The 115,343-nt window shown below is 35.9% G+C and carries 98 protein-coding genes and 2 tRNA genes (2 of these 100 cut by a window edge); 56 read left to right on the forward strand and 44 right to left on the reverse strand.

Translation table 11 applies throughout. The features are described from left to right. Together KFE94_16875 and KFE94_16880 are read right to left on the reverse strand one after the other, a co-directional pair. Positions 1-894, reverse strand: the 5' portion of a protein-coding gene (locus tag KFE94_16875) for a hypothetical protein (protein ID UTW66302.1). Its footprint begins 807 nt before the window's first position; 894 of the gene's 1,701 nt are visible here — the first part of the coding sequence; the start codon lies at positions 892-894; its stop codon lies off the left edge, out of view. Continuing rightward, on the reverse strand, positions 895-1,458 hold the full coding sequence (locus KFE94_16880) for a hypothetical protein (protein ID UTW66303.1): 564 nt from the start codon (positions 1,456-1,458) through the stop codon (positions 895-897). It abuts the gene before it with no gap. Between the two features lie 236 nt (positions 1,459-1,694). Between KFE94_16880 and KFE94_16885 the strand changes: the two genes are divergently transcribed. From KFE94_16885 to KFE94_16895, 3 genes are all read left to right on the forward strand, one after another. Next, positions 1,695-3,056, forward strand: coding sequence for a hypothetical protein (locus KFE94_16885; protein ID UTW66304.1), 1,362 nt, complete (start codon positions 1,695-1,697; stop codon positions 3,054-3,056). 78 nt (positions 3,057-3,134) lie between these two features. Continuing rightward, positions 3,135-3,815, forward strand: a complete 681-nt coding sequence (locus tag KFE94_16890) for a hypothetical protein (protein UTW66305.1) — start codon at positions 3,135-3,137, stop codon at positions 3,813-3,815. A 39-nt stretch (positions 3,816-3,854) separates the two neighbouring features. After that, positions 3,855-4,469 carry a DUF975 family protein gene (locus KFE94_16895; protein UTW66306.1) on the forward strand — a complete coding sequence of 205 codons (615 nt, stop codon included), beginning with the start codon at positions 3,855-3,857 and terminating at the stop codon, positions 4,467-4,469. A gap of 76 nt (positions 4,470-4,545) precedes the next feature. Here KFE94_16895 and pruA read toward each other — a convergent pair whose 3' ends face one another. The 5 genes from pruA to KFE94_16920 form a co-directional block, all read right to left on the reverse strand. Further along, positions 4,546-6,171 (reverse strand): L-glutamate gamma-semialdehyde dehydrogenase, encoded by a 1,626-nt coding sequence (gene pruA, locus KFE94_16900; GenBank protein ID UTW66307.1) that lies wholly within the window; start codon positions 6,169-6,171, stop codon positions 4,546-4,548. A 119-nt stretch (positions 6,172-6,290) separates the two neighbouring features. Beyond that, on the reverse strand, positions 6,291-6,875 hold the full coding sequence (locus KFE94_16905; GenBank protein ID UTW66308.1) for a hypothetical protein: 585 nt from the start codon (positions 6,873-6,875) through the stop codon (positions 6,291-6,293). 56 nt (positions 6,876-6,931) lie between these two features. Beyond that, entirely contained in the window at positions 6,932-8,923 is a 1,992-nt protein-coding gene (locus KFE94_16910) for a DUF3857 domain-containing protein (GenBank protein UTW66309.1), read from the reverse strand. Beyond that, positions 8,895-10,826: a DUF3857 domain-containing protein gene (locus tag KFE94_16915; GenBank protein ID UTW66310.1), complete on the reverse strand. Its 1,932-nt coding sequence runs from the start codon at positions 10,824-10,826 to the stop codon at positions 8,895-8,897. The genes KFE94_16910 and KFE94_16915 overlap by 29 nt, the downstream gene beginning before the upstream one ends. Positions 10,827-10,830: 4 nt before the next feature. Then, complete coding sequence (locus KFE94_16920) at positions 10,831-14,100, reverse strand: tetratricopeptide repeat protein (GenBank protein ID UTW66311.1); 3,270 nt, start codon at positions 14,098-14,100, stop codon at positions 10,831-10,833. A 764-nt stretch (positions 14,101-14,864) separates the two neighbouring features. Between KFE94_16920 and KFE94_16925 the strand changes: the two genes are divergently transcribed. The 8 genes from KFE94_16925 (at position 14,865) to KFE94_16960 (ending at position 24,219) form a co-directional block, all read left to right on the forward strand. Continuing rightward, a complete protein-coding gene (locus KFE94_16925; protein ID UTW66312.1) occupies positions 14,865-19,253 on the forward strand; it encodes a hypothetical protein in 4,389 nt (1,462 codons plus the stop codon). Between the two features lie 66 nt (positions 19,254-19,319). Beyond that, positions 19,320-19,393 (forward strand) — tRNA-Arg (locus KFE94_16930). A 472-nt stretch (positions 19,394-19,865) separates the two neighbouring features. Beyond that, positions 19,866-20,447, forward strand: coding sequence for a YdeI/OmpD-associated family protein (locus tag KFE94_16935; GenBank protein ID UTW66313.1), 582 nt, complete (start codon positions 19,866-19,868; stop codon positions 20,445-20,447). A 91-nt stretch (positions 20,448-20,538) separates the two neighbouring features. Further along, on the forward strand, positions 20,539-21,258 hold the full coding sequence (locus KFE94_16940; protein UTW66314.1) for a hypothetical protein: 720 nt from the start codon (positions 20,539-20,541) through the stop codon (positions 21,256-21,258). Next, a complete protein-coding gene (locus KFE94_16945; protein ID UTW66315.1) occupies positions 21,245-21,904 on the forward strand; it encodes a hypothetical protein in 660 nt (219 codons plus the stop codon). The genes KFE94_16940 and KFE94_16945 overlap by 14 nt, the downstream gene beginning before the upstream one ends. A gap of 4 nt (positions 21,905-21,908) precedes the next feature. Continuing rightward, the gene (locus KFE94_16950; GenBank protein ID UTW66316.1) at positions 21,909-22,346 is read left to right on the forward strand and encodes an SRPBCC domain-containing protein; all 438 of its coding nucleotides are present in this window, start codon (positions 21,909-21,911) and stop codon (positions 22,344-22,346) included. A gap of 138 nt (positions 22,347-22,484) precedes the next feature. Then, on the forward strand, positions 22,485-23,507 hold the full coding sequence (locus KFE94_16955; protein UTW66317.1) for a histidine kinase: 1,023 nt from the start codon (positions 22,485-22,487) through the stop codon (positions 23,505-23,507). Continuing rightward, positions 23,500-24,219 carry a response regulator transcription factor gene (locus KFE94_16960; protein UTW66318.1) on the forward strand — a complete coding sequence of 240 codons (720 nt, stop codon included), beginning with the start codon at positions 23,500-23,502 and terminating at the stop codon, positions 24,217-24,219. The genes KFE94_16955 and KFE94_16960 overlap by 8 nt, the downstream gene beginning before the upstream one ends. Positions 24,220-24,223: 4 nt before the next feature. On the opposite strand, the gene KFE94_16965 is transcribed toward KFE94_16960, so the two are convergent. Further along, positions 24,224-25,150: a hypothetical protein gene (locus KFE94_16965; GenBank protein UTW66319.1), complete on the reverse strand. Its 927-nt coding sequence runs from the start codon at positions 25,148-25,150 to the stop codon at positions 24,224-24,226. Between the two features lie 4 nt (positions 25,151-25,154). Next, positions 25,155-25,769, reverse strand: a complete 615-nt coding sequence (locus KFE94_16970) for a class I SAM-dependent methyltransferase (protein UTW66320.1) — start codon at positions 25,767-25,769, stop codon at positions 25,155-25,157. 416 nt (positions 25,770-26,185) lie between these two features. Between KFE94_16970 and KFE94_16975 the strand changes: the two genes are divergently transcribed. The 9 genes from KFE94_16975 (at position 26,186) to KFE94_17015 (ending at position 31,691) form a co-directional block, all read left to right on the forward strand. Then, the gene (locus KFE94_16975) at positions 26,186-27,043 is read left to right on the forward strand and encodes a methylated-DNA--[protein]-cysteine S-methyltransferase (GenBank protein UTW66321.1); all 858 of its coding nucleotides are present in this window, start codon (positions 26,186-26,188) and stop codon (positions 27,041-27,043) included. Next, a complete protein-coding gene (locus KFE94_16980; protein ID UTW66322.1) occupies positions 27,030-27,275 on the forward strand; it encodes a metal-binding protein in 246 nt (81 codons plus the stop codon). The genes KFE94_16975 and KFE94_16980 overlap by 14 nt, the downstream gene beginning before the upstream one ends. Continuing rightward, positions 27,254-27,826: a DNA-3-methyladenine glycosylase I gene (locus KFE94_16985; GenBank protein UTW66323.1), complete on the forward strand. Its 573-nt coding sequence runs from the start codon at positions 27,254-27,256 to the stop codon at positions 27,824-27,826. Before KFE94_16980 ends, KFE94_16985 begins: the two co-directional genes overlap by 22 nt. 2 nt (positions 27,827-27,828) lie before the next feature. Then, positions 27,829-28,437 carry an alpha-ketoglutarate-dependent dioxygenase AlkB gene (locus tag KFE94_16990; GenBank protein UTW66324.1) on the forward strand — a complete coding sequence of 203 codons (609 nt, stop codon included), beginning with the start codon at positions 27,829-27,831 and terminating at the stop codon, positions 28,435-28,437. A gap of 2 nt (positions 28,438-28,439) precedes the next feature. Beyond that, complete coding sequence (locus tag KFE94_16995; protein ID UTW66325.1) at positions 28,440-28,784, forward strand: antibiotic biosynthesis monooxygenase; 345 nt, start codon at positions 28,440-28,442, stop codon at positions 28,782-28,784. Between the two features lie 54 nt (positions 28,785-28,838). Continuing rightward, positions 28,839-29,219: a hypothetical protein gene (locus tag KFE94_17000; protein ID UTW66326.1), complete on the forward strand. Its 381-nt coding sequence runs from the start codon at positions 28,839-28,841 to the stop codon at positions 29,217-29,219. Between the two features lie 294 nt (positions 29,220-29,513). Beyond that, positions 29,514-29,900 (forward strand): hypothetical protein, encoded by a 387-nt coding sequence (locus tag KFE94_17005; GenBank protein UTW66327.1) that lies wholly within the window; start codon positions 29,514-29,516, stop codon positions 29,898-29,900. A 64-nt stretch (positions 29,901-29,964) separates the two neighbouring features. Further along, positions 29,965-30,828 (forward strand): hypothetical protein, encoded by an 864-nt coding sequence (locus tag KFE94_17010; protein UTW66328.1) that lies wholly within the window; start codon positions 29,965-29,967, stop codon positions 30,826-30,828. Further along, positions 30,828-31,691, forward strand: a complete 864-nt coding sequence (locus tag KFE94_17015) for an alpha/beta fold hydrolase (GenBank protein UTW66329.1) — start codon at positions 30,828-30,830, stop codon at positions 31,689-31,691. The genes KFE94_17010 and KFE94_17015 overlap by 1 nt, the downstream gene beginning before the upstream one ends. Here the strand turns inward: KFE94_17015 and KFE94_17020 are convergent. Then, complete coding sequence (locus KFE94_17020) at positions 31,688-32,167, reverse strand: Lrp/AsnC family transcriptional regulator (GenBank protein ID UTW66330.1); 480 nt, start codon at positions 32,165-32,167, stop codon at positions 31,688-31,690. The two genes, KFE94_17015 and KFE94_17020, sit on opposite strands and share 4 nt — an antisense overlap. A gap of 190 nt (positions 32,168-32,357) precedes the next feature. Between KFE94_17020 and KFE94_17025 the strand changes: the two genes are divergently transcribed. The 11 genes from KFE94_17025 (at position 32,358) to KFE94_17075 (ending at position 41,487) form a co-directional block, all read left to right on the forward strand. Continuing rightward, complete coding sequence (locus tag KFE94_17025) at positions 32,358-35,009, forward strand: tryptophanase (protein ID UTW66331.1); 2,652 nt, start codon at positions 32,358-32,360, stop codon at positions 35,007-35,009. A gap of 101 nt (positions 35,010-35,110) precedes the next feature. Continuing rightward, positions 35,111-35,284 (forward strand): hypothetical protein, encoded by a 174-nt coding sequence (locus KFE94_17030; GenBank protein ID UTW66332.1) that lies wholly within the window; start codon positions 35,111-35,113, stop codon positions 35,282-35,284. Position 35,285: 1 nt separating this feature from the next. Then, complete coding sequence (locus KFE94_17035) at positions 35,286-35,867, forward strand: Crp/Fnr family transcriptional regulator (GenBank protein UTW66333.1); 582 nt, start codon at positions 35,286-35,288, stop codon at positions 35,865-35,867. 68 nt (positions 35,868-35,935) lie between these two features. Beyond that, positions 35,936-36,622, forward strand: coding sequence for a hypothetical protein (locus tag KFE94_17040; GenBank protein UTW66334.1), 687 nt, complete (start codon positions 35,936-35,938; stop codon positions 36,620-36,622). A 59-nt stretch (positions 36,623-36,681) separates the two neighbouring features. Next, positions 36,682-37,116 (forward strand): hypothetical protein, encoded by a 435-nt coding sequence (locus KFE94_17045; protein UTW66335.1) that lies wholly within the window; start codon positions 36,682-36,684, stop codon positions 37,114-37,116. 89 nt (positions 37,117-37,205) lie between these two features. After that, a complete protein-coding gene (locus tag KFE94_17050; GenBank protein UTW66336.1) occupies positions 37,206-37,916 on the forward strand; it encodes a signal peptidase II in 711 nt (236 codons plus the stop codon). Between the two features lie 82 nt (positions 37,917-37,998). Continuing rightward, positions 37,999-38,304: a hypothetical protein gene (locus tag KFE94_17055; GenBank protein UTW66337.1), complete on the forward strand. Its 306-nt coding sequence runs from the start codon at positions 37,999-38,001 to the stop codon at positions 38,302-38,304. 6 nt (positions 38,305-38,310) lie between these two features. Then, positions 38,311-38,859, forward strand: coding sequence for an isochorismatase family protein (locus KFE94_17060; protein UTW66338.1), 549 nt, complete (start codon positions 38,311-38,313; stop codon positions 38,857-38,859). A 3-nt stretch (positions 38,860-38,862) separates the two neighbouring features. Next, the gene (locus KFE94_17065; protein ID UTW66339.1) at positions 38,863-40,329 is read left to right on the forward strand and encodes a serine hydrolase; all 1,467 of its coding nucleotides are present in this window, start codon (positions 38,863-38,865) and stop codon (positions 40,327-40,329) included. A gap of 8 nt (positions 40,330-40,337) precedes the next feature. After that, positions 40,338-40,742 carry a hypothetical protein gene (locus KFE94_17070; protein ID UTW66340.1) on the forward strand — a complete coding sequence of 135 codons (405 nt, stop codon included), beginning with the start codon at positions 40,338-40,340 and terminating at the stop codon, positions 40,740-40,742. Positions 40,743-40,800: 58 nt separating this feature from the next. Next, positions 40,801-41,487, forward strand: coding sequence for a VOC family protein (locus KFE94_17075; GenBank protein UTW66341.1), 687 nt, complete (start codon positions 40,801-40,803; stop codon positions 41,485-41,487). Positions 41,488-41,821: 334 nt separating this feature from the next. Here the strand turns inward: KFE94_17075 and KFE94_17080 are convergent, their stop codons facing one another. Both KFE94_17080 and KFE94_17085 read right to left on the reverse strand, forming a co-directional pair. Continuing rightward, positions 41,822-42,163 carry a hypothetical protein gene (locus KFE94_17080; GenBank protein ID UTW66342.1) on the reverse strand — a complete coding sequence of 114 codons (342 nt, stop codon included), beginning with the start codon at positions 42,161-42,163 and terminating at the stop codon, positions 41,822-41,824. After that, a complete protein-coding gene (locus tag KFE94_17085) occupies positions 42,160-42,597 on the reverse strand; it encodes an SRPBCC domain-containing protein (protein ID UTW66343.1) in 438 nt (145 codons plus the stop codon). The genes KFE94_17080 and KFE94_17085 overlap by 4 nt, the downstream gene beginning before the upstream one ends. Before the next feature lie 112 nt (positions 42,598-42,709). On the opposite strand from KFE94_17085, the gene KFE94_17090 reads away from it, so the two are divergent. Continuing rightward, on the forward strand, positions 42,710-43,729 hold the full coding sequence (locus KFE94_17090) for an AraC family transcriptional regulator ligand-binding domain-containing protein (protein UTW66344.1): 1,020 nt from the start codon (positions 42,710-42,712) through the stop codon (positions 43,727-43,729). On the opposite strand, the gene KFE94_17095 is transcribed toward KFE94_17090, so the two are convergent. The 6 genes from KFE94_17095 to KFE94_17120 form a co-directional block, all read right to left on the reverse strand. Then, positions 43,702-44,949 (reverse strand): mechanosensitive ion channel family protein, encoded by a 1,248-nt coding sequence (locus KFE94_17095; GenBank protein ID UTW66345.1) that lies wholly within the window; start codon positions 44,947-44,949, stop codon positions 43,702-43,704. The two genes, KFE94_17090 and KFE94_17095, sit on opposite strands and share 28 nt — an antisense overlap. Before the next feature lies 1 nt (position 44,950). Further along, on the reverse strand, positions 44,951-45,196 hold the full coding sequence (locus tag KFE94_17100) for a hypothetical protein (GenBank protein UTW66346.1): 246 nt from the start codon (positions 45,194-45,196) through the stop codon (positions 44,951-44,953). Positions 45,197-45,280: 84 nt separating this feature from the next. Next, the gene (locus KFE94_17105) at positions 45,281-45,934 is read right to left on the reverse strand and encodes a DUF2490 domain-containing protein (protein ID UTW66347.1); all 654 of its coding nucleotides are present in this window, start codon (positions 45,932-45,934) and stop codon (positions 45,281-45,283) included. 2 nt (positions 45,935-45,936) lie between these two features. Continuing rightward, a complete protein-coding gene (locus KFE94_17110) occupies positions 45,937-47,178 on the reverse strand; it encodes a hypothetical protein (GenBank protein UTW66348.1) in 1,242 nt (413 codons plus the stop codon). Positions 47,179-47,188: 10 nt separating this feature from the next. Then, positions 47,189-48,397, reverse strand: coding sequence for a CotH kinase family protein (locus KFE94_17115; protein UTW66349.1), 1,209 nt, complete (start codon positions 48,395-48,397; stop codon positions 47,189-47,191). Further along, positions 48,394-48,993, reverse strand: a complete 600-nt coding sequence (locus KFE94_17120) for an outer membrane beta-barrel protein (GenBank protein UTW66350.1) — start codon at positions 48,991-48,993, stop codon at positions 48,394-48,396. Before KFE94_17120 ends, KFE94_17115 begins: the two co-directional genes overlap by 4 nt. A 154-nt stretch (positions 48,994-49,147) precedes the next feature. Here KFE94_17120 and KFE94_17125 point away from each other — a divergent pair, with 154 nt between their 5' ends. Further along, positions 49,148-49,765: a TetR/AcrR family transcriptional regulator gene (locus tag KFE94_17125; protein ID UTW66351.1), complete on the forward strand. Its 618-nt coding sequence runs from the start codon at positions 49,148-49,150 to the stop codon at positions 49,763-49,765. Positions 49,766-49,808: 43 nt separating this feature from the next. Here the strand turns inward: KFE94_17125 and KFE94_17130 are convergent, their stop codons facing one another. Then, a complete protein-coding gene (locus KFE94_17130) occupies positions 49,809-50,189 on the reverse strand; it encodes a VOC family protein (protein UTW66352.1) in 381 nt (126 codons plus the stop codon). 26 nt (positions 50,190-50,215) lie between these two features. Then, positions 50,216-50,527, reverse strand: a complete 312-nt coding sequence (locus KFE94_17135) for a hypothetical protein (protein UTW66353.1) — start codon at positions 50,525-50,527, stop codon at positions 50,216-50,218. A gap of 160 nt (positions 50,528-50,687) precedes the next feature. On the opposite strand from KFE94_17135, the gene KFE94_17140 reads away from it, so the two are divergent. The 6 genes from KFE94_17140 to KFE94_17165 all read left to right on the forward strand — a co-directional run bounded on the left by KFE94_17140 (position 50,688) and on the right by KFE94_17165 (position 56,393). Next, positions 50,688-51,650 carry a DUF1679 domain-containing protein gene (locus KFE94_17140; GenBank protein UTW66354.1) on the forward strand — a complete coding sequence of 321 codons (963 nt, stop codon included), beginning with the start codon at positions 50,688-50,690 and terminating at the stop codon, positions 51,648-51,650. Positions 51,651-51,851: 201 nt separating this feature from the next. Continuing rightward, a complete protein-coding gene (locus tag KFE94_17145; GenBank protein UTW66355.1) occupies positions 51,852-52,628 on the forward strand; it encodes a patatin-like phospholipase family protein in 777 nt (258 codons plus the stop codon). Continuing rightward, positions 52,625-53,020: a Sec-C motif domain protein gene (locus KFE94_17150; GenBank protein UTW66356.1), complete on the forward strand. Its 396-nt coding sequence runs from the start codon at positions 52,625-52,627 to the stop codon at positions 53,018-53,020. The genes KFE94_17145 and KFE94_17150 overlap by 4 nt, the downstream gene beginning before the upstream one ends. 200 nt (positions 53,021-53,220) lie before the next feature. Next, positions 53,221-54,504, forward strand: coding sequence for a serine hydrolase (locus KFE94_17155; protein ID UTW66357.1), 1,284 nt, complete (start codon positions 53,221-53,223; stop codon positions 54,502-54,504). A 26-nt stretch (positions 54,505-54,530) separates the two neighbouring features. Then, complete coding sequence (locus KFE94_17160; protein ID UTW66358.1) at positions 54,531-55,634, forward strand: histidine kinase; 1,104 nt, start codon at positions 54,531-54,533, stop codon at positions 55,632-55,634. Between the two features lie 3 nt (positions 55,635-55,637). Further along, on the forward strand, positions 55,638-56,393 hold the full coding sequence (locus KFE94_17165; protein UTW66359.1) for a response regulator transcription factor: 756 nt from the start codon (positions 55,638-55,640) through the stop codon (positions 56,391-56,393). Here the strand turns inward: KFE94_17165 and KFE94_17170 are convergent. The 4 genes from KFE94_17170 to KFE94_17185 form a co-directional block, all read right to left on the reverse strand. After that, positions 56,390-56,821, reverse strand: coding sequence for an RDD family protein (locus tag KFE94_17170; protein UTW66360.1), 432 nt, complete (start codon positions 56,819-56,821; stop codon positions 56,390-56,392). The genes KFE94_17165 and KFE94_17170 overlap by 4 nt on opposite strands. 46 nt (positions 56,822-56,867) lie before the next feature. Next, the gene (locus KFE94_17175; protein ID UTW66361.1) at positions 56,868-58,040 is read right to left on the reverse strand and encodes a hypothetical protein; all 1,173 of its coding nucleotides are present in this window, start codon (positions 58,038-58,040) and stop codon (positions 56,868-56,870) included. A gap of 63 nt (positions 58,041-58,103) precedes the next feature. Further along, a complete protein-coding gene (locus KFE94_17180) occupies positions 58,104-59,426 on the reverse strand; it encodes a GHKL domain-containing protein (GenBank protein UTW66362.1) in 1,323 nt (440 codons plus the stop codon). Positions 59,427-59,443: 17 nt separating this feature from the next. Beyond that, entirely contained in the window at positions 59,444-60,814 is a 1,371-nt protein-coding gene (locus KFE94_17185) for a sigma-54-dependent Fis family transcriptional regulator (GenBank protein ID UTW66363.1), read from the reverse strand. A 465-nt stretch (positions 60,815-61,279) separates the two neighbouring features. On the opposite strand from KFE94_17185, the gene KFE94_17190 reads away from it, so the two are divergent. The 5 genes from KFE94_17190 (at position 61,280) to KFE94_17210 (ending at position 68,552) form a co-directional block, all read left to right on the forward strand. Further along, positions 61,280-62,524 carry an efflux RND transporter periplasmic adaptor subunit gene (locus KFE94_17190; GenBank protein UTW66364.1) on the forward strand — a complete coding sequence of 415 codons (1,245 nt, stop codon included), beginning with the start codon at positions 61,280-61,282 and terminating at the stop codon, positions 62,522-62,524. A 64-nt stretch (positions 62,525-62,588) separates the two neighbouring features. Continuing rightward, positions 62,589-63,290 carry an ABC transporter ATP-binding protein gene (locus tag KFE94_17195; protein ID UTW66365.1) on the forward strand — a complete coding sequence of 234 codons (702 nt, stop codon included), beginning with the start codon at positions 62,589-62,591 and terminating at the stop codon, positions 63,288-63,290. Positions 63,291-63,302: 12 nt separating this feature from the next. Continuing rightward, complete coding sequence (locus tag KFE94_17200; GenBank protein UTW66366.1) at positions 63,303-65,696, forward strand: ABC transporter permease; 2,394 nt, start codon at positions 63,303-63,305, stop codon at positions 65,694-65,696. A gap of 3 nt (positions 65,697-65,699) precedes the next feature. Then, positions 65,700-68,096 carry an ABC transporter permease gene (locus KFE94_17205; GenBank protein UTW66367.1) on the forward strand — a complete coding sequence of 799 codons (2,397 nt, stop codon included), beginning with the start codon at positions 65,700-65,702 and terminating at the stop codon, positions 68,094-68,096. A 114-nt stretch (positions 68,097-68,210) separates the two neighbouring features. Continuing rightward, on the forward strand, positions 68,211-68,552 hold the full coding sequence (locus KFE94_17210) for a hypothetical protein (protein ID UTW66368.1): 342 nt from the start codon (positions 68,211-68,213) through the stop codon (positions 68,550-68,552). Positions 68,553-69,340: 788 nt separating this feature from the next. Here the strand turns inward: KFE94_17210 and KFE94_17215 are convergent. Beyond that, the gene (locus tag KFE94_17215) at positions 69,341-69,658 is read right to left on the reverse strand and encodes a hypothetical protein (GenBank protein ID UTW66369.1); all 318 of its coding nucleotides are present in this window, start codon (positions 69,656-69,658) and stop codon (positions 69,341-69,343) included. Between the two features lie 194 nt (positions 69,659-69,852). Here KFE94_17215 and KFE94_17220 point away from each other — a divergent pair, with 194 nt between their 5' ends. Continuing rightward, on the forward strand, positions 69,853-70,056 hold the full coding sequence (locus tag KFE94_17220; GenBank protein UTW66370.1) for a helix-turn-helix transcriptional regulator: 204 nt from the start codon (positions 69,853-69,855) through the stop codon (positions 70,054-70,056). Between the two features lie 12 nt (positions 70,057-70,068). Further along, positions 70,069-71,244, forward strand: a complete 1,176-nt coding sequence (locus KFE94_17225; protein UTW66371.1) for a hypothetical protein — start codon at positions 70,069-70,071, stop codon at positions 71,242-71,244. 289 nt (positions 71,245-71,533) lie between these two features. On the opposite strand, the gene KFE94_17230 is transcribed toward KFE94_17225, so the two are convergent. From KFE94_17230 to KFE94_17245, 4 genes are all read right to left on the reverse strand, one after another. Beyond that, positions 71,534-72,514, reverse strand: coding sequence for a hypothetical protein (locus KFE94_17230; protein UTW66372.1), 981 nt, complete (start codon positions 72,512-72,514; stop codon positions 71,534-71,536). 1 nt (position 72,515) lies between these two features. Next, positions 72,516-75,389 carry an ATP-dependent helicase gene (locus KFE94_17235; protein UTW66373.1) on the reverse strand — a complete coding sequence of 958 codons (2,874 nt, stop codon included), beginning with the start codon at positions 75,387-75,389 and terminating at the stop codon, positions 72,516-72,518. Positions 75,390-75,391: 2 nt separating this feature from the next. Then, positions 75,392-76,621 (reverse strand): DNA methyltransferase, encoded by a 1,230-nt coding sequence (locus KFE94_17240; GenBank protein UTW66374.1) that lies wholly within the window; start codon positions 76,619-76,621, stop codon positions 75,392-75,394. Between the two features lie 500 nt (positions 76,622-77,121). Further along, positions 77,122-77,940, reverse strand: a complete 819-nt coding sequence (locus tag KFE94_17245) for a hypothetical protein (protein ID UTW66375.1) — start codon at positions 77,938-77,940, stop codon at positions 77,122-77,124. Between the two features lie 170 nt (positions 77,941-78,110). Here KFE94_17245 and KFE94_17250 point away from each other — a divergent pair, with 170 nt between their 5' ends. Then, positions 78,111-78,872 (forward strand): PKD domain-containing protein, encoded by a 762-nt coding sequence (locus tag KFE94_17250; GenBank protein UTW66376.1) that lies wholly within the window; start codon positions 78,111-78,113, stop codon positions 78,870-78,872. 256 nt (positions 78,873-79,128) lie between these two features. Here KFE94_17250 and KFE94_17255 read toward each other — a convergent pair whose 3' ends face one another. The 3 genes from KFE94_17255 to KFE94_17265 form a co-directional block, all read right to left on the reverse strand. Continuing rightward, a complete protein-coding gene (locus KFE94_17255; protein UTW66377.1) occupies positions 79,129-80,529 on the reverse strand; it encodes an RtcB family protein in 1,401 nt (466 codons plus the stop codon). A gap of 22 nt (positions 80,530-80,551) precedes the next feature. Then, positions 80,552-81,196 carry a hypothetical protein gene (locus tag KFE94_17260; protein ID UTW66378.1) on the reverse strand — a complete coding sequence of 215 codons (645 nt, stop codon included), beginning with the start codon at positions 81,194-81,196 and terminating at the stop codon, positions 80,552-80,554. Between the two features lie 685 nt (positions 81,197-81,881). Beyond that, positions 81,882-81,954, reverse strand: a tRNA-Phe gene (locus KFE94_17265). Positions 81,955-82,111: 157 nt separating this feature from the next. Between KFE94_17265 and KFE94_17270 the strand changes: the two genes are divergently transcribed. Then, positions 82,112-83,833: a WYL domain-containing protein gene (locus KFE94_17270; protein ID UTW66379.1), complete on the forward strand. Its 1,722-nt coding sequence runs from the start codon at positions 82,112-82,114 to the stop codon at positions 83,831-83,833. Between the two features lie 28 nt (positions 83,834-83,861). Here KFE94_17270 and KFE94_17275 read toward each other — a convergent pair whose 3' ends face one another. From KFE94_17275 to KFE94_17285, 3 genes are all read right to left on the reverse strand, one after another. Beyond that, the gene (locus KFE94_17275; GenBank protein UTW66380.1) at positions 83,862-88,745 is read right to left on the reverse strand and encodes an SBBP repeat-containing protein; all 4,884 of its coding nucleotides are present in this window, start codon (positions 88,743-88,745) and stop codon (positions 83,862-83,864) included. A gap of 112 nt (positions 88,746-88,857) precedes the next feature. Continuing rightward, positions 88,858-89,883: a TonB family protein gene (locus tag KFE94_17280; protein ID UTW66381.1), complete on the reverse strand. Its 1,026-nt coding sequence runs from the start codon at positions 89,881-89,883 to the stop codon at positions 88,858-88,860. Positions 89,884-89,992: 109 nt separating this feature from the next. Next, on the reverse strand, positions 89,993-90,769 hold the full coding sequence (locus KFE94_17285) for a helix-turn-helix transcriptional regulator (protein ID UTW66382.1): 777 nt from the start codon (positions 90,767-90,769) through the stop codon (positions 89,993-89,995). An 88-nt stretch (positions 90,770-90,857) separates the two neighbouring features. On the opposite strand from KFE94_17285, the gene KFE94_17290 reads away from it, so the two are divergent. Then, positions 90,858-91,667: a class I SAM-dependent methyltransferase gene (locus KFE94_17290; GenBank protein UTW66383.1), complete on the forward strand. Its 810-nt coding sequence runs from the start codon at positions 90,858-90,860 to the stop codon at positions 91,665-91,667. 737 nt (positions 91,668-92,404) lie between these two features. On the opposite strand, the gene KFE94_17295 is transcribed toward KFE94_17290, so the two are convergent. Then, positions 92,405-93,079 (reverse strand): DUF2293 domain-containing protein, encoded by a 675-nt coding sequence (locus KFE94_17295; GenBank protein UTW66384.1) that lies wholly within the window; start codon positions 93,077-93,079, stop codon positions 92,405-92,407. 138 nt (positions 93,080-93,217) lie between these two features. On the opposite strand from KFE94_17295, the gene KFE94_17300 reads away from it, so the two are divergent. Then, positions 93,218-93,499 carry a hypothetical protein gene (locus tag KFE94_17300; protein ID UTW66385.1) on the forward strand — a complete coding sequence of 94 codons (282 nt, stop codon included), beginning with the start codon at positions 93,218-93,220 and terminating at the stop codon, positions 93,497-93,499. A gap of 323 nt (positions 93,500-93,822) precedes the next feature. Here KFE94_17300 and KFE94_17305 read toward each other — a convergent pair whose 3' ends face one another. Then, entirely contained in the window at positions 93,823-95,163 is a 1,341-nt protein-coding gene (locus KFE94_17305; GenBank protein UTW66386.1) for a HAMP domain-containing histidine kinase, read from the reverse strand. Next, positions 95,153-96,511: a sigma-54-dependent Fis family transcriptional regulator gene (locus tag KFE94_17310; protein UTW68306.1), complete on the reverse strand. Its 1,359-nt coding sequence runs from the start codon at positions 96,509-96,511 to the stop codon at positions 95,153-95,155. The genes KFE94_17305 and KFE94_17310 overlap by 11 nt, the downstream gene beginning before the upstream one ends. Positions 96,512-96,673: 162 nt before the next feature. On the opposite strand from KFE94_17310, the gene KFE94_17315 reads away from it, so the two are divergent. From KFE94_17315 to KFE94_17325, 3 genes are read left to right on the forward strand one after another with little or no spacing between them, the layout of a single operon-like run. Then, the gene (locus KFE94_17315; GenBank protein UTW66387.1) at positions 96,674-97,924 is read left to right on the forward strand and encodes an HlyD family efflux transporter periplasmic adaptor subunit; all 1,251 of its coding nucleotides are present in this window, start codon (positions 96,674-96,676) and stop codon (positions 97,922-97,924) included. A gap of 43 nt (positions 97,925-97,967) precedes the next feature. Further along, positions 97,968-98,666 (forward strand): ABC transporter ATP-binding protein, encoded by a 699-nt coding sequence (locus KFE94_17320; protein UTW68307.1) that lies wholly within the window; start codon positions 97,968-97,970, stop codon positions 98,664-98,666. Positions 98,667-98,676: 10 nt separating this feature from the next. After that, positions 98,677-101,094: an ABC transporter permease gene (locus KFE94_17325; GenBank protein UTW66388.1), complete on the forward strand. Its 2,418-nt coding sequence runs from the start codon at positions 98,677-98,679 to the stop codon at positions 101,092-101,094. Between the two features lie 198 nt (positions 101,095-101,292). Here KFE94_17325 and KFE94_17330 read toward each other — a convergent pair whose 3' ends face one another. The 5 genes from KFE94_17330 to KFE94_17350 all read right to left on the reverse strand — a co-directional run bounded on the left by KFE94_17330 (position 101,293) and on the right by KFE94_17350 (position 108,830). After that, entirely contained in the window at positions 101,293-102,588 is a 1,296-nt protein-coding gene (locus KFE94_17330; GenBank protein ID UTW66389.1) for a hypothetical protein, read from the reverse strand. 1 nt (position 102,589) lies between these two features. Continuing rightward, positions 102,590-104,809 carry a sensor histidine kinase gene (locus tag KFE94_17335; protein ID UTW66390.1) on the reverse strand — a complete coding sequence of 740 codons (2,220 nt, stop codon included), beginning with the start codon at positions 104,807-104,809 and terminating at the stop codon, positions 102,590-102,592. Further along, positions 104,810-106,060: a DNA (cytosine-5-)-methyltransferase gene (gene dcm / locus KFE94_17340; protein UTW66391.1), complete on the reverse strand. Its 1,251-nt coding sequence runs from the start codon at positions 106,058-106,060 to the stop codon at positions 104,810-104,812. It abuts the gene before it with no gap. A 263-nt stretch (positions 106,061-106,323) separates the two neighbouring features. After that, on the reverse strand, positions 106,324-106,755 hold the full coding sequence (vsr, locus tag KFE94_17345; protein ID UTW66392.1) for a DNA mismatch endonuclease Vsr: 432 nt from the start codon (positions 106,753-106,755) through the stop codon (positions 106,324-106,326). 365 nt (positions 106,756-107,120) lie between these two features. Beyond that, positions 107,121-108,830 carry an FAD-dependent oxidoreductase gene (locus KFE94_17350; GenBank protein UTW66393.1) on the reverse strand — a complete coding sequence of 570 codons (1,710 nt, stop codon included), beginning with the start codon at positions 108,828-108,830 and terminating at the stop codon, positions 107,121-107,123. A 268-nt stretch (positions 108,831-109,098) separates the two neighbouring features. Between KFE94_17350 and KFE94_17355 the strand changes: the two genes are divergently transcribed. Further along, the gene (locus tag KFE94_17355; protein UTW66394.1) at positions 109,099-111,399 is read left to right on the forward strand and encodes a gliding motility-associated C-terminal domain-containing protein; all 2,301 of its coding nucleotides are present in this window, start codon (positions 109,099-109,101) and stop codon (positions 111,397-111,399) included. A 3-nt stretch (positions 111,400-111,402) separates the two neighbouring features. Here the strand turns inward: KFE94_17355 and KFE94_17360 are convergent, their stop codons facing one another. Then, positions 111,403-112,086 (reverse strand): Fe2+-dependent dioxygenase, encoded by a 684-nt coding sequence (locus KFE94_17360; GenBank protein ID UTW66395.1) that lies wholly within the window; start codon positions 112,084-112,086, stop codon positions 111,403-111,405. 486 nt (positions 112,087-112,572) lie between these two features. Between KFE94_17360 and KFE94_17365 the strand changes: the two genes are divergently transcribed. Together KFE94_17365 and KFE94_17370 are read left to right on the forward strand one after the other, a co-directional pair. Beyond that, positions 112,573-114,264 carry a tetratricopeptide repeat protein gene (locus KFE94_17365; protein UTW66396.1) on the forward strand — a complete coding sequence of 564 codons (1,692 nt, stop codon included), beginning with the start codon at positions 112,573-112,575 and terminating at the stop codon, positions 114,262-114,264. Between the two features lie 433 nt (positions 114,265-114,697). Continuing rightward, positions 114,698-115,343, forward strand: partial view of a tetratricopeptide repeat protein gene (locus tag KFE94_17370; protein UTW66397.1) — the beginning only. It continues 1,046 nt past the right edge of the window; the window shows 646 of its 1,692 coding nt (coding positions 1-646); the start codon lies at positions 114,698-114,700; the stop codon falls past the right edge of the window.

Genomic DNA, 115,343 nt, shown 5'->3' on the forward strand with positions numbered 1-115,343 from the left:
CACTTTGGTATGATTAATAGGTTTTTCTTCTGATTGATGCGAGATAATACAATTCTTTAGATAAGGTATTAACGGGATGGCGGCATCAGAATCTCCTTCAAAATCATTTAATACATGCGCATATTTACCATGAATATCTTCTAAATTGGTTTTAAATAATTCACGGGTAGATTCTTGAGGTGTACCTTCGATTACTACAGCCAGATAGGCGAGTGGCCCATTTTCAATCCAAACATTAAAGTCGTTTAACTTAATGGTGTCTAGTGTGTCGTTGGTTTGGATATGTTCTGAAAAAGAGTCTTTTACAAAATCCTGAACCGCAGTAAGCATAGAGGAAACCATGTCTGCATCATCGAATTTAAAATCTTTGGCATAGACTTCCTGAATCAATAGACCTGTAGATTTATGGATTAGGAAAACACTATTGATTTTGTATTTCACTCCTTTTAAGAGGATGATTTCAGCATATGATTTATCTGAAAATAAAGCTTCAACTCTCCACAGGATTCTTTCAAAGGAGAATTTTTTTTCCAGAGTTTGATTCAGTGATTGAATCATTTCTCGAAAAGTGTCCGCAATGGATTTTCGAATAGCTGCTCCCATTACAGGAAACAAGGCATCTGCCAGTGTTTTCGGATTATTTTGAACACTGGTAAAAATAGCTTCTTCAATTACAGGCAATAAACGTTCTCCTAGCGGTTCATTGAACTGAATACTTTTAAGCACAGCGTTAGGTAAAATACGTCCGATTTCCTCAGTAAAAGCATCACGGTTTTTCAACCATGACTGAAGTACCCGGAGTTCATTCGGATTTAAGCCCAGAATTAACTCTCTTAGTTCATCTAACGATTTATTTTGGTTGTGCGGGACAATATTTTCACTGTCCTGTGACATCTATTTTTTGTCTTCTAAAACATTAGGTGATTCATTCTCTCCAGCAATGTTATACGCTAAATCTGTCAACATCATGGCTAAAGAAGAACGATCTACTTTGTTGTTTTGTAGCTCGTTACTGCTGTTATCTAAACGGTTGATTAATGATTTGTTAAGCTCAGTCATTTGATCACTCATTGTGTTGCTGAGACTAAGTAGTTGTTGGTTATTAGCTGAGAAATTGTCTGCAGTAGATGCTTTGAATTTCTTAAATGATTCTTCTAACGATTCAATATCAGAAAGAATACGCTTATCGGATTTTTTGCGTGCATCTTCTTCTTCAATGAGTTTCTCATTCAAAATTTTGATTTCGTTTTTGAAGTACGCTTCTAACGATGCCATTTTCTTATCTGCTTCAGCTTTGTTTTCAGCTACAGATAAAGCCAGTTTGGTTTCTAATTTTTCAAATCTCTTTTCATACTCGTTCATGTTATTCCCAAATAGAATATCACGAATTTTGGAGATGTTTTCAATTTCGTTTGGCGCTTTTTCAAGATGATCGATATCTATTTTCTTTTTTGACATGATGATGTTTTAAATAGAATGTAAAAAATAATAAATATACGGTCAAAAATACAATTAATATATTAGCTTATGATTCGAAAACCCTTTGAATCTATGGAGTTTTGTTATGAATCATCTTAAAGCTGATGTGAAAACCGAATTTGTTGATGTATCATTTTGAGAATTATTATAGAATAAATGCAACTGTTAACTATCGGAGTAGGTCTATCGAATGATAAACCGAATAAATAACATAGATGAACAAACTGAACCTATTCATACTGCTAAGTTTATTTTTTAACTCAATATCTGCACAGGAAACAAGCTATATAGCTATTTCAAAGGCTAAAGAGGATATTAATTTTATGATCAAAACCATAGAAAGCGTTCATTACGATGCTTATTTTAAAACAGATTCTAATGATTTTATAAGGTTTAAAGATTCCATTTTGAAGGATTGGACTCAGGACTCCGTTTCATATAAGAAATTTGTCCTGGCTGGAATGCAGCTTTCTGCGTTAATGAGTGGAGGGCATACAGCATTAAGTTGGAAGAATCGAGCTTTATTTACGGAGTTGAGAGCATTTGAGTATTTGCCATTTACCGGTAAGTTAGATGATTCCGGAAATTTTATGATCACCAGATCGGCTACCGATGAAGTAAATTCAGAAATGGAGATTACGCATATTAATGGAGAATCTGTTGAAGATTTATACCGTGAAGCGATGACCTGTGAAGGTGGGATTCATGCATTTAAAAATGCTTATTGTGAACCCATTTTCCCTTTGTATTTGTTTTTCACAGAGCGTGTTCAGGCCCCATATCGTTTGATTTTAAAGAATGGAAAAGAAGTTGTTTTGAGTAAAGGCTTAGATCTTAAAGAATTCCAAAAATTTGCCAATGAGAGCACAGTGGAAGAGAAGTATACCTTTGAGATATTGGCGGATAATATTGGATATCTATCTTATAATCAGTGTGCAGACCTTAAAGCTTTTAAGCGTTTTTTGAATAAAACGTTTACAATGATCCAAAAGAATGGGGTGGATAAACTAATCATAGATATTCGCGAAAATGGTGGAGGAAACTCTGAGTTGAATGATTGGTTGTTAAATTATATTACCCGAAAACCATACCAGCAAGCATATGGTAGATATTGGAAAGTAAGTAAGGAAGTACAGGATAAAATAAAAAATGAAAAACTTTGGGCAGGTTTTCTGGATCAGGAGTTTTTTGACCGATACCTTGGTAGTCCGAATCAATCGGTAATCAAAGAATTTGATGATGAAATGACGCAACCTGATTCTAACGAGCTTTATTTTAATGGAACCGTATGTATGTTAATTGGTCCCAAGACATTTTCAAGTGCGAATTACCTGGCTGATGCAGTGAAAACCTATGAAATATGTACATTAATTGGGATGCCTACAGGGGAGTATACCAACGATTTTGGTGAACAAATCACTTTTAAATTGCCCAATTCAGGTTCTTATTTATTTGTAAGTTCCACGTATGATATTGGCGCAAATAAAAATTTTGAAATCATGTCTCCCGTATACCCGGATATTCAGGTGGAAGATGATCCTAAGGCTTATGCAGTAAAATGGCTGCTAGATCATTAAAATCGAGAATAAGTGGTAAGAATTAGTCGTAATAGAATGTGAAGAATTATCTTAGTTCGCTCGTTCTAATCTATACTAATGAGAAATTATATCATTCTACTATTCTTATTTGTAACCGTATCTATTTGGGCGCAGGATACCAACATAGTTAATATAGATTCTGTTACTTTGACCGGAACGTTAAATTCCAAGACTACCAGCATTGTTTTTGAAAATGTAATGTATGATGGAAAGCCCGTTTCTGGAACAATTAAACCAAATATAGCGGTCAGTAAATATCATATTGATATTAGCGGAAAAACAAATCAGCTATCCGGGGTGGTTTACATTAGAGATTATAAAAGAGCTTTAGACCTTTCTTATGGTGGCCAATCTATTAAAGGAGAAATCAAACAAGCTGTAGCGAGTGGTGCGCGTAAATGGAATGTGGAATTTTTGAATGAAACTATTCAGGGTGCAGTAGTTTATAATGCTGCGGGAACCAAAGCTACTTTTGACTTGTCTTCCAGGTCATATAACGTAAGCGGACAGATCAAAAGAAAGGTGGGAGCGGTAATATATAATTTGACCATAAATGAAAAATCAGTCAAAGGAGTCATCAAAGAAGGAGTAGTAGGGAAGGAATATTACAATTTGGTTCTGGACCATTTAAGCGAGAATGAGTTGGTTTTGTTTTTCACAATTGAGTCCATGAGAGTTATTGAAGAAGATTTAGAGTCGATAGAAGACTTTCAAAATGGTGACGATGACCACCTATAGAGTTACAAGGTTGAATAGAAATAAATTAATACCAGGAATATGACACAAAATGCTGAATTAATGAGAATAGCCCGTAGATCATTAGACGGGAAATGGGTTTTGGCTGTGGGAACACACCTCATATTTATTATTATTTCCGCAGCTCTACAGGGGTTGACATCATACTTTGAAGCAGCGGGTTTGCTTTATTTAATCACATCCGGACCGTTGGCATTGGGCTTAAGCATTTTTGCGCTTAATATTTATAAAGATGAAGATGCGGGTGTAGAGAATTTATTTGAGGGGTTTCAAAATTTCGTGAATTCGGCAGCTGCATATCTGCTAATGACACTGTTTATTATTTTATGGTCTTTGTTGTTAATAATACCTGGGATTATAGCGAGCATCTCTTATTCTCAAACTATGTTTATTATGGCTGATGATCCGAATATTGGTCCTATGGACGCTATTGATAAGAGTAAGGAAATGATGTATGGCTACAAAATGAAATACTTCAGAATGATGTTACGTCTTTTAGGTTTGGGGTTGTTATGTATTCTGACATTAGGAATTGGTTTTTTCTTTTTAATCCCTTACGCTCAGGTATTAATGGCTGCATTTTATCAAGACCTTAAAGGTGAAACACAAGAAGAAGAGGCTACCTTGTATGAGTAGATTCGAATTATTAAAGCATAAAAAAATCCCTCTTCAGTAATTTGAAGAGGGATTTTTATTTTAACGAATATCTATTTTATCCTAAGAAAGGATATCTGTAATCTGTCGGAGTTACAAATGTTTCTTTAATCAATCGAGGAGATACCCAACGAATCAAGTTCAATTCAGAACCTGCTTTATCATTTGTACCAGAACCACGTGCTCCACCAAACGGTTGTTGTCCTACAACTGCTCCGGTTGGTTTATCATTGATATAGAAGTTACCAGCTGCATCTACTAATTTTTTAGTAGCCAATTCTGCAGCATATCTATCTTGAGAGAAGATTGCACCGGTTAACGCATATTCTGAAGTTTCGTTTACTAAATCCAAAGTAGCTTCGAAATCATTTTCATCATATACATAGATCGTGATCACAGGGCCAAAGATTTCTTCACACATTGTTCTGAACTTTGGATTGCTAGTCACTACAACAGTTGGTTCAATAAAGTATCCTTTTGATTTATCATAGTTTCCACCGACTAAGATCTCCGCATCGTCTTGCGCTTTGATGTAATCAATGTAAGATGCAATTTTATCAAATGCACGCTCATCAATCACTGCATTGATGAAGTTATTGGTATCTTCTGGTGAGCCCATTGTGAAAGAATTCACATCTGCGATGACGCTATTTTTTACATCTTCCCATAAGTTAGTTGGGATATATGCTCTTGAAGCCGCAGAACATTTTTGTCCCTGGAATTCAAATGCACCACGAGAAATTCCTGTTGCTACTTGCTGTGCATGAGCAGATTTATGTGCTACGATAAAATCTTTACCACCAGTTTCTCCAACAATTCTTGGATAAGAACGGTAAGTATTAATATTCATACCAATGGTTTTCCATAAATGTTGGAAAACGCCAGTAGAACCCGTAAAGTGTAATCCTGCAAAATCTTTATGGTTAAAGATCACATCACCAGCGTCTGGTCCATCTACAGTAATCATATTGATCACTCCATCCGGAAGTCCAGCTTCTTTGAATAACTCCATAATCACCTGCGCAGAGTACACTTGAGTGTCAGATGGTTTCCATACTACAGTATTACCCATCATAGCTGCTGATGCCGGTAAGTTCCCTGCGATAGAAGTGAAGTTAAATGGAGAGATTGCGAATACAAATCCTTCTAGCGGTCTGTACTCCACACGGTTCCACATTCCCGGAGCAGATTCAGGTTGTTTTCCGTATATATCTACCATATACTGAACGTTGAATCTTAAGAAATCAATAAATTCACATGCTGCATCAATTTCAGCTTGCATCACATTTTTGGATTGTGCCAACATAGTAGCCGCATTCATTTTATCTCTGAATGGTCCAGCCAATAATTCAGCAGCTTTTAGGAAAATAGAAGCACGATGTTCCCAACTTAATTCTGCCCATTGTTTCTTTGCTTTTAACGCAGCGTCAATAGCAGCTTCAACATGAGATTTGTCTCCATAACTAAATGATCCGATCACATGTTGGTGATCATGTGGAGGAGCAATCGTTTTCTTATTATCAGTAGTAATCTGTTGATCTCCAATATACATTGGCACATCTACATGACTGTTATATAATTTTTTATATTCTTTCAATAAAGAATCGCGTTCTGCACTCCCTGGAGCATAAGCTTTTACCGGCTCATTCTTTGGGATCGGTACATTAAAAATTCCTTTTGGCATATCTGATGTATTAACTAATTAAACACTTGTTTTTGCGGTTGCGAATGTACGACATTTCAACTATGATTAACAGTGACCTAAGTCCTATTTTTTAGGGGAATAAATGTGTTATTGAAGTTTTAATGAAACTTAGAGTTTTTCCATGCTTCCATCATCTTTTTTCCTAGTTCAGCATCTGAATACATGATGTTTACGGCTAATTCCTGATCATCAAAAAGATGACTAAACATATGTGTGGTTAATTTCATTCCATTCGGGAAATTCATCACCACATTAAATTGTTGAAATTCCAGTCCATCAATCATTAAAGTAGTAGAGTTGGAATCCAATGGAATATCTGGCATTTGCGCCATAAAAGTTTCATAGATAACCAGATTTACCTGTTTACAAGATGTCACGTAATCTCCATCAATTTCCGGGTTAAAAGGTTGAAAATTGGAATCGAAGTAATTGGTTTCATCTTTTTTGAAGACAAATATGGTTTGCGCTATGTTATCTATTTCCTGATCAAAAGTACTTTCAATCGCTTCAGTACCCTTTTCTTGCATTTTCGTCCATTCTTCTTCAGTTTCTTTTTCGAATCCATCCGGTAAATGAATGGTCCAGTTAAACTGTTCGTTATGATATACTTCATTTTCGGTTGTGGGTTTGGATTCACAACTTATGAAAAAGAGTAGTGGCAGGATATAGAAGAAATTCCGCATGATTTGTAATTATAAAAAAGGTGATTCATATTTTGAATCACCTTTCGTTTGTTGTTTTATTTAGCTTCTTCCAGGTAGATAACAATCTTATTAAAGTCGGCTGCGGCATTGATTACTTTTCTGTAATCTTCGTATTGTTCCACAGGGTAGTGGATTTTGTGATAACGTTCATCACATGTCACCGTTAGAATATTCCCATCAATCGTATATGAACTGATGAAATCTGCGTAAACCGTTCCATCTTTTTCTTTGGCTTCTACAGTCATATTTAAAGTTTCCAGATTGGTTAAAGTATAACCATCAGGTATTTCGAATTTGATTACACGGTGGTAGTTTTTTCTAAAGCCCATATCCACAGGAAGTTTTCTAGCTTCACCTTCTTGATACATTTCTGCTTGTGGACCAATAAATAACCCCAGTTTGATCAGGTATTTATCTTTTACCGAAACGATGTATTTATCGATAGTGAATTTTCCTTTCATTACTAATGGGTCTACACCATAATGCTTGTAACCCGTGTTATCGGCACTTACTTCTTGAAGTTCCATGTCTTCATCTACCCATTTGATTAAAGTTTCCTTTAATTCAACTTCTTCATCCGGGCCAATTAGTCCAAAATAGGGCTGTGTTCCCGAAACGTTATAACCAGTTGCAGATGTAGTTAGGTCAAACTCTAGCGTAGAGAAATCATCCGCTACTTTTACCATCATATCCATGTCGCTATGTGAAGCTTCAGCGTCCGGTGCATTTACAGGCTTGATCTTGGATGTTGCAGAAATGACTTCTCCAACCACTACTTTATTGAAGAACACACCGTAATTATCTTGATAATCATAGTCTACCAAACCTAATGTACTGAATTTCTCTTCCATATCCATATACTTTTTGATTCCAGGGAAGTACATTAAATATTTTTGTAAGAAATTGTAACTCTCAAACTTTTGATCAAATGCAATGTTTTTACGGTTTGAGGTCATGGCAAATTGATACTTAATATCATATTGATCACATGCCAAAGCCATAAACTTCATAAAACCAGGAGAGTTGGATACTTTGTTTTTGTATACAAAAGCCAAATCTTCTAACTCAGGAGCACTTGCCTGAAAGATGCTGAAATGGGTCTTGTAATAATATTCCAAACCACGGATTTTATCTTCTTCCGAAGATGCAGGGTCAATTGCCGCCTCTTTAAGCATCTTCTTCATGGTTTTTAAATCGTTTTTAGTTCCCACACTGTAAGCTGAAACCAGATTCTTACCCACATTGCTATAACTTACAATACTAGAATTATTGTTGGCGGTATTTTCGCCAAGTTTATAGACCACAGCCATTCTATTCGGAAAGTTATAGGCCTGATCTTCTTTAGTGAACTTTGGAATGTATTCAAAAGACTTAGTTAAGTGTTGGTGTTCTTCATCAAAAGAATCTTCATCCAAATCTCCAAAACCATTGTAACTTCTGGTATCAAAGACCAAATGTTCAGGTGATATCAAATCAAACTGGTAATCAAAAACCGGAGCTAATTCTTGTGCTACTTTTCTTCGACCGTTATACTTTGGAGATGTTTTAATCACGTAGAAGTATTCAAGAAAAGACCCTTTTTCGATTCCCTTAAGTGCAAAGTAATGGGCAACGTTATCATCTTCGTCTTTAACCTCAAGTACATCATCTTTTTCAAGAAGTGTTTCTTTTCCATCCGGATTGATTACACGTGCTTTGGTTAATACAACTTCGGTTCCTTTGCCCATTGGGACATAAACCTTATTGTTTTCATCAATACTTTCATCAGAGTTTACCCAAATGATTTCGTGTAATACTTCTAATTGAATGAAATTATCACCTTCAAACCCAAATTCAACAATTTGATGTTTCTTAAAATAGATTTGAGGTTCTTCCTTTAATGAATCAGGAATATTGAACGTAGGCATTTGTAAATCCCAATCGTATTCAGCATTGACAAAATCATCCTGAGCTTGAACGGAAAGGGCAGAGGCTAGAAATAATACGGGTAGAATATTTCTAGTTAGTTTTTTTAAGGATAACAACATTTTTCTGTGATTTATTGATGATATTAACGCTTTTATTCCAAAGTTGTACGTCTGAAACAGCGTAGTTTAATTTCTTTTTGTTTGAGGTCATGGTGTAGATCACTTGATTTCCTACCACTTTATAGCTGGAATGGAAAGCGATCAAATCATTTTCAATGTCAATAGGCTCAGGAACATAATCCAATGTATATCCATCAGGAATCGTGAATACCACAACACTATTGAACAAAGCGATGTATTTGAACTGGAATGGTGTTTCCCGATCTTTTTTAAGCTTGTCTCCACTAAAATAGTTGGTCAGATTTAAGTTGACATAAGTTTCATTCTCATTGGTCATCGCATAGTCACCAATGGTAAAATCGTAAGAAACCTCCATTGGGCGGTTATCCGGGTATGGATATTTTTCTACGAAATTCTCAGGAAGGAATTTATTATTTCCTTTCACTAAATAGCTTTTTAAGAATTTTGATTTTTCGTCTTCGGTTAAATCTTCCAGTTTGTATTCTAAATTTTGCTTGTAATAGCCTCCAAACCTACTTATTGCATTTCCGGTGAAAACACCGTCTTTAATGGTTGCAAAAACGGAATCGGTTAATAAGTTCGTTTCAGGATCAACCACCGGAACGGTATGAAGTTCGAATTTTCCTTTTTCTAAGCGAATTAAAGCCTGTTTTCCCTGAATAAAACTGCTTGGTAGCCCAAACGGCATATAACGCCCGGTTGCATCCATGAAGTAGTAATTTCCATCTTTATCAATGTAGGTGGCAATCATATGATTGTCTACCGATGGAGTAGGTACTTCGTCATATGTAAATGGAATAGCATTGGTTCCAATCCAGGTCAAATGCGCCTGAATTCCTGCATATTTCAATAAATGCGTGATGGTACTTGACATGTCCTTACAGTCTCCGAATCTATTGGTACAGACAGATTTTGCTGACCTCGGAATAAATCCGCCTAAACCTTCTTCGTATGCCACGTATTTGATGTTTTCCTGAGTCCATTCAAATACACGTTTTACACGGTCTAAATCACTTGTGCTGCCATCAATAATAGAATCTACAATAGATTGAATCATTGGGTTGTCAGTGTCAGAGTTTAAGGTGTCAATCAAAGTTTCATACCAATTGAATAAGTCACCTACATCTCTAAAAACATTTTTGGTTTCACCATTACTGTCATAAGATTTTACTCTTGGTAATACCTGAGGCGTAAAGTATGTAGGGTTTGGTGCCCATTTTTCACTTTTGATCACCGGAGCATCTTTGACAATCCACTCATAGATGATTTTTCCTTTTTCTTCACGTTTTTGATAAGAAACAAAATCTCGATCTATTTGATACTGTGTAAAACCCATTTCAACTCCAGGATCAACAATTACACGATAAATCTGATGTTCAACCGGAAAAGAACCTTGTAGAAAACCACGACCTAAAAAATGCGGATCTGTGATGTTACGTCTATAGCTAAGCTCAGATTGCGCACCCATTTGAAGCCCCTGGTAAGCAAACTTGATAATCTTTGAGTCATCATGAAATACACCGGATTCCAGGTCATCAGATTCCGTAAATTCTTTTGTCTTGATTTTTTTGTACTTCGTACCATTTGGGACAAAAGTGGAAGCTTCTAAATCCTGATAGTTACTGAAACTAGAGAAAGACAATTGTCTTTCTCTAAATAGTCCAGCATCTTTAGTGAGATATTGTCTTTTGGTATAATAGGTTTCATAGATGACCAATTCTCCTTTTTGATTTTCAATATGCAGTTCTTCAATATCCTGAAGAACGACCATTTGAACTCCAGGATATTTTGCCTGATATTTTTTTAAATCAACCTCCGGCTGCGCAAAGACAGCAATGGATACAAAGAAGATCGCTAGGGTAGAGCAAATATGTTTTCTCATATATTTATTTTGATATTAACGCACCGTCAAAGTACTCCAAAGTTTTGGTCACTTTTCCAGCGGTGTTGTAAAACTTTGTTAAACCATGAAGGTTGTCCAAAACGTACGTTTCTGTTTTCTCTAAAGTTCCGTCTTTCCTGTAGTATTTCATAGTTCCCTGAACATCATCATCAGTGTAAGGAGTTTCTGTTTTAACCTTACCATTATCCCAATACGTATATTTGGTTCCCTGAATCACATCAGCTTCATAAGGTGTCACTTCAAATTCTTTACCATTTTCATAATAAGCTTTGTATGTGCCATAGAAATTTCCATTTTTCATAGTGAACTCACGTGATACTTTACCATTTGGGAAATATGATTTACACTCACAAGTTTCATTCGTGATGGGAATCATTTCCACAGGTTTTCCGTCTTTACCATTGTAGGAATAAGATACAATCTTACCATAGAAATACTTACGGATGTGTTGTAAAACACCGTTTCCATCATAATAATATGCTAAGCCGTTTTCAACACCGTGTTCGAAGTTCTTTTCGGTATCTTTTTTACCGTTGTCATGATACCAAACTCTTTTACCATGTAAATCACCATATGCATATGTTTCTTCTAGTAATTTCTTGCCATTATCATGGTAATAAATCCAATCACCATCTTTGTCTCCGTGGATATATTTCCCTTTACTCTTTAACTGACCATTGGAATAGTATGTTTCCCAAACTCCGGTTTCATTACCATTCCAGTAGTTTCCTTTCACACTTATCTGACCATTTCCATAGTAAGACGAAGATGGACCATGAGTGATTTTTGCTTTTCTATGGAACTTACGCAATGCAACTCCTGTAAAGTATTCCGGGGCATATAACGATGAATCAGGAGTAATGGTCACTTTCTGATAAGAAGCACCAGTCGTGTCGAATAATTCAAAAGCTGTATTTACACCATCTTTGTAATAATCGATGAAGTCCAGAGAGCCATCTACGTTGAAGTATTTTTGTGGGCCATTTAACTCACCTTTAATGTAGAATAATTCAGAAGATACTGTACCGTCTGATAAATAAGAAATCCATTGACCTTCTTCTAAGTCATCAATGTAGTTTCCTTGCATCGCAACTTGTCCGTGTTTGTAGTATTGTACATATAAACCGTTTGCCAATCCGTCTACATATTTAGTTGTAGAATATTTTTTACCGTTGGAGTAGAAGGATTTCGATTTTCCGTTGATTTCTCCATTGGCATAAGATGATTCTGAACTTAGTACACCGTTTTTATCATAGAATTTCCAGATTCCATTTTTCCCGATATCACCTGGTTGGTATACGCCAACCGCTTTTTGCGTGCCGTCAGAGTAGAAGTTCTCAAATAAGAACTCGCCACCTTTTTTCTTAGCTTCTTTAAGTAGTGTGCCATCTCTATGATAGATTTTGTATGCAACCAAATCACCTTTTTTAAAGATCAATACCATATTGAGATTACCTTCATCATCATATTCTTTATACTCTCCGTTTTTCTTTCCGTCTTCATCGAAGTTTTCTTCAGAAGATAAAGAACCATTAGGGTTATATTCTTTCAGTGTGTTGATCACAATACCATCTTTATATTCACCTTCGGAAGCCAGTGTCCCATCCGGATACCATTTTTTGATGATTCCGTTTAACTCACCGTTTAAGTAGTTTAGCTCCGCACTTTTTTGTCCATTTCTGTAGTATTCGTACGCTTTGCCTGATCTTTTCCCATTTTCGAAGTTAACTTCCTGAGAAAGCGTGCCATCATCGTAGAATTCTTTGAATTCACCTTCCAATTCTTCATTTTCATAGTTTACCGCGTAACGAAGAATTCCAATTGGGTAATAATATGTGGCCGGACCGGTCATTTCACCATTAGTATAAGTCACCTTGTTTTGAAGGGTTCCTGTGTTGTTGTATGCGATGGCTTCACCTTCGGCTTTACCATCTTTATAGAAATCTAATGATTTTAAGGTTCCATTTTTATAGAATGAAGAGTCGTAACCTTCCAGATTTCCTTCCTTATACATTTCTACTCCTGATTTAGCACCATTACTATAGTAGTATAACCATGAGCCTTCACGTTCTCCTTCATCATCAAAATGTCCAACAGCATTTAACTTACCAGAAGAGTAGTAGTAATGGAATCTTCCAACAGGCTCACCATCTTTTACTTTTCCAATAGCCTCTACTGAAGAGCTACCCGCCCAGAAATAACGTACATCCTGAACTTTCCCGTCAAACATTTCTGTATGGTCAGAGTGCATTTCCTGCCACATTGGTCCAGCATAATCAGGGAATTCCTGGATTTTTTTGATGTTTTTAGTCAATACTTTTACAATAGCCGGAGCTGTAGAGCTTTGAAGAGAGTAATAGATATAGTCATTGAACTTGTCACTTGACATGATTTTTAAGAAGAAAGGCACATAGTAAGTATCCCAAAATCCATCTCCCAATTCACGACTTTGCAGTTGTTGAAACAACAAATAGTTCTGTTTTACGAAAGGTAGAGTAAGCTTGTTAGGTGTTTTATACTTTTTATCTAACGCAGCCTTAGAAAGAATAATTTCATCTATGGTGCTGTAATCATCTGTTGACAATTTAATGTTCTTTGGAGATGAATCATACGCATCATTTAAGTAATCATTGTATTCTGCTAAAAACTCCAGGTTTCCACTTGCATTAATCAATAAGAAAGAGTTGTAACATAACATCGCTTTTGTATACTCTCCTTCTTCCTTAGCAATTTCTGCCAATTTATAATGCGACTGATAATGGAATGGATTTAAACGAACTGAGTTTTGGTAGTCGTCAGCAGCTTCCTGCCACTTTTCCATTTTTTCGTACGTCAATGCACGGTTGTAATACAATCTGTAATAAGTGGAGTATGTCTCAATTGCTTCGGTATAAGTTTCAATAGCTTTTTCAGACTGATCCATCTCATCATAAGCATTTCCAAGAAGGTTATAAAATTCAAAAGCATTGTAGTTGTCTTCTTTAAGTTCTTTCAAACATAGGTCAACTGATTTTTGATAATCTTCCATAGCATAATAGGTTAATGCAATTTCATACTGTGCTCTATGATAATTCGTATCACCTTCGTGTACACGTTCATAGTACTTCAAAGCTGATTTGTAATTCTCTTTGTCGTGGGCTTTGTTACCCTTTTCAATAGCATCGCCAGAAGCCATATATACGAGTTTTGACTGAGAGTACGTGTTTAGAGCAATGATGGAAAGAAATCCAACCAAGAGTGTCTTAAAATTCATGGATGTTAAATTTAATATGGAGTTGTCGGTCAATAATAAAGAATTAAAACGAGTTTTTCTTTATAAATTTAGATTGATTCTAAAAACTAATCCACACAAATCGGACGTGGATTCAACTTATTTTAATTACTGTAAACACCTGATTTAATTGGTTAATAATCATTTTGAAAAGAGGTAAAGTAATAGAAGGTTCGAATTATGAGAAATTGTTAATAACCTCAATTTTCAAGATAGAATGTACACCCATATTTGATGTTTGAATGTGAAAAAATGCACATGAAATTATCATACAATAGGGTAGGGCAGATGTTTAATAAGTGTAGTTGTTAAAAAGTTATTTAGGTCCTTTTTTTAGGAGAAGAGATTAGTATGAGAATATAGAGAGTGGTTTGTGAAATATCGATTGTAAAATAGCCATTTTTACCACTAAATTGGTGCCAAATATAATTTTGAAAGAAGTGTTATTCATTTATTGGTAAGTAACTTAAGGTTATTTATGTAAAGTGATATTTGTTGTTGATTTTAGCCCTCAATATTTTAAGCGAATGAAATGAGAGAGAAGGAATTTTAACACAAATTCGAGCTGTTTTAAGTCGGAATGATCATATGAAATTGAACGTAAAATACGTCTCAAGTTTTTGGAGATAAGTTATTAAAAAATGGATATTCGTAATAATAAATTTTCTTATACGTCCATTGGTTCTGTTAGACTATATTAGCAATTCTTATTAAGGAATTATTAACAATTTGATTGCGTATTCAGTTTGGATTCATCATCGCAAAAAGATTTAGATCAAACATCTGATGTAGAGTCAGGTAAGCCTTCTTCAAAAAGAAAGTTTTTGAAGTGGGGTGCTATCTTACTGTTTCTGATACTTTCGGTTTTTGGCTTTGGTTGGCTGACGGAATATATCGTTGGTGATGTAATTCGTGCGCAAGTTGAAGAAAAATCAAACGGAAAGTATACGATTTCTTATGAAGATTTAGAGTTTGATTGGTCTACCATTTCGGTAAAATTGAAAGATTTTACTTACGAACCACTCCATCCTGAGAAGCAAAGTGAGGTGAATGATTTCACTTTTGGAGCGCATGAAGTAGATGTGCAACTGGAAAATTTGAGAGGGATTTATTTTGAAAAAGCGCTGCACATTGTTCAGGTAAAAATCGAAAGTCCAGAGATTGAAATCATCCAGAAAAAAAAGCCTGAAAGAAGAGTTACATTTAGTTGGCGTACAGGGAATTTATATAAGTTAGTTCAAGGATTTATTAAATCTTATCAAGTGGATTATTTTGAGGTGAATCACCTCAAAATGGATTATGTTCAGGACTATAACGGAACACCCAAAAAGTTTTCCATAAATGATTTATCACTTGGGATTAATAATATTCACATTGATTCGACCGCTTTAGCGAAAAACAACAATATATTTTTTACTGAATCCATTGAACTTAAGATTAAAGACCAGAACTTAAGTATCGGTGATCAGCTTCATCATTTACATTTTGATAGTTTAAATCTATCCACTTCGACCAATTCAATTGAGATTTATAATTCGGTATTGGACACGAATCAAAATGCTGAGAGCCAGCAGAATTATCAAACTTTTAATCAATACGACCTGCATGTTCCATATGTAGGAATTACCGGGTTGGACTTTTCAAAAGCTTATGTCGATAATATTCTGGATATTGATTCGATTTTGTTGTCAGCACCTGATTTGGATGCACGTGTGCATTTACGTGATCCTAAACCTTCTGCCAAACCGAAGGTAGATAACCGCGCATTAAAAGTATTGTTAGATATATTTGATGAAATTCACTTAAATACCTTTCATATAGATGATGCGCAGTTGAGAGCTGTATATGGTCCAAATGATACCGCAAAAATATCAGGTTTAAATCTTGATTTTGCTGATTTTGTGCTGGATTCGGGAGATCTTAATACCAAGGAGTTTTATCCAGATTTTTCCGGTTTAGAAGTATCTATTAATCAGCCTGCATTTGATTTGCCGGGAGGAAATTTATTAGAAGCAAATGTGCTATCATTTTCAACATATGATAGTATACTCGAGATTGATCAGGCGGTTTTAACGGGTAAAAAAAGAGGGGACAACGAGCGTACAAAGGTTAAGATTGCTGCTTTAAAAATGACTGGGGTTGATCCTCAGGAAATCATAAAGGATAAAAAAATAAACCTAGAGAGTGTTTGGGTATTAACTCCTGAATTGCAAATCATTAACAAGGGGAATCGAAATGAGATTTCAGCCTTTGATATTGCGGATTTTATCCACGGTGACTTTAAAGATTACCGTATCAAAAAGGTAAATATCGAGCAAGGAAAAGTTCAGATTTTAACATCGCAGAATAAGCTGAGTAATCACAAGATAGGACAGTTTGATATCCAGTTAGATCATTTTGCATTGAATGAAGAATCCATTCGTAAAGATCGTTTTTTATGGTCCAGAAATGCGCGTTTAAACTTAAGAGATGTACACCTGTATTTGGCTAAAGGACAACATGGATTAAATGCTAAAAAAGTAAAAATCAATACAGTTAATGGGCATATTTTGGCATTGAATCTGGATGTGAAGCCAATCGTAAAGGATAGCAGTAGATTAAAGACTTTAGCCGAGATCGAAGCCAATACTTTTGAAGTAAAAGGGATTAATTTTCATCGTCTGAAGAAAATCAAAAAAATTGATTTGAGTTTACTACATATGCACGATGTAAAAGCCAAAATCAATCATTTGGCGGTAGATTCTATCCAAAATGATTCTTCGCAAACATTTGTAGATTTTCTAGTGTCGTTGGAATCTATTGATTTAGATAATGTAGATATTCACGATGTAGATGTTTTATTACAGAGGAAGGGTGTTTCTGTAGCTAAGTTTTCAGATGGCTTTTTGCAAACGCATAAATTATCAGCTAGAGAGGATAAGCTAAGGAATGGTAAGCTCAGTTTCCTTTCTGATTCTATTACCTATGGTTTACACCGTGTTATGATTCCATTTACAGAGAAGAGTCATATGTTGACTATTGAAGATCTAAAGCGTAGACATGATTCAACTTTAGAGATTTCGGGAGTTACCGTTCGCCCAATCCCTGGGAAGAAGATCTCGGATTCTGCAATGAGTATGGTTTCTTTTATACCAAAGATTACGATTGAGAATTTCCATACGTTTGAAAATCGCTATTCTGATACATTGCATGTGGGCGATGTAGTTTTAGATAAGCCGATGTTCAGATTAACCATGCCAAAGGAGAAAAAGAAGCGTACGGAAAAGTTCGAGTTACCCAGAAGTCTATCTACCACATTTATGAATGGTGATGTCTTTGCGATTGAAGTGGAAAGTTTTGATGTACAAAATGGTCGAATCACCATGTTACAAAATGAAACAAAAGTGAGCGTCAACAAACTCAATTTAAGATCTTGGGATTGGATGATTTCTCAGGAGTCGGACTGGACACCAGATCGTTTTCTATGGGCGAATGACTTTTCATTGGATCTAAGTCAGTTAGAATATAAGATTCCGGGATTTGAATATTGCCACCATATTGATAGTCTTAGTTATAAGTTTAGGCCAAATAGCCTGAAAGTTCATGGTGTTTATTATAACAATTGGAAGCAGAACGGTGTTATTGAGAATTCTCAAGTAAGTATTTACTTACCATTCATTGATTTTCAAAATCCTAATATATATGGCTATTTAAAAGAATCTAAGATCGAAATAGATCAGATTGTTGCCAGTCATGGAATGGTAGAAGCAGATTGGTATCGAAAACAATACCAGTCAAAGAAGCCATTTCAATTACCCACTAAAATCCCGGATGATTTTGGTGGTGTGAATCAAATAGAAGTACACCATGTCTCGATGAACCAGATGGATGTTCAAATGAGAATTCATAACAATAACTTTGTCGCGCCTTTGGAGATGGATCACTTTAATTTGGAGGTCGATTCATTTCATGTAACTCCAGGAGAGCAGATAGATTCGAATCGTGTATTATGGACGAATGACATTCATGTAGATGTAGAAAACATATACACTACTGTAGATGAAGGACTGTATGAGTTGGGAGCGGATGGTTTTCAATTTTCAACCCAAAGTAAAGATTTAGAGCTTAAAGGACTGAGTTTTGTTCCTACTGTAGGTCGTTATGAATACGCATTACATAAAGGATACCAAAAGGATGTGTTTAATATCAGTTTAAAAAGCTTGAAAGCACGAGATTTGGATTATTTGGGGTTGATCTACAACCAAAAGGTTAAAGGTGGAGAATTAAATGTGATACAGCCTTCTGTTGCCATTTTGAAAGACAAGCGTATTCCGGAACCGCCATATCAGTATAAAGCGATTATTCCCGAGAAATTTAAGCAGTTGAAAATGCCAATTACTTTGGATAGCATCATCGTAGAACGTGCAAAAATTGCGTATGAAGAGTTTCCTGAGAAGGGAAGAAAACCGGGAAGTATATTGCTGACTGAAATGAATATCACAGCGAATAACGTGACGAATGATACTGCTATGTTGCTGAAGGACTCTACTTTAATGATTACCATGGACAGTCGTTTTCTGGATACATCTGATTTGACATTGTACTTAGAATATAATATGCTGAGTCCGATTAATAGTTTTAAAATGTCCAGTACGTTGGGGTCTTTTGACGCAACTATGATTAATCGTTATGTAGAGCCGGTATATTCTGCTACGATAAACAGTGGGATGGTGAGTCGAATGGATATGAGTGTTATTGGCAATGATAGTATTGCTGGAGGGAAGATGGGTCTATACTATGATGACTTTAAGTTTACTTTCTTGAATGAAATTACGCATGAGAATAAGGGCTTTGCTACCAAACTGAGAAGTATGATTGGCAATACAATCATCAAGTCAAAAAACAAGTACCATCCGTTTAAGAGAAGGCAGCCGTTGTATTTCCAAAGAATTACTGGAAAGGGGTGGATTAACTACTTGGTAAGAATAGAATTGGCTGGAGTTTCCAGTAGCGTAGGGCTTAAGAATTATAGAAAAGACCTTAAAAAAGCGAATAAAAAACTTTGGAAAGAGTTCGATCAAAATGATAAAGCTGAAAGAAAACAATTGGCTAAACAGTACAAAAAGAGGCAGAAAGCCAAAAACGGAAAAAATTAGCATCTTTTTTCTACTTTTTTTCATCGTTAAAACAATTAATAAACCTATCTTTGCGCCCGCTTACAGGGCCTCGTAGTTCAACTGAATAGAATTCCACATTACGGCTGTGGCGGTTGCAGGTTTGAATCCTGCCGAGGTCACTAAGAATGAAAAGCTCAACACGATGTGTTGGGCTTTTTTCATTTCAGTACCGATTGACGTTTACTTCATAGAGGGGTTGAAATGAAAAAAGAAGGCATCATGTAATGATGCAGGCTTTTCTTTCGGAATTCGGACCTTAAAGGAAAACCATAGGTAATCCGATTGAATTCTTGAAAGAGTAATATCAAAGTATTTAGTTTTCGATTGTTTTTTTAAATTCTTAATGCAACATATTCCTTGAGATACAAAGTCATAAAAAGCTATAACAATTGAAAATTTCGCGCTTTTCATTCGGAATTTGGCTCTTAAAGGAAAACCGTAGGCAAGCCAATTTGAAATATCAGCATTCATATTAAACATTAACTTTAATCCCCTGACACAATTTGTCAGATAGAAACATTTAGTTTACCATCTTAAAAAAACAACCTCAATTAGTTTCTTTGCAATAGATTGAGAGTTAACTTAGTAAAGATGTCAAAAAAAGAAATAGAAACATTTTATCCTGAAAGTCAGGCTGATTGGCGGAGATGGTTAGAAGAAAACCATCAATCAAAACAATCAATTTGGCTTATTTACTACAGACAATCAACGAACAAACCATCTTTGAGTTGGAGTGAAGCTGTGGATGAAGCGCTTTGTTTTGGATGGATTGATAGTACTAAAAAGACAATCGACAAGGAAAGGTATATGCAATATTTCACTAAGAGAAAGCCAGGTAGTACCTGGTCAAAAGTGAATAAGGATAAAGTCGCCCAACTCATCGATAAAAAATTAATGATGAAGGCAGGGTTTGACAGTATTCAAATAGCCAAAGAAAATGGAACCTGGTCATTATTAGATGATGTAGAGAACTTAATTGTACCAGAGGATTTAAGATGTGCATTAAATAAACATAAATCGGCAATGGAGTTTTTTGAGAGCCAATCAAAAACCATCAGAAAAGGGATGTTGTATTGGGTCACGGTTGCTAAAAGACCCGAAACCCGAAAGAAGAGAATTACCGAAATAGTAAAATCCGCAGCTAATGGGGAAAAACCAGATCATTTTAGGTAAACTTATCTGAATAAGACTCTTGTTCTGGTTTTAAAACACCTATAACTAAACGATAATCATCGTATCTTTGATATTCCCAGAACCTGAGTAAATGAGAATATTCCTGATCATAGCGAGTTTAGTATTTACTGTTTTAAGCGGTATAATTCTATACAAAGAAGGCTTTTCAACTGAAGGAATGATCGGGTTTATATTGTTCTTATCAGCGGCATTGGTATTTACGTTCCAAAATAAACTTGATCAATGGACTGAACAAAGGATAAAAGCCATACGAGAAGAAACATACTGTATAATTAAGCACGACCATATTTATTTTCCTAAAGGATATTATTTCAAGCAAGGTTTCTTAAAATCCCGAAAAGATTTACCATTTGATGAAATTGAAGAAATCAGATTAAATACGATTCCGATCACAGCAAAGATTAAGCACAATGAAATTATCTTTTTAAAGGGTTTGAGCAATGAAGATATTATGTCTTCGGTACTAAAAGAAAAAGAAGCTGATTTTCAAGATCACTGGGCATTAATTTGTGAGGAGTTTCTGGATACTGAATTAGAGGAAGAAGAACAGGAACGAATTCAGAACAGATTAACAGCACACGGTTTTAGTATTGAAGAAATTAAACGAATCAAGGATCGAATTCGTTTAAGAATGTTAATTCGTACCTATGCTTCATGGGAATGGGTGTATTATGGTCAGTTCGATGTTTTATCCGAACTATGGCCATTAAGCGCTAAAAAATATTGGTGGACAATGGATATTGCATTACGTACAGCAACCAAAATTTCAAAAACGAATGAAACAACTTAGTGTCTTAATTTTAGGAATTATTTTAACACTGTTTTCTTGTTCTTTAGAGGAGCAAAGTCCGGATCAGGAAATAGAAGATAAGAATCAAATAGTTGATACCATAGATTCGGATAGTGTTCTGATTCAACAACTTATGGATTTAAATCTTAAAGACCAGACTTTAAGATTTGTATTACCGGATGTAACTAAAAGGTTCGGTGCCGGGTCACAAGAAGAAAAATACTTTTGGTCACTCATTCATCAACAAGACAGTATTAATGAAAAAGAAATTGCTCAAATCATAGATCGGTATGGTTGGTTGGGAATAGATCGGGTTGGAGAAGAAGCCAATCAGTCACTTTGGTTGATCATACAGCACGCGCCATTAGAAGTTCAGGAAAAGTATTTGCCATTATTAAGAGCTTCTGTAGATGCGGGTCATTCGCAAGGATGGCATTTAGCGTTTTTAGAAGATCGGGTTTTAATGCGAAATAAAAAAAATCAAATCTATGGCACCCAATCCCTTTACGATCAGGAAACCAAAACGTTTAAAATATATCCTATAGAGGATGTTGCTCATGTGAATGAACGTAGAGAAAAATTGGGAATGGAAACCGTTGAAGAATTTGCTGAGATGAACGGTTATGTATATGATCAGGTAAAATAGAAAAATGATAGATAAGAATTTAATCGCATCTAGCGGTATTGAAATTGAAACTACACCCGAAAAGGTATGGGAAGTATTAACTCATCCGGAATATGTAAAAGTTTATTTATTTGGAACAGAAGTTACAACAGATTGGAACGTAGGAAGCAAAATATTGTTTCAGCGAGCTTATAATGGTCAGCAATATCAGGATAAAGGGAATGTGTTGGTCAATATTGAAAACCAAACTTTGAAATATAATTACTGGAGTGGTTTTTCCGGTTTAGAAGATTTACCGGAGAATTATGCGTTGGTCAATTACTTCATTGAAGATCTTGGAGGTGGTAAAGTCTGGTTTAAATGGGAACAACAAGGTTTTGCAAATACGGACGGGCAATGTCATACCGAACAGATGTTGGGCCAAATGCTGAAACAAATTAAAGAGCTTGCAGAATCCTTATAAAATGCACTGAGAAGTTTCGTTTTACCGATTCTCAGTTATTTTCAACACATCCTCATAAATTATCGGGTTTAAAAGGTAATATAAAGGATATTCGTATGTTTAAGTAATCTGAATCGTAAAGTTCGGATGGAATAGTGTATGATATCTAAAGAATTCTTTAAAACAAATGGTCTGGGTATTGGAATAATACTGTTGTTATTCCTACTGTACTTGGCTAAGGATCTACATCTGGATTTGTGGATCAGAATTAGTCGCGCATTATTTTCTACATCTGTTTTGGTTATTGCATTTCGAGTAAGTAATCGACTCTATGCACAACTTGAGAAAAATGACAAACAGAAATATTCCTTGGTCTTTTTATTCATTGGATTGAATATAGCTTCTTTTTTGGTTAACATTTCATTATTAGATCCTCATGAAATCGTAGAAAGAGAAAAGAAACATTACATAGCCGTTATATTACTGAAATTCATGCCAGTTTTCCCTGTGGCTATCTCCATGATGTTTAGCTGGGCACATTACCTGTTTAAAAAGAACAAGGAAAATGAATTGGCTATATCTAAATTGATTGCGTTAAATAAAGAATCTGAACTTACTGAGCTTAAAAAACAACTCAATCCGCATTTCCTGTTCAATGCTTTAAGCAACATATATTCAATCGCATATTTAAAAGATGATCGTACGCCTGATAAAATCATGCAATTATCTAAAATGCTGCGTTACGTGATTTATGATACGGATGTACCGTTTATTCGATTGGATAAGGAAATTGAGTACATTGAATATTATGTAGATTTCCAAAAGTTTAAAATCAAGAAAACACAGGATATCAAATTTGATTATAGTGGCGTAAAAAAAGAATTGACAGTAGCACCTTTAATATTCTTACCCTTTATCGAAAATGCATTTAAACATAGTCAGGTGACCACAGATTCAAATGCCTGGGTGAATATCAACATGAGTACGATTGGTAATGTCATTAAATTTAAGGTAGAGAATTCTATTTCAACCAAAACACAGCCGGAAATCCTGAATAATAATGGAATTGGTTTGGAAAACATTAAGAAGCGTTTAGAACTCATTTACAAAGACCGGGCTGAACTGAATATTACGAAAGATGAAGTTTTTGTTGTAAACCTAAAGATCAAAGTAGATGTGTGAGACAAAGATTAAATGTGTGGTAATTGAAGATGAAGAACACACTACTAAATTGATGGAAAACTACATCTCACAGGTAGATCAATTGGAATGGTTAGGTTCATTTGTTTCACCCGTGGAGTTTTTCAATTTTGATCGAATGAATGAAGTGCAGATGATCTATCTGGATATTCAAATGCCTAATATTACAGGAGTAGAGTTCTTAAAGCTGAAACCCATTAATGCTGAAGTCATATTTACTACGGCTTATTCGGAATATGCGATGGAAGGATATGAGCTGAACGTTACCGATTATTTATTAAAACCAGTTGAATTTTCACGTTTCTTTAAAGCGACACAAAAAGCCATTGAACAGATTAAACTAAAAACCTTAGCGCAGTCTCCTAAAAGGGCAGATCAGGTTGATTTTATCATGTTAAAAGTAGATAAGAAGCTTATTAAAGTTTTGATTGATGAGATCATATACGTGCAGTCTGATTGGAATTATATATACGTATTCACCAAACATCAAAAGCTTATGGTTTTGCGCACAATGAAAGGGATTGTAAAAGATTTATCCGCATATCGTTTTATCCGGATTCATAAATCATACCTGATAAATCTGGATCATTTTAAGTCAATTGAAGGAAATATGGTGCAACTACAGGGTAATGTGAAGTTACAAGTGAGTCGGAATCATAAATCGGAACTTATGGAGGCTTTACATCAATTGTAAAGAACTAAAGGTTAAAGGTGAGCCCCAAAGACAGAACACTAATATTGTTGATGAATCTAACGTTATAATAATCACGTCCTGTATAATACTGAATAAAGCCACCAAAGCGGATACCTTCTGCAGGATATAATGAGAGTTTAGCTTTTAAGCTATATCTATATTTCTGTTCGCTATGATATTCAGATAAGTCGCCTAAAATATAGGTGTTTTCAATCCGACCAATAAGGAGAAACTGTTTATCAGATTTTAGAATAGAGAAGGAGGGGCTGATTCCCTGGAAATCAGCCATGAGTCTATAAATCCCATAAGATTGTTTTAATTCACTCTCTAAGGAAAGTATAGAATTTGGGATGCCTCCATCTATTCTAAAACCATAAGTCTGAAAAAGTCTAAAATCTTTTATTTTATGAATCCTGGTGTATTTAACACTTAAGTAATTCGTTGAAAAATCTCCGGTAGCGAGATTAAATGAATCCGTTTCTGGACGATAAAATGTACCTGACTGGCCATTAGATAAATGCTTGATCTCAAAATCCAGATAACTGTATGTGTTTTTGTTGGGCTTAAAGAACTTGATATAGTTAAATCCTGGCTGATAATTCAATGGGTAGATGGGGGAAGAAAACTCATTATACATTCTGAGAGTCAAAAACATATTGAAATCAAAGTCAGCATATTTGTATTTTAAACTATTAGGATCTTGTGAATTGTTGATCAATTTTAAGTTGGCATATATCCCGGCTTCAAATAACGTATTTGATTCGTTATGTAACGGTGCATTTAATGGTGTTGAGATGTAATTAGAACTTCTTGAATTTAGTTTAGCCAATCTATGCATTTCAACCAGCGACTCGTTTGATTGAGATTTTGTTCCAAATGGAAGTATACCCAGGAACACGACAAATGTGTATTTGAAAATATTGACTTTCATTAAATTAATTGATTCTGAAAATCACAGAGGACTCTATAGTAGAGTCTGATTGGAGCGTTGCTTCACAATGACCTAATTCTTCAAATGGGATGTATTCAATAAATTCGGATAAAGAGGTAAAATATTCTACACCATATTTTTGTTGTCCTTTGTAAAAGATCTGGTTAACCAATAAGTACTTGCCCTTAAAATGTGTTTTTAAAACCTCTAATATTTGTTGTAAATCTGGAAGTATATACCAGATAATCTCACTTAAAAGAACACAATCATAATCTTGATATTTCACAAGGTCTTTTACTATATCAGCTACTTCAAAATCTAAATGTGGAAACAAACCCTGAGCCTTTTCAATAGCTACGGTGGACAAGTCAAGACTTTTAGGGAGAATTCCGGTGTCCCGATACATCCATTCTGCATAATACCCTAAACCACAACCACATTCCAATACGGATTGGATTCCAAAGTTTTTAATATGAATCAACCCCGCAGTTCTTGCGTATTTATTGGGCTGTGTGGATTGCGTCCAGGGATCAGGACAATCTCGGTACATATTTTCAAAATCACCAATAAACTGGCCATCTTTAATTACATAATCGTGGTAATTGTTCTCGTTTTTCATAGTACAGAGATTTGATTTGTGCTTTTAAAATTATTGTTTTCAAAATGGAATACCCTCATAATACTCATATTTTAAACCCCTATCATAAAACCGGATTGTAAATCACACCAATTATAAAACCATGAGATCGAGGATATTCCAAGCTGACATTAACACACTATATATGAGTGAATAACTACAAAAACTAATACTGGATACGCATACGTAATGTCTTAATATCAACAACTTAATTTCAGTTCAAAAGTGGAGGATGTGATTCGGGTACTCAAAAAAATATGAGCAATGCACATAAATAACTGAGAAAGTGCATGAATACATGAAAGGGCTAAAACCAGATGTAATAATTTGCTTAAATTCTTAGCAAGATTCGGGTTTTGGCTTGGATTAAAATAAAGGACATTTGTATCACAATAAATATGAATATGAAAGAGAATAGCACATATTACTATGATAAGGTCGCAAATGCTATTCAGTATTTAGATGACCATTTTAAAGAACAACCATCTCTTGAAGAGATTGCGACTCATATGAACCTGAGTCCATATCACTTTCAAAGGATTTTTACCGAATGGGTAGGTGTTTCACCTAAGAAATATATTCAGTTCTTAAGTGTTAATTATGCTAAAAACATATTGGAACAATCTGGTAAATCCTTATTTGATACAGCTTTAGATACAGGATTGTCGGGAACCGGAAGATTACATGATTTATTTGTAAATATTGAAGGGATGACTCCTGGAGAATATAAAAATGGAGGGGAAAAGCTCACTATTCATTACAGTTTTGCAGAAACACCATTTGGAGATATTTTGGTAGCTGCTACGCAAAAAGGGGTTTGCTTTATGTCTTTTATAATGTCTCAAGAAGAGGGGAAGAATGTGTTAAAAAAGGAATTTCCTAACGCAATATTTGTTCAAAAAGCGGATAAAATGCAGCAAGATGCTTTATTCATCTTTCAAAACGATTGGAGTAAACTCAACGAGATAAAACTCCATCTGAAAGGATCAGATTTCCAATTGAAGGTTTGGGAAGCGTTATTGTCAATTCCTCAGGGAAAGCTTACCACATACGGGGTGATTGCAAAGAAGATTCATCAGCCTAATGCCTCACGAGCGGTGGGTACAGCCATAGGAAATAATCCCGTAGCGTTTTTGATTCCATGCCATCGTGTGATTCAGTCTTCAGGTAAATTTGGAGGTTATCGCTGGAATCCTATTCGTAAAAAGGCAATTATTGGTTGGGAGGCTGCGCAATTGAACCATGATTTTTCATAATGATATCCATAAAATTGAAATGCTCGGGAAAATTAAATCCAGAGAAATTCAATTTGCTGGAAATCAAAAACTGAAGATTTATGGTTTGTTGAATTGCGCATCGGGAAAAAGAATGCTTAGGGTAAACCGAGTGTTTTTTAGTAGTGAAAGAGACGCTTTACAAAATGGATATAGACCATGTGGGCATTGTTTAAGAGTTAAGTATAAGGAGTGGAAAATAAACAAAATATAAAGAGATGTGAATGGTGTTCCAATGACCCGATATATCAGAACTATCATGATCAGGAATGGGGTGTACCTAAGTATGATGACCATACTTTGTTTGAAATGCTGATTTTGGAAGGTGCTCAGGCCGGACTCTCCTGGATTACGATTCTCAAAAGACGAGAAAACTACAGACAGGCTTTTGATGGTTTTGACATAGACAAAGTCGCGAATTATGGTTCAAAAGAAGAAGCCAAACTTTTAAATAATTCCGGTATTATTCGAAATAAGCTAAAAATAAAATCTGCAATTCGTAATGCGCAAGTCTTTAAACAAATACAGGCAGAATATGGTAGTTTTAGTGCGTATTTATGGCGATATGTAAATCATAAACCTATGATCAATGATTTTTCTACAGCACAGGATGTGCCAGTAACGGATGAGATTGCAAAAGTACTTTCTAAAGATTTAAAAAAGCGCGGAATGTCATTCGTTGGTCCGGTTATTATGTATTCATATATGCAGTCTATTGGAATGGTCAACGATCATACTTTGGACTGTTTCAAAAGAAAGAACTAAAGATGGATTTATTTCCTGAAACGATTGATTCTAATAAGAATTGGCTGCCATATCATGGAGAAGTGTATTACTGGGGGAATATCTTTACTATGCAGCAATCCGATGTATTTTTTAATGAACTGATGCATAGTTTAGAATGGAAAAATGATGAAGCCATTATCTATGGAAAACATATTATAACCAAACGTAAAGTCGCATGGTATGCCGATCAACCTTATGAGTACACGTATTCCAAAATTCATCGTAAAGCTTTGGTTTGGAATTCAATATTGAAAGAACTTAAAGTTCTAGTTGAAAAGAAAACCGGAGTCACCTATAATTCATGTTTGTTGAATTTATATCACAATGGAGAAGAAGGAATGTCATGGCATAGCGATGATGAAAAAGATCTATTATCGAATGGATCTATTGCATCACTTTCATTTGGTGCAACCCGAAAATTTGTGGTAAAACATAGAGAAACTAAATATCAACAAGCATTTATGTTAAACCATGGCGATTTATTGGAAATGCGTGGAGAAATGCAACAGCACTGGGTGCATCGGGTAGCGACCACTAAGAAAGTTAAAACGCCACGTATCAATCTCACATTTAGACAAATGATAAAGTAATTATGATTGCAGTAATTTTTGAAGTTCAAATCCAGGACGGTAAAAAGCAAAATTATCTTGATGTTGCAGCGGAACTTAAGCCTCTATTGTATCAAATAGACGGATTTATTTCTATTGAACGCTTTAGTAGTCTGCAAAATCCCGAAAAAGTACTATCTCTTTCATTTTGGCGTGATGAACAAGCAATTGAAGCGTGGAGAAACCTGGAACAACATCGTATTGGACAGGCAAAAGGGAGAAATCATATTTTTTTAGATTATAGAATAAGGGTAGGTCATATTTTACGTGATTATGGACTAAATAGCAGAGAGCAAGCTCCTAAGGATAGCAATCAGATACATAAATAGCTACATTTGAGTAGATTTTCAATTTTGGAAAGATTGTTGTTAAGTCATCAAATCATGAGATTTATATTCACATTTCTACTTTTACAAAGCGTGTATCTCATTCAAGCACAAGATACGACTAGAATTCAGGGAACATTTTACGGAAAGATCAATCCAGGCGGTTTTGTTGACACATTGAATTTTAATCAGGATACTTTAACGCTCACTAAAAACAGAGCTTTTGGTTATGGAATGATCCATATGTTTCGGTATAAGGTAAATTATGCAGCTGATTCATTACAGTTAATTCAAGTCGGTTATTGGTATGATGGGGAAAAACGCGAAACTGATATTTTGAGAGAAATGAACGGTTATAAAGTCAAGTATGTATTATCAGAAAATGGTTTTATTTGGTATGACCGAAGTTCTCAACGTTTGACCTTTGAAAAGTTATAATCCTAAGCGCTTGTTTTTTCTATCATTTAACAGCTTAATAAAGGAATGATTCGGGTGATTTATGAATCAACATATAGGGTGAATTGGTATGGCGTAATTCATTGGTTGATTATTACTTTGACATGACGAGTCCATAGATAGCAATGATTTCTTCAGTCAGAATTATGAATCTAATGAAACGTTTACCAATCGTAAGGTAAATGCTTACAGAACTAAATTGGCATTAAATCATTATTGGAATCAGAACTCTAAAACAACGGGTTACAGGCTATTACCGAAATAATTCAGTAAAAAATGCATATGTTTCATTATGATCAATACTCAGGTAAAGAATTATACCATGGCACCTGGGAAGATATTGGAGCTTTAATGCAAGCCAGACTTTGGATTATGGCTTTTCATCAGGGGCAATTTGGGATATGGAATTGGATTTTGGTTTTGTTTACGGCCTTCGGGTTGCTGTTTATCAGTGTTACAGCGCTTTGGTCATATTTAAAGCGAAAAAAGAAAAACAGTTGGAATATACCAGCGACCCCGGATCATTATAAAGTGGGGATGGGGATAATCACTCTAATTATTCTGTTAAGTGTTCTATTACCGTTATTTGGAGTCAGTGTACTCCTGATTTTAATCATTGAAAAAATAATAGATTCAAAAAAGATCAATAAAGAGAGGCTTTAGGGCCTCTCTTTATTATTAATACAGCCGCTCTTTCTTTATTTTTGATCACCCGAATAAATAAGAAATGGATACGGCTTTAGTACTCAAAAAACAATTTGATCAACAGCAAATTATCACATTTGATGATGCCAAAGCGTATTTAGAGCAATCGGTATTATTCCAACAACTTTTAGAAGAATTTGATCCAACACCTTTAAATCTATTACATCGATTATTAGAGCTTATTGAAATTCCATTTTCCACGCAATACAGACAAGTTCAAGAATGGAGAGATCAACTGGTCGATTTAACATTTACTGGCCATGGTTTCTCATTAACCGGTCAATCAGATTATATCCTGGCCTGTTACAACGGAATGATCACGCATGTACTTATGAAATTAGATTATTCTGATCATAAGAAAATAGAGGCAGGGATACAATGGATTTTAAAGTATCAAAATGTTTCAAGAGGAGCGGTGTGTTTATGGCAAGGAGAAGGCATACAGAAATACGGAGGTTGTATGAAATCAACGCCTTGTTATGTTGGAGTGGTAAAGTCTATGCAAGTCTTATCTGAAGCTAGAAAACAGGAATGGTTTGGAAGCCTTGATGTTCGAACCAAATTGTCTGAGGGTTTAGAGTATATTTTGCAACATCAGGTTTATCTAAGACAGTCAAATCACCAACCAATTACTTCATATATCACCAGATTGACATTCCCATATACATATAAGACCAATATCCTGGAAATACTGACACTCTTAAAAGAGAATGAAAAACATGATGATGAAAGATGTATACCTGCATTGGACTTTTTACGTAAGAAAAAGAAGAAACAAGGTTATTGGGTGGTAAATAGCATACAACACCCCAAGCATTGGATAGCGTTTGATCAAACCAGGCAAAAAGGAGATTGGATTAGTTATGAAATTGAAAAACTATTGTAATGGACTGGTCTGAAAAGGAAATAAGAATCAAGCTGACAGAAAAGTCCTGGATTCAAACCACGTTTTTTAGGCCTAAAGAAAACATCCTGGGGGCGGTCATGATTGCTCCGGCAACAGGAATTAAAAGGAAGTTTTATGACAACTTCGCAAGATATCTGGCACAAAACCAGTATGCTGTCATTACTTACGATAATCAGGGAATAGGAGAGTCTCTATCGGAAGACCTGAGGTTTTGTGATATCCATATTACTGATTGGGGATTAACAGATATGCCCAAGGTATTTGAGGAATTGAAAAGACTGGTTCCGGATGTAAAATATCACCTGGTGGGGCACAGTGCTGGAGGACAGTTGGTAGGTTTAATGCATAATTGGTCAGATTTAACATCCATTTTCAATTTTGCATGTTCATCCGGAAGTCTAAAGCAAATGAAAATTCCTTTTGCATGGAAAGCACGATTCTTTATGAATGTATTCATTCCGCTGAGCAATGCCCTTTTCGGTTTTACAAAAACACATTGGCTAGGAATGGGAGCGCCTTTGCCTAAAGGCGTTGCACAGGAATGGCGAAGATGGTGTAATGGCAGCGGATATATTCAAGTTGATCTAGACAAACGGATAAAGAAACACTTCTTTAATGAAGTAAATCTTCCATCATATTGGTTGAATACATCAGATGATTTTATTGCAAATGATCGAAATGTGGAAGAAATGATTGCAGTATACCCTAAATTAAAGCCCAAACGATTGCATCTGGTACCATCCGAATATGATTTGCCATATGTGGGCCATATGAAGTTCTTTGCACGACAAAATGAAAAGTTATGGCCAATAGCACTGGATTGGATACATACGCATGACTAAGATTTTGTTAGAATATCATCAGCATTTAAATCGTAAGAAAGATGATGTTTTAACTCGCCAATAACAAAGGCACTTTGCACATTTGCAATATTTTTGATCTGTGACAAATGATGTAAAACAAACGTTTGATATTCATCTACATTACGCACGATAACCTTTAAGAAGAAATCGTAGTTTCCACCTACATGATAACATTCCATCACCTGAGAAAAATTATGAACTGCTTTTTGAAACTCCGAAACTGGTTCAATCCCATGTTCTTTAAGAGAAACAGAACATAAGACTATTAAGTCTTTATGGATTTTTTTACGATTTAATACGGTTACATATTTCTGAATAATTCCTTTGCGCTCCATCTTTTTGATTCGGTCAAAAATGGGAGTTCTGGAAAGGTTCAGTCGTTCAGCAATTTCTTTATGGGTAATCTTGGCGTTTTCCTGTAACAAATCCAGGATTTTTAAATCTATTTGATCCATAATATGAGTTTGTTCTGATTTGCAATTAAACACAAGATGTAAAAATACATTATGTATTTAAAAACTAACTAATACAAACATAAAGTCTGAATTTTTATGATTCACCGACATGTTGCAATTAAAAAGCACTCTGATTTCTAATTTTGATATCCATAAATAACCGTGATTTTACATTTAAAAAGAATATAAAATGAAAGCAGAACCGCATAAAATTAAGACCGTTAAGAATTTGAATATTCTTTCTATTTATCAACGCGAAGTTGAATTAAGAGCAGCCGGATTTAATACCTTTAATATTGGAAGCGATAAAGTGACTTATGATATGATCAGTCAGGGTACCAGCGCAAAAAGCCAAGAGCAGGAGTCAGGTAGTTTAATTGGAGATGAAACCTATGCTGGAAGCCGAAACTTTGAGAAGCTAACTCAGGCAGTAAATGTTGCATTTGGACATAAATATGTATGTCCGGTACATAACTTACAGGGAGCATTAAAACTGGTCACAACCACTATGATAGGAAATGGAGGAGAAGTACTCTCTAATACACATTTACCTGAATTGATGGTAAAAAATGAGCATGGACAGTTTATTGCGTTAGCCGCTTCACCAAACGAGTTGTATACCGGAAATGTAGACTTACATGAATTAAAGTCGCTACTTCAGGAAGATTTAAACATTTCATATGTTTTTATTGATGTATTTGCAGAAGGGTTTAAACCAGTATCTATTTCTCATTTAAAAGAAATTAAGACTTTAACCGATAAGCATCAGGTGAAACTGATTTTTAATATTTCATATGTATCAGAATTAGCTACTTTCCTCCAGGAAAATGATTCGGACTTATATTATAAAAGTGTGGCTGAACTCGTAAAAGAAATTACCACAATAGCAGACGTGTGTGTTTTAGACGCGAGTCAGGGGCCGAGATGTAATATTGGCGGGTTGATTGCAGCGAACGATTACGACACGTTTGAAAAGTACATGAATGAGGTGGTGGTATATGAGGGATTGCATACTTACGGAGGTATGGCCGGACGTGCGATGGAAACATTCCAGGTTGGAATCAGAGAGATGATTTTAGAACCTCAGGCCCATTGGATTCAACAACAAGTGAATTATTTGAGTCATCACCTTGAAGGGATACCACATTTTAAAGGGGCGGATGGCGTGTATTTAAAAGCAGATGAAATCCTTCCTCAGATCAAAGAAAATCAGGCACAGGCCCTTGCGGCATTAATCTATCTAAAAGCTGGAATTCGAGGAGTGATCCAGGGAAAATACATAAGTTGCAACATATTACCAATTCAGATCCCAAGACTAGGTTTGACCAATGATCAATTATCCAACATTGCGAGAGCGATTAACGAAGTATATCAAGAGAAAGATGCTTTGTCCTGGTTTGAGCTAAAAAATGATCCTGAATGGCAAGACGAAGCGGTATTTGCATGGAACAATCCACATCTCAGTAAGTTCGATTTTGACTGTGAGGCACATAGAATCCAAACCATAGAATATGTAGGAATTACGACACCAGAGGAAAGAGAAAAAATTGTAGCCGAAGTAGGGTATAACACATTTTTACTTCCGTCTAAGGATATTACCATTGATTTCCTGACCGATTCGGGAACTACTGCGCAAACCATCACACAATGGTCTTTGTACAATGAAGGGGATGAAACTCCGGCTTCTAGTAAGGACTACTTTGATTTGATTGATTCGTTAAAAGAAATCACAGGGTATCAATTCATTATTCCAACACATCAGGGACGGGCTGCTGAACATATCATGTCTCAAATCCTGATTCGGGATGGTTTTGTTCCAGGAAATATGTACTTCACCACAACCAAACTCCATCAGGAAAAGGCGGGAGGTACCTTTGTTGACGTGATTTGCGATGAAGCACATGATCCTACATCTAACTTCCAATGGAAAGGAAATATTGATATCCGTAAAATCCAGAAGATTTTGGACGAACATGGTGAAGGGTCCATTCCTTATGTAAGTTTTGAGTTTAGTGTGAATCTGGCAGGAGGACAACCTGTTCATATGGATAATATTCGCGATGTATATGCATTCTGTAAATCTCATAACATTCCTGTAATGTTTGATGCTACACGTGCGGTTGAGAATGCCTATATGATTAAGAAAAAAGATGAGCGTTATATCAATGCATCGGTGAAAGAGATTTTACATGAAATGTTTAGTTATGGCGATGGATGTACGGTATCCAGTAAAAAGGACTATCTGGTAAATATCGGTGGATTCCTAGGAATTCGAGATGATGAAACATTCTATAAAAAAGCACTTTCTATGTTACGTATCTACGAAGGAACCAAAACCAACGGTGGAATGTCCGCTGGGGATATGGCCATGCATGCTGAAGGTGTGATGGAAATGACAGATTTCAATTACATCAAGTCCAGAGTAGAGCAAACACAATATCTTGGGAAGAAACTACTAGATGCCGGAATTCCAATTGTAGAACCTATTGGTACACATGCCGTATTTATAGATGCAAAACGTTTCTTGCCACATATTGATCAGGATAATTATCCGGCTCAGGCACTGGCATCTGCACTATTTGTAGAATCCGGAATCCGCGCTATGGAAAGAGGAAATGTCTCTAGCGGCAGAAATAAGAAAACCGGGGAAAACTACAGGCCATCATTAGAATTGGTGAGATTAACTATTCCTAGAAGAGCATATACCAATGCCCATATGGATGTTGTTGCCGATGGAATTATTAAACTATATGAAAAACGAGATGCCATAAAAGGATTGGATTTCGTTTATGAGCCTGAAGACCTACGTTTCTTCCAGGGGAAATTTGAAGAAGTAAACTAGCTAATTATGAAGCACCTGTAATTCAAATTGCAGGTGCTTTTTTAATATAGAGTTTATATTCATTGTTTACTTTTACATCATTAATCTTCAGTATGATCATTATGACTATCAGTAAACTTAGACTTAGAGGGATTTGGGCTGTTACGGCATCTGTAGTTATTGCAGCACTTATTAAATCAGGAATCGCACAACCATATCCAAATGAAATGTTCGCGTATTTAACATGCATAGGAGTTGGGGTATGGGGTTTGATTGATTTTATTCGTGGTGCTTAGAGTGCAAAACTCACCTTTAATACAACGGATTTTCGCGGATTCAAAGTTAACTCCAACGGAACAGGAACAGGTTCAAAATGCGTTTACGCAAACTGAATTTAAAAAGGGAGACTATCTATATAGGGCAGGGCAATCCGTAAACCAGTACTATTTTCTGGAAAAAGGTTTCGTACGATCCTATGGCATTGATTACAATGGGAATGAAATTACTACCCAGTTCTTTTTACCCGAAGATATTGTCATTGATTGGATGGCTTTTATGATGAAAATACCTACTCAGGAGAATTTTATCGCTACTCAGAATTCCATATGCTGGACAATAACTTACATCCAATTTCAAGAGCTTTTTCACAGTATACAAGGATTTAGGGAGTCAGGACGTGAACGATTAACTCAATGTTACTTTAAATTGAAGCAACACAACTTGTCCATGATTTCCCGTTCTGCCAAAGACCGCTATACCCATTTATTGAAAGAATACCCTGAAATTATCCAAAACGCTTCACTCAAACATATTGCGACTTACCTCGGGATTACGGACACATCCTTAAGTCGAATTCGGAAGGAAATCGTTACCACTTAGTTTTCTTGCCAAATGGCAAGTTTTATTTGATTAGAGCCTTGTAGATTTGGATCTCTAAAATGACGACAATGATATCAAACTTACCACATTGGATTTCCATCTTTTTTATAATTTCCTGGTTGTTTGCATTGGGGCTGTTTTATCAATCCAACCCAAAATCCACTCACACACTAATCGGATTAATAATCTGGTCTTTAATTCAATGCATCTTGTCATATAAAAACTTTTATCAAGTCACTGACACCATGCCACCAAGGTTTGCTTTGGTACTATTTCCACCAGCAATTTGGATCATATGGGAATTACTTACGCTTAAACGAAGGGAGGTTATTCGATATCGGGATTTAACAAAAAGTACATTGATCCATACTTTAAGATTTCCTGTAGAAATCGTTTTATGGCAATTATTCTTACACAGTACAATTCCTGAATTAATGACTTTTGAAGGTCGTAATTTCGATATCATTATGGGAATTACAGCCCCAATCACCGGATGGTTATTTATCAAGAATAGAATTTCACTTAAAGCTCTACGGATTTGGAATATCATAGGTTTAATACTCATTCTTTTTATTAAGGTGAATGGAATTCTATCTGCAGAATTACCGATTCAAATGTTTGCTTTTGATCAGCCCAATAAAGGCCTGGCGTATTTCCCGTTTGTCTTGCTACCTGCTATCGTAGTGCCTTTGGTGATCTACACACATATCACTGATCTCATTAAGATCAATCAACTTTTAAAAAGCAGGGAATAACTCTCCGTTTTCCAATAGAATTGTAGATTTGAATAACAATCAATCTAAATTCGAGTAAAATGGGGGCAGAAAAGGTAAAAACACCAATTTGGTATTGGATAGTCGCATCAATTTTATTGATCTGGAATTTAATGGGTATTCTCAATTATGTTCAACATATGACGGTAACCGAAGAAATGTTACAACAAATGCCGGAAAATCAGCGCATTCTTTATGCTGACTTTCCAGAATGGGTTCAAATCGCATTTGCAGTGGCTGTTTTTGGAGGCGCAATCGGAAGTATTGCATTATTGATTAAAAGAAAACTGGCAGTTCAGGCATTTATCTTGTCATTGATCGGTATTGTTGTGCAAATGGGGCATAGCATTAGCATCGCAGCTCAAATGGATAGTGGAGGAGAATGGGTTTATATTATGACCGTTTTATTGATTGGTACAGGAGCATTTGCCATTTGGCTATCCAAGTATGCAGTATCACAAAACTGGATTAAATAAAATTCAATTCTTAAATAAATCACAATAAATTCAATTGACTTTGTAACTGCATTTCGGATGCATATTTTCGGGGAACTCGAACCGATAAAATGATAAAAAAACACACTCCCTATTTCTTACTCATACTAGCCGTGGTATCACTTGATTTGATATCTAAATTATGGGCATTAAATGTATTACCTTATCAAGAAGATGTCAGTATTATTGGGCAAAAGCTGATGTTTTATCTCACTTATAACGAAGAATATTTAAGTGGTCAAACTTTGGCAGTTTTGCAAGATGCTGATCCCATTCAGGCAACACTCCAGATTTCTGTAGTTGTTTCGTTATTAGCACTCTATATCATTGGGATAGATAAATTCCAAATAAAATCAAGTTTTAAATGGCTCGGTGGTATAGCCATCTTTTTAGGTGGTGCAATGTTTCTAGATACGATTAATGCATTTAGTCAAAGTGAAGTAGACATTAGAATGGCGACTTTACTAACAAAAATCAGTGTATCGGCATTGATGATCATCGTCTTCTTTAAAGTTCAAATACCAATATTAAAATGGGCATTGGCTTTCATCATTGCAACTGGGATTGGAAATGGATTAAGTTATTTCTACGCACCATATAAAGTGGTCGATTTTATTTATGTAAAAGGTAGTTATGAATTATTACGTATCGGAATATTTAATGTGGCAGATATATCCTATGACATTGGAATGCTAATGATTCTGGGCTATGCCGCAATTAGCATAGTGCAGGGTATAAAACAAAATGTGTTGAAAATTAAACACAGAATTATCAATACTTAGTAACCAAAATATCTGATCAAAAGTTATTTTTGATAGCAACTTACTATACATTGACCAGGGAATTGGTCTATAATCTTTATATATGACTGAGGCGGAAGAGTTATTTTATACAACTGGTTCACAGATCCAGGATAGCATTAAAAGTCAAATGTTTGGAAAGCCCTGCTTTAAAATTGGGAAGAAAGCCTTTGTTTGTTTTTTCAATGATTGTATGGTCTTTAAACTCACTGATCAAATGCATGCAGAGGCTTTGAGTTTAGATGGGGCAGAGTTATTTGATCCATCTGGGAAAAACAGACCTATGAAGGAATGGGTACAGGTACCATACGATTACAAAGATGAGTGGTTAAAATTTGCGCATTCTGCAGTTGCGTATGTAGCTAAATAAAGAATGATGGAGAACTCAAGAAAAGCATTATTGATCATTGATATGCAGGAGGGTTCATTTATCCCTGAGACACCTCGATACGATACAGCTGGAGTAGTTGAGCGAATCAATCAGATTTCAACTATATTTCGCGAAAAACGATTTCCTGTGATCCATATTCAACACGATGGTACTCAATTTGGTGATTTTATCCCCAAAACCAAAGAGTGGGAAATATTAGATGAAATTGATTTTTCCCCAAATGATTTAAGAATTGATAAATATGCAAATGATGTGTTTTATGAGTCTTACCTTCATGACGTATTACAATCAAAATCTATAGATCACTTATTCATTACCGGTTGTGCCACTGATTTTTGTGTAGAAGCCAGTGTTCAATCTGCTCTGACTAAAGATTATCATGTAACAATCATAGAGGATGGACATACTACCGGTGAACGTCCGCATATGAGCGCTGAAAAGGTGATACGACATTATAATTGGGTATGGAAAAATATGATTCCTACCAAAGGACAAATCAATGTAGTTCCGACATCTGACATTCTGAAACTTTAGAATATGTTTAAAAAAATATCCTTAGCTCTCATTCTAAGTCTTTGTTTCCAAATTGTTTGGGCACAATTTAATTCTATCAAAATCGATAGCCTGGGCAAATTAACTTTGAATGAGACCAATACATTAGGTGCATATGTTTCTATCCTAAAGTCTGATTCAGTATGGTATCAATCGGCTTTTGGGGTAAATGATATTCAAACCAAAAGTGTTTTTAATGATTCTACGATATTTCCCATAAGTTCTAATACTAAAGCGTTTAATGCTGTGTTACTAGCTTATGAAGCGCAACAAGAACGCATTGATTTTGATATCCCGATCAAACAATACCTTCCGGGTTTAGAGTTGAAATCAGACTTTATGACTCAGGAACTCACATTAACCGATTTATTGACACATAGATGGGGGATTCCAAGATATGATCTTACATATTATGGCTTAAGGAAAAAAACACCTCTTAGCAATGAAACTGTGTTTAAAAAACTGAAATATTTAGATACCAGTACCAGTTTTAGAACTACTTTCCAGTATGGAAATAATCAATATATCCTGGGTGCATATCTTTTAGAACAGCTTAATCAGGAGAAGTGGGAGGTTCAGCTCCAAAATCACATCTTATCTCCGCTAGGTATGGATGATACGCATTGTGATTTAGAACAATACCTGAAATCCAACAATAGATCACAGGGATATCAGCGTAAAGAACCAATTTCCATGGATTTGGCGCAACCCTTGTATTATGTATCCGGAATGGGAAATATGTTTTCCAGTATCAGAGATCTACAGAAGTGGTGCGCTTTTCTTCAAGAGGGAAATGATAAAATTTTAAGCTCAGATTGGATTGAATACACACAAACTGGTCATTTTCTGGTAGGGTATGAAGAACCTTATCCGGGGTTTTCAAATATCAGCTATGGATTTGGATGGTATACCTATGATTATTTTGGAACCAAAGTCGTATTACATCACGGAGATAATATTGGGCATCAAACATTAATTGTTCTGTTACCAGATGATGATATTTCATTTGTAATGGTGGCCAATGAAGGAATGACAAGCAATAGCTTTTGTTTTAACATGATGTTCTATTTGATAGATATGCATAAAGAAAGGCCTCTAAATGACTGGAATATGCTTAGAAAAGTAACGCCATCCATTGACGCTGACGCGATGATGTTAGCCCAAAACAAATTTGAATTAAAAAACAAGAAAGCATATACCGGAGTATATCATCATGAGGGATTTGGTGACATTCAAATTTTTCTACAAAAAGGAGCTTTATACTTCAAAATTGGAGACATGCAGCATCCAATAAATCCCAAAAATGAAAAGCAATTCACTACTTATTATAAAGAATATGGCGAGGGATATCAATTTGAATTTGAGTTTAATGAAAAGGGAGCAATCAGTCAACTCAAAACTAACTTGATCGAGCCGAGTATTGATCCAATTATTTTCACCAAGGTTAAATAGGAATTTGAATGCGTAAGCTGTTGATTTTATTTGTTTTGATTGTTTGTGGAGCTCTGTTTTATGCGAACTCTAATAGACCAGAAGGTCCAATTACTTTTTTGGATTATTCTTATTTTACTGAAGACAAATTAGATACTATAGAAGTTCAATATATAGCCTGGGCTTGCGCATGCGCCAATTGGCTTCCAAAAGAAAATCAAGCTTCTGACATCATACAGGATACGTCTTGCATTTTTATAGAATCTGCATGTGATCAGCAGTTGCCGTCAAAATTCCACGACAATAATTATAAGATTCGATTGGTTGGAAGATACTATAAAAACAAAGGAATTTCACGTGATTATGAGAAGCCTACCTCGGAAAAGCCCGAAGCTGCTAAAATTTTTCAATACATGTATTACGAAATATTGTAGACTTAATATATAATTAATTTTTATTGATATTTAAATTTGAAAAATAAAATTTAATTCAATGAGAATTCAAGAACTTACACTATATACATCACAACTCGAAAAACAAAAGCTGTTTTATCGAGATACATTAGAGTTTAATTTAATTCAGGAGTCCGAAATCTCAGTTTCGTTTCAGGTGGGTAAATCCATATTAGCCTTTGAATATAGGGAAGATGCAACGCCATATCATTTTGCTATTAATATCCCCTCAAATCAAGAAGAGTTAGCATTAAAATGGTTAAAAGCCAGAGTAGAGATCCTCAAGGATGCGTCATTTGAAATTCAAGACTTTGAAAATTGGAATGCTAAAGCCATTTATTTCTACGATGCAGATCAAAATATTGTGGAGTTTATTGCCCGAAAGAATCTAAATAATTGGTCAGGTAAAGCATTTGATGCATCTGCTTTAATGGAAATCTCTGAAATTGGAGTTCCGTCAGATCGTATTCAAAATATCTATTCTCAAATCACCGAACATGTGATGTTAGAGATTTATGACGGTGGGTTCGAACGCTTCTGTGCACTGGGAGATGAACATGGATTATTTATTTGCATCAATAAGAATGTAAAAGATTGGTTTCCGACTAATGACAAAGCATATTCATCAGAATTTCATATCAAACTTTCACATCACGATATTGAAGTCGCATTTCAATTTGTTAATGGGTATATTATTCGTATTCCTGATCGTTATATTTTGAATTAACTCGTTGGTTTTATTCTAGATAGGTAATTATACCTATTTATATGATATGTGTAAAATTACCCTAACAGAGTAGATCGATATTCCACAAATTTGTGCGAGTAAACCGAAAATCAAACTCACCAATAATGTAAAATCACCTAATGTTTTGTGTATAATTCATTTATATGAAACCCTCTTAATTAGATAATTAAGCAACTGCAAACACAGGTTCTACATCATTTGTGAAAACAAGTATACATATCCAACAGGATATAAAGGAATAGTAATGTGTGTGTGGTTTTCATTACTAGAAGAGAACACTCTGTGCCTGGCATGGAGTGTTCTTGTTTAAAGCCTACCATAACGCCATTGTAGAAAAGCAAATACAGCGACAATCATGGCTACAAACAGAATCAAAATATTTGCGAATATGGGAACGTTTAATGGATTCCAGAATACAAGCAAAATACTGGAAAATGATCCATTGAATCCGAATCCAACTATTTTCACTTTTGAGTAACCAGATCAATTGCACTAGAAATATAATTAGGCCAATTCCTATGATTTTGATGATAAATGCGTCTACCAAATAGAGGTGCGCCAGTACATCAGAAAAAAGAATAAAAGTTGCACTGCTCATTCCGGTGAATATGGAATTGGCAATTAAAATGTGTTTAAGAGACGTGTTGATTTTCATGACATTCGTTTTAAAACCTCTTTATATAAAGCCTGGTTCATGGCTCTAAATCCATTTTGTGTATTCTTACCAATCAATTTAAACAAAAGACCTGACAGTATTCCGGTAAAGTGTTCTCCGTGAATAAATTGCGTTTGATTTCCATTAGGCTTAAGAATGAAGTAATGTTCCCCATCAAAAATGCCCTGCATCCACAATTTACCTTTCCATCTGAATTCTTGATACGCGTTGTTTTTCAGCACAATAGGAGAGAAGTTCATGGATTTATCCTCTTCAGGATGAATCGTGACTTCGAGCGTGCTCCCTGGATGAACCAATCCCGAAATGTTAGAAATAAAAGGATTCCAATTCTGATAACTGGTGTGGTCCATCAATACCGACCAAACTTGAGCGATTGATGCGGGAATCGTGATTTGCGTTTCAATAGTTTTCATGATATAAATTTTGATAATGCAAACCTATCTGGACTCAGCTGCTTATATGTTAGCAATACATGTCAACCGATTGTCATTTCGTGCCATTTGTAAATTGATGTATTTTTGAGTCATGGCATTTACAGGTAGGTTTGTTTTAGATCTGATTCAATTCGCATCTGAATCCGGAGTCAATAAAGAGAATATACTTCACCTTACAGGGTATTCAGAAAGTGAATTATGCAATGAAAACACAACTTTAGATAATGACACGTATAATGCTGTAATTGAAAACATAGTAAATCATAGTAGAGATCCATTTTTTGGTTTACATGCGGGTGAACATTTAAACTTATCTGCAGCGGGATTGATAGGGCAAATTACCCAGACCAGTGAGACGATAAAACAAGCTTTGGAATACTGTTGTGAATTCGCCAATTTAGGTTGTAGTGCCTTACCGAGTCAATTACAACAAGGAAAAACGAATTATAAAGTTACATACACCCCAAGTCGCGAATGGAAATCACCAATCGCAATTCAACATACAACGGATGGAGTTTTGGCTTTTACCATTAAAGAATTTCAATCATTAACACATCACAAACACAGCCCTTTAGAAATTAGATTACCCTGGAAAAAGCCCGACAACACCTCAGAATACCAAAGAGTTTTTCAATGCCCGGTAAAATTTGAACAATCGGAAATCGCTATTTTATTAGATGCCAGACATGTAGATGAGAAGATCATTACTTCAGATTATAATTTGTTGCGAATTCTGGTCGCACATGCCCAACAAAAATCTCAACAAATGGCGCATGAAGCACAATATTCTGCTATTGTGAAAAGAGCCGTGATTCAATTGATGCAACCCCAGTTTCCTGGAATTACAGAAGTTTCAGGACATCTAAATATGAGTAGTCGTACTTTACAGCGTAAACTAAGCAGAGAAGGCGTTACATATTCAGAATTAATGGATCAATTAAGACGCGAATTCGCCATGGATTATCTGCACAAACCGGAACTCCATATTAACGAAGTTGCAGATTTATTGGGTTATGCAGACGCCAGTGCTTTTATCCGTTCATTTAAACGTTGGGAAGGACAAACACCAAATCAATATCGAAATCAAGCATTAACGCCATTTAATTCATAAATCTCCAGCCCAAAAGAAGAAGCACTGGCCAGAATATGATCCATGATATCAGATTGAATTCCTTCATAGGCAACCCATTCGGTAGTATTCGCAAAGCAATAAATTTCTAATGGAATTCCATATTGATCCGGTTGTAATTGACGAATCATTAAAGTTAGATCTTGTTTGACTTCCTTATGATTTCTTAGGTATAGCTCAATATATTTCCTAAAAACTCCAATATTCGTCAGGTTACGTCCATTTACGGATTTAGATTTATCCGCCTGAATGTGCGCATTATGTAATTCAATTTCTTTTTGACGACTTTCAATATAGGGTGCTAATAATTGAAATTGCTTGTATTCGTTTAACAATGTATCATCTACAAACCGAACTGATTTTGGTCGGATATATACAAAACGCTTGATCCGTCTCGCCCCAGTATCTTGCATATTTCGCCAGTTCTTAAAAGAATCTGAAACCAGCGCATAAGTTGGAATAGTTGTTATGGTATGATCCCAGTTTTGAACTTTAACAGTGGCTAGAGTGATGGATATAACATTGCCATCCGCGCCATACTTTTTCATTTCCAGCCAATCATTTACACGCAGCATATCATTCGCTGAAATCTGGATACTCGCTACTAAACCTAAAATGGTATCTTTAAATACCAATAAAGCCACAGCTGTCATTGCTCCAAAAGCACTTAACAAATAGAGTGGAGATTTGCCAATGATCACCGAGATTACAAAGATTCCGGAAATGAAATAAGTGATCAATTTAGCCAACTGAATGTACGATTCAATAGGTTTATCCTTATAAGTAGATAATGTCACCATATAGTGTTCCACAGCGGTAAAAAATGCCAGTAGTACTTTGGTGATAATCCAAATCACGTAAATCTCGAGCGCATCGTATAAAACCGGAATGATCTTAGGGAAATCTACAAATACAAAATCCAGTGTCCAGTTGATAATCAGGGCAGGGAAGACCTGTGACAGTTTATCAAAAACACGCTCATTGACTAAGATATCGTCCCATTTGTTTTTACTTAAAGTAAAAGCACGATTGGCTGCACGTAGAATAAATCGTTTTGCAATAAAATCAACCAGGGCAATAACAATGCTCAAAATAACCAGTAAGGTCAACAAACGGATATATTCTACAATATCCGGATGAATACCTTCATCAATCAACCATTGCGAAAAGTCTTTAACCAAATGTAGCGGTTCGTCCAACATATTATTCTTCCAATGTAATCAATTCACCTCTATGGGGTTTCAAAGCATCTCTCACTAACAACATTTGGGCTTCTGAAACCATCATATATGCAATGGAATACATATCTGAGATTTTATGAATTCCGGTCTCCTGAAGGTCAAGTTTTTCTTTTTGAATGAATTCATCTAAATGAATTCTATGATGTTCTGCAATAGGAAACGATTCCGCACCTCGAAAATCCCAAATAAGTTTAATTTTTTTCTGCATACCAGTTAAATAATCCGTTGCAAAAGTATCAAACTCATAAAAGATAGAGATATGGAAATGGCAATATCTAAATGCGTTTCCATCTTAGATTTCCCATTGTAGAATCACGCCAAATATGTTTTCTCTGAAAGCGTGTTTTACATTGATTTCCTGATCAATTTGATAGAAAGCATTAATGTTCATTTGTTTAGAAATACGATACTTCGCGCCTAGTGTATAACGATTTCCACGGAATTCATTTTTTTGGTTGAATTTAAAAAAGCTCTCATATTCCACATAAGTCTGCCATTTTTTAGAGATTTTATATTGCATTGTAAAACGATTTCTCAAATAGGTAATGTTTTGTCCCGTATATTCTACCACAGAATTTTGAAATCGCAAACGATACTTAAATGTCAGCTTTGCCGGTTTGTACTTCCATTTTGTCGATAAATCTAAGGATAATCTCTCCGTATTTTTTGAGTTATTTCGGATGGTATACCGATATTGTCCCTTAACTGCAAAGTGTTTGGACAATTCGTATTTCATACCTAGCTCCAAAAAGTTTGCACGAATCCCTTCCAGATTATCCATGGTGCGCGTTTGCTGATCTAAACTTAAAGTCACGCGATCTGAAACTTGCTTTTTAAGGGTAAACCCCACCCAAACTTCATTATCGGCTGATCTGGTTCTTCTTTCCTGACCATAACCGGAAAGAAAAAGCATCCATGCCATTGATATGAGGAGTAACTTTTTCATAATTAAGCCATACAACTGTTAACGAAAAAGAATAAGAACGAAAGCGTTAATCCTACAATAAACGTTACCAGAGAAATACGAATCAATTTATACTTGCGATCCAAAGTTTGTCCCAGAAAGTAAATATCCTTGATCATTGAACTATACAGGTAATCGCTGTCATTCAATTTTTGAAGCATTCCCCACTCATAATCTTTAAACGTCATATCATGGAAATTTCCAAAGTAGAGCAGGTTTCCTTGTTTGTTTTTGATCTCTTCCATAGTAAAACGTCCTTGCGTTTTATTCGGTGCAATTGCGATTACTGCAAAAACCACTGAAAGAAAACTGGCCAAAGACAATAGAGCTACGGACATATTAAAGTTGGCCGCATCAGTTCCAGGAAGTTGAATCACACCACCAATAATCACTGTTAAAATAATAGAGTTTACAGTAATCATAATATTGGCCTTACGATCCACCATTTCATTCAACGTATAGTGGTTTTTAGAGGTTGTTCTGAAAAGAGTTTGGATTCCACGCGAATCACGTCCTTTAATAGATTTCAAGTTCTTACGGAGCTCTTTTAGCTCGTTATCATTGATTCCAAGCTCTTTTTTAAGAACAATTTCCTTTTTACGATAAATCTTATTTTGCGCTTTTTCTAAACTTAAGATCAAAGTAGCAATCTTCGGTTGAATATTTAATTGTGCAAACTCACTATGCGGCTTGTACTGGGATAAATATTCAATAACATAGTCATAGTACTTTTTAATACTAATCGGCACATCCTTAAGGAGAGATTCTTTATAGTGTAGTTCTAATCGTTCCTTACCATGTTTTCCAATAAAGTCCATGATCAGCGCATCCTTTAACGTAATGCTCAATCGATCATCGTCTTCAAAATCCCGGTCAAAAACCTTTGATAGAATATGCAAAACTGACTTAGATTCCGCATCTGTATATCCGGCTTTTTCCAGTAAAGATGGGCCTACTTGTTTTAAAACGTCTCTAAATTCAATTTGCAATGCATTCTTAGATGCTTTTGTCAACTTGAGTTCGTTAAACGTATAAGTGTATAATAGGAGAGAGGTCTCCAAAATCATACAGTCATGTTCGGTGAAACTTTCATGTTTACAAATCTTTTCAAGATTCTCTGTTACACGATCTACAAAATTCAGATTATGATACAAGATCAAATCTGAGTTTTCCATGTATTGATCAATTACATGTAGTTTTATTTTTTTTGGTTTATGATTTTCCATGTCTAAGTTCTTAATTCAATTTGTACTTCTTGCGATTAAAGTGGTCGGTACGTTCAAAATCTCGTTTCAACTGTTCGAGATTTAATCTCCACTGTAATGTACTTTGAGGAAATCCTCTTCTTGCTATTAAATATTCTATATCTGTATCAATTTTATCTGCGAGTTCATCTACTACTGAGTTAAATAGTTCAGGAGAAAAAGCCTGATACCACATTTCCTGACGTTCATGCAATCTGGCTTCAAATTCAGGATTATCTTCCAAAAGGATTTGAAGAATTTCCGATATATGATCCTCTTTGTATTCCATTTCTGGTAAAATCGGATTTTTCGTTCTAAAAGCGGCTAAGTCCAAATCGTATAATAAGAACCTAAATTTACTTCCGTTTACGCTATATGCACGTGCATTATTATGCGGCCAGTCAATATTACCCACATAGTCTTCAAATATGATGTAATCTAAAAAGTTATCAATATCCAGGAGTTGCTCTAAAGCATAAGCATCTTCGTTTTTGATCGCACGGATCAGAGATTCCGCCAAAGCCAGATCTCCTTCACGGTACTCCAGGTTTTTATTGGAGTCATCCATCTTAATCCTAGTGATCGAACTGGTATCTGTTTGGAGTAGATGAGATATGGCCACTCTGTCGTTTTCGGTTCTGATATTGTGCAAACCGTAGTATTTACCATTGATAAAAACATGTAGTGGTTTGCCGTATTTTAGCTCTAAATCCATTCCTGCGCGAAGTGCAAATTCAGAATAAGCCAGATCCTTCAACATTGTAATACCAAAATCTTGCCCGGAATTTCTTAACCGAACATTTTGGATCAACTCTAAATGATCAGAAGGGGCAACAGCCTGCGGAGTAATCACTTTTAAAGAACCATTATTAAATGGGGTGTCAAATGTGATTCCCAAAGGTTTCATATCCGCAGCAGCTGAACCCGCTCCTTTAATCTCAATATTTCCTGTCTTTTCAAATAGTAATTCACCCTTATAGTTATAGTATACCACATCGGTAGACACTTCAATGTCCTGATTAAATCTCCGCATCATATCATCCAATCTGGTTGGGTCAGCAATAATATGTATGCGATCAAGTGACGTTTCCATGGTTTGCGGTTGTAAAGTTTCCCAACTCGGAAGGTCTTCATCCACATCTATTTTAGTACAGCTGGCTATAACCAACATTAAACTTGATATAAGTATCCAATGTCTCATAGTATCTTATATATAATCCCAACTCTCATTTGATGTTGTGGATTGGTAAACAAATAGTGATCACGGGTCGGGTAGAAGGTATAGTCATATGTAAAAGTCGATGCCCAATGTTTAGTGAGCTGATATTGAAACTCAGCTTGAGTAGAATATCTGAATAAATCGGATGTTTGGGTTCTGAAATAATCAAAATCCAAATTGTTTTCAATACCTAACAATACACCCACAGAAATTTTAGGAGACACGTAATATCTTGAACCGATTCCTATGACCAGTTTATAGGTATCCGAGTCATACTTTAAATGTGTCATTTCTCCTGAAGTATGTAAATATTTAAAGCCTATCTTAATCAATGGTTCAAATGAACTCTCCTTAATTCGGTAACTATTAATTACTAAAAACTGATACCCATGTGAAGAATTGGCATCTACATGTGCGTGGTGAAGACTTATATCTCTCGCATTAAACCCAAATACATAATCGAGTTCAGTCGATAAATGATACTGGGCTTGAGAGGATAAACTAAACAAGGTCAACAAACTGATTATAAGCGCGGATAAGTGTGCCGTAGGTAGCCTTTTTTCACTTAAACTTTCCATTTGTTCGTTGATTTAATTCTTATAAAATGCAAAAATAATCAGTTTTTAATCATTTGATTAATACATTTGAATAATATTTTTGTTTAATACGTTTGATTAATGTTAAAAAATCATAACGAATCATTAAGTTTGTACGGATCAATAAGTAAGGATCATGGATGAATTAAAAGAAAATCAAATAATTTCAACCGAGGAGAGTATTAAGGAAGCGGCTAAAGTGGTATTCTTAAAAAAAGGGTTTGCAGGCACAAAAACACGTGATATTGCTGAGCAAGCTGGTGAAAATTTGGCTTTAATTAATTATTATTTCAGAAGTAAAAAGAATCTGTTTCGCATTATCATGAATGAAATTGCCGGGGAGTTTATGGATTCTATGATTCCTGTATTTAATGATCCTGATACTTCAATTGTCGAGAAGGTTGAAAAGATCGTAGAGAATTACATCAATTTATTCATGAAACAACCGGATATTCCACTGTTTATCATGAACGAACTGGGCGAAGGATCTGGATGTTTAGCGAGCAGTGAGTTAAAAATCGAGAGAATTTTACATTCTCAATTTCATGACCAAATTGGAAAAGAATATCCGAACATTAATCCCGAACATATCATTATGAATATTGTAGGGATGACCATTTTCCCTTTTATTGGTAAAGCCATGATGAATGGCATGCAGGGAATAGATGATGAAATGTTTGATCAACTTATGGAAGAACGTAGGAAAATGATTCCTATGTGGGTCGAACTAATGCTAAAAGAATCTCAGAAATAAATGAAAGGCGTATCTAACCAGATACGCCTTTTTTGATCACTCACTATTCTATAGAATGGACACCAACTCTGTTACCCTCAGTATCCATTATAAAAGCCATAAATCCATGATTTCCAATATCTGTTTTAGGCAATAAAATCTGGCCTCCTGCAGCTTCTACACGTGCCAACACCGGATCCATAGCGGGATTTGCATTTAAGTATACCATAGTTCCATCCATACTTGGGGTATGATTAGGACTTTGACCTACTGCACCAGTTGCTTTTCCTGATCCTGGAGTCCAGGGGAAAAATGCCATGACGGTATCATCCATCTCATGTACTTCCATTTCAATTTCGAAGATGGTTTCATAAAACTTTTGTGCTCTGTTAATGTCTGTTGCTGGTATTTCAAACCAGTTCAATGAGTTGGTTGTATTGTCCATAATACGATGTTTTAGATTTATATGAATTAATTAAAAATGTCAAATGCTGATCCAACGAGAGATAAATTTACTGCTTTAGGAGGGGATACAGGCTCACTCGCCTTGAGTTCTTTTCTAAAATGCGCAAACGAATCCAATGTATTAATTAACTGAGCCGTTTCTTTGTCCGGGTATTGCGCAAAATGCATAAAAGTCACGCCATCTTCCTCCAAATACGAAGCATATTTAGCATAGGGCTGATTTAATGCCCTTAAATCTTTCATGACCTGTTGAATATTCGCTTGATTTTGGGCTACGAATTCTGGTTTAACGGTATATGTGACTCTTATTATTTTCATTATTGGTAAACTTGATTGTTAATGACATTACAATATTACGTACCAAATCCATCTCTGTCAGGTGGTAATTCCGACATCTTAACGGGTAATTTGAGACATGATGCTTTTCTCTTTTTATTCCCATCTGGTTTCATTTCTTTGTCAGTAGATTATGACCACAATGGATAAACGATTTGAAAAATATATTCTGGAGCAAACACAAGCTAAAGCTTTAGGGTCACAAGAAATTATTCAAGAATTATGGAGTGGTTATGGGCAAATTGTTCGATTAAAATTAATTGAAGCCCCTATAAACTCTATCGTTTTAAAACATATTGATTTAAAGTCTGCCAATCAACACCCCAGAGGCTGGAATACGGACCTATCGCATTTACGCAAGGTAAAGTCATATGAAGTAGAGTTGGAGTGGTATCAGAATTGGAATCATACTGAAAACTTCAAAATCCCCAAATGTCTGGGAATCTCATCTATTGAAAATCACCACTTGATTTTATTGGAAGATTTAAACACCAGTGGTTTTCCTAAAAGAATGTCCTACTTGAGTTTGGAACACTTAAAAGTCTGTGTGAAATGGCTGGCGAATTTTCATGGATATTATTTGCAGACAGAACCCAATAGACTTTGGCCAATAGGAACTTACTGGCATTTAGACACAAGACCTGATGAATTGGTGGCCATGATGGAAGGAGATTTAAAAGATGCTGCTAAAAAACTGGATAAACAATTGAATCAAGCGCAATATCAAACCATTGTACATGGCGATGCGAAAGTGGCTAACTTTTGTTTCTCTTCTGATTTAAAGGAGGTTGCCGCTGTAGATTTTCAATATGTTGGTGGAGGATGCGGCATGAAGGATCTGGCTTATTTATTGGGAAGTTGTTTAACCGAAGAAGAATGTGAAATCTATGAATCACAGATTCTGGAATACTATTTCAAACATTTAAAAGCTACCATAGCACAATTTCACCCATCCATTAATGGAGAAGAAGTAGAAGCAGAGTGGCGGTTGTTATATCCAATAGCCTGGGCTGACTTTATGCGCTTTTTATTAGGTTGGATGCCTACACATCAAAAGATTAATGGATATAGCCTAAAAATGGTTCAGAAAGCGTTGAAAAAATAGCGGACCATGTTACATAAACCCATCATCATGGCCCGCTCTGGTTTTTAGGTTATCAGAGTGATCTTTACCGAGCTAAAGAAACCCAATATGTGTCTAATAGTATAGACAAGTACAAACCCCTAAAGGGTTGGTGAAAAGTGATTTTTTTTCAAAATACTTTTATTGAATCATAAACTCTACTTTTGAGACAAACGAAACACATTGAAACATCAAATAGGTTTAGCCTTATCTGGCGGAGGAGTTAAAGGCGTTGTACATGCCGGAATGATTCATTTTTTCGATGAAATCGGATTTAAACCTTCCATAATATCCGGCACAAGTGCCGGTGCAGTAGTAGGACTACTATATGCCACAGGACATTCCGGGGAAGAAATTCTACATTTCTTTTTAACCGAGAAGCCTTTTTCCACATCATTCTGGAAAGGAGATCGAGGACTTATTGAAACCCGAAAAATCAGACAAATCTTTTCCAAGTATATCGTCTATGATGATTTTGGACGTTTAAAATGTGATTTTAAGCCTGTAGCAACCAATATGCTGAATGGCACTTCTAAAGTATTTGAATCGGGTTCGGTCATTGATGCAGTACTGGCATCTGCTGCGTTTCCGGGAATCTTCCAACCTATGGAGATTAATGATGTATTGTATAGTGATGGTGGTATCTTAAATCATTTCCCTGCAGACATCATCCGTGATGAATGCAACTATCTGGTGGGTATGCATTTGAGTCCAAATAAGATTCTTAAAAACGAAGATTTAGATTCTACCAGAGATATTTTAGCACGTACTGTAGATATTCAAGGCTCAGAGGCCGAAGTCAAAAAATTAGAAATATGTGATGTCGCATTATTCCCGGAACAACTTAGAAATTACGCGACATTTGACACCAAAGAAGAAAAGATCATGGAGATGTTTAAACTGGGTTATGCTTATGCAGAAAAACATGAAGCCCAACTCACACAAATGTTGTCGCGATGAAAAAGGCAAAAGCGTGTCCATGTGGCAGCCATATCCATTATTCGAAATGTTGTGGCCCAATACATCAAGATATTAACCTGGCCGTTACCGCAGAACAATTAATGCGTTCCAGATACACGGCATATACACTGGCGGATGGAGATTATTTAATGAAAAGTCATTATTCTAAAACCCGACCTGTTCAGGATAAGGCAGAAATTGTGAGTTGGTCAAAATCCGTACTCTGGATACGTCTCGTAATTTTAAATTCGACCAAAGGACAGGAAAATGATACATCCGGAACTGTAGAATTTAAAGCCTATTTTATGAGTCAGGGTGAAGTGGATGTGATCCATGAAAACTCTGAATTCATTAAAGAAAATGGACACTGGGTATACGTGGATATGGTTTAGATTTTGAAAATACTTCGTTTATCGGAAAATTAAACCGGTTCATCGGATTTCCATATGTAAACATGTAATATGAATGTTGATTTGTAGATGTAAATCATCAATCACATAAACACCAAAACATGTCTATATTTTACTTTTTTCGCAATCTCTTACTACTAGTTTTATTTCCAATAGTATTCTCTAATTCCTCAAATGCCCAAATGAATGTACTATTTGCAGATACGTTGGAACAAGCCCTTCAACAATTTGCCAATCAAAACAATATGGAAGGTGTCGCAAGTGCCGTGGTTTTCCCTGATGGGACCACATGGTCGGGAGCAACCGGAAGTTATGGGGCCAAAACACTTCATACCAATTTATTATTTGATATTGGAAGTAATACCAAAACAATGATTTCCACCATAATCATGATGATGGAAGAAGAAGGTAAACTATCCATTAATGATACACTTTACAAATACATCAGCCCGATACCACATGTGCCAAATTCGATTAGTTTAAAGCTTTTACTTAATCATCGTAGTGGGATAGCCAATTATACAGAACATCCGGATTTTATTGATACGCTGTTTGCTGATCCCAACTTTTTTTGGCATCCTGATACGATCTTAAAGCACTTCACATTTACACCCAAATTTCCAGCTGGAACATCATATGATTACTCCAATACCAATTACATTTTATTGGGCAAAGTCATTGAAGCTGTAGAGGGATTACCATTGAATCAGGTTATACATAACAGAATATTCATTCCACTTCAAATGAATCAATCCTATCTCGAATCGTACGATACGTACACATTGGAAAAAACCGGAGCTTATATGAGCCCTGGTAATTACTGGGACTCAAAGTTTAATGCGTTATTTAGCTCTGCCTGGGCGGCAGGAGCGGTTGTTTCTACCCCTGATGATTTTGCATGGTGGTGTTATAAACTGTTTAGAGGAGATATTTTAACTCCATTGTCATTGAATAGAATGAAAATTGGGACACAGTTAGGTGGATATACATACGGCTTAGGAATAGAAAGCACCATCTATAAAGGGAGAGAATATTACCTACATGGTGGCACTACTATGCAAAATAGTGAAATGCATTATAGCGTGGAAAGTGATTTTAGTGTCGTGGTTATGAATTTGGATCAAGGATTTATCACACAAACCGTAAATCTTCAACACACTTTAATTGATTTATTAGAATATATTGCAGATCAACCTCTTTCCATCGAAGAAAAAAAAACGACTTACACATTAAGGGCATTTCCAAACCCTGGTAATTCAGTGGTTACAATAGAATTTCCCGATGAAATACAACAGGAGCAAATTACAATAGAAGTATATGATTTGATGGGGAAATTGATATTTCAAAAAGAGACCAGAGACCAAAAAGTAATTTTAAATAAGGTAGATTTTGGAGCCGGAGTATTCTTGATAAAAACCTTTAGCGAAAGCACATTGTTTGAAACCAAGACAGTAGTTTTTAATTAAATTTCGGCCCTTATACATTTCATTTAATGAAACCGCAATATCAAATAGACCGTACCTGGAAAGAAGAGAATAAATCCTATATCAATTGGATTTTAGGAGTCTTTATACTCTTTAGTTTATTTGATATTGTCGTTTACTTCTTAAACGATTTGAGTATTGGCGAAGCATTTGATTTAAATGCTTTTATCATGGGCTTAAATCTACTGATCATTCCTTTAGCTGCCGTAAATTTCATCTATATATTCAAAAAGAAGTTATATCCATATTGTCGCACACCCATCCAATTGATTCTGGTACAAACTATAGGTTTGATTATTGGTGTCATTGTAGGTACAGCGATCGTAGAATATACCAGTCATTTAGTTGGAGTAGTGGATGATGATTATATTGGTTTAGGTTCGTATCAAATGTCTGTTGTCATGTCCAACTTCGTTACAAATATCTTATTTGGGTTGATGTTAGGACTCCCATTATTCTTTAAACAATCGCATGAACACATGTTAAAACAAACATTGATTCAAAAGGAGAACGAACTCAACAAAGCTTATCAACTTAAAATTCAGTCTGAATTAGAAGCCATCCAGGCCAAAATCAATCCTCACTTTCTGTACAATTCATTGAATTCCATCGTGAGCTTGATCCATATCAATCCTGATAAAGCCGAAAAAATGGTTTTATCGCTCTCTGATTTATTCAGATATAGCATCAATTCGGGAGGAGGTAATTTTTCCACCATAAAAAGGGAAATTGAATTGGTACGCGCATATTTAGAGATTGAATATGTACGTTTTCAAGATCAATTGCGGTTTGAGATTATCGTAGACCCACTAATCCAACAGATTCAGATTCCTAAGTTTTTAATTCAACCATTAATTGAAAATGCCATTAAACACGGTACTTCGAAGATTGAAAATGGACAAATCAAATTAGAAATTAAGCAATTGGATCAGGATTTACATATTTCGGTATTTGACAATGGGCCTGCATTCCCAGAGTTTCCTGAATCAGGATATGGATTAAAGAGTACGGTTGATAAACTGGAACTTTTATATGCAAATGCGTATAGTTTTCAAATCTTGAATCAACCTGAAAAGAAAATTCACATTCAACTAAAAAACATATTTAACTAGCAGATGATCAAAGCGATTATTATAGAAGACGAATCACTAGCAAGACAAAGGCTATATAAGCTTCTCCAACCATATTCCAATCAAATTGAGATCATTGATGAAGCGGTGAATGGGGGTGAGGGTTTGCAAAAAGTAGAGGCTCTTCAACCTGATTTGATTTTCCTGGACATTCAAATGCCCGTCTTAAACGGATTTGAAATGCTGATGAAGCTTTCGGTCAAACCATATATTGTATTTACCACCGCATATGATGAATATGCCATTCAGGCTTTTGAAGAAAACTCCATTGATTACCTATTGAAACCCATTCGACCTGAAAGATTGGAAGTTACTATGAGTAAGATCTCCAGATTAAAACCAGAATCACAAACATTTGATCATCAAAGTATTCAAACGCTTCTTCAACATTTACACCCGCCCAAAGTGATGCGATCTATCACGGTCTCATTAGGTGATAAAATTACCATCGTGAATTTGAACGATATCGTTTTATTTCAAGCGGAAGATAAATTGACTACAGTATATACCGTGGATCAAAAGAAACATCTGATTTCTCAATCATTGAGTCAATTGGAAAAGAAACTTCCCGAGCATTTTATGAGACTGAATAGATCAAGTATCATTAACGAACACGAAATCCATGAGATCCGTAAAGGATTCAATGGCAAACTCGTTTTTGAAATGAAACACATTAACCAAATGAAAATCACCACGGGTTCCAGTTATACTGCTGCAATTAAAGAACGCTTGAAGTTTTAATCAATCTCTACCACACGTGTTTTTGACCATCTGTCGTGCCATCCGGTATCTTCTGATCCTAAAAACGAAAACGCGTCAAATGGAACAAAACGACTTAATGATCGTGTGATTAATAAATGAGGAGTAGGAGTTAATCCATCCTCAGTAACCACCTTTGTTTTTGTAATAAGTTTCCCCAGTGTCCTTTGTGTTGAAACCTCAAAAATGAAATAATACACAAATCCTATGGCGCTACCAAACAAATAGTTGGATATCTGATTATCAGGTATAACTACGTTTATATATTCGAGACCTATATAAGCTACCACACCTACAGCAAATAATATTATTCTATCGATTAGATAATTTAAAAATCGCTTTGTTTTAGTGGCATTTCTGTATTCTACTGGTCTTTCTTCTTCAATATCCAGTACATCTTCGTAAATCATTGTTTAGAGTTTTAAAAAGTTAATGTCACAAACATAAACTTTTTAATCATTTCCTATTCACACCTAATGGAGTAGTGGGTTCAGAATGCCTAACCACAATAGCAGATTGAAAATATTCGGTCGTAAACCAATCCGTTCCATAATTTAGTAATAGCCAGGGCTCTTGTTTATAAGGTGATTCTGAACGATCAAGGTCAAAAACAGTAATAGACTTTTTAGCTGTAGCTTTCTTTAAATCTTTAACGCCTTCTTTTTTACCACCTGCCCAATGGTCATCATTTTGCACATCCATGTTATAATACAGTTTAACCGGAGAGCGGTAAAACTTAATCACACCCGGGACCCAGCTAGCGGGTAGCATACATTGACTATTGAAATAAAAGATACGATAGGAATAAATCCGTTTATTTAAATCCTTGTTTAAACGCGAAGCAAACCATTTGATGCGTTCAGATTCCTTTTGAAACGTATGCACATACCCCCAGATCCCTAGCATCTTTTCATTTTCTAATCCATAATACCGTTCCAGTTGCTTGTAGTTTTCAAATTGACAGGAATCACGTACACGATCCCAATCATTCTGAGTAGCAGTATTGGCTGCTTCCCAATATCCAAGGATGTTTTGCACATGATAATTATGTTCAAAAAGATCGTTTTCAGTGTATCCTGTAGTGGGTATTGGAAGCTTTAATTGCCCAATTAGCGCGATAATACTATCGTTTACTTTTGTTTGTCCGAGTATTACATCCAAAGTATCTGTAGAAGCATGATAGGCCTTTCTGATGGCTTGAATACGTTGCAGTGATAGTTTGATTCCTCCAGAGGGCACATCTACACCAATATACTGGATTTTCACCTCAGACTCCTGATTTAAACGCATGATCTTTTTATACAATTCGTAACGTTCCTTACACCAGGCTGGGGAACCTTTAGATTTTTTCATATAGTCTATTAAAGCCATCGTATCTTGTTGTAACAAAGCCTGATTCAGCTTCTGACTTGAAGCCCAATCCATTTCGGCCAACATGTATTTAAAATTGGTTTTACTTTTAAATTCCTGGATCATTTTCCAGGCAATTCGATAGTTATCATTAAACCCATGTGTTTCACCCACAAAAAAGAGATCATGATTTTGTAAAATACTATCCGGTATCAAATCGGGTTCATTAAAATCTACCGCAACTTTGGTTAGATATTCGCTAGTGCTTTGTTGGGCCATTAGTAGGGTTGAGAGGCTAAAAAGTGCAATAAATAAGAAGGATTTACACATAGAAATTTGTGTTTATAAATGATATGAATGCATAAACACCAAAACAAAAGAAGTGTCTGATGTGTCACGTTTTAAATGAATTCCGCCACCATGCGCTTCCATGATGCTTTTCGTCAAGGTTAAACCAATGCCAGAACCGGTTTTGCGTGTTGTAAAGTACGGAATGAATATTTTATCTTGAAGATCCTTCGGAATTCCGCTGCCATTATCAGATATGGTGACCTGTGTGCGATGTTTATCTTGTTGCACCTCTATTTTAATCTGAGGTTGCGCAGTGTTTTCAAGCGCATGTAAACTATTCGAAAACAAGTTAATAAACACCTGTTCAATTTGATGCTGATCAATAAATAACATCTGAGATTCTGAATCATCAAACTGAATTTCAACACTTAATTCGTTGAATTTAGATTGAAACAAAGTCAAAGTTTGTGAAATCAGCGTGGTGAGGTCTGTACGTTCCTTTTCCGGGAGTGGTAATTCTGTGAGTTTCCGATAAGTGTCTACAAAATCAGTCAAATGGGCAGAACGTTTGTTGATAATGCTTAAACCTGTTTCCAGTTCCTGTAGCGTCTCAGCATCATTTGGTTCATCCTTTAAAAGTGTTTCCAGATTTCCTGCCAAACTACTAATAGGAGTGATGGTATTGATGATTTCATGCGACATCACATTCATTAATTTAAACCACGATTCTTTTTCTTTTTTGTTGATGAGTTGTTGAACCGTTTCCAGCGTTAAAATCATATAATCACAACCATAAGTGCTGGTGACAGATGTTTTCAGAAAAAAGGACTCCATTTCATCATTTACCGCAAGAGAAATCACATGTTTGATCGATTGCCAGTCTTTCATGTCAATTACTTCAGTTAATGCGGTGATTTTACCTTGGAGTAAATCCCATTGATAATACTTGGGTATCTTGAGGAAATCGGTAAATGCTTTATTGATTTTAAACACCTGAATCTGTTGGTTTTGATCTCTTTTTAAAATCAGAATACCAATACTTAGACTTTCAATAATATTATCAAATATCAGTTGTTCGGACGATTGCTCCAGATGCTGATCACGATACTTTTCATAGAGTAGTGCGGTCTTATCATGCAATACATTTTTCCTTTTTTCAGCAGAAAGCACATTGCTGTAATCATCATGCAATAAGCAATCTACAGACTTTTCAATGTCTGCAAACTGGCTTTTCATTTGTTCCATCAGCAAGTAAATCTGAAAAACAACCAAGAGTGCAAATCCCACAGCCGTAATCACAAATTGATTCTGAACACTATAGAAAATGATCATTCCGCTCACCATAAGGAGAAGTATCCGGATGACTAATATCATATATTGCTTTCGGCTCATTAGATGTCGTGTTTTTCTAAACGTCTGTATAATGCAGCACGTGTCAAACCTAGATCTTTAGCTGCTTTAGAAATATTTCCCTGATGTTTCTCCATAGCTTTGGAAATCAGCTTTTTCTCAGTGTCTTCCAGATTTAGACTTCCTGAGACATCCACATCAAAACGCTGTGACGAAAAATGAAGGTCATCTGGTTGAATGGTCGATTCATCACATATAATCACCGCACGTTCAATAATATGTTCCAATTCACGAATATTTCCGGGCCATTGATATTCTTTAAGTTTGGTAATGGTCGGAGCAGCCACATCAAAATTTTGTTTATGATATTTCTGGCTCATTTTAGATACAAAATGATGTGTCAATAATTCAATGTCTTCTACGCGTTCACGTAAGGGTGGAAGTTTCAATTCTATCGCATTGATTCGGTACAATAAGTCCTGTCTAAAAGTCTGTTCTTCCACCATCTGATATATTGGTGCATTGGTCGCGCAAATAATTCTTACATCTATAGGGCGTTCGGTAGCTTCTCCTAAACGGACTACTTTACGATTTTGAATTACCGTCAATAACTTGGATTGTAAGTGGAGGGGAAGGTTCCCAATTTCATCCAGGAAGATCGTCCCGCCTTCTGCCAGTTCAAAACGCCCTAGCGTATCTTTTTTCGCATCTGTAAAGGCACCTTTGGCATATCCAAACAATTCACTTTCAAACAAGTTCTCATTTAATGCGCCCAAATCCACATGAATGAATGGTGCATTATTCCGCTGTGATTGTAAATGAATCTCCTTTGCAAATACGTATTTTCCCGTACCATTTTCTCCCAGAATCAAGATGTTGGCATCTGTAGGCGCCACTTTACGTAAAAGGTTAACAGCCTCATTCATAGACCTGGAATGCCCCACAATATGCTCGGTCTTTTGATGAAACTCTTTGTTTTTATGATCCTGAATGTTCTGAAGTTGTTTGTTTTTACGTTTAGATCGTGCCAATTCCACACCCGCATTGATCACACCGTAAAGCTTTTCTGTATTCCAGGGCTTTAATATAAAGTCAGATGCACCTTGTTTTATGGCATCTACTGCCAAATGCACGCTACCATAAGCTGTCATTAATACCACGGTAGTTTCCGGATGTGTTTCTTTGATCTGATTCAGCCAATACAAACCTTCTTTGCCATCATCAAAACCAATCCGGTAGTTCATATCCAATAACACCACATCCACGGTCTCATGCGTCAAATAAGATAGAATCTCTTTGGGTTCTGTAGTGGTAATGATTTTAGAGAAAAATTTCTTTAAACTAATGCGTGCTGAAAACAGCACATCTGCATCATCATCTACCAGTAAAATTGTCGCTTCTTTTTTCCGCATGGTGTAAGAGTAGTAAGATGTTTGGAATTGAACAAATATATGTCCGATAATGAACACTATAAAAATACACCGGAATAAATTCAACCCTGTAAAACAGCGATTTACAAATCATTTCCTGTTGGCACATTTGTGGAATTTATGGAAATAAACTTTACATAATGAAATCCATTTCAGATATATACAGTAAGTCATTCACCTCATTTGGTCTATTGGTCATTGTGCTTATTCTTTTAGTAACAGGGCAAACCACGTACTTTCAAGAAAAGGTTAGATCGGTACAACAGTCCGATATTCTCCCATTTTGGGTATGGAACCTTGATCGAAGTGTTTCAAAATCGCACACCGACTGTTCGATTTCGAACAAAGAAGAAGTTTTACTAAATCATAAAGTCTTTATTTTTAATTGATTGTAAAACATTAATCCTCTGGCACATCCTTGGCAAACCTCTTTTCAGAACATTATTTATGGACAAACAAATACAACCAAAAAACAAAAAGTTAAAACGAATCGCCTTTATTTCGATTCCAGTTTTACTGGTTATTGGATTGATCTCATTGAATTTAACGCACAAGAAACAGGTGCATTTAAATCGTGAAAAATTATCCATTAAAAAAGTGGTTTCTGGTGATTTCGAAGATGTGGTATTACTTCAAAGTACTATCGTTCCTAAAACTACCGTGCTGGTTAATGTACTACAAGGTGGAGCTGTAGCAGAGATTTTTGCTGAATCCGGACAGTATGTAGAAAAGGGAGATGTCTTGTTACGAATTTTCAATCCCAATGCGGAGTTGAACTATTTAACACAAGAAACCGCCATCACCGAACAAATCAACAACCTACAGAATATTCGTGTGAATATTAAAAATCAACAATTGACTCTCCAAGAGCAATTTTTAAGCATTGAAAATGCATTTAAAAAGGCACAACGTCAATACATTACCGATACGACCTTATATAACGATGGTGTGATTGCTAAAAACGTATACGAAGCTTCCGTTCAGGAATATCAATATCAAAGCAAAAGAAATGCTGCCATTCGTAAAAGTATTTCGCAAGAAGAACGAGACAGAGCCATTCAATTGGAACGAATCAATCTTTCGATTCACAATATGGAATTGAGTTTAAAAATGCTGAGAGAAAACAAAGGAAACTTTTTGGTAAAAGCGCCTGTAAGTGGGCTGTTATCGTCTTTTAATCCACTTCTTGGGGAAAACTATCCACAAGGCAAAAACATTGCTAAAATCGATGTATTAGACGGTTTTAAACTAGAAGCGAAAGCTGATGAATATTATATCTCCAAGTTATATGAAGGATTGGACGGTATGGTCACATTAAATCAAGTAACCTATCCGGTAAAACTTTCAAAAATTCATCCTGAGGTAGTGGATGGACAATTTCAAATGGAATTGAGCTTTGACAAAGATTCTATTCCGGAAGCTAAACGCGGAATGACCTTAAAAACCAAGGTATTTATGTCAGGGAATAGTGCTGCATTGCTTTTACCAAAAGGAATGTTTTACCAAAGCACACATGGAAATTGGGTGTTTGTATTAAATACTGAACAGCAAGCCGTGAAAAGAAATATCAGAATTGGTCGCGAGAATCCTTTTTATTATGAAGTTTTAGATGGATTAAAAGCAGGAGATCAGGTGATCACTTCTGACTATAAAGGATTTGAAGATGTGGCAGAGATTCAAATTGAAACATAACTACATAATCAACTGAATTAAAACAATTAACAAAGCATCAACTAAACTAAATATTCAATATAAAATGATCAAAATTTCTAACTTAACAAAGACGTATCGCACGGAGGAAGTGGAAACCACTGCGATCAATCAATTGGGATTGGAAGTACAACAAGGAGAGTTCGTATCCATCATGGGAGCTTCCGGTTGCGGAAAATCCACTTTACTAAACATTATCGGACTGCTGGATGCTCCTGATGATGGAAGTTATCTGTTTGATGGGGAAGAAGTCTCCAAACACACTGAAAAACAACGTGCTGAAATCCGTAAAGCCAATATTGGTTTTGTATTTCAAAACTTTAACCTGATTGATGAACTGTCTGTATACGAAAACGTGGAACTCCCATTGATTTACAACGGAGTAAAATCTGCAGAGCGTAAAAAGCGTGTCACTGAAATTCTGGAACGTGTAGGCATTTCGCATCGCGCCAAACATTTTCCACTGCAACTCTCTGGTGGGCAACAGCAAAGGGTAGCCGTAGCACGTGCTTTGGTGACACAACCTAAATTGATTCTGGCAGATGAGCCTACCGGAAATCTGGATAGTGTGAATGGGAATGATGTGATGGAGCTATTGACTGAGTTACATCAGCAAGGGGCCACCATCATTATGGTTACTCATGCCGCGTATGATGCGCAATTTTCCAGTCGTATTGTAACGATGAAAGACGGGATGATCATCTCGGAAAAAAACAATGTGCACAAAATGGACGTATTGGTTCAATAATCTTCACAACTCATGGTCAAAACCTGGTTTAAAATATTCTTTAGAAACAGTCAGAAAAACTGGCTCAACGTATCCGTAAATATCCTGGGACTTACCCTGGGAATTGCAGGGCTCATTTTTGTGTTGTTATACATGAACGATGAAATGAGTTATAATGCCTGGAATCCTTATAAAGGACGGATTTATCGCCTGGCCAATCAATTGCAAAACGGTGAAATATGGCACGTGGGAACTACAGCCGAAAAAGAACTGTTTCTGGAAGAAATCCCTGAAGTAGAAGAAGCATTAATGGTCTCTCCATTTTACTACGATCGAATGGTTGAAACCACTTCCCAAAGTCAGTTTATGGGGAAGATCAGTCAGGCAGAGAAAAACTTCTTTGACTTTTTCCCATTTGAAATTGTTCAGGGCTCTGTGGAGGAATTTGTCAAGGCGCCACACCACATGGCGATAAGCGAAGAAATGATTCCGATCTTTTTTAAAGATGTGAATCCTATCGGGAAAAGCATCAAGATTGGAACCGAAGAATATTTAGTTACAGCGGTGTATCAAAAGCCTCCGCATTCTCATTTTGAACCTCAGTTTTTGATTCAATTCGAAGAAGATTTGCCTTATAGCCATGGAAACTACAACTACGAATTGTTTTGTAAAATCACACCTGAAGCGGATATTGATGTAGTGAAGCAAAAAATGGATGATGTCATCTTAAACAAATTAACTGATCAGGAAGATGTGGAGTTGATGCGCATCGAAGAAGCCATTGGACAAATCCGAATTGCGCCAGAATTACTCCAGGATATCAGGCTTCACCATAAAGCGGAAAACAGTGGTCCTGAAGGTCTGGGAGACTATCAACTCATGATGGTTTTACTCGGATTATCCATTCTGCTCATTACTATTTCCGCAGTCAATTTTATTAACCTGTCTACTGCATCTGCTGCACAAAGAGCTAAGGAAGTTGGAATCAAAAAGACCCTGGGTTTACCTAAAAACAAATTGATGTGGCAATACGTTCTTGAGATTGTCTTTCAAGGCATTATCTCACTATTACTCGCTTTGATCCTGGTTGAAGTTTTATTACCGTATTACAATGACTTCATAGATAAATCCATGTCACTCAATGATGGCTGGTTGTTATTTAAAATATTAGTCCTCACCATAGCGATTACATTAGTCGCAGGGATTCTTCCAGCCATTTACTTAGCCAATTTTAAAGCGGTTGAAGTACTTAAGGGCAATTTCTCCAGAAGCAAGAAAGGAGTAGTGGTACGTCATCTGATGCTGGCACTACAGTTTATCATCTCAGGATTCTTTTTAATTGGTGTGATGGTGATCTATTCTCAGGTATCCTATATGATGACCAAAGATCCTGGATTTGATCAGGAGCAGATTATCATCGTAAATCTGAATGAAAATGTAGATCAATATGACAAGTACTTATTGGCCAAACAAGTGTTAAAACAAAATGCAAATATTGAAGATATTTCCAGTTGTTTGATTGTACCGGGGTTTGGGTATATCTCAGGAACCAACTTTGTATATGGAGAACATTCCTTTAATGCCAGTAGTAACGCTATGGATGCCAATTATCTGGAATTTGCCGGAGTAGAATTGTTGAAAGGACGTTATTTCTCATCCGATCGGGCTTCTGACTCTTCAAATAACATCATCATCAATGAAACTACTGCACGATTGGCTGGCATTTATGATAATCCTATTGGAAAAGCAGTGAATTTAGGTTGGTCTGAAGCGGGAGACTTAACCGTGATTGGCATGGTCAAAGACCACCATATCAATGGATTTGATCAGGATGTATATCCAATGTTTATGGTCAATTGGGAATATTACGACTTTGTAAAAGATTGGGTAGGATTTGTGCAATTTAAAGTAAAACCGGGTCGTACAGAAGAAGCGCTCTCAGCAATTGAAACTTTTTGGTTAAATGAATTGGAGCCGAATTATCCTTTTACCTATCATTTTCTGGATGAGTCGTTTGCTTTGAATTATGAATCCTATCAACAGCAAAAATCCATGTTTATGATTCTATCCATTGTAGTCATTATCACTTCATTGTTAGGCTTATTTGCCTTGGCAACGCTTACCATTCAACAGAGATTCAAGGAAGTAGCGATTCGTAAAACATTAGGAGCGCCAGTGAGCGAAATTATCTTTCAATTGGTCAAAAGCTTCCTGAAAATTACTTTGATGGCCTCGGTGATCCTTTTGCCTTTAGCATATTATGCCATGCATAAATGGCTCGATAACTTTGTATATCGCATAGAGATGCCGATTTGGCCCTATATCGTAGCGCCAATTGTTTTGCTGCTGCTTGTATTTACTGTAGTGGGGAGCAAAGCCTATAATGCCACGCGAGTAAACCTCATTCAATATTTAAAATTCGAATAACCTATGTTCAAGATCTGGATTAAAATACTATTCCGTAACAGTAAGAAAAACTGGCTCAATTTGATGGTCAATATCCTGGGTTTAACACTGGGATTAGCTGGATTGATCATTGTTTTGCTCTATATCAATGATGAAAAGAGTCACAATGCCTGGAATCCTTATAAAGAAGACATTTACAATGTGATTCACTTAATGCCCGATGGCGAAGTATGGGCCAATAGTACTACTGTTGAAGGTCCTACATATTTGGAAGAAATTCCAGAGGTGGAAGACTTTTACCTGAGTCAATCGTGGTATCATGCTTTTCTGGTAAAAGCAGGAGGGAAGTCTATTTATACGGAAGACATTCTGGAGGGTTACGACAATTTCTTTTCGTTTTTTCCTTTTCCTATCCTGGAAGGTGATCCGGATGAATTGGCCAAGTCTAAAACCCATATTGCCATTTCCCAAAAGCTGGCCAAAACCTATTTTGGGAATGAATCTGCATTAGGTAAAACCATTGAAATCAGAAAACAACCACTCACGATTGTAGCTGTTTATCAATTGACCGGACGCTCTTATTTTGAACCCTCTATGGTGACCCAATATCAAAATGAGTTGCGTCAGGAATGGGGGAGTTATTATAGTAATTTGTTTGTGAAGCTCAAAAAGGGTTCTGATATACAGGCCGTAGAGAAAAAAATGGACGACATTTTTGATAAATACTCTATGATTCCGGGAGCTGAAGAAGCCAGTATGCCTTTAGAAACCTTCAAAGAAAAATACGGGACAAATGTGTGGCTGGATCAATTGGCCGAAATCAGACTTCATTCACGCGGAGATGATGGAGGCCCTGAGGGGATGGGAAATTACCAACTGATGATGACCATGTTAGCATTATCCGTTTTACTCATCATTATTTCCAGTGTGAATTTCATCAATTTGTCTACCGCATCCGCATTTCAACGGGCCAAAGAAGTAGGAATCAAAAAGACCCTGGGAATGTCCAAAAGTTTTATCACGATTCATTTTGTACTTGAAGTGTTGATCCAGGCATTTATCGCACTCATCCTGGCATTAATCAGTGTAGAACTCATCTTACCATATTTCAATACCTATCTGAATGTAGAACTCTCATTATTCAATTCGGATGTATTGTTCCAAATGATCAGTATCACTGTAGCGATTGCAATTTTAGTTGGAATTGTTCCATCTGTATACGCGGCCAATTACAAAGCCATAGACGTTTTAAAAGGGAATTTCTCCAGAAGCAAGAAGGGTATTTTAGTCCGTCAATCCATGTTAGGCGTCCAATTTTTGATTTCCGGATTTTTCCTGATTGGTGCGATGGTGATGTTTGAACAGGTTTCATTTATGATTCATCAGGATTTAGGCTTTAAGGGAGACCAAATTGTGGTGATTTATCTGAACGATCGTGAAAATGCTTTTCAGAAATACGAATTGGCTAAAAAAGAACTGCTCAAGCACCCGAATATATTAGATATCTCCAGTAATTCTTATGTACCAGGAGGAGGAAGTTCCAGTACCACTAATGTGGATTACGAGGATATTAATCTGAATGCCAATGCCAATACAATAGACTTTAATTATTTGGATTTTGCAGGTATTAAACTCTTAAAGGGGAGAGCACTATCTCCTGAATATGCTTCGGATACGATAGATAACGTATTGATTAATGAAATCACTGCCAGGAGTTTGGGCATTTTTGATGATCCGATTAACAAACGTATCAATCTAGGCTATGAAAAAAACATGAATGTGGTTGGAGTAGTGGCGGATTATTATGTGGATGGTGTAGATGTCAAAATCAATCATATGTTTATGTACCACTGGAAAACATTCCCATGGGGTCCTAATAGTTTAAGCAATATTCAATTTAAAATTGCGCCAAATGATGTACCTGAAACCATGGCGACCATTGAGGAATTCTGGAAAGAAAATGTAGAGCAAGGCTATCCGTTTTCATATCGTTTTTTAAATGATCAGTTTGCACGTACCTATAGGAAATATCAAAAACAACGGGTGGTGTTTGGCGTATTAACTGGTATTGTGATTCTGGTGGCATTAATGGGATTATTTGCGTTAGCCACATTAACTATTCAGCAACGACTGAAGGAAGTCGCGATTCGTAAAACATTAGGCGCTTCGGTTAAGGAGATTGTATATCAACTGGTTAAAACATTTATCAAAGTTACCGGAATGGCGGCAATTGTCTTAATTCCAATAGCTTATTATTTGATGCAAAACTGGTTAGACGAATTTATTTATAGAATTGACATGCCAATTTGGCCATATTTCATTACACCCATATTACTGATCATTCTGGTGGTTACCATTGTAGGCATTAAAGCCATCAATGCCACCAAAGTCAATTTGATTCAGTATTTGAAGTTTGAGTAAACGCTTCGTTTTTTATTTAGGACAGGAAGGATTCGGAATGCTTTTTTTAGCGTTTTGAATCCTTTTTTGTAGCGAAAGAGGTGTATTATTGCCGCTTTAAATCAATAAGCACAAATGAAAAAAGTTATTTTATCGGCTGCAACCGTACTGATACTAGCAAGTTGTGGTTCAACCCAGGATGCATCAGGAGATGCAACAAAAACTACTGAAAAGAAATCTAAAAGCTCAAGTTTAACCAATATGGCTGCTACGCAATTGTTATCGAGTTTAACCAAAAACTCTAGCATGGACGATATCACCAAATTATTTGGGTTATTGGATTTGAACAAAGACAAGTCAATTAGCAAAAACGAAGCTCAGGGACAAGTGGCTGATAACTTCGATACTTTGGACAAAGACAAAAACGGAGGATTAAACTTAACAGAGCTTCAAGGTTTATTGGCTTTATTGAAATAAGCTATTTCACATAAAACAATTTTAAAACCATCTGTAGTGCACAGGTGGTTTTTTTATGTTTTAAAATGTGCACACACGAATTATGAGCTGTATAGATTTCCAATAAACCACATAAATGGAGTGGATTCAGAAAACACTATTTAACATAATATTAATTATAGGAAAAAAATATTGTAAATCGTGTATACGCAGTATTTAGCATAATATCAGTTCTCGGTGATTTATGAGGAACGATTAAATTTCCGAGAACGGCACGATATTATGTTAAAACGATTTACGGTTACTGGTTAATCAATTATGCTGTATTCTATAATCCCGGTTATGATAAAACGATTCACATACTAAATCCTTCCAAAAACTGATTTCAATTCAAATCAAAATTCAGTTCCCAAATTTCTCGTATTTAACCATTTGCCCGAAAACTTTTCAAATACGCAATTCTCACGCATTCAGAATTATCCAAAATTTCGCATATTCGATAAATAGTCCAGGAATTTAAATTCTACGCGATTCTCAGTGATTTAATTATTTCTATGTGGAACTGCATTTCTCAGCCCGTTGATTCTTTCAGGCATTTCGTTATGGTTGTGATTTATATTAGAGTTCATCCCCAAGGCTTTGGGGACGAACCAAAAAATCAAGATTTCTGAACGGCATTCGCATTATCCCGATTCCTATTGGGACGCATGCCTAAATACCAATTACTTCCTTGCAGTCAGTGAAAATGTTCACCCCAACATCGGCCCGCATTTCTTTCGGGCTAACGCGCTTTTCTATTTAACATAATATTATGCAGTCATATTTTGCCCAAATTCTATAGCAGACTTTAATCTTATATAGCACATTTCCGCCAATGGCTTGTACGAATCGCTTCGTCCAGAAATTTCAAAGTGAACAACATCATTCATAAAGCTGATGTATATATCTGACCACCTTTCTTCAATATCATTCACTCTGGGTACTCCCATCAGATCAGATACGATTTCCAAAATTCCCAAATAGAAAACTTCATCTCCCTCTAGCCCTGCTTTTCTTAGTCTTGCAGTTAACTGATTGTGTTTTAAGTCTTGTTGAATCAGGCGAACGATTAAATCTTTGTTTGTCATATTGAATAATTGTTTACAACTGTTATTTCATTGATTATTCTTATGCAAATCTAGGTTTAACATATGACAATTCAAAATATTTTCATTGGTTTGTTTGATAGAATAACTGTTTTAACCAATATTATCATTGCATATACCTATATTTTAGATTCTAAAGAGTTGTCTCCCCTACTGCTTTTGTCTAATTTTGGAGCATGTCTGAAAGAATTAATAGAATTAAGGAAGTCCTAGTTATTAAAGGAATGAGCCAAAAAGAATTGGCTGCCAAATTGGAGAAGAATCCAAATACTGTTACTTCAATGTGCAACAACAAATCACAACCTCATTTAAAGGATTTAAAAAGGGTTGCAGAAATTTTAGATGTAGATATTCGCGAGTTGTTAGTTCCTACTAAATAGTTGACTTATTAAATGAATCGTCTTTTTTCAAATAAATATGGAACGCATTTAAATTCAGTTGACAGATCAGAGAATGATTTACAAGTTTTCATAAAAGACAATTGGAGTTCTATATTTCCAGAATTAACTTTTATTAAGGTTGAGTATACCTTGTCAGGTAATGTTAGAAAGAAAGACCGTGATGGAAGAATTGATATACTAGCTTTCAATAGAAAAAGTAGAAAATTTGTTGTAGTTGAATTAAAAAAGGACTTTGATCGGAATATAAGAAGTCAAGCAAACGATTACAGAGACTTTATTGAGGATAACTACTTAGAAATATATATTGATGTTAAAGAAGAATTAGGAGTTAATATTCCTCAAAGCTCTAAAATTATCAAAGATGATATTGAACTTATTCTTATAGCAAAGGATTTTGCTGAAAAGGATTTAAATCGAGCGAAAAAAACAAACAACATTACATGCATTAAATACAATTGGTTTGAATCTAAAGACGATTTGATTCTCATGTATGAATTTCTAAATAACGTCCCTAGCACTAAGACAATTAGAAATAAACCTTCTCAGACTCCCAAAATATCAGATCACTATCCTCAGTATGTTATTGCCAATATTAAATCTTTAGGTCATCCGGAAAATATGATTACTAAAATGTTGGACCATATTCAGAAAAAAGGACAATTAACCAGAGGAGAATTAAAGCAAGCATGTGTGAAGTTGTTTGGTTACCAGAATGAGAAGTCAGGTGCTATTACTGGAAATTTAAACACTCTAAAATATATTGGAGCTATTACCCAAACTGGAAAAGGAGATTCAAGTATTATTAAGTTTGTTTCCAGAAAAAAACCTGAGGGTTTAATTCTCCCTAATTCCAGCATCGAACAAAAAGCAAAATTATTATCTATTAAAGCTAACGGTCGATTAATTCAAGGTTCAACCGTTCCTGAATTTTATAAATCAGCCCTAGAGTATGTTGTAGATTGTAAATTACCAATTATGGATTTGGCGCCATATCATACGAGCAAAGAGCGGTATCTTTTTTCTTTCAAACCAATACACCCAAATGGCAAAAAGTTTTTTAAAGAATTAAGCATTAATGGAATATACATTGAGACTCATAAAAGTCGATCACAAGCAATGAGTGATATGCAGAAATTATTAAAGAAACTTGGGTGTAAGGTTTCTTAGTTATTGATTCTTACCAAATGGCTCAAATTATCCTTGTACACTTTATTCCAGGGATTAGGACCAAATTTCTTTGTTGTAACAAGGTGGTAAAGATAATCTTGAATTTGTTGCTTGGTTATTAACTATGGGCTTCTTTGGTAATAACAGCAGAGATGATTCATCTCTTTGATATAATTCCCGATTGTGTATTTACTGTGGTTACTATATGAAAGATATTTGTGCGTGCTTTCAATTGTATTGGCATCTTTCCCTAAATAGTTTTTTTGTTTTTTTCATAGATAATTATATACTACTTGGACACTTTTGAAGTATCGCTTAAAATCGAATCTAACTTGCTTTCGTATTTATTCTGAATCTTTTGAATTTTTTCGGAATTCAAAGTATTGAGGGAATCTGCAACTTTGGAAAGCTGTTCAAAGTGATCAGATTTACTTTTCTCAATTTCAGCTTTCAAGGCTTCATTTTTCTTTTGAAGATCTTTATTCTCGCCAGAATTAATCCAACTATTCAATCCCCATCCTCCTCCAAAAATAGCAGCTACAATCCCTGATAATAAGATCCATGACTTTATATTCAAATTCTTCAAAATATCAATGGGTCTTATTGTTTCAATATCTAGAGGACCTAGATAGGGTGATGATTGAGATGTCTGATTCCGTTCTGAATTTAGTAAGGTTACTAGAAAATCAACTTTACACAAAACAGACTCTCTAACCTTATTATAGGCTCCCTTTTCAAAAGACACTCCCTCTTCATCACAACTTAAAAAGCCAGTAGGTAATTTATTTTCATTGTACTTTTTTACAAATTTTTTAAGGCTTTTATCGCTATCATTAAATTGGAACAAATATGGTATACTTTTCCTTTTTGCTGTTGGAATTTCTTTAAATTTCTTTTTTGCATCTAGTTTATTCCGGGCCTCAAATATTCTTTTGAGTTCATCTAAAATCAAACCGAGCCCATCTTCTTCTCCATAGTATATAAAATGACACTTCGATTTTTCTTTTAGGAAGGAATTAAAGTCATCTAAAACTATTTCCTCTAGATCATCAAAAATATCATTAATGTCTTCCTTTGGAATATCATGATTAGCTGATATTTTATCAATGGAAAATTCCCGGCTGTCTGTTGAATTTAGATTCTTAGCGTAAACACTTATTATCTTTTTTGAGCTACCATTGGCATCATCTACCACCATGTATGCATAATGTATAACATACGTATCCTCGGGGTTACTAAATAAAGCCGTTATTTCTACATCGCTAATCATACTATTTATTAGCTTTTGAAATTATATAGCCACTACAGAGCAGCTTTTGATCACATTCTTTACAAATAGAATACTTACAGACCTTGTCAAATTTTTTATCACGAATATCTGTTACTACATTCCGTATTTTCCCTTCAATTGCAGTTAGATGATCTTCACTTAATTTCTTGGGTATACCACGGTCACTAACAATAACCTTTTTCTCTTTAGATTCGTCTTTGTCCTGAAGTATATATATTCTTATATAGTCAGCCTTTTGACCTGTTAATTCTCTATGTCCTAAAGCATACAGATGTAATTGTTCTTCTGTTATTTTTTTATCTTGTGCTTCATCATTCGATTTAAACTCTATAATGGTTGTTTCCATTTTCCCTTTGAAGTCTTTCTTTTTTATTAAATCGATTCGTCCCGAAACAAAAATTCCATCTCCAAGGTTTAACTGAATATCCTTTTCAACGAATTCAATCTCATTAAATTCGCTTTGATTTTCTTCTATGTATTTTGAAACAACATCACGAGCTGATTTCTTCATTTTCTTTTTCAACTCAGGAGGTGCATATGGAAAATTTTCGTGGTTTGAAACAATATTCTCTGTATTCTCCTTTGAAATATTCTCAGAAGCAAAGGCTCTTTTATGAATCTCAGATAGTGAATCATGAATAGTTTTGCCAAACCCCATTCTCGGACTTAATGGAGAAGCAAATCCATAAATAGAAATTAATTTAAATCTATATGAGCAATCGAAGAAGTCTTTTAAAATTGAAAAATTCAAACTAATATTATTAGTTGAATCCTTTGCTTGTGGTGATAATTCCTCAAGGTTATCAAATTTTTCACTGCTAGAAGAAATTAAAAAATCCGAATTGGTTATTTCATTTATAAAAAGTGATGGTTTTTGATACAATCTGTTATTCAGAGCTGGAGCTCTAGAAATAAATAAATATTTTTTTGCTCTAGTAACAGCTACATAGAACAATCTTCGTTCCGCTTCATTATTATCATCAATTCCTCTATATTTATCTGAGTTTTCGATTATATCAGCATTCAAAAATTTCCATTCAGTTACACCACCTCTCCTTTTTGATGGAAAGTAGTTTCTATTCATTCCAGGTATGAACACAACAGGAAATTCCAACCCTTTTGATTGGTGAATAGTAATTATTTGAACAGCATTTGGAGTTTTATAGGTACTATTAATCCAACCTTCTGGATAATAATCTTTAGCAGCATGTTTTATAAAGTTCAAAAAATTAAAAAGGTAAAAAGATGAACTACCCGTCTTGTAATTTATGGATTCAAAATCATTAATAACCTGACTAAACTTACCCAGATTATACATTATAACCTCCCCAAAAGTATTATCGTGTTTGTCTTCTGTTTTTTCAAATGTTTCTTCAGAAATTCCTGAATTCTCTAGGAACTTCCAAAATATCTCCTGTAAGCAAAATTCCCAATACATTACAGGGCGAGATACTCCATCTTTCTTTAATATTTCTCTATCGGGATTTTCTTCTTTTAATTTTTCAATTGCTTTCGATAGTCTTTCTTGCGTAATCCTACTCTTATCAACTTCTAACCAAAGCTTTTTTAACTCGGCTTCGTCTATTTCATTGTTGAGAAACTCAAAAATTCCTAAGGATGCCTTAACCTCTTTTGAATCAAATAGCTTATTTACACCACCTGTTACGTAAGGAATGTTTTGACTGTCTAGAACTTTCGTAATCCCCTCAGCTTTACTCCATTTTCTAATCAGTATTACAAAATCAGAATAATCTAATCCCCTATTATCATTACCGGGTTTATCTACGAAAGCTTTTCCTCTTAAATTTTTAATGGACTCAATAATGAAGTCATTCTCTTCTTCTTCGGTGTCAAAATCGTTGTATAATATATTGTCTCTCTCATACTCATGATGACTTGAAGAAACCATTTTTTTATCAAGTCTATTTTTGTTTTTTGCAATAATACTTTGTGCTATATCAACAACACCTTCAGAACTTCTGAAGTTTTGAATGAGCTTAACCTGCTGTATTTCGGATTGTTCACTATACCTTTCCTCAAAATTTATTATATAATCGATATCACTACCTCTCCATTGATAAATATTCTGATCATCATCTCCTACAACACAGATATTAACCTCAGAATCATGAATTAATCTAATAACATCTTCCTGGATGGGGTTAATATCCTGATACTCATCAACAGTTAAGTACTTTATTTTGTCACAAACTTTATGAAAAAAGTCTCCTTTTAACTGTAAATGTTTCTTCGCTTCACTCATTATCATTGAGAAGTCCAGATATCCATTCTCTTTTAATGTTGAAACGTATTTCTCTCTAGCTTCTATGACATTTTTTGGAATCCCTTTACCTGGATTTACTCTCGCTTCGCTAACAATGTTCATAATTTGTATGTACTTATCCGTATCCACGAACATCTTCATTGGTAAATCAGGCTTATCTATTTGATAAATGTCTTTCATACCAATGGTTTTGTAGTTTTTATCTACAAATAGCTTTAAGCGTATTTCATCAAGCACTGAAAATTTTTGATACTCGAATTCATGTTCTTGCAAAATTTTAAAACACCAGCCATGTATCGTACCTATATACATTTCTGCCATCCCTTTGAGGTTATTATCAAACTCAACCTCCACTAATTCATAAATTCGATTTTTTAGCTCTCCTGCTGCTTTTTCAGTATAGGTAAAAGCAATAATATTTTCAGGCACTGCTTTTCCTGTTTTAAGAAGATTGATTATCCTTCTTGATATTACTTCGGTTTTCCCGGAACCAGCACAAGCTATAATTTGCAAATCACTATCAAGAGTATTAAAAGCTTTTTGTTGCTCATTTGTGTAATCGATACCCATTGCTAATTCTTTTGCATTACTACTATAAACTCCTTGTTCATCAGACTTACTTTTTTACCAACATTGCCAGTAGGACTATTCTGTCGAGGCATTCTTTTACCTGAAATTTTTCGGGTAAACGTATCGATATGTTCAAACCCATAATTTTCGAAGAAATCTTTAGTAATTTGATCTGTCAAAACTGTTGTCCCTCGAACATTACGATTACTGACAACATAACATGAGATGCCACCTGGATTCACTAATTGAGATACGTTTTTTATCGACTTTTCATAATCACTGAAAAAAGAGACAACGTCAAGAACTCTTTTGGAATCTACTTTTGAAATCTCACTAATGTTTTCATTTAAAGCCTCACTCTTGAATTTTTTTAATCGAACAGCTCTTTGTCCTCCCATTAAGTCTTTATCCAAAGTCCTCCCATTTTCCATGAAGCCTAACCATTGATTTGCCAGGGTAGAAAATTGTCCATAAGCAACTGTAGTCGCAGAATCACCATAAGGAGGTGAAGTTACAACCATATCTACCCCAGTATTAAAAACTTTGTTTTTTCGAACACTTCTAATTGTATTAACATTTAAAACTTTAGATACGGAATCATTTTTTCGTCCTTCTATGAATTCTATTAAACTTTTAAAATTTCTTCCTAACACAAACTCCATTCTACCATAAGGATCAGGACTAAAGTTTTTAATTTGCTCACTACTCATTTTATAAAGCTTAAACTCATTATTTCTAGTCCAAGATGTGTCTCTAATAGTTTGACTTAGTGCTACTTTGAAAAAATCTGAAATATCATTGTTTTCAATTCTATCAACATATTTTTTAATAACCGCGAGCTTTTGCTTAACATCTTTTGAAAACCAAAAATCGATTCTAGGGAAACTAGGAGCTATAATTGAATCTGCTCCATCAAACCCAAAACGAAACCTAAATAGGTATTGATCAAAATCATGTAAATGAAATTTAAGTGTTTGTATTTCTATTGGTGTCGTTTTTACCTTTGCTAATAGTCTAGCTAATGGATTTAAATCCGAACCGACTGCATTGATACCCGCCAAATTAGCCTCAACCAATGAAGTTCCCGTTCCACAATACGGATCAAAAAGCAATTGAGCGTTTGTTCCATAGTCAGTGATTAACTTTTTAGCAATTTGGGGTATCATCATTGCAGGATAAGTATGAAATCCATGTGTATGAGTTTTTGTGTTTTCAGATTTAAAGTCCCACATTATCAATTTGTTTTTATAATCTCAAATGTAATAATAGATCTAGTTCAGTAATTATTGGAATCAATCTAAATATTCCTAAGTTATGATTAATTGGAATTTTTATACTTAGTACTTTTTTGATTTTTCATTTTACTTCAATCACTCAACTGTATTATTTGTTTGAGTTTTTCCTTATATACACAGTTTAACAGATTATTACAATGGTTCTATTATTTTATTACAGAACCTTTTAAATTGTGTTACTCATTTTGTTTTCGCAAGCTATGTTAACCATGTTTAAAATCACATCCGTATAAACCCGTATTTTACTAATGTGGTAACTACGTATAAAAACCTCGCAAATCACTAATAAACAATACAAAACATCACAGACTAAAAACTAGCAACAATTAACTCAATTGAGAATGAACGTCAATTTTCTTTAGGATTAGAAAAAATGTTATGCATGATGCTTAAGATTTAAGACCTAGAAAGGTCTTCTATGACATCTTCACTCTGCTTCAACCCTTCCAATAATAAACCACCACCTCCAAAACCGTTAATAGAACCACCAACCCACTTACCAGATAAAACGGTAACCAGATACTGGTAATCAAAGGTTTGATTTGATCTACAATCTGGATCCGAATAAACGAATTGACATCTTGAGAGGTCTTCTCGTAATCGGAATGAATCCATTGGTTAAACGCATTTTCCAATTGGTCGGGTTCTACCAAATCTTCTTGCCCTATGTATTCGAGCGATTTGGATACCGAGATAAAAATGATTGCTTTTTCAATAGACTCTAATTGGGTGACCATTTCGGATTTTGCTCCACCCAATAATCCATTGCCCATAAAACCTAATCCATATTTTTCACTAATGGCATCTACCATTCCCTGCGCAATGGCTTCGTTCATCTCCGATACTCCACCTCCTGCAGCATACACCGTTTGTGCTGCATCAAAAACTTCCTGAATCAACTCCTCATCTTCAAAATAAACCTCCCGGCAGTACTTTAATCCATAATCCACCCCACGTTGCACTTCGTGATCTACAATTTTCACACTCCCCAAATGCAAACTCACCGTAACACTCATCGCTATGATGGAACCGTAAAACAAGACATGTAATATCTTCACGCCCACACGGGTCAGACTGGATTCAAAACTTCGCTGAAACCCACTATATTTCCGGATCATTCTCCAGATAATGAGCACGACTACGGTACCCAAAACAAATCCAACCAAGGCATGAAGCATTAGCGTCAACGTATGCGCCATCAAAACCTGCCCCAACAAAAGCATCATTTCTGTAGAGAATTCAAAATCAATTTCCATAGAGTAAAAATAACATTTTGATGGGTATGAATTTATTTCAGGAATGTCAGCAATGAAACGTTACAAAACAATCATTTTGCGACATTTTAAAGCTTTATTCTGAAATGATTTGCTGAAATACTACTTTGGCCGCGTTTTAATTCAAAAAGACAACCAAAACACAAATCGTGATGAGAAAATTTAACTGGGTATTGATGTTATTAATGATGGTTGGAATGACAGCCATTCAAAGTTGTGAAAAAGAGGATCCGCAACCTCCTTCTACCAACCCTCCAACAAATCCGAATCCAAACCCTGCGCCACTACCAGAAGCATGTTGGTCCGCTTATGCTAAAATTACTCCAACAGCCTTAAAGGTTGAATTCACAAACTGTTCTTTTAATGCAGAAAAATACATCTGGGATTTTGGAGATGGAAATACTTCAACCGAAGAGTCTCCAATTCATTATTATGAATATTATGGGTATTATACAGTGAAATTAACAGCTATAAACAGTGATGGTGTTAAAGATTTCTTTATTGCCACCATTGGAATCAATATTCATCCAACCAAAATGATCATTCAGGAAATCAAAGTTCTTAAATGGCCGGAGACCAATAACGGAACCTCCTGGGACCCACTTACCACTGCAGATATGTATCCTAAACTTATCAAAACGGTATCTCAAGATGAGGTTTATACCAGTTCTAAAGTTGTAGAAAATGTAGTTCAGGGTACACCAGCTATTTTCGGAACGGATTCAGGACTACCTACTGATACGATACCTCTTAATGATGCATGCACATTGACTTTTTTCGATCAGGACAATAATACTCCAGATCAAAACATGGGATCTATTCAGTTTTTACCTAAAGACTACGATAAGGTAGCTACTGGTAAATTCACCCTTCAAAATGGTGACTGGGAAGTTGAGGTAAGTTTTACATTTTAACACACAAATATTATAGAGATTTCGCACAATAGTTCATGTTAACCCGAGCATGAATCAAAATAGAAACCGCATCGTTTGATGCGGTTTTTTTGTTCTTTTAACCTTGTACTTCGACCGATTCAGAATTCTCAAAATATCTAAATACGATTGATTATATATTACCGAATGCTAAACCTGTCGAAGTAACAAAAGAAAACAAACAAGAAATCAAGGTTTAACCCTCATACCACAGTAGTATTCAGATTAAACCTTAAACTCACTTATTCTCCTTTTTCATTCGTTCTCTTTTACGAACTCTCCATGGAGCATTCTTCGCATAATCTCCAGCCATAATTGATCCATAGGGCAAGACTTCATCAATCACAGTACCCAAACCAAATTCTTCCATTTGATTTCGAACCATCTGCGCACTTTTATAGGCAGATGGTAACTCCGTAATATCAATTTCATTTGAAAAGAAACGTACGTCTAATCCTTTTGTTTCTTCAGCAAAAATCTCTTCAATTGGTGTATCTCCCTTAGATCTCTTATGCTGAGTTCTGCTAATATTTCGTCCTGCACCATGTGGCGCAAAACCTAGATTGGAAACTGTACTCTCCCCTTCTACAATCAAGACCGGTTCAGCCATATTCAAAGGAATCAATCGCGGACCAATGATATCCGGCATAAAATTCTCATTCAATGGCGTAGCACCCTTTGCATGATAAAACAAATCACCATCCTGAAATACAAAATTGTGTTCATTCCAAAATCGATTTTCAATTTGTGCTCCCGCTTTTCGTGCCGTTTCATTATGAATCACCATATGATTCTCTTTCGTCCATTTTCGGATCACTTGCAAAGCATCCCAATATTCCTGACCTTCAGGAGTATCATATGGAATCCAGGCGTTTTGTCTCAAAGTCTCTTTAGACAATTTCTGTCTAAACTTCTCTGCCATTTTCATTCCTTTAGAAAACAATCGTGCGCCCACACCTCGGGAACCGTGATGTGTGATCATCATTGTATTACCCGTGTTTTTAGACGTTCCGATAAATAAGAAATGATTCCCATCTCCTTGCGTTCCCAAATGTTTACGAGCGACTTGAATCATATTATTATCGTTCAAGATTCGATTCCCTTCAAAAGCTTCTAATAACTCGGTTGGAAAAGGATATTGCTCATCTCGATTTCTACCAAAAGGCCCGAAGTGTGTAGCTTCGTAAGCCGCATCCATCAATAATTTCGGATCGGTTTTACCAAAATCGGTCAACATCACCGAACAACAAATATCTGCACTATGCATCCCCGGATGGATGGCATTTTTAGTAACCACCACACCTCCTACAGGAATGGTTCCCAAAGATGAGGTAGGACATGCATCCGGCATGATAGAACCACCTACTACCGTAGGTGTTTTCATGACTTCGTTCATGGTCGCAATCACCTGATTCACATTCTCTTGTTCCAACTCGTTTTCGGCTTTTAAGTTTAGCGCGTAAGCAACGGGTTCGGAATGCAAAGGAATCATTGGAGGTGTCTTAAATTGCTCCAAATAATTTAACATCTCCTCTCCTTCCAGTTGATGTGTATTGATGTATTCAATGGCTTCTTTAAACCATTTGTCGGGCGTATAACCCAAATTGATTAATGTATTTCCGTTTATATTGTTATTCATAACATTCTAATTTTAAAGGTGACTAGCGCTTAAATTTGAAAGCGCTAAATAATTCGGTCCACCATGATTTCTTTGATGTGGCCTCTGTCGTAAGTTGTGTCAGCGTTTCACCGATTTCATTGCCATCCGACTTTAAAGCATCATATAATGAGGGTCTTTTGGGAAAAGATAACTCTTCCAGTCGAACGTGATCCTTATCCATACCTTGCTGTATTACATTTAGCAAAACTGTTGCTTCTTCCCTGATGTATTGCTGTGTATCATCAGGAACCGGCATATGATACGATTCACATTCTTCAACCATAAAATAACAATGCGATAAGTGCTCCAGAAAACTATAATCGTTGTAGGTCCACAAATTATACAATTGATCCAATATCCTAAGTAAATCGGTAGATTCTAACTGTAAACTTTCAAGCAACATCTTGATCTTATACATCTGAAAATGATCTTGACCCAAAGTATCAGTAAGTAATTTCTCCAACGCATATTTCACACCTTTCTTAGAATAATTGATAGCATATAATTCTAGTACAAATGCATCTTTTGTAATTTGATCGGATAATTCTTCATTTTCATATAACCATGATTCAAAAGCCTTAACTGACAGCGAACCGTGGGTTACCGCTACTATTTTTTCTATCAGGTATTTTGGTATTGTTTTCATGATTTCTCATTTACAAGACAAATGTCTATCTGCTCTACGCAATCTTTTTGCGTAATAAAAAAGATTTATAACTATTCCTCCTTTCCTTTTTTGGTTGCACAAAAAACGAAACCAAAAAAGTGCACTCTTCCCAAGACATTTTTAGCTTCACTGCGCTACGCTAAAACCGAAGCTTAATGGCTAAAATAGCTCCAAGGCTTCGCTATTTCTTAACGCCATTAACTTCTATGATGCGGGAAGAGCATCTTTATCCTATTTAGAATTACTTTGTAAAAATGGCTTTCAATTGATCCATAACCTGTGAACCACCGGACTGCTTTGCACTATTTTCATTAGATCATTTTTACAAGTGATCAACTTTTGATGGAATGGATTTTAAGTCCAACCGCTGGATTAAAAGTCCAGTGCTCTACCCACTGAGCTACATACGCATCATGTATGGCGGGAATCGAACCCACGACACCTGTCTTGCTGCTTTATCCACTGAGCTATCTCATACTGAGAGAGGGATTCGAACCCTCGTAAACAAGAAATGGTAGTTAACATTGAAGTCATATAGAAGCATATCGCAAAACATTGCTCTACGACACTACTGCGCTATTCAGAAACGCTAGTCTGGTCTACATCAAATCAACCATCAACTGTCTTTAGTGCTTAAACACCATATTTTAAAGAACATTTGTTGTGGAACAGAAAGGATTCGAACCTTTATCTCTGGATTTTCAATCCAGCGCATTGACCAACTTTGCTACTCTTCCGTTTTACTTTGCCCCACCATCTTTCCGCTTTCAGATAGTGGGGATTTTACGCTCGATAACTGCTTTATCAATTAATCTGCGACAAAGGTTCAGCACTACTACGCAGTCTTTTTGCGTAATGAAAAATTAATTCTACTTTTATCAAAATTTCTTTAAAATGCCTGCAAATAGAAACGCCCTAGTTCGATACAAAACCATTGACAAATGCCTCCAAAACCGCTATAGACAATGGACTTTAGACGATTTAATTGATGCCTGCTCGGATGCTTTATATGATCATGAAGGAATTTTAAAAGGTGTAAGTAAAAGAACCATTCAGGCCGACATTCAATTAATGCGCAGTGATAAATTGGGTTACAATGCCCCCATCATTGTTATTGATAAGAAATATTACACATACGAAGACAAGGATTATAGTATTACCAATATTCCGATCACGGATCAAGATCTAAACCAGCTTAACGAAACCATAGAATTTTTAAGACAATTCAAGGGATTCTCTCACTTCAAGGAATTGGACGGAATGGTGCAAAAACTGGAGGATCATGTTTATGCACAAAAAACCAATCAAAAACCGGTTATTGATTTTGAAAAGAATGACAACCTTAAAGGACTCGAGTTTTTAGATGAACTGTATCAGTCTATTATCAAAAAGAAGGTGATTAAGGTAACTTATCAATCTTTTAAAGCCAGAAATGCCAGCTCATTCGACTTCCACCCTTACCTATTGAAAGAATTCCGCAACAGATGGTTCTTATTTGGCTCTAAAAACGGGAGAACAGACTTATTGAGTTTAGCATTAGATCGGATGATTCAGATTGAAAAAAGTGAATCCAGATATCGAGAACATCCTCCCGAATTTGATCCCAGCACTTATTTTAAAGATTCTATTGGGGTTTCAGTTTCTCCGAATCTTCAACCGGAAAGGGTTATGCTGTATATCACCAGGAAACACGCGCCTTATGTTCTCACCAAACCTTTTCATTCTTCGCAAAAACTTATAGAACAAGATGATTATGGAATTACCATTTCATTAGATGTGCAGCATAATTTTGAATTGGAAAAAGACATTTTGGGTTTAGGTGATGGAGCGAAAGTTATTGCTCCAAGAAAACTAAGACGAAACATTCAGGATAGATTGCAAGGCGGATTAGACCTATATCATACGGAAATTAGTAAATCCGGATTAGACAAACTCATCAATAAACTAAGGCATAAAGGCTTCGATACTTTGAATTATGTTTACTCCAAAAGAGAACTCAGACATATTTCAAGACAAATTGATAAGTACTTCGCACAAACAGATGAACCTAAATTTGGAAAAAGAACACTGTTAAAAGACATCCCAAACCTTAAACCTTTACTGATCAATAAAAACTTACTCAGAATTGTACGTTCTATTGATCCTGATGCATTTATCACCAAAGCCATTTACTTTGACAAGCCTGCAGATGCAAACTGGTATGTCACCTGGCATCAGGATGTGCCCATAAATGTGAATCAAAAAATGGATCTTGAAGGCTATTCCGGTTGGACCTACAAAAAAGACATCCATAGCGTGTGTCCTCCCGAAGAGATCTTAAAAAATACATTTACCATCCGAATTCATTTGGATGATACAGACAGTCGGAATGGCGCCTTAAAAATTGTCCCGGGATCGCAAAACAAACGACTTTCAGATACGGAGATCAAAACTATTACTGAAAATAGTGTTCCTTATCTGTGCGAAGTACTTGCCGGTGGAATTCAATTGATGAAACCACTGTTATTACATTCATCTTCTAAATCCGAAAAACAAAAGAGACGTGTCATTCATTTAGAATTTTCTTCATCTGAACTTCCAGACGGTCTGGAATGGCTGGAACGAGAGCGTATTTAAAGTTTAGCCAGTAATGACCAAAACATTCTTAATTTTTCACAATATTAAAAAGTGATGTTACCCCATCCATCTCCACTTGAATAAAATACACTCCTCTTTCTCCGATTAATTCTAAACTTAATTTATCCGTATTATTTCTTTGTATCGGTCCCATCACTTGCTGACCAACACCGTCAAACACATTTATTTCAATATTTTGATAAACTCTCCCTAGATCTATGGTCACATCCCCTCCAGTCGGATTAGGATACACATTAAAGTTAGGATTAAATACAAAGTCCTTGATCCCTACATTTGTTAAAGTAACACAAGATGATGTGTCTGTACAACCATTCATTGTTATTTCTACAGCATAATTGCCACTTTGCGTTGCCGTATAACTAAAATTAGTTTGATCAGGAATCATTGTATAATTTGAAGAACAATCTAACCATTGATAGCTTGCGCCAGTATGATTCGCACTAATCGTATTTCCGTTTATAGTTAAAGATGTATCAATTGTAGTAATCGTTAAGCTTAATGTTACGATACTATCACACCCTAAAGTATTTGTTAAAGTATCTTGATATACACCTGATATAGTCCAGGTTTTACCACTTACTGAGGTATAACTATTACATGCCGTTTTCGTATCCGATCCTGTGGTTGATTGATTTATTGTGAGCGTCAGAGTCACAATGCTATCACATCCCATAGTATTCGTTAAAGTATCCTGATATACACCAGATGTCGTCCAGGTTTTACCACTCACAGAGGTATAACTATCACAAGCTGTTTGAATATCCACTCCAGACGTTGACTGATTTATCGTTAGATTAAGGGTTATAATACTATCGCAGCCATTCGCATTCGTCAAGGTATCCATTGCAGTATTATTATTCATAGAATAGGTCACACCATTGATCCACGTATAAGCATCACATGCGATTTGAGTATCTACTCCGAATGTTGAATTATTGATCGTTAGATTCAACGTAACTATACTATCGCAACCATTGGAGTTAGTTAGGGTGTCCTTTGCCGTGTTATTATTAGCTGTATAAGTAATACCATCTATCCATGTATAGGAACCACAAGCATATTGAACATCAACACCAGTTGTTAAATGATTTATGATAAGTGTTAAAGTCACTATACTATCGCATCCCAAAGCATTTGTTAAAGTATCTTGATATACACCTGATGTAGTCCAAGTTTTTCCACTTACTGAGGTATAACTATCACATGCAATTTGATTATCAAACCCTGTTGTTGAATTATTTATCGTGAGTATCAAAGTCACAATACTATCGCAACCATTCGCATTCGTTAAAGTATCCTGGTAAACACCTGATGTAGTCCAGGTTTTACCGCTCACTGAGGTATAACTATCACAAGCCGTTTGAATATCGACTCCGGTCGTTGATTGATTTATCGTTAGATTAAGTGTTATAATACTATCACAGCCATTCGCATTCGTCAAGGTATCCATTGCAGTATTATTATTCATCGTATAAGTTACACCATTGATCCATGTATAAGCATCACAGGCTATTTGAGTATCTACTCCGAATGTTGGACTATAGATCGTTAGATTCAATGTAACTATACTATCGCAACCATTGGAATTAATTAGCGTATCCTTTGCAGTATTATTACTAGTCGTATATGTCACCCCATCTATCCAGGTATAAGAACCACAAGCGGATTGAACATCCACTCCTGTTGTCAGATGATTAATCATTAAGCTTAATGTTACGATACTATCACATCCCAAAGCATTTGTTAAAGTATCCTGATATACACCTGATGTAGTCCAGGTTTTACCACTTACTGAGGTATAACTATCACATGCCGTTTGATTATCTATACCAAATGTAGATTGATTTATCGTGAGTGTTAAGGTTACAATACTATCACATCCCAAAGCATTTGTTAAAGTATCTTGATAAATACCTGATGTAGTCCAGGTTTTACCGCTCACTGAGGTATAACTATCACAAGCTGTTTGAACTTCAACTCCGGTCGTTGACTGATTTATCGTTAGATTAAGTGTTATAATACTATCGCAACCATTCGCATTCGTCAAAGTATCCATTGCAGTATTATTATTCATGGTATAGGTCACTCCATTGATCCACGTATAAGCATCACATGCGATTTGAGTATCTACTCCGAATGTTGGATTATTGATTGTTAGATTCAATATAACTATACTATCGCAACCATTGGAATTAATTAGTGTATCCTTTGCTGTATTATTACTTGTCGTATATGTCACCCCATCTATCCATGTATAACTATCACATGCAATGATATCATCAACAACCAGATCGGAGTTAATTGTTAAATTCAACATAACCACACTATCGCAACCATTGGAATTAATTAATGTATCCTTAGCAGTAAAATTACTGGAAGTATAGGTAATTCCATTAATCCAGGTATAACTATCACAAGCCACATGCGTATCCGTAGCAGTATTGGAATTAACTATAGTGAGATTAAGAGTTACTACACTATCGCACCCCAGTACGTTGGTTAAGGTATCTAATGTAGTGAAATTATTGGAGGTATAGGTTACTCCATTTATCCAGGTATAGCTATCACATGCTGTGATGACATCCACCCCTGTATTCGCATTAATGGTTAGATTTAACGTGATCACACTATCACACCCAGAAGTATTGGTCATAACATATGTTGCCGTATTATTTGAAGCGTAATAAGTAACCCCATTAATCCAGGTATAACTACTGGAACAAGAATATTGCGTATCTATAACGGAATCAACACATAAAACTTTGACCAAAAAACCATCATTAAGACCGCCATGAATATTCTGATGTCCATTTATAGCCATACTGGAAGTAGACGATGTTATTCCAGTCATATATAAACTTCCATAGTCTCCAATGGCACAATACGGATATCCCTCATCACCAATTCCTCCATAATAGGAGCCCCACAATCTTCCCCCTATAGAATTAAATTTAACTAAAAAAATATCATCAAAACCGCCAGAACTTAAAGTATCCTGAAAACCTGCATGAGCAATATTGGTATCTGATCTGGTCATCCCAGCCATGTATACATTCCCGGAATTATCAACTGCACAAGAATAACCATGATCCGCATGATTCCCTCCATAATAAGTCCCCCATTTTCGAACTCCAGATGAACTAAATTTAACTAAGTATCCCTCTGAATATCCCATTCCTCCCATAAACTGATTTTGGAAACCTCCATACGCTATATTGTTTCCCGAATATGTAGATCCTGTTAAATAAACGTTTCCAGAATCATCCGAGGCACAAAAGGTTCCATAATCAATTCCTGTCCCACCATAATAAGTAGCCCAAACTCGTCCACCTAAACTATTAAATTTCACCAAAAAAGCATCACTCAGGCCTCCTCCATGTGTATTTTGCATCCCTCCTGATGCAATGTTGGTAGTTGACCTTGTAGTTCCTACCAAATACACATTCCCAGAATCATCTACTGAACAAAGTCCTCTATCTTCCTCATCTGTTCCACCATAATAAGTACTCCATATACGGGTTCCTGAAGAACTAAATTTAGCCAAAAAAGCATCTCCAAACAATGGTCCACCATTAAATGAATTATCATAACCACCACTAGCTATATTGGATGTGGACTGAGTAATACCAGATATATATACATTCCCTTGATTGTCAACACTACTAGAGTTTATCACATCTATGGTATTTCCTCCATAATACGTTCCCCACTGTCGCACTCCTTGTGTATTAAACTTTACTAAAAAAGCATCAATATAACCACCACCATAAGTGTTTTGGTGTCCTCCAATAGCTATACTTGAGTTCGAGTTAGCATACGATCTGGTGGAACCTGCCAAATACACATTCCCAGAATCATCTACTGAACAGGTGTATCCAACTTCTCCTAAATTACCTCCATAATACGTTCCCCACAATCGCACTCCTTGTGCATTAAACTTCACTAAAAAAGCATCACCACCATTTAAATATACATTTTGATGTCCACCAGCCGCTATATTGTTTGTAGAAGTAGTATTTCCTGCCATATATACATTCCCAGAATCATCTACAGCACAAGCATAACCTCGTTCTCCTATAAGTCCGCCATAATAAGTAGCCCAACCAATTACAGGATCTATTATTAACAATTCCGTTTTGTTATACTCTGGAATTTTAAAACTAATCTCATCCTTATCTAATTCAAAATAAGTTAACAACTTTCTATCTCCCTGGTAACTTATTGGGTGGTCTTCATAAACTTTACCCATACGATTGATCATCGTTAATGAACCTGTATCATCTAATTTAATTTGTTCGGCATCAATTACTTTTATCTTGATCTGATTTGGATTACCTCCGGGATGAACAATAAAGTCATACTTAATTACCCCATTCTTACAATAAATAACCCAATCAATATCTGGATAAATGTCATGATAGGTGATTTCAGCATAGGAATGTACATTTAACGCATTAAGCTTGTAATATTGATTATAATCTTTACTTTTTCCTTCCATGGTAATGATCGCATTAGGGTTGGCACCTACTAACTTAAAGTCCATTCGGTAAGTTTCCAAACTTATTTCATCAGTCAAGTCTTCCATTAACTCAGGTAGTATACCCTTTTGGAATTTATCCAATGATTCCGTGTTATCCGAATATTGAATTTTATTAAATTGATAGGCAATTCCTGTGGATAATAGAAAAACAGACAGGTCACCGCTTTGATATATAAACTTCACTCTGGAAGCATCCTCCCCTGTTACCTGTCCTTTGTTTTCTTCAAAACCGAAATGTTGGTTATCAATATATTGTTGTATTTCCTCTAACTTAGAAGGTGCATTCTCATTATCTACGGCTAAGAGAGTAATGGAATATAAAAAGAGTATCAGTATACCTAGGGATTTCATAAAATGAATTGTTTAATTCGAGTCGCAAATATAGACACTTAACATGGAAGAACTTGAGAAACTATTATATTAACCTCAAAAAATAAAAACAAATAGGATTACACCAAAAACTCTAACTCAACTTAAAAACTATAGGCAAATTATATTTCACACGCGTCTTTCTGTTCTCGCTAATCCCAGGTAGCCAATTAGGCATTGATTTAATCACTCTTATGGCTTCATGATCTATGGAAGGACATAAACCTCTTAGAATTTTAATGTCGATAATTTCACCATTTTCATCTATAATAAATGAAGCATATAACCTACCCTGAATATCACTATCTCGAGCATCAGGTGGGTAACGTAGGTTTTTACCCAGGAACGCATACATTTCTGATTCTCCACCGGGAAATACAGGCTCTTGATTGACTACCTGTTTTTTAGGATTGACTTCTTTACCATCTTCATTCCAATAAGTAGCGCTTACAGCTTCCCCTTGTTCATAAACAACTACACCACTAGGTTTCCCGGAATTAAAATAGTACTTCCACTCTCCTATTTTATCTCCATTTTCATATGCACCTGTATCATAAACTAATTTTTCAGATCCATAAAACACGTAGGTACCATGGAGTTTCCCCTCCTCATTATAATGTTTGGTATATTCTTTATCTCCATCATCAAAAAAACCAATCCACTCTCCCAAACGATTACCATTTAAATATTGGCCAGTACTTTTGACTTTACCGTTTTGATGTAAGCTGATCCAAATCGAGTCTTTTTCGCCTTCAGCATTGTAATTACCATAGGACTTCTTTTCTCCTGTAGGATAATAAATCGTCCAAAGTCCAACCTGAATATTATTTAAATATTTGCCAGTTTGATGCAAACTCCCATCCGAATAAAACGTTTCAAATTGTCCATCTCTAATTTTACTATCCTTGTTTTGATAATATCCTTTTTGATACATCACCCCTTTCATCGTATAGATTTCAGAGTATGATACCTCCTTATTTACTTTCACCTTTTTTTGGTAGTAAAAAGCTTTCTTTTGGCTGGTCTTTGAGAAATCATGTTTCAAGTAAACGGTTGTTGTATCCTGTGCTGATAGACCAACACTTAAACTTATCAGTATGAAGGCAACTAAGTATTTCATGGTTTGTTTTTGTATCATTAATCTTATTGGAAACGAGGTGTAAATGTAGACTTTTTCATTTATCGTAAGCAACAGAAATGAGCATTAAATGATCTCCTAAGAAACCCGACTATAAAAACATTAAATCACGAATAGGGCGTTCCGGAATTTGAGAATAACGATGCATAAATTGTTTTGGCGTAACCCCAGAATAACCTTTAAACTTTCTAATAAAGTGGGATTGATCATAATATCCTAAATCCAACCCAATGGTGGTTAAATCACTTTGATCACTTCTTTCCAGAGCTATAAGCGCCTTTTCAAATCGAGAGAGTCCCAGATATTTCCCCATAGAAACTCCGGTATGGGTTACAAATTTCTGCTCTATCCTTCTTCTACTCAGTCCAATTTTTGAAAAGTCGAATTGATCTAGCGTTAGATCTGTATTGTTTTTAATGAGATGGGCAATCCATAACGAAATAGGATCAGTTTGATAACGCTCTATTTTTTGAAACAAACTCTTTTCTAAAACATCTATTATTTCTTCTTCATTCTGTGCCGTATGAAGCATATCCGATACATCACGATATTCACTTATATCAGATATATCAGTGGTTTTAGATGAAAAATCAACCATGGGAATCTGCATTAAAAAATCTGCTGACCACGCATTCAAACTAACACCAACAGCTTTAAAAGGCTCGGTATACACAATGCTTACCGTATTTTTTAAATGACCAGAAAAGAAGACCTTATGTTCTCCATTCAATTCAAAAAACAATTCAAAACGACCAAATGGAAAAAGAGTCTGCTGAAAAGGTAAATCGGATTTCTCCACCTGAAAAAACCAAAAATGATCTACGACAGAATTTAACGCCTGATTCGGTTGGATTTTTTTGTACTGCATTTCGTTTTTGTACAATTTATTGCTTCCAAATATATGGTTATTTGCCATGCATTTAGAAACAGCAATTAATTAAAGAATGAACTTAAACATGGACTTAACAAATAATGTGGATTACATCAAACTGAATAAAGAATCCTGGGAATCTCGACTACAAACACATTTAGATTCAGAATTTTATGCGGTAGCAAAATTTAAACAAGGAGCCAGTTCCTTAAACCAAATAGAATTGGATATGCTAGGTGATATTCAAGGTAAATCCATTTTGCATTTACAATGTCATTTCGGGCAAGACTCGATGTCTTTAAGCCGGATGGGAGCCCAGGTTACCGGAGTTGATTTTTCAGAAGATTCAATAAAAAAGGCGCAAGAAATAGCCTTTGAGCTTGGGTTGGATACACAATTCGTATGTTGTGATATCTATGACTTAAAGAATCACTTAGACCAGAAATTCGATATTGTATTTACAACATATGGTACAATCACCTGGCTTCCTGACCTGGATCGTTGGGCCGATATCATTCAACATTTTCTAAAACCAGGTGGCGAATTTGTGTTTGCAGAATTTCATCCCTTTGTATGGATGTTTGATGATGATCTCAAAAAAGTCATTTACAACTACGATAACAAGGAGGCAATTGTTGAAGAGGAAGAAGGTACTTATGCCAATCCAGACTCCAAAATCACACAAACCAGTATGACCTGGAATCACGCCATGAGCGAAGTTCTGACCAGTTTAATTCAGCATAAACTGATGATAACTGATATTATGGAATACGATTACGCACCATATCCATTTGTAAAAAACTGCGAGGAATTTGAAACAGGAAAATATAGGATCACACATTTTAAAAACAGAATTCCGCTGGTATACTCTATTAAGGCAATTAAAACTCAATAATAACCTACAGCGAATTCACAATATTTGTTCTTGTTTTACCAATATGATTAATGATATATTTTGCCGGATGCTGAGCCTGTCGAAGTAACAAGGCAAATAAATCATCATCACATTAATTTCAAATTAACGCGATAAACTAGTGCTTGCCAGCGAATACACTATTTTCCTTTTTTGCTTGCTCAAAAAACGAAACCAAAAAAGAGCACTCTTCACAATGCATTTTTAGCTTCACTTGGTTACACTAAAACCGAAGCTTAATGACTAAAATAGCTCCAAGGCTTCGCTATTTCTTAACGTCATCAACTTCTATGCTGCATGAAGAGAATAAAAACCAGAATATTATTGAATTGATATTTATCCGATATAATCCTTAGTAAACAATCGTTATTTCCTTTAAATATTTAACAGCTCTAAATTAAAAAAGTGCGCTGGCCACAGAACAAATAGCGGGCAAGCGTTGGAGTGAATGCCAAATCTGTAGAAAATCATCAAAGGCGTTTACGTTTCCCCTATTTGGGGACTACTTTGATTGCTTTTCAAGGATTTGGCAGAGCGCGTGGATAGCATTATTTGTTCTTGATTTTTGCACCACTTTGTATCAGGACAAAGTGGTAAATCAAAATATCTAATACGATTAATGATTTATTTTGCCGGATGCTGAGCCTCTCGAAGTAACAAGGCAAATAAATCATCATCACATTAATTTCAAATTAACGCGATAAACCATCACAAACCAACTATGACTTACGCCATCTCCTCAAAATTGAAGTAATATCACTTTTTACTTCCGAACGAATCATCCTTTTCGTTTTGCCTTTATTGAATTGACTGTCGTAATCCGTTTCAGCATGACGAATATGCGCTTCCACAGCCAAATCAATCATCTTGGCATCAAATTGCTTAGCGTCAGCGGTTCTACCCACTCTTCCACTATACTTCTCGCACGCATGTTGCGCAATAGCTTCTTCTCTTCCTTTTGGACAATTGGGGTATCTATTTCGAATGGCTTTTGAAAATTCTGCCACATAGATTTTATCCTCTGCTGCTCTTTTCACAGCGGCTTTTGCATTGTTTTTCGCTCTTTTCTCCTGATCCGCTAAACACTCTTTTTTTGCCAACTCTATTGCTACTGCTTCTACATATTGACCTTTACGTTCAAAACGTCTACGTCTTTTATTCCAGACATATAATACACCACAATAACTCGAATGCTTTTTTGATCTTCTCGTCATCGCAGCATCACCAGGTTCCAAAAAAGCTGCATTTACATATGGCGAACATTTAAAACAAGTTCCACGATGTTCTTCTGATTCAGCTACAAACTTTTCTCCAAAACGCACCGACCTTTTACACCTTTGACAACTAAGTGTTTCCTTTTTGGTTACATATACATTTCGTGTAAAAGTGTGCATTCGATTCCCTATTTAAAGAATCGCAAATAAAAGGATTTACAGGTATTACGGAGAAATCCCACTGACAATAATTATCAGGATCCTGGATATTATCCTGAGATTTCGAATTACTTTTGGCGATTCTTAAAATCTGATGTTATGACAAAGAAGGAGAAAGTAGCTAATAATAGACGATTAGGTCAAATTTGGATGGAAATTAGAGCTTACAAAAATGCTTCAAAAACACGTTCATCAGGTTCGAGTTGGCCAGAGATTCAATCTAAATATCAAGAGTTTGTAAAGAATAACGAAGGTCTTTGTCTGGCTATTGAAAGCGCCTACCCTAAATCAGTGGATCAATTAAAGGAATTGAAATACCCGAATGATATTGATAAAACCATAGCCGCGTTAAATGCGGTTATTCCTTCGGATGAGGGCTAAGTATACAACATAATTAAAATACATAAACACGCTATTTTCCTTTTTTGCTTGCTCAAAAAAGTTATCTCCGTTAAATATTAAACTGATTTAGCACTAAAATCATAAAAGTGTGCTGGCAGCAGAACAAATAGCGGGCAAGCGTTGGAGTGAATGCCAAATCTGTAGAAAATCATCAAAGGCGTTTACGTTTCCCCTATTTGGGGACTACTTTGATTGCTTTTCAAGGATTTGGCAGAGTGCTTGGATAGCATTATTTGTTCTTGATTTTTGCGCCACTTTGTATCCAAACAAAGTGGTATAACAAAACATCTAAATAAGATTAATCAAACCTCCAAAACAAACTCCGTTCTACCAGATTCCGAACTGGCAGAAATACTCCCCTTATGTTTCCGCATAATCTGCTTAGACAAACTCAAACCAATTCCTGAACCATTTTCTTTGGACGTATAAAATGGCAAGAAGATTTTATCCTGTTCTTCAGGCAGAAATCCCTTTCCATTATCAATCACACGAAGTTTCAGCGCTCCATTTACTCCTTGTTCAGCAATCACTTCAATTTTCTTATCTGAGCTATTTTCCAGCGCTTGTACCGCATTCTGAAGTAAATTCAACACCACATGTGTTAAAAGTCTTTCATCACCATGAAATACCTCTTGCGGATACTGATTACTTACGTTTAGTTCAATCTCTAAATCCTCTGCTTGTCCTCTAAAAAGTAATACTACAGAATCTAACCAGTTTTGCAGATGAATCACTCCAAATTCCGGTTCCGGAATCTTAGTCAATTTACGGTAATTATCCACAAAACCACGGAGTCCACTCGCCCGCTCTCCTATCACCTGCAGTCCTTTCACGGTATTATCAATATCCGTTTGTTGCAATTGAGCTAACTGTACCGGAGTGTCATTTTGAATAAAATAACCACTCAAAGTTTGACTTAAAGAAGTAATCGGTGCAATAGAATTCATGATCTCATGTGCCATGATGCGCATCAACTTCTGCCAGGTATCCAACTCGTGGGCTTCAACCTCGGTTTTGATGTCATACAAAGAGAAAATGCGATACGTTTTATCTGAGAACCGAATCTGTGCTACTTTCACCGCCACAAGCTTTAATTGATTTCCATCCAAAATCTTTAAATGCTCACTTTGATCCGGTTTTAAATTTTGCATTAAAGCAAACAATGTAGGTTGATGTTGCTCCAACCTACGCATATGAGTTAAATTCGGTAAGCCAATGATTTGAAGCGCAGTATCGTTTACAATCTCAACAAATTGTTCATCATCCACAGCAATCAATCCGCTAGCTGATCGCTTCATAAATTCTTTAAAAAATCGTTCGCTATTGGCTTCACGAATTCTAATATCTGTGATGACCTCATTCATCTCGTTTAGCTTCTGATACAATTCGTTGAGATGCGGGTCATTCTGATCTGTAGAAAATCGCAAACTCCCATCTTCATACTTCACCCCTTCAAAAAACAAATGCACTTTGCTATGCATTTGAAACATCCACTGCAAAGTGCTCCACACAACCACAAACATGAGCAATACAGCCAATGCTCCCAATTCCCAATATTGATACACAAAAGCCAGCGTTCCTCCGGAGACCAAAAGAATCAATAAGACCAGACGCCATAAAACCGAGGTATATCTAGAGCGCATAACGTTTGATTTTGTTGTACAATGTCTGACGTGTCACGCCCAGTTTCTCTGCCACCAAAGACAAATTCCCCTGATAACGATCCATCGCGTTAATAATCAAGTCTTTTTCCATTTCCGAAAGTGATGGTAATTCTTTGGGCATAGATGAATTTACTGCTTTTAAATCAAAATCTGCCGGCATCAATACATCTCCTTCCGATAAAATCACCGCTTTTTCAATGGTATGTTGCAATTCCCGAACATTCCCAGGCCAATGGTAATTATTAAGTTTACGTAAAGCCTGGGTTCCCAGTCTTAGATGTGGTTTCTGATACTTTTTCTGATATACCTTCAAAAAATGAGTTGCTAATAATTCAATATCTTCTCCCCGTTCTCTTAATGGCGGCAACTCAATCTGAATGGTATTAATCCGATACAATAAATCTTGTCTAAAACTTCCCTCTTGTACCATTTGGTCCAAATTGGCATTTGATGCAGCAATCAATCGGATATCTACAGGAACCGCTTTACTCGTTCCTAAAGGAAACACCGTTCGACTTTCCAACGCTACCAGAATCTTAGATTGCAATGGCATGGTTAAATTTCCAATCTCATCTAAAAACAAAGTGCCTTTATCTGCCAATTGAAATTTACCCGGTTTATCGGATTTCGCATCGGTAAACGCGCCTTTTTTATATCCAAACAACTCACTTTCAAATAAGTTTTCCGGAATGGCACCCATATCTACATTCATCAACAAACCTTGATGACGGGCAGATAACCTATGGATTTGTTCCGCAATTACGGCTTTCCCGGTTCCATTCTCTCCTGTAATCAAAACATTGGCATCGGTAGCTGCCACCTTTTCCGCCATCCGCAATACTTTTTGCATGGCTTCAGATTGCCCTATCAGTTCATTCCGGGACTGTAGCGCATCTTTGAGATAAGATTCACGCTGTTTCATCTCCGATAACTTCTGATGCGATTGACGCAACTTTAAAGCGGATTGCAAGGTCGCACGTAGCTTTTCATTATCCCAGGGTTTAAGCACAAAATCTACCGCACCTAATTTCAGTGCTTTTACAGCCAATTCCACATCTCCATATGCAGTGATCATGATCACTTCGATCTGCGGACTCCATTTTTTAATCTCCTGTAACCAGTACAATCCTTCATTGCCAGTATTTAATCCGGCAGAAAAGTTCATATCCAACAAAGCCACATCAAAGTCATTACGATCCAGCTGTTCTTTGATCAAATTCGGGTTGGCCAAACACTCGATTTCTTCAAAGTCACTCTGCAACATCAATCGCAAAGCACTCAAAGCGCTTTGGTTGTCATCTACGATTAAAATTCGTCCGGTTTTCATATCGAAATCAAATGTACAAAATGCAAACACGCGATAGCAAAGTGTAAAAATATTAGACAGTGGATTGTCCATTTCTTTGACACTCCCCTATACTCCTAAAAACTCAAACCATTACTAAACAACACTTTAACCTTATGGCATTTCGTTTGGCATAGGCACGGCATGGATCGCACCATTGAAAATAAAAATTGGCTCCGCATCAAACACCGCGGAATTTGGATTTTGGGTATTCTGGGCATTGGACTCACTTCTATTGCTTTGATTTGGGACGACAGTTCCGCATTAAGAGTTTCACGAGATCAATTGACCATTACCACGGTACTGGACTCTCCTTTTCAGGAATACATCAACGTACGTGGACGTGTAGAACCTAAATACATGAGCTATGTAGATGCCGTAGAAGGCGGAATTGTAGAAAAGATCTACCTGGAAGAAGGCGCGATGGTCCGTAAAGGCGATACACTTTTGATTTTAAGCAATCTTAATCTCAGCTTAAACATTCTCAATAGTGAAGCACAATTGGCAGAGAAAGCCAACTTCTTACGCGAAACGCAAATCAGTATGGAGCAACAAAAGCTTTCTTTAGAACGTGAACTACTCCGTTTAGAATTCGACCTCAAACAAACTGAACGTAAATATCAGCAAAATCAGGCTTTCTATAAAGAACAATTGATTTCAAAAGAAGACTTTTTAGCCTCTGAAGAAGCTTATCATTTGGCTATCAAACTCAAAAACTTAAGTATAGAACGTCAAAAGCAGGATGCTGTATTTCGCAAAACCCAAATTCAGAAAATTGAACAAAACCTGCAAAACATGGAACGTAATCTGGCTTTGATCTACCAACGTCAGGAGCATTTGATTGTTCGCGCTTCTGTGGATGGACAATTGGCAGCGCTAAACGCAGTTCCGGGCCAATCTGTAATTCCCGGATATCGTCTGGGACAGATCAACGTTTTGGGTAATTATAAACTACAAGCCAGCATTGATGAACACTACATTGATCGCATTCATAAAGATTTAGCCGCTCAATTGGAACGCCAAAATGAAAACTATGCTTTACATGTAGATAAAATCTACCCGGAAGTTCGCGAGGGTCGTTTTCTGGTGGATCTGGTTTTTGATGATGCCATGCCCGAAAATATTCGCAGCGGTCAAAACTATCATCTCAATATTCAGTTGGATGACCCACGCCCTGCACTACTCGTGCAACGTGGAGCTTTCTTCCAATCTACCGGAGGACGCTGGATTTACGTACTCGACAAAGACGGACAAACCGCCAGTCGTCAAACCATTCAAGTGGGAAAACAAAATCCTAAATACTATGAAATCCTGGATGGACTCCATGCCGGAGATCAGGTCGTGGTTTCGTCTTATGACCTGTTAGGAAACAACGATAAATTAGAAATAGAATAACACGATTCAATACATTAGCAAAGAAATTAAGCGTATGGAAAACATGATCAACTTACAGAACGTTACCAAAGCATTCCGCACCGAAGAAGTCGAAACTCTGGCTTTAAACGAAGTGAATTTACAAGTCAAAAAAGGCGAATTCACTGCCATTATGGGCCCATCAGGATGCGGCAAGTCTACCCTGCTCAATATGATTGGCTTATTGGACAATCCTACTTCAGGAACTTATACTTTAGATGGTCAGGATGTTTCCGGTTTACGCGAAAAACAACGCACGGCTTTACGTAAAGGAAATGTAGGTTTCGTTTTCCAGAGCTTTAACCTGATTGATGAACTCAATGTATATGAAAATGTAGAAATGCCCTTAAAATATCTGGGATACAGCGCTGCAGAGCGTAAAGTCAAGATTGAAGCAGTATTAGACCGTATGAAAATCGGGCATCGTAAAAAGCATTTCCCCCAACAACTTTCCGGTGGCCAACAACAGCGTGTGGCTTTATGTCGTGCAGTTGTTGCAGAACCTAAGCTATTACTGGCCGATGAGCCTACCGGGAATCTGGATTCTCAAAATGGTCAGGAAGTTATGAAACTACTTCTGGAACTCAACCGTGAAGGTACCACGATTGTTATGGTGACTCACTCTGATTACGATGCAGGTTTTGCCCATCGGGTGATTCACCTGTTTGATGGTCAGATCATCACCGAAGAAGAGAAAAGAAAATTAACCGCTGAATTGATTTAAACCGATCGCCATGCAACTATTACGTAAAATCAGCCGCAATTGGCAATGGATATTTATCAATATTTTAGGACTCACGCTAGCATACGCCTGTGTCGCACTTGTATTTTCATATACCACACAAGAATTGAGTTACGATCGAATGCATTCCAAAGCAGATCGTATTTATCGGGTCACCACCAGCTCTGGAAACTTCAGTACCATGCACCCTGCTCGCGTTTGGGGACAATGGGTACCGCAATTACCACAAGAATATCCTGAGATTGAAAACTTTGTGCGCATGGTGCCTTTTAAAAAAGGTGTTGTGGAAATTGAAAGTAATCGCTTTTACTCCAATAACCTATTCAAAGTGGACAGCTCATTTTTTGAGATTTACGACTTTCCTTTATTAAGTGGAGATCGAGAAACTGTACTCACCCAGCCCTATGAGGCTGTGATTTCCCAAAGCTTAGCCCTAAAATATTTCGGTCATCTGGATGTATTGGGTAAAACCATGGATATCACCCATCAGCAAACCGATACTGCCGATAATTACACCATTGTAGGTGTGATGGAAGATGTGCCTCCCAATGCACATTTCCATATAGATGTGCTTACGACTATCCCAGATATGGCTGTAAATCAATCCTGGGGTTACACCTATTATTTGGTACAACCCCAAACGGATATGGAAGCGCTCCGTCAGGATATTCAAGCCAAATGGGACATTGAGGCTCAAGAAAATGGACATCCTAAAAACATTCACTTTCAAAAACTCACAGACATTCACCTCCATAGTCATAAAACCCGCGAGATTGAACCTAATGGAGATTTTAAAGCTTTGATCTTACTAGCAAGCGGTGGTATCATCATCTTATTTATTGCTTTGATCAACTTCTTAAACCTAAGCCGTGTTCAATTTATCAATGAGGTTAAGTCCATTAAAATAAGATTGATACATGGCGCAACCAAAAGTATTGTGGCACGTGAAATGGCACGTGAATCTTTATTTATTTCAGGTGCTACTATTCTACTGGGACTCATGGCATCTTATCGCTTAAGCAACTATTTGGGAATTGATGTTTTTGCATCCTTGCTTCCACTATTCATAATCTCCGTTATATTCATTTTGGGAATTGCAGCCATTTCGGTCTTTCCTTTATTGACCTCTAAAATTACGTCTGATACCAAAGTAACGGCTTCACGAGATAAACTGTATACATTTCCGCTGATCCTGCAATTTACATTGGCTGTAGTGGCCATTACCGGAACCATAGTGCTCAACAAACAGATGCATTTTTTAAATGCGCAACATCCGCAAGCGCAAAATGAAGATATCATCGTGCTTGAAAGAAATTCCTGGGCTGCTGTTCAACGTTACGATCAACTAAAGGAAGAATTACTCAAAAACCCTTCAATTGTGAATATGACTGGTTGTATGGAAGAACCTGGTGGAGATATTTTAGATAATTTTCAATTCACTATGGAAGGCGTAACTCCTGATGATCAACAGTCTATGTATATCCTCACTACTGATGCCAATTTTTTTTCTATGTTGGGCATACAACCTTTAGCCGGTTCTGTGAGTCTAGCTTATACACCTGATCAAAAATGGGAACATCAGGCGATCGAATTAAGCACCCTTGAAAACAGAGGCCAAAATGATCACCCGCGTGTTGCCGAGCTTAAAGAAAGCTTAGGTCAGTATAAAGAACAGTATATTCTGAATGAAAGCGCGCTCAACATGCTGGGAATAACGGATCCGGCTGCTGTCATTGGGCGCGCTTTTCGTTTAAAGTTTCAACTACCCTATTTGTTCCCGGAAGGAGAAATTGTAGCAGTTGTTCCTGATTTTCATTATACAAATTTACACAATGCAGAGCGACCAATGGTTATTGCGCCTCGCAAAGTATTCAGTTACAACTTTCTGATTCAAATAGATTCCAATCGTAAAGAGGAAGCTTTAGCGGCTATTAATACGGCCTGGGAACAAATTAATCCGGAGTTTCCTTTTGTATATGGCTACATCAACGACAGTTATCATAAAGTTTATGCCACTGAATATGCGCAAACCAAAGTACTTTCCTTGTTTGCCATGATTTCAGTATTGCTTTCTGCGCTAGGCATCTATGCTTTAGCAGCATTTACCATGCAAAGACGTGTCAAAGAAATTGGCGTTCGAAAAGTAAATGGCGCTTCGATTTCCGAGATCATGTTGATGCTCAATCGAAAGTTCGTCATCCTGATCGGTATCGCCTTTCTTATTGCTATTCCCCTCGCCTGGTACGCTATGAGACGTTGGCTAGAGAGTTTTGCTTATAAAACTGAGCTCAGCTGGTGGATCTTTGCTTTAGCTGGTCTGATTACCATGTTAATTGCCCTAATCACAGTTTCTATTCAATCTTATCGTGCGGCTACACGAAATCCTGTAGAGAGTTTGAGGTATGAGTAGTGAGGTTTGAGTATGGAGGGAAGAGTTTTGAGGTACGAGGACTGAGTAAGGAGTTTTAGTGCTGGGGACCGAGCAAACAGTATTTCTTATTAGTTTTTTATTCAACAGTATTGAGTCTTAAGGAGGTTTCTTTCTCATTCCTCCTTTGGCTTGGTGCTTGGTGGTAAATACTCATATACCAAGATAACAAGTATTTAGTTAAATTATCTGAGTTATACCTAATCTGCTAGAATAGCTACTATATTCCACTTGCATTTCAGATAATAATTCTTTGTTGAAAATCTTAATGTTGTTGAACTTCTCAACGAAAATTTTCTCAGGTACTGAGAATACATATCTAAAGTCAAAAACTAATGCAATATCATTGTCCGTATTGTCAAAGTGTAGATGATCAAAAAACTTTGTAGAATCTGGAAGTGTGCCATTAAAATCGATATTTCCTTTTTTCTTGCCACTTGAAATTCTAAATGGATTTTTAATCAATACGCCACTTATTAATTTAATGTTTTTTCCAAATTTCCCTTGAGCAATATCACATGGTCTTGTTAATACCAAAGTAATATCTTTTATGTTTACTCCTTCACTTAATTGTTTTTCGAAACGTTTAGCCAATTTTGTATCGTCAGTGATGGAATATATGTTTCTAAATAGTGAATGATTGTTTTCACAAATTAGCCCTGGTAATATTGAATTTTCAGGAATGCTTTCTTGTAATTTAAAGTGAAACCAACTATTTAGTTCTTTGTCCATTTCAGCTGAGTTGAAAGAGCCCAATGAATATAGTTGCTCTTTATTTAATTGATCAATATTTTCAATTGGAATAGAATTCCTAGTATTGGATATTAATACTTGATCAAGAGCATCAAATAAAGTTCTTCTTTTGTATTCACTATCTTCATTATCTAGTAGTGATGTACCACCATGTCCAACTATTATTTTTTGCAGTTTAGCATTAAAAAGAGAAGGGTCACTATTTTTTGACAGGTTACCTATCACAATATTACTTGCTCCTTTGATGCTCTTTTTCCAAATGCCGATTTCTGCTAAGGAAGGAATGTTTTCTACTTCTTTGTCAATTTCAGAGAATAACTTTGAGTAATCATATTTTGTATTATCATCTATTGGAAAATCAGTTTTGTTTTTCACAATAAATGTAAAAGGTAGACGATTTACTTTACTCAACTCTTTAATTACATCATCTGCATGAGCTGGGTCTTTTGACCAAATAATCAAGATGTAAAATAACTTTTCAGGGATAAGTGATTGTACCCAGTTTGCACATAGTTCTGCATCAAACTTGGTTTCGGAAAAGAATAAGTCAAGAAAGATTAAGTTAACATCAGAATATGGATTATCAGGCATTGTATCTCCTTCATAGAGGTCAGCATTGAAAAATTTGCAGCCAACACCTTGTTCCCTGTATTGGTCAAGGATTCCTTGAATCTCGTCTTGTTTATCGTCAATTACGACTATGTTTGGTTCAAATGAAAGCATCTTATTCCTGATTTTTATTAAATACTAATTCTACAACTGCCCCAGTATAAATCTCAGGAATACCTTTTTCTTTTAGTTCTTCCTTGTCTGTAATAATGTCAAACTTCCCATATTTCATCATAATAGTATCTATCAAATACATTCCAATCCCAATCCCATCATCTTTTCTAGAGAAAAAAGGTCTAATTAAATCGGAAATATCATCTTTAAATCCAGGACCATTATCCGCCAATATGATATGAACGGAAGAGCCTTTCTTAAAAGCTCTTACAAAAATTTGTTTATTATTCCTATAGACTGTGTTTAGCCAATAAATACTATTATCTATTATGTTCATGATCATGGTTATGAAGTACCTTTTGTCACATTTTATAGTACTTAAACCATCTTCAATATCAATGGTATGTTCTATTTTTCTATTAGATAATTTTAGTTTGTAATTGGAAAAAGACCTAGTAATAGATTCTTTTAAATCTAATGGTTTATTACCTCCTTTTCTTAATACAGAAATAATCCCCTCTGTGTATTGTTTTAATTCATCAACTTGATCTGTGATTGTGGCAGTTTTAATTGGTCTTGACTTTACAGTCTCTTCCATTCTTGGTACAAGCTTTTCTATTTCATGAAGAGCAACAGATGCTGTCATACCAACTCCTGCTGGGATTAGAAGTGTATTTTTGTCTTCTTCATATTTATCTTCAAGTTTCTTCGCTTCAGTTAATAAAAGGATCTTTCGTTCATCTTCGTTAAGAGTTACATCTTCAACAATAGCTTTGAAAGAATCAATTTTACTGTCAAACAGGTTACTTGATTCTTTTTTGCTAAACTTGAGCCATTTAGTTCTGTCTGATGATCTAGTTGCTTTAAACTCAGTAAGTATTTTTTCTAATACAATTGTGAATAGGGATGAGGCCTCATTATTAATGAACCCTTCTCGGTTTGTTTTCTCGATTAAAGCTCCAGATGTTTCAGGGTCTAAAAATACGTATCCAATATTTTGATTGTTTGAAAACCATTCTTTGTTTTGAATACGTTTTAAATCCAAACCAAGCCAGTCTATTCCAGGTTCTCCATAATCATATACTCGCATATCACCTTTAAAAACTTTGATCCCAGAATGTTCTTTGAGAATATTTTTTAATGCATTAGAATTATCAGTGTAATCTCTCATTGAAGCAGCATCAAGATCAAAAGAGTAAAACTCGAAAATTAAATTTCCAAAAGGCAGTTCTTTTGTGTCAAATTCAATCAATAATTTTTCAATCGATTCTTTTTCAAATTCTTTTCTTTCTAAATCGATTTGATATTTACTTCGGATATCTCCCTTTATGTTTCTATTATAGTCGGAATCATTGATAATTTTTCGACTTCCGATTTCTGAATTGTTTTTTAGCGAAAAGTCATATTCAAAATCCAAATTATAATCACTATCAATAAAAGCCGTGATTTTATATGGAGCATCATCCAATATTTTATCAGCTGTAGGAAAATCAATCAGCCATTGATTGTCAAAGTTTAGGTTAATTCTAAAGGATTCTTCATTTACTTTAGGCGATAACATTGATAAAGTTTGACCTTTTAATTGTCTTGCCATCCCTTTAGTCCAAGACTCTTTAAGTCCACTCAAATGTATGTAGGTTCCACTACTTTCTTTGAACCTAAATTCGTTTAGATCTTTTTTAACTTTCCATTGAATTGGGATATCTGAAAGATGTTTTGATTGACTAAAATCTTTCCAATTTATATAAAGTTGAATTTCATAGTCTGCAAGGGTCTGTTTTTTAATATCATTAGTGTCTTCATCTAATTCAATAATTAGAGGTCTTGTTATTAGAAGTATTTTGCTACTAAGCTTATGCACGGCAAATCGTCCAACTCCTTTTTCTCCCATTGGTACTCGACCAAAAAGCGGTGACTTAGTAATCTCTCTTAATCCAGTTTCGGAATTAACTGGTTTTCTATAATCTGACCCAGGTTCTAACCATACATCTTCAATTATTTCATTGGTCATTCCTGTGCCATCATCTTCAATTATTATAGCGGCATCCTCCACATTCTCAATGTCTCTGAAATAAACGTTTACCTTTTTTGAATCCGCATCATAACTATTTTTTACTAGCTCATAAATTGCCATAACAGGACTTTTTATGAGTTCCTCTCCAAGAAGCGTCAGGATATGAGCTTTTGGATTAAAATGTTTTTCTTTTAATTCTTCGCTCATTTATTTTAAAGTTTGTTTAATAACTTTAGCTATCTCATAAGCCATCAAAGGAGGTACAGCATTTCCTATTTGCTTAAAAGCTGGTGTTCTATTAACATTCTCCCGAACACCTTCAAAATAATAATCATCAGGAAATGATTGAAGTCTTGCAGCTTCTCGAATTGAGAGAGAACGATTTTGTTTCAAATCTGGATGAATATAATAATGACCATCTTTTGCAATATGAGCAACAATCGTTTGGGAATATGGCTTATCAGAGGCAACAACTTTAAACCTATCAAAAAAAGAAGATCTATTTTTATGTGTTTTTAATTTCTCAGGAAGATCATTATAATCCAGTCTTTCTTTTTCAATATTCCACTTTTCCACAGCGATTCTGTAGATTTCTTTATCTTGCTCAGAATGTGGTCTTGTCTTATGTTGTGCCAAAATATCCACACCATTCCGAATACAATTTGAATTTAAATATTCATTTGTATCAGATCTGTAATGAGTATATTTATTCTGCCCTTCACCAGCTTGGAGTTTTGGTAAATCATCTAATACATCATTAACAGAATATTTGTCATTCGCTAAATTTATTGACTCTAAATCTGGAATTTCAAAATCATATTGTTTATCCCAACCAATGATTATAATCCTTCTCCTATTTTGTAATACGCCAAAACTGCTAGCCTTAATCGTAAAAAGCTTCATATTATATCCTTTTTTATCAAAAAGCTTTTTCATATTCTTTAAATAAATGCCTTTGTTGGCAGATTTCAGACCTATAACATTTTCAAAAACAAACATTTTTGGTTTATACTCTTCCAAGTACTTTGCATACTGAACATATAGATAATTCCTAGAGTCACCTTTCATTCCATTTTCTGATCTAGCCCTCCCTACAAGTGAATAGGCTTGACATGGTGGCCCTCCGATTATTAAGTCTACTTTTTTACGTTTTTTATTTTTATGAATCCTCTTTTGTATTTCATCATTATATTCCTTAGAAATTGGAAGATTAATAACAGAATTTAATAATTCATCGGGAATAAGCGAATATAAATCGGCTCTAGAAATCTCACCTTTTAAGTATTTCACATAAACATCATATAAACCTTTAGATTTCAAATAGTGATACGCAGCCCTAGTTTTCAATGTATTACAAGCAGCTAAATCCATTTCTACATGAGCAATTGGTTCAAATCCATTCCGTATAAAACCTTCTGAAAGTCCACCAGCTCCTGAAAATAAATCAATAAAATTCATAGTGTGAATTTCGTAATATAGTTGACTTATAATAACATGTTATTATAAGTATTACTAACAATTTTCTTAACATGAAATCGGGTTCGAAGGTAAATCCTTGTTTTTTTAAACCCCATCCGTATAAACCCTTATTTAAATTATGTGGTAAATACGCACACAAGTCATGTAACCAACTTATTTTAAACAGAGTATATTACACACCAAAATCCAAGCACAAAATATCCATTCTAATTTTGCTGCATAAAACTCATATTCAAGCATTCTTATTTTATCAATCTTATTTTAATTTCATTTAATTTACTTTCTCGTCTTTCTGAGTTTTTCTTTCTCGGTTCCAGCTCACATTCAGCCCAAACGACAATCACGTTCCAACCCAGTTTCTTCCATTCAGCTACTTTTATTTGATCTCGTTTTACAGCAGACTTTCTCCGAAGAGTGATTTTTTGAGAAGCTGTAGAAACCCGATCTCCATATTTACATCCATCATGTAAATGCCAAAAACAACCTCGAACATCAATAATGGTTTTGTATTTGCTTAAAACAATGTCAGGTTTCCCTGGTAATTTTTTACTGTGCAAACTATACCTAAAACCATGTGAATGAAGAAACCTTCTAACCAACATTTCCGGACGGGTGTTTTTACCCTTGATCTGGCTCATGTTGTAACTTCTCGTTTCGGTATTATGAACATCCATTACTGAATTATTATCTGGTGGACTAAACCAGACCAAAGTAGATAACAATGACTAAAACAAAATGATAATTATTATGTATTTTTTAATTATTACTAGATACCCAAAATACGTTATCAAAAAATTAAAATTCCATCCGTATAAACCCGTATTTTACCAATGTGGTAACTACGTATACAAAACACGTAAACACTTAATTTAAAAGGAAGTATATTTAGACCAGAATAAGGGCTAATATGAGACACTATTATGCAGGACGTCATAAAATCCCAAAATGGAATTCAAAACGTAGGTTAATTAGATTTTAAATAAAAAACATTTTGCCATGACTCAAAGCCACAACAAAATGTTTTTATGGTAATAACAATTTATAAAATCGTTTTGCGCGTTCTAAAGAGCAGTTTAGGGTCCTGACTACATTCTACTTTTACATCAATTAGCGCATTGTAGTTTTCCATAAAATAGGTAGATGTAGGAATTGAAGAATCTTTAAAACTAATAAACGCCCCACTGGTATGTGGAATGTGATAATCACGGCTATCTTCAATCCAATCCTGCGCACGATTGACAAATGGACGGTTAATGATCATTTCTTTTTCAATCTCTTCCGGAGTTAAACAAGATTGATCATCTCGATCTAAAAACTGATTCCACCACGCTTGATATTGAATGGTAAATGGGCGCTTTTTATATGGAAATGAACTACCTATACTGCCTTCAGGTTGCGAATAATTCGCATAAAAGTTGCCCGAAATAGCACCTAATGTAATGTAGGTATGTACGCCATGACGCATATCTGCATCAAAATCTTCAGGTATTTTATTGGACTGTAAAGAACACATCAACGCTTCTCTACTTCTATCATCCCAGTTATCGTTACGATCTTCACAAATAGCATCTACCAAACGAGATGTGATTTTATGGGGTGCTGGGCCATCCGGATCCAATTTAATTCTATTGATCACATGACGATCCCATGATTCAAAATGCCAGGTATACTGATCACTAAAATTACGTCCTAAATTCTGCGCATCCTTGATTCTATCTTGTTTAAAGGTCAACGACTTTAAAGCTTCGGTTCCCAATATTTTTTGAACAAATTCCTTTAATTCAATTTCAGAACCGCCATAATATCCGTTGATTTGACATTTTAGATATGCATTTGGATCAGGTCTTTCACCTTCCTTTAAATGCGCAGTTTCCACTTTTAAATTGGTTCCAATTAAACTCGGAAAAGCATCCGGAGCAATGGCTTTCTCCCAAAGTTTTAAAACCTCAATGGCTTTCATTTTAATAGGCTCTTCCACTTTTTTAATGCTCCCGTCCAATTGAGGAATGGTATATAGTTGATTGAACTTGATGTTAAAACTAAACGAAACATCAGGTAACTCAAAGGTCTTAAAAACGAGTTCAGTAACGACACCATAACTCATACCACCTCCACCTCTTAGTGCCCAAAGTAAACGTCCTTCATCACTTTTGGGATCATCTAAATAGGAGAGCTTTTTAATCTCTCCATTTCCCAAAACAATAGTGGCTCCAATTAAACTTTCACAGGCCATCCCATGTAAACGGGTCCATGGCCCCCAGCCGCCACCCATCGTGAATCCGGCAATGGCTACGGTTTCACAAGTTCCATGTGGAATCCCAACACCTGCGGCATCTAGTTTAGGTTTGATCTTAATAAATCGTGCACCTGGTCCTACAATCAGCTTTTTATATTTCTCCTTGGTTGGTTCGAATATCTGGTCTTTTTGAATCTCTATGGTACTCAGTTTCGAAAAATCCAATACTACCGTATTCGTACCTGAGCACTCTCCTTCGTGATCATGTCCTCCTGATCTAAATCTTAAAATGATCTCTGTGGGATGTTTTCGCGCAAATTTCACAACGGTACTTACTTGCTCCGCATTTTCGACATATACAATTAGTGTAGGTCTAAACTCAAATTTTCGGTTAAATACCAATCTGGATTGGGCATAGTCTTCAGAACCCGTACAATCTTCCAATACTGTCGGGTTTCCTTGCTGAACTAGTTTCTCTTTTAATTCGGTAATCAGGTCGTTAGTATGATTCATTTTCGGTGTGTATCTAAATAGTGTTGTATTTCTTAAATAGGACGTCTAAACTAGTTTAGAGGGAGTTAAGTTTCATAGGTATAATTACCTGTTTTTAAAATTCCGTAGAAAATGCACGAGGCAACTTTATGAGACTACTTACAGTCAAATATCTAACATCTTGTTGCTAGTGAATGAACAGATCTAATTCACATGGCGCAAACTCTGATATTTTTTATATCTTGAGACCCAAATAGTTATTGCTCTAACTTTTAAATCTCGGACTCCAATGAAACAAAGTACCTACGCTATTCGTACCACTATCCTATTATTTACGCTATTTTTTATGACGGACATCTCCGCTCAGTGTGTCTGGCAAGTTCACGATTCCGATAACTTTGAATATTCCACAACCATCCCTGGCTATATTGCCGGAACCACCTATCATCCCGCACCATCAGTACATGGTAAACGAACTGGTACGAAAGGGTTTTATATGAACTTTGTAAATGGATTGGCTTTCAACACTATGGTTTTTAGTCGCGCGTATCCAGTTTGTCAAACCAGTGCCTATAGATTTAAGACGTGGCTCAAAGAGATTAATGGCGGTTCCAGTACGGTGACGCTACAAGTTCGAGATAACAACAATAATATTTTAGCTACCAATACCAATACGTATGTGGCCAGTGCCGGATGGATTCAATGGGTGACGCCTTCTTTTACACCAACAACAGGAACCATTTACTTTGAAATCATTTACAATAGTGGCGTGGGAAACAATGACTTTGGAATGGATGATTTATACTTTGAGGTATGTGCGCCTCCGGTAACCCAAAGCTCTGTAGATTTCTGTGCCAGTGGAGCGGTATTCAATCTATACGATTCTTTAAATACATTGACTGGAACCACAGGAACCTGGTCTGGTCCTTCTACATTAACCAATGGTTCGTTGGGTACATTTGACCCTTCCTCCAATATTAGCGGCACTTATCAATACACTATTGCGGACCCCAATCCGGTTTGTCCGGATTCCATTGAATCCTTCAATGTAGTGGTCGGACAAGGTCCAACACTGGATTTAGGAAACGATACCAACCTGTGTACCAATGATGTGTTGCTTCTGGATGCCACCAACGACAACGCAACTTATTTATGGCAGGACAACTCTACCAATTCGACATTTAATGTGACACAACCGGGAACGTATTGGGTACAGGTATCTGATAGTTGTGCTGTAGTTTCTGATACCATCGTGATCCAATACTTTAATTATCCAACAGTATCTATCGGAAACGACACCAATCTATGTGTAGGCGATACACTTGCTTTGGATGCCACAACTACAAACGCGATCTACCAATGGAGTACCAATGCAACCACTCCGGATATTACGGTACAATCACAAGGCTCGTATTGGGTAGGAGTTACTGTAAACGGTTGTACCACATACGATACAATTTTGGCGAACTTCCATCCTTCTCCAACTGTAAACCTGGGACCTGATACCACATTGTGTCAGGGACAATCCATTATTCTACAAGCGAACAATACCAATGCGACTTATCAATGGCAAGATGGATCTGCGAATCCAATCTTCTTTGTGAATTCCACTGGGACGTATTGGGTGGAAGCCGCCATTAACAATTGTACGGATAGCGATACGATCAATGTAACCGTGACTCCACTTCCTACACCAAATCTGGGGAACGATACCGCTTTATGTACCGGAGAAACTTTTACATTGGATGCGACTTCGCCCAATTGCACCTATTCATGGCATGATGGTTCTACAAATGCTACGTTTGTGGTGAATCAAGGCGGAACCTATTGGGTAGCAGCCACCAATAATTGTGGTACGGTAGCTGAGACTTTACTGGTTACCTATAATCCTATTCCAAATGTAGATTTAGGACCTGATTTCGATATCTGTGATGATTCCGATACGACCATTTCTGCGCAAATGTCTGGTGCATCTTATCTATGGAGCGATAATTCTACAGCTGCTACGCTACAGATCAATCAAAGCGGACCTTATTGGGTAAATGTAACCGTAAAAGGTTGTACCGGTCAGGATACCATTAATGCGAACGTTTTACCCACGCCAGTGGTGAATCTGGGAAGTGATTCTGTTTTATGTAGTAATCAACCTGCTTTATTGACTGCTGGTAATTCCAATGCCAGCTATTTGTGGATTGATGGTTCCACCGCACAAGACTTTACAGTAAATACCAAAGGACAATATTGGGTACAGGTATTTTTAGGACAGTGTTCCGCTTCTGATACAATCTTCTTTGACGAGATAGACTGCGAGGTAATTGTGGTAATGCCAAATATTTTCACCCCAAATGCGGATGATGTCAATGATGCTTTCACACCTAAAATCATATCTGGTGTGGCCCGTATGACCACTACGATTTATTCACGTTGGGGAAATGAAGTTTATTCTGAAACAGCTAATTCCGTACAATGGAACGGTAATAACAACAAAGGTGAACAATCTCCTTCCGGACTTTATTTCTGGATTATTAGCGCCACTGGTGAAGACGGTTCGACACATCAATACAAAGGCACGGTGACGTTGGTTAGATAAACCTTAAAGTTCTGCCCAAAGTCGGATGAGATTGCTATACACCTGTTGTAATTTCAGGTGTTCTTCGGTATTGGCTTTTCCATTTTTTTCCATTGCCTGAATGACTTCATAGGTTTGGTAAATTAATTCGCGTTTATGGGCATCACGTACAATACACTGCATCCAGGTCACTGCAACCAAACGCTCTCCTGATTTCACCGGATTCACCCGATGTAATTGTGTGGTTGGATAACAAATCGCATCTCCGGCTGCTAGTTTATAAGCTTTGTACTCACCTCCAGTCATCACTTCTAACTCTCCGCCCTCATAGTCTTCCGGCTCGTTTAAAAACAAGGTCATACCCACATCCGTACGGATGGTATACTCTCGCCCATTCAACGGACTATCCACATGAGTACCATAATGCATTCCTTCAGTATAACGACTTACCAATGGCGGCATATACATCTTGGGCATCACCCCAAATTTTACCAGTTCGTGGTTCAACATCGCACGCAGTAAATACTGCTCAATTTGCAGATTCTGAGGTGAATTGACCAATTGCTCGTTATACTTCACTTTCACTGCAGCACCTGATGCGGTGAGCTTACCATCCTCAAATTTGCTATTCCGTAGGGAGTCACGTACTTGTTGGAGTTCTTCCTGATTTAATACACCTTTTAAGTGTATAAAACTTCCTGTTGCCATATGTGTGGTTATTTAGATTGGGCTTGTTAATGTCGCCTATCTGATGAAACATTGAGCCTCAAAACTAGTGGAGCAATTCAGAATCTTTATAGGTAAAATTACCTGTTTCATGAAAACCCCAGTAACCCTCTTCTAAGAAAAAATAAACGGAAAAAAGCCTTTTTGGTTAGTGATTAGATAGTGGTAATGAAAGTAGACTCACTTCCCAAAAAGACTTTATATTTGAAACATTTGTGTTTGGAAATCTCAAGTAATAAATTCCCTATGTTCTTGCGGCTAATTTCAGCTAATCACCACAAAATATTCAGTTAAACACCTTTACATCACCTTATCAATTCACTAAAATCACCTTTACTTTAACTATACATAAAAAACAAGCAACTAATAACCAGTTGTTTATTTTAATTTTTAAATTATGAATACATTCTGATTTTTATGGTGCGATTTCCGCATTGCCTAATTTTGCTCGCACACAACGATCAAATCATGAATATACTTTTAAAAGCAACCTTATTCATCTACTTTCTGATTTTATCTAACCCTTCATTTTCGCAAACCTCAAAATACAACCTTGATGATGTGAATCATTTCTTAGAACTGGCCGAATCCTATAGAATATCTCAACCCGATAGTTGTTTATATTATTCGGAAAAAGCCGCTCAGATTTCATCTAAATATAAGTATCCACTCCAACTGGTTAAGTCATATCTTCTTTTAGCCAACTACCACTGGAGAAGAACCGAATATAAAGAAGCTTTACAATATGCACATGATGCACAGAAACGATCCAGAGATTTGGATAATAAAGAACAACTTGCACATGCCAATCTACTTATTGCCAACATATACCTGGAACTTGGTGATTACGATCAAAAAATAGATTTAATATTTGATGCCCTGGAAATATTTAAACGCTCCGGAAACAAAAAAGGGATCTCGTACGCATACATCAGTATTTCAGCTGCTTATTTTAAACAAAACAACATGGATAAAGCTTTTGAATATGCGTTTAATTCTTTGGAGACCTCAAAGAAAATCAAAGATTTAAATGGTACAGCAAGAGCGCTAAACAATATTGGAGTAATGTACGGTACTCTTAAAAACTACAAACAAGAACAATCCTATTATCTCAAATCTATCGCAATTGCACAACAAATGCATGATGAACTCAGAGAAGGAGTTTTGTATTTAAATATCGGTAAAACGCTCTACAACCTGAATGCACTGGATTCTTCATACCAATACATCAAACAAGCACAACTCATTTTTGAAAACACAAAAAATGACAAATACCTCGCAGAGATTCATATCCAACTAGCATATAATTATTTAAAATCGCTCCAATATGATCTGGGTATCCAAAATGCTCAGATTGCCTTTAACCTTGGAGAAAAACATCGACTAGTGAATACTATGGCAGATGCTGCGAAGGTTTCTCAACTACTCTATGAAGCCTCAAATGATGTCGCGCAAGCGTATCAATACGCCAAAATACACTTTAACCTTCAGGATAGTCTAAACCTCCAAAGTATCAACTCCCAGGTAGCCCAAATCGAAATGAAATATGAAGTTGAACACGCACTTTTAAAAAAAGAAGCCGAACAAAAGCATAAACAATCTTCCTACGTCATGATATTCACCATTGTGGTAGCCATAATGTGCCTGGTGGTAATCGGAATCTACTACAGCAGCAAAATAAAAATAACCCAAACCATACAGGAACGAATTGAATTAGAGTTTGAGTTAGAAACTAAACACAAAGAACTGGTATCCAACACTATGTCTTTATTAAAAACAAACAAGACCCTCACTGAGATCACCAATAATTTAAATGAAGTGTTAAATTATGACAACCTGTACGAAACACAGCTAGCTGTCAATGCCATTGCCAACTCTGTTAAACAAGCTACCAGATCTAATGTTTGGAAAGAATTTGAAATGCGGTTTCAACAGGTACATCATAAGTTTAACGAGAACCTATTGTCCAAGTTTCCAAATTTAACTCCATCTGAACTTAGATTATGTGCACTACTCCGGCTCAACCTCACTACCAAAGAGATTTCTGAACTTACCGGTCAACGAACCTCTTCACTGGAAATTGCTCGTTCACGTTTACGTAAAAAACTGGGCATCACGGACCGAAACATCAATTTGGTGGTATTTCTTTCTGCTTTTTAGACTGGCATCAATCCCATATATTGAAAATATCTAGAAGGTTGATCCATAAACAAAAGAGCACCTGCAAATTTGCAGGTGCTCTATCAATAAACAACACAATTTTAACAGCTTAAGTTAATTATTTAATGAACTATATAATAAAACTTATCCATATTATTTATTGACTTTTTGATAGGGTTACGTAGATCTATTAATTACTAATATTTCACCTATGACGAAAGTGAATTAATCAAAGGAATAATCTAACCTAAACCATCTCAACATTGCCTTAACATCATTAAAAAATAACCTTACATCAACTATACAAACAAAATAAACAACTGATTAACAAAAACATACTCACAAGCCACTTCTCTAAACAAAAAACCATTTTCAAGTTTCGATATAGACATTCGCTAAATTTGTTTTTTAGACAATCAATACAATCCATAAAATGAATCAGGTTTTAAGAGTAATGACCATCATCTTTTTTTTGATTATATCTCATTCATCATTTACACAAAATCAAAAGGTAGACTATGAACAGATAAACCATTTACTAGAAAGAGCGCAATCTTATAAAAGTTCTCAATCAGATAGTTGTTTAGTCTATGCAGAACAAGCAATGCTATTATCTAAAGAAAATAAATACCCTATTCTACTTATTGAATCGTATCTTCTTTTAGCTGATTATCATTGGAAAAGAAGTGAATATAAAAATGCGCTGGAATATGCGCACAAAGCCGAAGAGCTTTCCCAAGACCAAGATGATAAAAAACTATATGCCCGTTCAATTCTAATTATTGCCGACATACATATCGAAACGGGCAGCTCTAATCAGAAATTGGACTTATTATTTGACGCACTGGATATATTCGATCAACAGAATAATTTCAAAGGTAAATCACACACTTACATCAGTATTAGTGGCGCATATTACAGATATGGTAATATCGCTAAAGCCCTTGAATATTGCCAAAAATCACTGGATGAATCCAGAAAAATCAATGACCTTAATGGAATCTCCAGAGCCTTGAATAACCTCGGAGCTATGTATCATGAACTTAAAAACTTTGAACAGGAAAAATTATACTATCTAG

It is taken from the genome of bacterium SCSIO 12643 (assembly GCA_024398135.1).
Taxonomy (GTDB): domain Bacteria; phylum Bacteroidota; class Bacteroidia; order Flavobacteriales_G; family Salibacteraceae; genus CAJXZP01.

Bases quoted from the DNA above. Each gene is read 5' to 3' on its own strand.
- KFE94_17165 (UTW66359.1), top strand. From the start codon at position 55,638: ATGATCAAAGCGATTATTATAGAAGACGAATCACTAGCAAGACAAAGG.
- KFE94_17135 (UTW66353.1), bottom strand. From the start codon at position 50,527: ATGAAAATAATAAGAGTCACATATACCGTTAAACCAGAATTCGTAGCC.
- KFE94_17070 (UTW66340.1), top strand. From the start codon at position 40,338: ATGCGTAAGCTGTTGATTTTATTTGTTTTGATTGTTTGTGGAGCTCTG.
- KFE94_16940 (UTW66314.1), top strand. From the start codon at position 20,539: ATGAGAATATTCCTGATCATAGCGAGTTTAGTATTTACTGTTTTAAGC.
- KFE94_17060 (UTW66338.1), top strand. From the start codon at position 38,311: ATGGAGAACTCAAGAAAAGCATTATTGATCATTGATATGCAGGAGGGT.
- KFE94_17015 (UTW66329.1), top strand. From the start codon at position 30,828: ATGGACTGGTCTGAAAAGGAAATAAGAATCAAGCTGACAGAAAAGTCC.
- KFE94_17350 (UTW66393.1), bottom strand. From the start codon at position 108,830: ATGAATCATACTAACGACCTGATTACCGAATTAAAAGAGAAACTAGTT.
- KFE94_16905 (UTW66308.1), bottom strand. From the start codon at position 6,875: ATGCGGAATTTCTTCTATATCCTGCCACTACTCTTTTTCATAAGTTGT.
- KFE94_17250 (UTW66376.1), top strand. From the start codon at position 78,111: ATGAGAAAATTTAACTGGGTATTGATGTTATTAATGATGGTTGGAATG.
- KFE94_17310 (UTW68306.1), bottom strand. From the start codon at position 96,511: ATGAAAACCGGACGAATTTTAATCGTAGATGACAACCAAAGCGCTTTG.
- KFE94_16980 (UTW66322.1), top strand. From the start codon at position 27,030: ATGATTTTTCATAATGATATCCATAAAATTGAAATGCTCGGGAAAATT.
- KFE94_17190 (UTW66364.1), top strand. From the start codon at position 61,280: ATGGACAAACAAATACAACCAAAAAACAAAAAGTTAAAACGAATCGCC.
- KFE94_17040 (UTW66334.1), top strand. From the start codon at position 35,936: ATGATATCAAACTTACCACATTGGATTTCCATCTTTTTTATAATTTCC.
- KFE94_17000 (UTW66326.1), top strand. From the start codon at position 28,839: ATGAGATTTATATTCACATTTCTACTTTTACAAAGCGTGTATCTCATT.
- KFE94_17170 (UTW66360.1), bottom strand. From the start codon at position 56,821: ATGATTTACGAAGATGTACTGGATATTGAAGAAGAAAGACCAGTAGAA.
- KFE94_17320 (UTW68307.1), top strand. From the start codon at position 97,968: ATGATCAACTTACAGAACGTTACCAAAGCATTCCGCACCGAAGAAGTC.
- KFE94_17285 (UTW66382.1), bottom strand. From the start codon at position 90,769: ATGCAGTACAAAAAAATCCAACCGAATCAGGCGTTAAATTCTGTCGTA.
- KFE94_17030 (UTW66332.1), top strand. From the start codon at position 35,111: ATGACTATCAGTAAACTTAGACTTAGAGGGATTTGGGCTGTTACGGCA.
- KFE94_17305 (UTW66386.1), bottom strand. From the start codon at position 95,163: ATGCGCTCTAGATATACCTCGGTTTTATGGCGTCTGGTCTTATTGATT.
- KFE94_17290 (UTW66383.1), top strand. From the start codon at position 90,858: ATGGACTTAACAAATAATGTGGATTACATCAAACTGAATAAAGAATCC.
- KFE94_17020 (UTW66330.1), bottom strand. From the start codon at position 32,167: ATGGATCAAATAGATTTAAAAATCCTGGATTTGTTACAGGAAAACGCC.
- vsr (UTW66392.1), bottom strand. From the start codon at position 106,755: ATGGATGTTCATAATACCGAAACGAGAAGTTACAACATGAGCCAGATC.
- KFE94_17195 (UTW66365.1), top strand. From the start codon at position 62,589: ATGATCAAAATTTCTAACTTAACAAAGACGTATCGCACGGAGGAAGTG.
- KFE94_16965 (UTW66319.1), bottom strand. From the start codon at position 25,150: ATGAAAGTCAATATTTTCAAATACACATTTGTCGTGTTCCTGGGTATA.
- KFE94_16995 (UTW66325.1), top strand. From the start codon at position 28,440: ATGATTGCAGTAATTTTTGAAGTTCAAATCCAGGACGGTAAAAAGCAA.
- KFE94_17105 (UTW66347.1), bottom strand. From the start codon at position 45,934: ATGAAAAAGTTACTCCTCATATCAATGGCATGGATGCTTTTTCTTTCC.
- KFE94_17295 (UTW66384.1), bottom strand. From the start codon at position 93,079: ATGCACACTTTTACACGAAATGTATATGTAACCAAAAAGGAAACACTT.
- KFE94_17050 (UTW66336.1), top strand. From the start codon at position 37,206: ATGATAAAAAAACACACTCCCTATTTCTTACTCATACTAGCCGTGGTA.
- KFE94_17115 (UTW66349.1), bottom strand. From the start codon at position 48,397: ATGAGACATTGGATACTTATATCAAGTTTAATGTTGGTTATAGCCAGC.
- KFE94_17245 (UTW66375.1), bottom strand. From the start codon at position 77,940: ATGGAAATTGATTTTGAATTCTCTACAGAAATGATGCTTTTGTTGGGG.
- KFE94_17150 (UTW66356.1), top strand. From the start codon at position 52,625: ATGAAAAAGGCAAAAGCGTGTCCATGTGGCAGCCATATCCATTATTCG.
- KFE94_17130 (UTW66352.1), bottom strand. From the start codon at position 50,189: ATGGACAATACAACCAACTCATTGAACTGGTTTGAAATACCAGCAACA.
- KFE94_17280 (UTW66381.1), bottom strand. From the start codon at position 89,883: ATGAAATACTTAGTTGCCTTCATACTGATAAGTTTAAGTGTTGGTCTA.
- KFE94_17085 (UTW66343.1), bottom strand. From the start codon at position 42,597: ATGAAAACTATTGAAACGCAAATCACGATTCCCGCATCAATCGCTCAA.
- KFE94_17260 (UTW66378.1), bottom strand. From the start codon at position 81,196: ATGAAAACAATACCAAAATACCTGATAGAAAAAATAGTAGCGGTAACC.
- KFE94_17065 (UTW66339.1), top strand. From the start codon at position 38,863: ATGTTTAAAAAAATATCCTTAGCTCTCATTCTAAGTCTTTGTTTCCAA.
- KFE94_17120 (UTW66350.1), bottom strand. From the start codon at position 48,993: ATGGAAAGTTTAAGTGAAAAAAGGCTACCTACGGCACACTTATCCGCG.
- KFE94_16955 (UTW66317.1), top strand. From the start codon at position 22,485: ATGATATCTAAAGAATTCTTTAAAACAAATGGTCTGGGTATTGGAATA.
- KFE94_17210 (UTW66368.1), top strand. From the start codon at position 68,211: ATGAAAAAAGTTATTTTATCGGCTGCAACCGTACTGATACTAGCAAGT.
- KFE94_16935 (UTW66313.1), top strand. From the start codon at position 19,866: ATGTCAAAAAAAGAAATAGAAACATTTTATCCTGAAAGTCAGGCTGAT.
- KFE94_17240 (UTW66374.1), bottom strand. From the start codon at position 76,621: ATGTGGGACTTTAAATCTGAAAACACAAAAACTCATACACATGGATTT.
- KFE94_17315 (UTW66387.1), top strand. From the start codon at position 96,674: ATGGATCGCACCATTGAAAATAAAAATTGGCTCCGCATCAAACACCGC.
- KFE94_17365 (UTW66396.1), top strand. From the start codon at position 112,573: ATGAATATACTTTTAAAAGCAACCTTATTCATCTACTTTCTGATTTTA.
- KFE94_17140 (UTW66354.1), top strand. From the start codon at position 50,688: ATGGATAAACGATTTGAAAAATATATTCTGGAGCAAACACAAGCTAAA.
- KFE94_17185 (UTW66363.1), bottom strand. From the start codon at position 60,814: ATGCGGAAAAAAGAAGCGACAATTTTACTGGTAGATGATGATGCAGAT.
- KFE94_17175 (UTW66361.1), bottom strand. From the start codon at position 58,040: ATGGCCCAACAAAGCACTAGCGAATATCTAACCAAAGTTGCGGTAGAT.
- KFE94_17160 (UTW66358.1), top strand. From the start codon at position 54,531: ATGAAACCGCAATATCAAATAGACCGTACCTGGAAAGAAGAGAATAAA.
- KFE94_16885 (UTW66304.1), top strand. From the start codon at position 1,695: ATGAACAAACTGAACCTATTCATACTGCTAAGTTTATTTTTTAACTCA.
- KFE94_16945 (UTW66315.1), top strand. From the start codon at position 21,245: ATGAAACAACTTAGTGTCTTAATTTTAGGAATTATTTTAACACTGTTT.
- KFE94_17275 (UTW66380.1), bottom strand. From the start codon at position 88,745: ATGAAATCCCTAGGTATACTGATACTCTTTTTATATTCCATTACTCTC.
- KFE94_17055 (UTW66337.1), top strand. From the start codon at position 37,999: ATGACTGAGGCGGAAGAGTTATTTTATACAACTGGTTCACAGATCCAG.
- KFE94_17215 (UTW66369.1), bottom strand. From the start codon at position 69,658: ATGACAAACAAAGATTTAATCGTTCGCCTGATTCAACAAGACTTAAAA.
- KFE94_17330 (UTW66389.1), bottom strand. From the start codon at position 102,588: ATGCTTTCATTTGAACCAAACATAGTCGTAATTGACGATAAACAAGAC.
- KFE94_17325 (UTW66388.1), top strand. From the start codon at position 98,677: ATGCAACTATTACGTAAAATCAGCCGCAATTGGCAATGGATATTTATC.
- KFE94_17075 (UTW66341.1), top strand. From the start codon at position 40,801: ATGAGAATTCAAGAACTTACACTATATACATCACAACTCGAAAAACAA.
- KFE94_16910 (UTW66309.1), bottom strand. From the start codon at position 8,923: ATGTTGTTATCCTTAAAAAAACTAACTAGAAATATTCTACCCGTATTA.
- KFE94_17220 (UTW66370.1), top strand. From the start codon at position 69,853: ATGTCTGAAAGAATTAATAGAATTAAGGAAGTCCTAGTTATTAAAGGA.
- KFE94_17025 (UTW66331.1), top strand. From the start codon at position 32,358: ATGAAAGCAGAACCGCATAAAATTAAGACCGTTAAGAATTTGAATATT.
- KFE94_16895 (UTW66306.1), top strand. From the start codon at position 3,855: ATGACACAAAATGCTGAATTAATGAGAATAGCCCGTAGATCATTAGAC.
- KFE94_17235 (UTW66373.1), bottom strand. From the start codon at position 75,389: ATGGGTATCGATTACACAAATGAGCAACAAAAAGCTTTTAATACTCTT.
- pruA (UTW66307.1), bottom strand. From the start codon at position 6,171: ATGCCAAAAGGAATTTTTAATGTACCGATCCCAAAGAATGAGCCGGTA.
- KFE94_16915 (UTW66310.1), bottom strand. From the start codon at position 10,826: ATGAGAAAACATATTTGCTCTACCCTAGCGATCTTCTTTGTATCCATT.
- KFE94_17180 (UTW66362.1), bottom strand. From the start codon at position 59,426: ATGATATTAGTCATCCGGATACTTCTCCTTATGGTGAGCGGAATGATC.
- KFE94_16975 (UTW66321.1), top strand. From the start codon at position 26,186: ATGAATATGAAAGAGAATAGCACATATTACTATGATAAGGTCGCAAAT.
- KFE94_17230 (UTW66372.1), bottom strand. From the start codon at position 72,514: ATGATTAGCGATGTAGAAATAACGGCTTTATTTAGTAACCCCGAGGAT.
- KFE94_17205 (UTW66367.1), top strand. From the start codon at position 65,700: ATGTTCAAGATCTGGATTAAAATACTATTCCGTAACAGTAAGAAAAAC.
- KFE94_16890 (UTW66305.1), top strand. From the start codon at position 3,135: ATGAGAAATTATATCATTCTACTATTCTTATTTGTAACCGTATCTATT.
- KFE94_17300 (UTW66385.1), top strand. From the start codon at position 93,218: ATGACAAAGAAGGAGAAAGTAGCTAATAATAGACGATTAGGTCAAATT.
- KFE94_16960 (UTW66318.1), top strand. From the start codon at position 23,500: ATGTGTGAGACAAAGATTAAATGTGTGGTAATTGAAGATGAAGAACAC.
- KFE94_17225 (UTW66371.1), top strand. From the start codon at position 70,069: ATGAATCGTCTTTTTTCAAATAAATATGGAACGCATTTAAATTCAGTT.
- KFE94_16970 (UTW66320.1), bottom strand. From the start codon at position 25,769: ATGAAAAACGAGAACAATTACCACGATTATGTAATTAAAGATGGCCAG.
- KFE94_17090 (UTW66344.1), top strand. From the start codon at position 42,710: ATGGCATTTACAGGTAGGTTTGTTTTAGATCTGATTCAATTCGCATCT.
- KFE94_16880 (UTW66303.1), bottom strand. From the start codon at position 1,458: ATGTCAAAAAAGAAAATAGATATCGATCATCTTGAAAAAGCGCCAAAC.
- KFE94_17335 (UTW66390.1), bottom strand. From the start codon at position 104,809: ATGAGCGAAGAATTAAAAGAAAAACATTTTAATCCAAAAGCTCATATC.
- KFE94_16990 (UTW66324.1), top strand. From the start codon at position 27,829: ATGGATTTATTTCCTGAAACGATTGATTCTAATAAGAATTGGCTGCCA.
- dcm (UTW66391.1), bottom strand. From the start codon at position 106,060: ATGAATTTTATTGATTTATTTTCAGGAGCTGGTGGACTTTCAGAAGGT.
- KFE94_17355 (UTW66394.1), top strand. From the start codon at position 109,099: ATGAAACAAAGTACCTACGCTATTCGTACCACTATCCTATTATTTACG.
- KFE94_16950 (UTW66316.1), top strand. From the start codon at position 21,909: ATGATAGATAAGAATTTAATCGCATCTAGCGGTATTGAAATTGAAACT.
- KFE94_17360 (UTW66395.1), bottom strand. From the start codon at position 112,086: ATGGCAACAGGAAGTTTTATACACTTAAAAGGTGTATTAAATCAGGAA.
- KFE94_17155 (UTW66357.1), top strand. From the start codon at position 53,221: ATGAATGTACTATTTGCAGATACGTTGGAACAAGCCCTTCAACAATTT.
- KFE94_17125 (UTW66351.1), top strand. From the start codon at position 49,148: ATGGATGAATTAAAAGAAAATCAAATAATTTCAACCGAGGAGAGTATT.
- KFE94_17200 (UTW66366.1), top strand. From the start codon at position 63,303: ATGGTCAAAACCTGGTTTAAAATATTCTTTAGAAACAGTCAGAAAAAC.
- KFE94_17270 (UTW66379.1), top strand. From the start codon at position 82,112: ATGCCTGCAAATAGAAACGCCCTAGTTCGATACAAAACCATTGACAAA.
- KFE94_17005 (UTW66327.1), top strand. From the start codon at position 29,514: ATGCATATGTTTCATTATGATCAATACTCAGGTAAAGAATTATACCAT.
- KFE94_17095 (UTW66345.1), bottom strand. From the start codon at position 44,949: ATGTTGGACGAACCGCTACATTTGGTTAAAGACTTTTCGCAATGGTTG.
- KFE94_17100 (UTW66346.1), bottom strand. From the start codon at position 45,196: ATGCAGAAAAAAATTAAACTTATTTGGGATTTTCGAGGTGCGGAATCG.
- KFE94_17045 (UTW66335.1), top strand. From the start codon at position 36,682: ATGGGGGCAGAAAAGGTAAAAACACCAATTTGGTATTGGATAGTCGCA.
- KFE94_16920 (UTW66311.1), bottom strand. From the start codon at position 14,100: ATGAATTTTAAGACACTCTTGGTTGGATTTCTTTCCATCATTGCTCTA.
- KFE94_17080 (UTW66342.1), bottom strand. From the start codon at position 42,163: ATGAAAATCAACACGTCTCTTAAACACATTTTAATTGCCAATTCCATA.
- KFE94_17110 (UTW66348.1), bottom strand. From the start codon at position 47,178: ATGGAAAATCATAAACCAAAAAAAATAAAACTACATGTAATTGATCAA.
- KFE94_17010 (UTW66328.1), top strand. From the start codon at position 29,965: ATGGATACGGCTTTAGTACTCAAAAAACAATTTGATCAACAGCAAATT.
- KFE94_17255 (UTW66377.1), bottom strand. From the start codon at position 80,529: ATGAATAACAATATAAACGGAAATACATTAATCAATTTGGGTTATACG.